Source organism: Avibacterium gallinarum (assembly GCF_002921135.1).
In the GTDB taxonomy this organism is placed as follows: domain Bacteria; phylum Pseudomonadota; class Gammaproteobacteria; order Enterobacterales; family Pasteurellaceae; genus Avibacterium; species Avibacterium gallinarum.
Genome location: NZ_PQVJ01000007.1, coordinates 1 through 115,343 on the forward strand (window position 1 = coordinate 1; position 115,343 = coordinate 115,343).

Consider the following 115,343-nt stretch of genomic DNA (forward strand, 5'->3'; position numbering starts at 1 on the left):
CCACCGCACTTTATTTTTTACGGCTTTTCTATTCTATTCCTACAAACAATTTTTCTCGCCACGCGAAAGGCTGATTAAGCCTGAACGAACAATTTCAATCAGCGAGCTTTCTTCTTTTAATGCTTTCACAAAAGCATCAAGTTTGTCTTTCGTTCCCACTAATTGAATGGTGTAGGATTTGGTGGTAACGTCCACGATTTGTCCACGGAAGATTTCTGCCAAGCGTTTTAACTCATCACGGGAACTGCCTTGCGCACGCACTTTCACCAACATCACTTCACGTTCAACGTGTTCACAATCGCTTAGGCTGATCACTTTAAATACGTCCACCAATTTATGCAGTTGCTTTTCAATTTGCTCTAGCACTTGCTCATCGCCGTAAGCCTCAATGGTCATACGCGAAAGCGTAGGATCATCGGTGGGCGCAACAGTTAGGCTTTCAATATTAAAGGCACGCTGAGAAAATAAGCCCACCACGCGGGATAACGCCCCTGATTCATTTTCTAATAACACTGATAAAATTCTACGCATTAGGCTTTCTCCGGTTTGGTTAAAATCATTTCGTTCATTGCGCCACCACGCACTTGCATTGGGTAAACGTGTTCCGTTTCATCAACTTTAATATCCACAAAAACAAGTTTGTCTTTAATGGCAAAGGCTTGTGCCAATTTTTCTTCCAATTCTTCAGGACGATCAATTTGAATGCCAACGTGTCCGTAAGATTCCGCAAGTTGGACGAAATCTGGCAGTGAGTTCATATAAGATTGCGAATGACGCCCCGAATAAATCAAATCTTGCCATTGTTTTACCATTCCTAAAAAGCGATTGTTTAGGCTAATAATCACCACAGGAATGCCATATTGTTGCGCCGTGGACAGCTCTTGAATATTCATTTGAATGCTGCCGTCCCCCGTTACACACACCACCGTTGCTTCTGGGTGAGCCAATTTCACGCCTAATGCCGCTGGCAAGCCAAAGCCCATTGTGCCAAGCCCGCCTGAGTTGATCCAATGACGTGGCGCATCAAAAGGATAATGCAAGGCGGCAAACATTTGGTGCTGCCCCACATCTGATGCCACATAGGCTTTGCCCTTGGTTAGGCGATAAACAGTTTCAATCACCTGCTGCGGTTTAATCACGCCACTATTACGATCAAAATCCAAGCATTTCACCGCTTTCCATTCATCAATTTGTTTCCACCAATCGCTCAGATCCGCTTGAGATTTGACTAAGTTATCTTCTTCTAATAAAGCTAGCATTTCGTTTAACACATTTTCTGCGCTGCCCACAATGGGGATCGCCGCAGGGACATTTTTAGAAATGGACGTTGGGTCAATATCAATATGCACCACCTTGGCATTCGGGCAATATTTTTCCAAATTATTGGTGGTACGATCATCAAAACGCACGCCAATAGCGAAAATTAAATCACTGTGGTGCATTGCGTTGTTCGCTTCGTATGTGCCGTGCATTCCTAACATTCCTAAGAACTGTTTATCCGTGCTTGGAAATGCGCCCAAGCCCATCAATGAAGACGTAACAGGCAAATTCAACTGCTTGGCAAATTGGCTAATTTGTGCGCTGCAATTTGCTGTAATCGCCCCACCGCCAAGATAAAGAACCGGCTTTTTCGCCACCAATAAGGCTTTCAAGGCTTTTTTGATCTGCCCTTTATGCCCTTGCACTGTTGGATTATAAGAGCGCAAGCTGATTTCTTGCGGATAGGTATAAGTATATTTATTAGCCGGATTTAGCACATCTTTCGGCACATCAATCACTACCGGCCCTGGGCGACCTGTGGAGGCAATATAAAACGCCTTTTTGATCACTTCAGGCAAATCTTCTGCCCGTTTAACTAAAAAGCTGTGTATCACCACAGGGCGAGAGATCCCCACCATATCACATTCTTGGAACGCATCACTGCCGATTAAGCCAGACATTACTTGCCCTGAAATCACCACCAAAGGCACAGAATCCATATACGCAGTGGCAATCCCTGTAATTGCATTGGTTGCCCCGGGGCCCGATGTGACTAACACACAGCCCACTTCCCCTGTGGAACGTGCATAGCCGTCTGCCATATGCACGGCGGCTTGCTCGTGGCGTACCAAAATATGCTCAATGCCGCCTAATGTGTGGATAGCATCATAAATATCCAATACCGAGCCACCGGGGTAGCCAAAGACAAATTTTACGCCCTGATCACGCAAAGATTGCACAACCATTTCCGCACCTGATAATTTTTTCATTGTTACCTCACAAAAATTTGCGGAATTTGCACCGCACTTCTGTTTTTTCATTAACGATGATTATTTGTAACGGATTGAGAATGGCTTGTCTAGCAAGATTTGAATGAAAAGGGCGGTGATTTTTCAGAATAAATTTCTAAAAATTCTACGAATTCGATATTTTATAAAACAAAATTCAGCTTAAAATAAAAAAATGCGACAATCTGCCGCATTTTATAAAATAGACGAAATAAAATTTTATTTCCAATTTTGTGATCTAGATCACACTCTAACGTCTTTTAAATAAGAAAATGAGCGCAACCAAGGTGATTGCTGTGGCAATAAAGCCAAACACGCCTGAGGCGGTGTAACCGACCACAAGATAGCCCACAATGGTTGCAGCGGCTAAGGTTAAGGCATAAGGTAACTGGGTGGTAACGTGATCCATATGATTACATTTCGCACCTGTGGAAGACAAAATGGTGGTATCGGAAACTGGTGAACAGTGGTCGCCACACACCGCCCCTGCCATTACCGCTGAAAGACAAGGCAACATTAATTCTGGTGCGGCATTGGCGGCAATGGCTGCAGCGATTGGCAACATAATGCCGAATGTCCCCCAGCTTGTTCCTGTTGAGAACGCCATTACAGCACCTAACACGAACAATAAGGCAGGCAGCACTGCCACAGGTAAATTGCCAGAAACAAGGCTAGATAAATACGTCCCTGTTTTCATATCGCCCACAACATTGTTGATTGTCCAAGCGAAGAATAAAATCAAAATTGCACCAAGCATTGATTTTACGCCAAGCCCCCAAGATTTAGCGTATTCTGCAAAACTCACTTGACGATCAATTAAAATACAAAGGGTTGCCACAACAATTGAAGCACAGCCCCCCACGACTAAAGAAATCCCTACCGTAGTGTTTTCAAATGCGCCTAATACAGAGAAAGGTTTACTATCTGCGGCAAGGGCTTCATTACCTGTGTGCAACATCATAAATACCGTTGCGCCAATTAAGGTAACGATAGGTAAAATCAAGTTGCGAACGTGGCCTTTCACGCCGTTTTGCTCATCTTGATCTTCTTCTGCTCTTTCAAGAGCGAGTTTTTCGTGTCTTGCCATTGAGCCAATGTCAAAAGAGAAATACGCCACGAAGAACACCATTAAGATAGAGAAAATCGCATAGAAATTCATCGCACTCATTGCCATAAATGCCCCGATTGGGGTGTAATCTGTAATCGCGTAAGTGGCAAGCAAGCCTGAAATTAAGGTGATAATGTACGCGCCCCAGCTTGAAACAGGCATAATCACACACATTGGCGCAGCGGTGGAATCCAAAATATAGGCTAATTTTGCACGAGAAACTTTGAATTTATCCGTAACAGGACGGGCAATCGCACCCACCGCAAGACTGTGAAAATAATCGTCAATAAAGGTAACAAAGACCAAAGAGGCCGCCATTAATTTCGCTCCACGGCGATTTTTAATACGCTTCTGCGCCCATTCCGCAAAGGCACGATTGCTGCCAGATACGGTTAAAAGTGCGGTCAAAATTCCCAATAATAATAGGAATAAAATGATGTTGATGGTATCAAAGTTCCAACCGTCATCACCATATACTAAAGATTGCACGGTATTCTTTAAATAAATCGCTGTGTTGGCAATGTTGAAATCTGCCAACATTAATGAGCCAATTAAAATACCAATGCTTAAAGATAAAATCACTTTACGAGTGAAAATCGCCAATAATAAGGCTAACAGGGGCGGGACAACCGACCAAATTGATGTGGAATAATCTAAGAGTTCCATTATTGTTCTACCTAAGAATAAGGGAGAACCACTGAAGTTTACTATTTTAAAGAAGGGTGAAAATTTAAAATAAAAGGCAGGCACAATTACCCAACCTAACCAGTAGCGCTCCATAGTTGTTAAAAAGACTATGACAGTAACGTTTCTTTCGAAAACGCTCCCAACCAATTAAAACGACTTTTAATTGATTTCGGCAACTATTCCTTTCCTTTTTCCTCATCGTTATCCACTCAGAAAAAATACTTATAATAGTCGCTCCTCTACATAAGTAGGATCTCGCAAAGATTACAATAAGCAAGGAAAAATGCAAGCATTATCCATAAAAAAGCGATAACTTTTTATCTAAACATCATCTCACCGCACGCAAAGGATTGCGTTATACGAAAATGGAATTTATGCAAAAAACTTGGCAAAATAACACCGCACTTTTATAAAGGAAATAAAAAGAATGAAACATTAAATAACATTTGCTATTTACCTTGAATAATATTTTCGTTATTATAGCCACGTCCTTATTAATTTAATATCATACTTTGGGAGATTAAAAATGAGTGATTTATTAAGATCATTAAGAAATATTCGTAGTTTACGCGCTGTAGCAAAAAATCTAGATGTAGAACATTTAGAAGAAATCTTAGAAAAAGTAAAAACTGTACTTGAAGAAAAACGTGAAGAAGTGGCACAAGCTGCACAACAAGAAGCAGAAAGATTAAAATCTCTTGCTGAAGTGCATAATTTCTTAAAAGAAAAAGGAATTACACCTGAAGATTTAATTTCAGAGCAAACTGCAGCACCAAAAGCACCACGTCAAAAACGCCCTGCTCGCCCAGCGAAATATCAATTCACTGATGAAAATGGCAATGTAAAAACTTGGACAGGTCAAGGCAGAACGCCTTCTATTATTCAACGCGCTTTAGATGCTGGAAAATCATTATCTGATTTTGAAATTTAATTTCTAAGAAAAGTAAAGCCCCTTGGCTTTACTTTTTTTCATCTCAAAAAACCTTACCACACACAACATTATGCGAGAAAATAAAATTCTTCTAACTGATTGTCCTGATGATAAAGGACTCATTTCAAAAATAACCAATATTTGTTATAAACACCAACTCAACATTATTCATAACAATGAGTTTGTCGATTTTGAAACAAAACATTTCTTTATGCGAACTGAATTGGAAGGGATTTTCAATGATGAAACCTTGCTTGCTGATTTAACATTTAGCCTACCAGCCGGAACAAATTGCCAATTAATTAGCACAAAAAGAAAACGCATTGTTATTTTAGTCACCAAAGAAGCCCATTGCCTTGGTGATATTTTAATGAAAAATTATTACGGTGGTTTAGATGTTGAAATCGCTGCCGTTATTGGAAATCACGATACCTTAAGAAATTTAGTGGAACGTTTTGACATTCCGTTTCATGGTATTAGCCACGAAGGATTAACCCGCGTTGAACACGATAAATTATTAGCGGAAAAAATCGATCAATATGCGCCAGATTATATTGTGTTAGCGAAATATATGCGTGTGTTAAACCCTGAATTTGTTGCGCGCTATCCAAACCGTGTGATTAATATCCACCACTCTTTCTTGCCAGCCTTTATTGGCGCAAGACCTTATCATCAGGCTTATGAACGTGGGGTAAAAATTATTGGTGCAACTGCGCATTTCATTAATAATGAATTAGATCAAGGCCCAATTATTATGCAAAACGTAATTAACGTGGATCACACATACAGTGCTGATGCCATGATGCGTGCAGGGCGTGATGTGGAAAAAACCGTTCTCACCAAAGCCTTAGATCTCGCGCTACAAGATCGGATCTTTGTTTATAAAAACAAAACAATTATTCTCTAAAAAATAATGCGGTGCTTGAAACACCGCATTGTTTGATTAATTAAAAGGTATAAGTTAAACGTAAATTAAAGGAACGCGGATTACTCGGCATTGAATCGGAGCGCCAATAAGCTTTATTAAATAAATTTGATACTGCCAAGGTGATATTCACAGGATTAAGGTTATATCCCACCATCGCATCAACACGCGTAAAACTTGGCAGAATGGTTTGTTTATTGTTATTGAAATAATAACGTTTTCCTAAATGCGTTACTCCTGCTTCTAAATAGAGTTTTTCTGTTGGCACATAACGCACAAACAGGTTACTCGTGAAATTTCCCGTATTATTTAAAGTGCGGTTGTTATTTTGCGGATTTTGTTTATCCTCCTTAATTTTTGCGACCATCCAGCCTACTGAAGAACGGATATACCATTTCGGTGCGAGCTGCCCTAATAGGCTTAATTCCACACCTTTGGATTGATCTTTTCCACGCACCGCCCAAACATCAAGAATATCTTTATTAGGACGATAACGAATATTACGGCGTTCTAATTGATAAGCAGATAAGGTGGTACTTAAGGTTTTGTCAAACCAATCGCTCTTAATGCCCACTTCATATTGTTGATTATATTCGGGTGAGGCATTAAACACGTCTTTTTGATCGGTGCTAATCCCTAAATAGCCACGCCCGCCATAAGGTGAGAAACTACGGTTAAAGGAGGCGTAAAGCGTATGTTCTGGTGTAACTTCCCACACAACGCCCACATTTGGGCTGAAGGAATGCCCTTTTGTATCACGACGTTCTTGCTTAATATTTGTGGAGTTAAAACGATAAAAATCGTAACGCCCGCCTAATAGCACTTTTACGTTATCGGTTAATGAAATTAAATCCTGTACAAAAATACCTGTACTATACGCTTTATGGCGATTATTTACCGTCGCATTTGGGTGCTGACGAGCTGGCCATTGATGTCGGCTAAGAAAAGGATCAATTTCTTGATTACGCAAAACAGCCAAAATAGGGTGGCGTTCTTCCTGACTATAATCCAGCCCAATGGTTACTTTATGTTTAAGACTAGCTGTGTCAAATTCACCATTAAAGGTAATATTATTGGTGAATGTTTTATTCCGTGTTTTTTGCCACGCATAGCTTTGCTTTAACGTTTTATCTGTTGCAGAATAAGTTCCTGCAAAATAATGATCAAAATCCTGATCTGCTTGGCGATAAGCCAGCTGCCAATTTACCATCCACTGATCATTAATAAAATATTTGAGATCCGAACGCCAAACTTGCAATTTATCATCGACATAATCCCCATCACGGAAAAAACTATTGCGATAGCCTATTCCCATTTCATCATAAACAGATTTAGCTGGATTGCGATCTGGAATACGCCATTGATAATCGTAGGTATATTGCCCCACCCATTGTAGCCGCCCATCATCACTTTGTAGGCTAATGCTTGGCGAAAACATTCTCCCTTTATTTCTAACCCCATAGCGATAAGCCTCTGCCGCAGAAAGCTCACTAGTTAAACGCACTGCAACATTTTCGTTAATTTTTTGGTTCACATCTAAATTTACACTGCGGCTATTCCAAGAACCATAGGTTACGCCAATATTTCTGCTGGTTGTAAAATTAGCAAATTTACTGACCATATTAATCACACCACCACCATTACTGCGTCCGTATAAAATTGACGATGGGCCTTTTAAAATCTCAACCCGTTCAATATTCGCGGTGCTACGGCGAACTTGACCACTCTCACGAATCCCATCACGATAAATATCACTCGCATCAGCCTGAAAACCACGCAAGTAAATATTTTCACCACGCATATCATAGGTGGCATCAATCCCCGCATTTCCCTCTAAAATAGAACTCAAATCATTGGTTCCATAATTTTTATTTTTCTGAATGTTAATCACATCAACAGTCTGCGGCATTTCTTTGATCGTAAGAAGATTGCGTGTTGCCTGTGCTTCTTCATACCCCACATAGCCCTTTGTGTTGGCGGTTTCCTGTGTGGTAACAACATCAATCGTTGGTAACACGGCCATATACTCTGTTGATGAAGAAATTTCCTCCGCATATAACACCTTGCTAGAACAAACACTTATAACTAAAAGTGCGGTCGTTTTTAAAGGAAAATTTAGAGGGCAAGCTAGTTTCATAAAGTTAGAACTCCTTATCTATTGAACAACAGCCACCTATTCTATTGATAATAATTATTAATTCAACAAATAATAATTATTTTCATTTACATAATGGATAAAATTTCTATATAATCACCGCATTTTTAACCTCCAACCAACATACAAATGAGCAAAACAACAGCAAAATGGATGCGGATTTTGCACCGCTATTTCGGATTTTTATTATTAGTCATTATGTCGATTTATGCCCTGACTGGCATCGTGTTGATTTATCGAGATACCAACATTTTCAAACGTTCAGTCTATATCGAAAAAAACATTTCCCCCCAACTCACTGAACAACAGCTTGGGCAGAAATTACGCATAAAAAATTTATTGATCAGCGAGAAAAAAGATGACGTGCTTTATTTTAAGCAAGGGGAATATCACAGCAAAACGGGGGAAGTAAAATATCACGCAATGGAATACCCAGGCTGGCTCGCTGAACTAAATCGCCTACACTTAGGCAATTCGCAATATCCCTATTCTTGGCTCACTACCCTTTTCGGCATTTCTCTGCTCTTTTTCTGCATAAGCTCCCTATGGCTTATCCCAGGCTCAAAGAAAATGCTAAAACGTAGCCTATGGTTTATCCTGACCGGTGCAGTAATGGCTATGGTTGTGATTTTGACGGATTAGGGGAGGCGAAAAAATAAAGTGCGGTGCAAAATAAGGCGATTTTTTCGCCTTATTCTGGTTTGGTTTGAATTTCTTGCGAAAAGGCTTGCAAGCCTTGTGCGTTGCCTGATTTCACCATGGCTTGCATGGCTTGGGTAGGGGTGTGGATTAATTTATTCATTAGTTTGTAACTTAATTCTTGCAAAATTTGCTCCGCACTTTCGCCTTGCTGTAAGGCACTCAAGGCTTTTTCAAGCATTTCTTGGCGGGTTTGCTCCGCTTCTTCACGATAACGGCGAATTAAATTAGAAAATTGATGCACCTTGAGCCATTCAAAAAAGGCTTGGTTTTCTTCGTCAATAATCTGTTCTGCTTCGGCGGAAGCCTGTTCGCGCTGGGTGAGATTACGCTGAATGATATTTTGCAAATCATCAACGGTGTAATGATAAACGCTTTCCACTTCGCCTGCGCTTTCTTCTACATCACGCGGTACGGCAATATCCACAATCAGCATAGGATTATAGCAACGCTTTTTCTGCGCTTGTTGCACCATTGCTTGGCTGATTAGGGTGTTTGGGCTGCCTGTCGAGCTGATCACAATATCGGCCTGATCTAAGCCTGCTTGAAGATCATCTAACCCTACCACACGAATTTTCTGCGCAGATCCCAATTTTTCCACTAACTGTTCAGCGCGAGCAAGGGTTCGGTTAGCAATGGTTAAACTTTTCACGCCGTGGCGTAATAAATGGCGAGCCACCAATTCGATGGTTTCGCCCGCACCGACAAGTAAAATATTCAGCTGACGTAGGCTGTCAAAAATTTGACGAGCGAGCGTGCAGGCGGTATAGGCCACCGATACGGCATTTTCACCGATACTGGTTTCCGTGCGCACACGCTTTGCAGTGGAAAAGGTTTTTTGGAATAAGCGAGAAAGCTGGCCAGAAATCGCCCCTTGATGTTGCTGATAATAATCCTCACTCAGCTGATAGGCTTGCTTCACTTGCCCTAAAATTTGCGGCTCACCCAACACAAGGGAATCCAATCCGCACGCGACACGCATTAAATGCTGCGTAGCAAACTGGTTTTGTTTGACATAAAGGCTGTGCTTGAGTTCTTCTTTGTCGATCTGATGAATTTCGCTCAGCCAGTCAATACATTGGCGTTGCCATTGGGCATCATCTTGTGGGGAAATAGCTTTATTATGAAAATACACTTCCGTGCGGTTGCAGGTGGACAAAATCACGGCACTGTCTGCCAAAGCAGCTTGCTCGATTTGTTGCAATGCCTGCTCGCGTTTTTCATCAGAAAACGCCACTTTTTCACGCAATGCCACAGAAGCGGTTTTATGGTTAATGCCTAAAACAAGAATTGTCATAAATTAATTGAAATTTGACCGCACTTTCGGTCAAGCCCCCACAAAATAAAAAGAAAGAAAATAAAAACTTGCTCATTCTAAGCAATTATTTGCCATTGAGCAAATAGGATTGCCCTTTCGTAGCGAAAAGCAAAATTTTTGTTCAATTTACTGCTGATCTTTTAATTGTCGCCATTGGGTAAATTGCGCCAAATTTTCTGCTTGTAAGAACGGATTGATTCGTTTTTCTAGCCCTAAGGTGGTAGGTAAACTTGGCTGGTGCTGTTGGCGTAGATCAGCAATTTTCGCTACATAATCTGTCAAAAATACCGATTTTGGCAACACTTTCTCGGCAAACTGTAAATTGCTTAAGGTATATTCGTGCGCAGGGCAAACAATAGTGCTATCAAGCAAGGCTTTGAGCCGCTGGAGCGAATCAAACATTTGTGCGTAATCCCCCGTAAACACGCGGCCACAGCCGCCGGAAAATAAGGTATCACCACAAAATAAATGGCCGTCCACCACAAAACTCACGTGATTTTCCGTGTGTCCGCCCGAGGGCAGCACTTGGATTTGATAATGCGTGGTGCGAATTTCCCCTTCATTAATGATTTGCGTTGCGCCCAAGTCTGCGGTTTCTTGTGGGCCAAACACAGGGACATTGGGATAATGCTGTTTAAATTCAGCCAAGCCGCCAACGTGATCTTGATGCTTATGGGTAAGTAGCACCGCTTCCACTTCAAGCTGATGTTGCTGTAAATAAGCAAGCAGAGGCGCACTTTCTGCGATGTCGATCACAATTACAGGTAAATTTTCTCGTGCATACAGCCAAATATAGTTATCATCAAGAGCAGGAATGGGTACTAACATATTGATCCTTATTAAAAATGAAGTGGAATATTCTAAACAATGCACAAATAGAAACACCGCTAAGCTGGCAACAAGTGCCACAAGGTGCGCGCTATTGTAGCCTAATTCAGCAATATTTAACAAAGCACTTTGCACAAATTTCGGGAGATTATTGCCTCAAATTGGGCGCGTTAAGTGGTGAAGTGGCGTATTATCCTTGCGATCAACAAATTATTGTGAGCGAAAAAATTCCGCAAAATTTGACCGCACTTTCACAATGCCCACACATCGATTTGGTGCAAGCTCGAGCCACGGCGCTGCCTTTTATTGATGAATGTTTCTCTGCCTGCTTGCTTGCGCACGGCTTGCATTTCACCGTTGATCCGCACCAAGTGTTACGCGAAATTACGCGTACGCTCAATCAAGACGGGATCTTATTTCTTTCATTATTTAATCCACTCAGCCTATTTTCCCTTAAACAACATTTGCCTTTTGGCACAAATAAATTGCCGTTTCACCCTTATTTTGCCAGTCGGATTGTGGATTGGCTGAGCCTGCTCAATTTCGATCTGCTTGATCAGCAATGCTTATCCTTGCAAGGAAAACCCCATTATTTTGGCGAAATGATGATCATTGTGGCCCAAAAGCGCACGCTGCCAATGACCTTAAATCCCCAAACATCGCCCTTTTCCCCTGTTCTCAACCCAGCTAATGCTTTTCGCCAAGCCGCCAAAGCGGAAAGGCTTATCAAAGACAACTCATTGAAATAACAAGCTAGTTTTGCTTTTTAACAGGATTTCCCCTTGCTGAATAGGCGAAACTTGCCTATTATGCACGGCTCAATATGATTCGCCCCTTGGACAATATGAAATAACGGAGAACAGGAAATGACCGAACAAACCTTTATTCCCGGCAAAGACGCCGCTCTTGAAGATAGCATTGCAAAATTTCAGCAAAAATTGACCGCACTTGGTTTCGATATTGAAGAAGCCTCGTGGCTCAATCCCGTGCCGAATGTTTGGTCTGTGCATATTCGTGATAAAGATTGCCCGCAATGCTTCACTAACGGTAAAGGGGCGAGCAAAAAAGCGGCGCTGGCTTCTGCTTTAGGGGAATATTTTGAACGTCTCTCCACCAACTATTTCTTTGCCGATTATTACCTTGGTCAAGATCTTGCCAATGCGCCTTTTGTACATTATCCCAATGAAAAATGGTTTGAAATTGAAGATGAAACCGAACTGCCCGAAGGCATTTTAGATGAGCATTTATTGGCTTATTATGATCCCAATGGCGAATTAACACCTGATTTATTGATCGATCTCCAATCGGGCAATGCAGAACGTGGCATTGTGGCAATGCCTTATGAGCGCCAATCCGATAACCAAACGGTGTATATTCCACAAAGCATTATCGCCAACCTTTATGTTTCCAATGGAATGTCCGCAGGCAACAGCTTGTTTGAAGCACGTGTGCAAGGGCTTTCAGAAGTGTTTGAGCGTTATGTGAAAAACAAAATCATTGCAGAGGCCATTAGCTTGCCGCTTATTCCACAAGATGTAATGCAGCGCTACCCTGCAGTGCAAGAAGCCATTGCCACCCTTGAACAAGAAGGCTTTCCAATTTTAGCTTATGATGCGTCCTTAGGCGGGAAATATCCTGTAATCTGTGTGGTGTTGCTCAATCCACAAAATGGCACTTGCTTTGCCTCTTTCGGCGCGCACCCTAATTTTGGCGTGGCATTGGAACGCACGGTAACTGAATTATTACAAGGCCGCAGCCTGAAAGATCTTGATGTGTTCACGCCGCCTTCTTTCAATAATGATGATGTGGCAGAACACGCCAATTTGGAAACGCATTTTATTGATTCAAGCGGTTTAATTTCTTGGGATTTATTCAAACAAGAGAGCGATTATCCTTTTGTGGACTGGGATTTTTCTGGCACAACGGAGCAAGAATATCAAAATTTGATGGCAATTTTCCAAGCGCTCAATCAGGAAGTCTATATTATGGATTATCAGCATCTCGGCGTTTACGCTTGCCGCATTATTGTGCCGGGAATGTCGGATATTTACCCTGCGGACGATTTAATCTACGCCAATAACAATATGGGAATGGATTGGCGCGAGATCTTGCTTGATTTACCCCATTTCCATCACGATCAAGACACTTATCAAGAATTGCTTGATGAGCTTGACGAACAAGGCATTGATGATGCTACCCGCGTGCGTGAGTTTATTGGCATCGTGCCACCGCCAAAATCGGGCTGGACAACCTTGCGTATTGGTGAACTCAAAGCAATGCTCTATCTTGCCACACAAGATTTAGAAAATGCCTTAGATTGGGCAAGCTGGACACTAAATATGAATCAATCGGTATTCACATCAGAACGCGCGAATTATTACCGCTGTTTAGTCAATAGCCTAGAATTATTCCTTGATGAAAACCGCGATCCCGCTCAATATCGTGCGGTATTTGAGAAAATGTATGGCAAAAGTGCGTTGGAATTTGCTTGGAATGCCATTCAAGGCGGCAATCCGTTCTATGATTTATTGGCTGATGATGAGCATTTACAACAATTCCACGCGCATCAAAAATTACTCAACGCCTATCATAAATTGCAAAAAGCCAAAACAGACTACTGGCAAAGTGCGGTTTAAGATAAAATAGAAAATAAGGCGTGCAACCGCCGCCTTACTTATCCAATGTATTTTTTTGTGATCTGTGCCAAAGAAATAAATTGAGATTAAGGTTATGATACCAAAGGCTCTTTTCTTACCATAAGGAGTTTTTTATGCAAAATTGGACACCCGAAATGTGGCAACCTGCCCTAATTGGTTTAGTAGTAGGTTTTGTCCTCGCTTATTTATTATTACGCTTTACTAAGGATTCAGTGAAAAAACAAGTGAAAACGGAAGCTGAATTACAAAAAGTAAAATCCGAATTGGATCAACAAAAACAACATTTGGAAAAACATTTTTCTGAAAGTGCAGATTTATTGAAAACCCTCGCGCAGGATTATCAAAAACTGTATCAACATTTAGCGACCTCTTCTGTTCAGCTATTACCTCAATTAGAAAATAAATCGTTATTTGAGAACCAACTCGAACAAAAAAAACCAGAAGAAACTACCACAGAAGCCGAAAACAGCTCTGAAGAAAATGCCCCAAGAGATTATTCTGAAGGATCTTCAGGTATCTTAAAAGCCGAAAAATAGTCCTTAATGATTTCCTAACCCTTTGAAAAACGGTGAGTTTTAAAACAACACACCGTTTTTATTGTCCGCTAATTTCAAGAATATATAAAACCCATTAAACGAATCAGATTTTTAGTGTAAAATACGAGCCATTCTCAATTAAAAAGATGTAAGGATATTTCTATGGCATACACCACTTTCTCACAAACCAAAAACGATCAGCTCAAAGAACCAATGTTCTTCGGGCAAAATGTCAACGTCGCCCGTTACGATCAACAAAAATACGAAACCTTTGAAAAACTAATAGAAAAGCAACTTTCTTTCTTCTGGCGTCCCGAAGAAGTGGACGTGTCGCAAGATCGCATTGACTATGCCGCCCTACCCGAACACGAAAAACATATTTTTATCAGTAACTTAAAGTATCAAACTCTGCTTGATTCCATTCAAGGTCGTAGCCCAAATGTGGCGCTATTGCCATTGGTTTCTATTCCTGAACTGGAAACGTGGATCGAAACTTGGACATTCTCTGAAACCATTCACAGCCGTTCATACACCCACATTATCCGCAATATCGTCAATGATCCTTCTATCGTTTTTGATGATATTGTGACTAACGAAGAAATCATCAAACGTGCAAAAGACATTTCTGCCTACTACGATGATTTAATCCGCGACAGCCAGCTTTACAGCCTTTATGGTGAAGGCACGTACACCGTGGACGGCAAAGAATGTGTCGTCACCCTACGTAATCTGAAAAAACAACTTTACCTCTGCTTAATGAGCGTAAACGCCTTAGAAGCCATTCGTTTCTATGTATCTTTCGCCTGCTCTTTCGCCTTTGCTGAGCGCAAACTGATGGAAGGTAACGCGAAAATCATCAAATTTATCGCCCGTGATGAAGCATTACATTTAACCGGTACTCAACACATTCTAAACATTATGGCAGCAGGGCAAGATGATCCTGAAATGGCTGAAATTGCCGAAGAATGTAAGCAAGAAGCCTATGAACTTTTCCTAGCTGCCGCGGAACAAGAGAAAGAATGGGCTGATTATTTATTTAAAGATGGTTCAATGATTGGCTTAAATAAAGATATTTTGGTGCAATATGTAGAATACATCACCAATATCCGTATGCAAGCAGTCGGCTTACCATTGCCATTTGAAGCCCGCTCAAACCCAATCCCTTGGATCAACGCGTGGTTGGTGTCGGACAATGTACAAGTCGCCCCACAAGAAGTGGAAGTGAGTTCTTATCTTGTTGGTCAAATTGATTCAAAAGTCGATACCAGCGATTTTGGGGATTTTGATCTGTAATAAATTTATGGAAAATTCTGACCGCACTTTTAGATAATTAAAGTGCGGTTATTTTTTTCTTTGTTTTTTAGATTGCGCTTTAAGTTTAATTGAACGCTTTTTCTTTGACGTTGATAAGTTCCATTTTTCTAAACTTTTATTTTCATTCGGGCAATTTACACGGGGAGTAAAACGGTTAAAGTTTTTACCTCATAACTCCAACTCCAAATCACTTTCCACTTGGCAGCAGCAAAGTAGCACTTCATTTTCATTTACAAAAGCAAGTGGGGGTTCATTATAGCGGACTTTACCCTTTTTTATTTTTGTGCGACAAGCGCCGCAATAACCCGAACGGCACTGATATTCTGGATAAATGCCGTTGATTTCTAATTTTTGGAGTAACGACATTTCGTTGTAGTGTTCAAGGGTGATTTTTTGTTTTAATAGGGTGATTTTCATCGTTTAAAATGGAATATTGAAATAATAGTGTTCGAGTAAAATTTTCTTTTTTTGCTTTAAATTGCTTTTTTCTTTGGGTTGATAACGGGTTTCGCCGTTGGCGACTTCCTTTCTTTTGCTTACCCAAAAGAAAGGAAGCAAAGAAAAGGGAACCCCGATCAAACAGCTTTTTCCTCATTCCAATAAAATTTTCTTTACGAAAAATCAGCCTGATGTTCGCTTCGCTCTCGCTCGGCGTGATTTTTCTAAAAATTTTATCTCCACTCGGGCGGTTTGGACGGGGAATACGGTTAAGGCAAATTTTAAAGTGCGGTGGGAATTTTTGAAGTTTTAAAATTCTGTAGAAAATAGCCGCACTTTTCATATTACAAAATAGGAAAATAAATCTCTTCACCTACTTTGCTCTAATTTTCAAACAAAATGTAGAAGAGAGAAAGAATTAATCTCCCCTGTAAATTGCCTTCATTTTTAACAAATTTTTAGAAAAGTAACGCCTGAACGCAGCGTAGCGAGTATGGGCTTACTTTTCGTCAAGAAAATTTGTTAAAAATGAAGATCAGCAATTTAGTCGGGTGCTTTTTTCTTTGCCTACTTTCTTTTGAGCAAGCAAAAGAAAGTAGGTCGCTCAACGAGCGAAACCCGTTATCACTCCCAAAGAAAAAAGCAATTAACCAACGATAACGTCCAAACAAAAAAGTGCGGTCATTTTCCACGGAATTTTAAAAAATCCAAAAATTCCCACCGCACTTTTAATTCAACAAACCTTAAAGCTCATTTAAACTCAACACATCTGTCATATCAAACAGGCCTTTTTCTTTGCCTTCGAGCCATTTGGCGGCACGCACGGCGCCGTTGGCGAAGGTCATTCGGCTTGAGGCTTTGTGAGAGATTTCGACACGTTCGCCAATATCGGCAAACCATACACTATGCTCGCCTACTACATCGCTGGCGCGAATGGTGGCGAAGCCGATTTCATCGCGTTTGCGTTCGCCTGTGATGCCATCGCGGCAGAACACGCCGTGGGTTTTGAGATCGCGTCCGAGAGTTTTCGCAATATGTTCACCCATTGATAAAGCTGTGCCTGACGGTGCGTCCACTTTGTGGCGGTGGTGTGCTTCGATGATTTCAATGTCGCAATAGTCGCCCATCACTTTGGCGGCTTTTTCTAACAATTTGAATACGAGATTTACGCCTACGCTGAAGTTAGACGCAAACACGATACCAATTTTTTCTGCAGCAGCTTTGATCGCAGCTTTGCCTGCATCATCAAAACCTGTTGTACCAATCACCATTTTTTTATGGTGTTGAACACAAAAATCCAAGTGCGCTAACGTGCCTTCAGGGCGGGTGAAATCAATGATTAAATCGAAATGATCTTTTTCTGCATTCAAATCATCAGAAACTTTCACGCCAAGTTGTCCAACGCCTGCTAATTCACCCGCATCTGCGCCTACTAATGATGAGCCTTTGCGTTCAAAAGCCGCGCCTAACTCCACGCCTTCTGCGCTATGTACGGCTTGAATTAATTGGCGTCCCATACGGCCACCTGCACCTACCACGGCAATTTTTAATGTCATTTTCTACTCCTGTTACGAGGTGAGTTCAATAATGGTGGTTAAGCCTGAATAAATCAGTTCGCCACCGAAAAATAGGAAAACTAAACCGGCAAAATTATCGATATAACGATTGTAGCGGTTGTAAAAATCACGCACCATTTTGCGCGAAAAGAAAAAGCCAATCAGCACAAAATAGAGAAAACTTTCCAAGGCCAGAAGCACGATGATAAGTACAATTTCTGCCGTGCCAGAAAAGCTCGTCATAAACCCTGATAACACACTGCTGAAAAATACGATCACTTTGGCATTGCTAATGTTGATGAATAAGCCTTTCATCACTTCGCTAAAAAAGGACGTTTGCTTTATTTTTTGCTGGCTAGAATCGGTTAGCTGTGCGTTTTGGGTAACGCGTAGCATTTTGATTCCGCAGTAAGCAAGATAGCTGCCGCCTAAGCACATAATGATATATTGCACTAAATTATTGGTGCGGTTAATCATCGCTAAGCCAAAAATTACCGCAGCTGACCAAAATAGAATTCCTAATGCAATGCCTAATGCACCACCTACAGCATTACGATGACTTTCACTTGCTGCTTTGCGACTTACATAGAAAAAATCTGGTCCGGGGCTAAGTAAACCAGCAAAATTAACAAATAATACTGTCCACATTACAAAAAAACCTCTAACAGAACATACAACAACAAATAAATCGTAATTATGCTATAAATTGCTGCCAACACATCATCTATCATAATGCCAAAGCCACTTTTCAATTTACGATCGAAATAGCGGATCGGATAAGGCTTCAAAATATCGAAAAGACGAAATACCGCAAAACCGACCGCACACAATAGTAGATTGATTTCAGGCAATACCGCAAGTACCATAAAAATGCCCACAAATTCGTCCCACACAATCGCACCGTGATCGTGAACGCCCATATCATCAGCGGTTTTCTGGCAAATAAAGCAACCAGCCACAAAACAAAGTGCGGTGAAAAAAAGGAAAATTTTTAATGGCATAATCTGCAAGAGCGCCGCGCCAATTAGCGTGGCGGCTAAACTTCCCCAAGTGCCGGGGGCGGGGCGAAGCAAGCCTGAGCCAAACCCGACCGCCAATAAATGCACGGGATTGGTTAAAGAAAGTCTGCTGCGGGGATCTTGTTGGGCTGTATTTTGCATAATTTTTCTATTTAAAATGATCGAAACCGCCAGTATGTGCTACGTCCACTTCTTGCCCATTACGTTGAAAAACAAGGCGTTTTTTGCCATTTGGGCGTAACGCGCGGAGCTGGCCGATACAGGTATAATTTACGCCAATGTGTTTTAAATGCTGATCGAGTTTTTCTCGCTGACGATCTGGCACGGTAAAACATAGCTCATAATCTTCACCACCAGTTAAGGCAAACTGCTCTGCTTGAGCGCGTCCAAATGTGTTAATCAAGGCATTGGACAACGGCAATTTATCTAAATTTATCACCGCACTACATTGGCTACGTTCTAAAATATGCCCCAGATCGGCAATTAAACCATCTGAAATATCAATGGCAGAACTGGCAAGTGCGGATACTGCTAATTCCAAACCAAGCAACACTCGCGGTGTCGGGCGAAGGTGGCGTTGAATTAAATAATCGCGTTCAAAATCTGTCCCATTTTGCACCGCACTTTGCGCTTGCGCAGGGATTTGCGTAGCCGTTTTCTTTGCAGAATTCAGCAATAATGCCAAGCCCCCTGCGCTATCGCCAAGGGTGCCAGACACATAAATCCAATCCCCCACATTAGCACTGTGGCGACATAACGCCTTACCTTTGGGGATAATGCCTTGTGCGGTAATGCTAATGACGTGTAATGCACCTTTGGTGGTATCGCCGCCTATCAGATCTACATTATAGTGATCCAGCACATCAAAAAAACTTTGGCTAAACGCTTGTAGCCATTGATGATCAATATGGGGTAAGGTTAACGCAAGGGAAAACCACGCAGGTTCTGCGCCCATTGCGGCCAGATCGCTTAAATTCGTGGCGGCAGCTTTATAAGCCAGATCGGCAGGAGAAATAGATGGCAGAAAATGGGTATTTTCCACCATAGTATCCGTTGTAATGGCAATGCGTTGGTTTTGCCGATGTTCGGTAATCGCACAATCATCACCAATGGCAACAATCACATCTTTACGGGAAGGGCGCTTAGACGCATTAAAATATCGTTTAATTAGATCAAATTCGCCTTCACTCATTGGCTTCCTTCCCTGAAATGATTATTTACGCGATAATGCAGGTGCAACTTTATCTAATACACCATTCACATAACGGTGGCTGTCATCTGCCCCGAATACTTTTGCCACTTCAATGGCTTCATTGATTGCCACTTTATAAGGCACGTCTAGCTCGAATTTCAGTTCATACACGGCTAAACGCAAAATCGCACGCTCGATGGGATCTAATTCATCAAGGCTACGATCCAAATAAGGGGTCATTGTCGCTTCAACCGCTTCAATATTTTCTGCGGTTTGACGCAATAATTTGCGGAAATAAGACATATCCACGCCTTGCATATCCTGCTCGGTAATAAACGCTAATTCCACTTCTTCAATAGGATTTTGCGACACATACCAAGAATAAAGAGCTTGCACCGCACATTCTCTGGCACGGCGGCGCTGGCTTGGTTTCTTTACTTTATCGTTCATTGCAAGTTCAGCCATTATGCGTTATCAATTTGTGCTAATAAGTTGATCATTTCTAAAGCCACTAATGCCGCTTCTGCGCCTTTATTGCCCGCTTTTGTGCCTGCTCGTTCAATGGCTTGTTCAATATTTTCAGTGGTTAGCACGCCAAATGCCACGGGAATTTCCGCTTGCATCGCCACTTGGCCTAAACCGCTACTCGCTTCGCCTGCTACATATTCAAAGTGCGCTGTACCGCCACGGATCACCGTGCCTAATGCCACAATCGCATCATATTTTTTGCTTTCCGCTAAACGGCGAGCCACTAATGGCAACTCATAAGCCCCCGGTGCGCGCACTAAGGTGATATTTTCGTCTTTTACTTGCCCAACACGTTTTAAGGCATCTAACGCGCCTTCTAATAAACTTTCGTTAATAAAGCTGTTAAAACGAGCAATCACCACCGCAACTTTAGCGTTTGGTGCTGCAATCGCGCCTTCTAATACTTTCATAATCTGTCCTATGTTTGATGTTATGGAAATAGGGGCGGATTTTATCATAAAAAATGGGGGGATTGGGGATTTTATTGTACGATATTTTGAGTTTTTAAATTCTTTAAGTGCATAAATTTTAAACACCAATTCATATTCTCACTCCCACTGATTGACTCTTAATTTATTGGAAGGCAGGGAAACCATTAATTCTGAAATACTTAATTTAGAAATATTCCGCATGTCATAATTCCCCCTAATAAATTAACTATATAAACTTCTTACATTCATAGCTAATGTTAGCCTCATATTAATCACCTAATAGTGACTATTAATCCAATAATACATTCCTTAAATATTAACGTGAAAGAAACAACGCCGCAGCACCGCGAACGCCGCCGGAATCGCCGTATTTGGCTTTTTTGATCACAGGCACTTTAGCGCTGCGCATTAGGTGTTTTGGTAATGCTTTTGGCAATGCTTCGTAGAGATAATCAAAGTTGGATAAACCGCCGCCAAGTACGATTAAATGTGGGTCAAGGGCGGTGATGATGTTGCCGATAGAAATGGCGGCGAGTTCCACAAACATTTCCACAAATTCCACCGCACTTTGATCTTTTGCGTAAAAACGCTGGATAATTTCTTTGGCAGAGAGACTTTCCCCTTTAAGATCGCGGTAAAGCATTTCAAAGCCACGGCCTGAAAGGTAAGTGTCTAAGCAGGCTTGATTGCCGCAGCCACAAGGGTAAATTGGCGCTTTGTCCCAGCCGAGTAATTTTAAGGCGTGGTAATTCAGCTGCATATGTCCCAGTTCGCCCGCCATTCCGATTTGTCCTGAGTAGATTTTGCCGTCAATCACTAAACCGCCGCCAAAACCTGTGCCAAGGATTAAGCCTAACACGCTCGGATATTGCTGATTTTCTTCTGCCCAAGCCTCTGATAAGGCAAAACAATTTGCGTCATTTTCTGCCCGCACTTCACGATCTAAACGCTGGCTCAAATCTTGCAAAATAGGTTTGTTGTCTGCCACGCGAATATTGGTGATTTCTGCCAAACCTGTTTCGTGATTCACGAAACCCGGCAAGCCCAACCCCACTGTGCCTTTTTCGCCAAATTTTTCATCGGCTTTTTTCACCAAATTCACAATGGTATCAAGCCATTGTTCGTAGCTGTCTTTTGGTGTATCCACCCGTTCGGAATATTGTTTTTCCAATTTTTCATTGAATACGGCAAGTTCAATTTTTGTACCGCCAATATCAAATCCGTATAACATTGTTCACCTCAAAAAATAATTAAAAATCTGACCGCACTTTTTTATCGCACACTATCTTGCAAAGTGCGGTTGAAAATCGATTTGTTTTTGATCCAATCGAATAATCCGCAATGAAACACCCACGCCAGCAACACGGAAACCAATAAATCAATCGGGTAATGCATTCCTAAACGCAAACGGCTGACTAGCATTAGCACCGCCCAAACGGCAATACCTGCAGTGAGATATTTCATTCCTTTATTGTTACGTCCAAGCAGCTGCCCAAATCCTACCGCAAGCATTAACCAAGTGGCGGCAAAAATGCTGTGGCCAGATGGGAAAGAATAGCCTGTTTCTTTGCTACGGTGATGCACCAAATGCGCATCCACCTGTTTATCCGCATAATAATCCAATACGATTTGCTCACGCACTTTGCGAGGCTGATCGTAAAAATAATCTGGGCTGACACTTGATTTTTCCGCTAATTGCACAATAAAAGGACGGGGTTCAGCAAACACCGTTTTGAGCGCCAATTTCACCCCTTGGGTTACGCCCACGGAAAGCGCCATCACGCCAATCACCGCAAGGGCTTGCTTTTTATCTGCTATGCAGAAAAAATACGCAGCCGCAAAGACGACGCAAGTGATAACGGCGTAAGGCACGCTTCCTGTTTCGGTTAAAAAATAGAGAAAAGTATCGAAAGTTGTGGTATGTTCGTCCCCTTGCCATTGCCAGTGGAAAGCCCACGCAAAAAAAGGCACAAGGCAAAGTAATAAGGTATATAATGAAAGGCGTTTTAACATTTTAATCACTCCATAAATTGAGTGCATAGTTTAGCATTATTCAATAAAAAAAGAATGAAGGATTTAGCGATGACAAAAATTCAACGGGTTACGGAAGCAAATTTACCGACCGAATTTGGTTTATTCCGCATTGTGGGCTTTGAGTTTCCCGACACCAAAAAAGAACACGTTGCCTTGGTAATGGGCGATATTAGCAATCAAGATGAGCCAGTTTTGGCGCGCATTCACTCAGAATGTTTAACGGGCGATGCGTTGCATAGCCTGAAATGCGATTGCGGTTTTCAGCTTGCCACCGCACTGCGTCAAATTAGCGAAGAAGGCCGTGGCGTGCTGATTTATCACCGCGAAGAGGGCCGCGGCATTGGCTTAATTAACAAAATCCGTGCTTATTCCTTGCAAGATCAAGGAATGGATACCATTGAAGCCAACCTTGCTTTAGGCTTTGCCGCAGATGAACGTAATTTTGAAGTTTGCGCGGATATTTTTGATCTACTCGGTGTAAAACAAGTTCGCCTGCTCACCAACAACCCAAACAAAATCGACACAATGAAAAAAGCGGGGATTAACGTGGTAGAACGTGTTCCATTAAACGTGGGCGAAAACCGCTACAACACGGAATATTTAGACACCAAAGCAAAAAAAATGGGCCATTTCATCGTGCATAACAACCAAAAACACCTAATGACCTGCCCACATTGTCAGGAAGAAGTGCCGAATGGAGAATAAAATAATGCCTAATTTAAAAGAACAACAAATTAGACAACAAGCCCTACAGTTTGCGATTGACAATAATCGCCTTGAAGGACTATATCTTAGCCAAGAGATGCTCCATTATTTTCAAAAATGGGTAATGGGTGAAATCACTATTTCAGAATTAAAAGTAAAAACGAATGAAATATCATAGCTCTGATCCTATGCTAAATAAAAATGGGGTACTAATTAATAAGCTGAACATCGAAACGCAAGATGAACTAGATAAAAAAGAAGCTCAAATCACTGCTATTCAAACAGCTATATTGTTAATTACACCAGTGAAAGGGCAATTTGATATCGCTCACCTAAAAGCTATCCATAAACATTTGTTTAATGACATCTATTCTTGGGCTGGCGAAATTAGAAGTATTGATATCTCTAAAGGAGATACAATGTTTGCAACCAGCTCAAGAATTGTTCCTGAGCTAGAAAAATTGTTTAATGAGCTAAAAAATGAGCAATTTTTGAAAAATACGCTTCCTGAAAAAATCCCTGCAAGATTAGCTTACTATTTAGGCGAAATTAATGCGATACACCCTTTTCGTGAAGGCAATGGTCGTACTCAACGATTATTCATTCACCAATTAGCTCAAACCTTAGGTTTTTATTTAAATCTTGAGAAAGTAAGTGCAGATGAAATGATTCAAGCGTCTATTTTATCGCATAAATGTGATTACAGCGCCTTAGAAAATATTATCAAAAAGGGATTAACCCCAATTCCTAAATGACAAAAAGATTTCTACCAGTCGTCTAACCAGCTAACTGCAAAAAACACTACTTTTTTTGTAAAAAACGCATAAAATATTCGGTAGATTTGCACCCTAAGTAAAATATTGCTAAAGTGCGTACTAATTTTGCCGAAAATACTAGGAATAACAAATGAGCCAAGAATATTTAGATTTTGAACTCCCGATTGCTGAACTTGAAGCAAAAATTGAATCCTTGCGTGCAGTGGCGGGGCAAGATGATGAAATCAATCTTGATGATGAAATTGCTCGCTTACAGAAAAAAAGCGAAGAATTAACCAAAAAAACCTTTGCCAACTTAGATGCGTGGCAAGTTTCTCGTATGGCTCGCCACCCAAATCGTCCTTATACATTGGATTATATCGAACAAATTTTCACCGAGTTTGAAGAGCTCGCAGGCGATCGTGCTTTTGCAGATGATAAAGCCATTGTGGGTGGTTTAGCCCGTTTAGACGGCAAGCCTGTTATGGTCATTGGCCACCAAAAAGGGCGCACAGTAAAAGAGAAAGTGAAACGTAACTTTGGTATGCCAGCGCCTGAAGGCTATCGCAAAGCGTTACGTTTAATGGAAATGGCAGAACGTTTTAAATTGCCAATCATCACCTTTATTGACACCCCTGGCGCATACCCTGGTGTGGGCGCGGAAGAGCGTGGGCAATCAGAAGCCATTGCGCGCAACTTGCGTGAAATGTCAATGCTAAAAGTGCCAATTATTTGTACGGTAATTGGTGAAGGCGGTTCTGGTGGCGCGTTAGCCATTGGTGTTGGCGATAAAGTGAATATGTTGCAATACAGCACTTATTCCGTGATTTCCCCAGAGGGCTGCGCGTCTATCTTATGGAAAAGTGCCGATAAAGCCTCTACCGCTGCAGAAGTGATGGGTTTAACCGCAGATCGTCTGCAAAAATTACAACTGATCGATAACATTATCCCTGAGCCATTGGGCGGTGCGCATCGCAATTATGAGCAAATGGCGCAAAATCTTAAACAGCGTTTACTGGCAGATTTAGCGGATCTAGAAATTCTTGATCCAGATACACTGCTCGAACGCCGTTACCAACGCCTAATGAGCTACGGTTATTGCTAAATAAAAATGTGCGGTTTTTTAACCGCACTTTTACTTTCAAGCATTATTAGAAAGCATAAAGGATAGCAAAATGAAACATCTTCTTTCCATTCAATCTCACGTTGTCTATGGCTATGCGGGCAATAAATCTGCCACTTTTCCAATGCAATTACTCGGCATTGATGTGTGGGCGTTGAACACCGTGCAATTTTCCAATCACACTCAATATGGCCAATGGACGGGAATGGTAATGCCACCAGCACAAATTGGCGAAATCGTGCAAGGCATTGATAATATTGGTCAATTACATCAATGTGATGCGGTGATTTCAGGTTATATCGGTGCGGCGGAGCAAGTGGAAGAAATCATTAATGCGGTGCAAAAAGTGAAATCTCGCAATCCTAACGCCGTTTATTTGTGCGATCCTGTGATGGGCCACCCCGACAAAGGCTGTATTGTGGCTGATGGTGTGAAAGAAAATCTCATCAACCTTGCTATGGCGAAAGCGGATATTATCACGCCGAATTTAGTGGAATTACGTGAGCTGAGCGGTTTGCCAGTAGAAAACTTTGCTCAAGCCATTGAAGCGGTAAAAGCAATTTTAGCCAAAGGGCCGAAAAAAGTGCTGGTGAAACACCTGAGCAAAGTGGGGCAAGATCCAAGCCAATTTGAAATGTTGCTCGCCAACCAAGAGGGCATTTGGCATATTAGCCGCCCACTTCATCAATTTAAGAAAAAACCTGTGGGCGTGGGCGATTTAACCGCAGGGCTATTTATGGCGAATTTACTCAATGGCAAAAGCGATGTGGAAGCCTTTGAGCATACCGCCAATGCCGTTAATGATGTAATGACGGTAACGCAACAGCAGGATAATTATGAACTGCAAATTGTGGCGGCGCGTGAACAGATTGTTCGCCCTGTGAGCCAATTTAACGCAGTAAAAATCGCCTAACATTGCCCTTGCTATGACGCTAATTGAGCAATTTCAACAGCAATTACAACGCCAGCCCCACTCGCATTTTCTGATTGCCTTAAGCGGTGGGCTGGATTCTACCGTGTTGCTTGCGCTTTTAGCAAAATTACGCGAAAAACAACCGCACTTCCAACTGCGCGCGATCCATATTCATCACGGCTTAAGCCCAAATGCAGATGATTGGACGCGCCACTGCCAACAGCTTTGCCAACACTTTTCCATTCCTTTGATCGTGGAAAAAGTTCAGCTGACACAAGGAATGGGCATTGAAGCTGCCGCACGTCAAGCACGCTATCAAGCCATCGCTCGTCATATTTTAGCGCAAGAGATTTTGCTCACCGCCCATCATCAACAAGATCAAACCGAAACCTTTTTTCTCGCCTTAAAACGTGGTAGCGGTGTCAGCGGTTTATCCGCAATGAAAGCGCAAAGTGCGGTGTTTAATCTGAATATTTTTCGTCCCCTACTCGGCTTTTCACGCCAACAACTTTGGCAATATGCCACGGAAAATCAGCTGTCGTGGATTGAAGATGAAAGCAATCAAAACAACCAATACGAACGCAATTTCTTACGCAATGAAATCTTACCAAAGCTGCGTGAACGCTGGACGCACTTCGATCAAGCAGTGCAACGCAGTGCCACCCATTGTGCGGAGCAACAACAGCTTTTAGCCGAATTATTACAGCCAGAGCTAAAAAAATATTCGGACAAAACGCACCGCACTTTTGATTTAACGGATTTCTCGCAATGGTCTGATTTGAAACAAAAAGCCCTACTCCGCTTATGGCTGGAAACCTTGCAACAGCCAATGCCTAGCAGTAAACAGCTCTCACAAGTCATTCAAGATGTGATTCTTGCCGAGGTGGATCGCAATCCGCAATTTCAGCTTGGCGATAAAATGCTCCGCCGTTATCAACATCGGTTGTATCTCACCGAGCATTTTGCCGATCTCCGTCAGCTTAACCTGCCCGTAACCCTCAACCAACCTATAACTTTGCCCGACAAGTTAGGGCAAATTTGCTTAACGGAAACCCCAACTGGCGTGCAAGCAATATGGCAAGATTACATTCAGCCCCTACCTAAACCTGAAGCCCCTATTAGTATTCGCTTCGCCTATTCAGGCAAAGTGAGAAACCTAAATGGCATTAACCAAGATATCAAAAAATGCTGGCAAGCCCATAATATCCCCGTTTGGCAACGCAACCGCATTCCACTGATTTTTTATGGCGAAACCTTTCAAAGTGCGGTGGGATTTTTTCAAAATTTTGCGTCTGAAAGCAAATAAAACTTGCTCAATTTGCACCGCACTTTTCCCCGCATAAAGATAAGGTTTGACACAACCCCACCTTATTTCTATTATGCCTGTTATTATTAAATCTAAGTCATCACAATAAGTCGTAACAAAATGAAACAACATCCTTCTTTTTCTCTTATCCAACAAGCCCTTAAAGATCGCATTCTTATTTTAGATGGAGCGATGGGGACGATGATCCAGCAATATAAACTCACCGAAGCAGATTTCCGCGGTGAGCGCTTTAAAGACAGCACCATCGATCTACGCGGTAATAATGATTTACTTACGCTTACTCAGCCTTTGGTGATTCAAGCAATTCACGAAAAATATCTTGCCGCTGGGGCGGATATTATTGAAACCAACACTTTTTCCGCCACCACTATTGCACAAGCGGATTATGCCCTTGAAAGCATTGCTTATGAGCTGAATTTTGCTGGCGCGAAATTGGCGCGTTTGGCGGTGGATAAATATAGCACGCCAGAAAAACCACGTTTTGTAGCTGGCGTACTTGGGCCGACTAACCGTACCGCCTCTATTTCGCCTAATGTGAACGATCCTGCTTACCGCAATATCACCTTTATGCAGTTGGTTGATGCCTATGCAGAAGCCACCAAAGGATTAATCGAAGGCGGCGCGGATCTCATTATGATCGAAACCATTTTCGATACGCTCAATGCCAAAGCGGCGGCATTCGCCATTGATCAAGTGTTTGAAGAACTTGACGTTAAATTGCCAATTATGATTTCAGGCACGATTACCGATGCTTCAGGGCGTACCCTTTCAGGGCAAACCACGGAAGCCTTTTATAACTCGTTGCGCCACGTTAAGCCATTAAGCTTTGGATTAAACTGCGCCCTCGGGCCAAAAGAATTGCGTCAATATGTGGAAGTGATGTCAAAAATCTGCGAAACCTTTGTTTCCGTTCACCCGAATGCAGGCTTACCAAATGCCTTTGGCGGTTATGATTTAGGCGCAGAAGAAATGGCCGCTTATATTCAAGAATGGGCGCAAAACGGCTGGCTGAACATTGTGGGCGGCTGTTGCGGAACAACGCCAGAGCATATCCACGCCATTGCAGAAGTAGTGAAAAACGTGCCGCCAAGAGCCTTGCCTGATTTGCCTGTGGCAATGCGTTTATCAGGCTTAGAACCGTTAAACATTGATGAAAACAGCCTCTTTGTAAACGTGGGCGAACGTAATAATGTTACGGGTTCAGCGAAATTTAAAAAATTAATTAAAGAAGATCGCTATGCCGAAGCCATTGAGATTGCCATTGACCAAGTGGAAAATGGCGCTCAGGTGATTGATGTAAATATGGACGAAGCCTTGCTTGATAGCGAAAAATGTATGGTTCAATTCCTTAATATTATGGCAACTGAACCTGATGCCGCGAAAGTGCCAGTGATGATCGATTCCTCAAAATGGGAAGTGATCGAAGCGGGCTTGCAATCAATTCAAGGCAAAGGGATTGTAAATTCTATTTCCCTGAAAGAAGGCAAGGAAAAATTTGTTGAGCAAGCCAAATTGATCCGCCGTTACGGTGCAGCCGCCGTGGTGATGGCGTTTGATGAAGTGGGACAAGCAGATACCGAAGAACGTAAGGTGGAAATCTGTACCCGTGCTTACCATATTTTGGTTGATGAAGTGGGCTTTCCACCAGAAGACATTATTTTTGACCCGAATATTTTCGCCATCGGCACAGGGATTGAAGAACACAATAACTATGGGGTCGATTTCATTAACGCCACAGGACGCATTAAACGCTCACTCCCCCACGCTAAAATTTCTGGCGGTGTGTCCAATGTTTCCTTCTCGTTCCGTGGCAACAATCCAATGCGTGAAGCCATTCACGCCGTTTTCCTTTATCACGCCATCAAACAAGGTATGGATATGGGGATCGTCAATGCGGGGCAACTGGCAATCTATGATGATCTTGATCCTGAACTGCGTGAAATTGTCGAAGATGCAGTGCTAAATCGCCGTGCAGACGCCACCGATCGCCTGCTTGATATTGCGGATAAATACAAAGGTTCAGCCAGTGAAAGTAGCGATAGTGCCGTGGCAGAATGGCGTACTTGGCCGGTGGAAGAGCGTCTAAAACACGCCTTAGTGAAAGGCATCACTAGCCATATTATTGAAGATACGGAAGAAGCGCGTCTGCAATTTAGCTCACCGCTAGAAGTGATCGAAGGCCCATTAATGGCGGGAATGGACGTGGTCGGTGATCTATTCGGGGACGGTAAAATGTTCCTGCCCCAAGTGGTGAAATCGGCGCGCGTGATGAAGCAATCGGTCGCCTATTTAGAGCCTTTCATCAACGCTACCAAACAGCAAGGTGTATCCAGCGGAAAAGTGGTGATCGCCACGGTAAAAGGTGATGTACACGACATCGGCAAAAACATTGTCAGCGTGGTGCTGCAATGTAATAACTTTGAAGTGATCGATCTTGGTGTGATGGTGCCAGCGGATAAAATCATTGAAACGGCGATCAACGAAAAAGCCGATATTATCGGTTTAAGCGGTTTGATCACACCATCGTTAGATGAAATGGAATATTTCTTAGGTGAAATGAACCGCCTTGGCTTGAGCTTGCCTGTAATTATCGGTGGCGCAACCACCTCAAAAGAACATACCGCCATCAAACTTTATCCAAAATACAAGCACGAAGTGATCTACACCACCAATGCGTCCCGTGCTGTAACGGTTTGTGCCGCTTTGATGAACCCAGAAAGCAAAGCAGAACTTTGGCAACGAACCAAAAAAGAATACGAAAAAATTCAGCACAGTTTTGCTAACCGTAAACCTCTGCGCCAACAGCTTCCAATTGAAGAAGCGCGTGCTAACGCTTTCCCTGCGTTTTCTGGCGAATGGGCGGATTATCAAGTGCCACAACCAAAACAAACAGGCATTGTGGAATACAAAAATGTGCCAATTTCCACCTTACGCCAATTTATTGACTGGTCGCCATTTTTCCGTTTATGGGGGTTAATGGGCGGTTATCCTGATGCCTTTGACTATCCAGAGGGCGGCGAAGAAGCGCGCAAAGTCTATAATGATGCACAACAAATGCTTGATGAATTTGAGCAAAACGGCAAACTCAAACCAAGTGGAATTATGGGCATTTTCCCTGCTTATCGTAAGGGCGATGATATTGAAATTTATCAAAATTCCGACCGCACTTCTGTGGCAGGCGTGGCGCATCATCTGCGCCAACAAAGCGAGCGTGGCAAAAATAGCAAAAGCCCTTACAATTTTGCTCTAAGTGATTTTATTGCTGATCGCGAAAGCGGCCAACAAGATTGGTTCGGAATGTTTGCGGTGTGCGCAGGAATTGAAGAACACGATTTAGTAGAAGGCTTCAAAGCCGCTGGCGATGATTACAACGCAATTCTACTCCAAGCCGTTGGCGACCGTTTAGCCGAAGCGATGGCAGAATACTTACACTTTGAACTTCGCACTAAGGTTTGGGGCTATTCCAATGAAACCTTCAATAACGAAAATCTGATCGCAGAAAATTATGTGGGTATCCGCCCTGCACCGGGTTATCCAAGCTGCCCAGAACATACAGAAAAACAACTGATTTGGGATTTACTTGAAGTGGAACAACGCATTGGAATGAAACTCACCGAAAGTTACGCAATGTGGCCCGCGGCCAGCGTCTGCGGTTGGTACTTCACCCACCCTGCCAGCAACTACTTCACCCTAGGCCGCATTGACCAAGACCAAGCCTTAGACTACGCCCAACGCAAAGGCTGGAACGAAAAAGAAATGCACAAATGGCTTGGGGTTTCGATGAAGTAATAAAGGTTTTATTTTTTCACATAGCCTTTGACAGCATAGAATAATAAGCTATAATTTATATCATAATTTATAGCTTATAAAAGGTAGGTAAATGGCTAAACCACAGCACTGGAACGTTATATTAACGGATAATTTTGTTGCTTGGTTGAAACAGCAAAACAATGCTATTCAAGAAGATGTTACCGCTGCACTTTTACTTTTAAAAACGGTTGGCCCCGAACTTTCTCGCCCTTATGCCGATACGTTAAAAGGTTCGCAATACCCAAATATGAAAGAGCTACGCATTCAGCATCAAGGCAAGCCCTTAAGAGCATTTTTTGCTTTTGATTCCTTGCGTCAAGCTATTGTTTTATGTGCAGGTGATAAAAGCAACGATAAACAGTTCTATAAGAGAATGATCAAACAAGCTGACGCTGAATTTAGCGCTTATTTAAGAACACTGGAGAAGTGAAATGAAAACTTTAGAACAACTTTTAGATGAGTTTTCTCCTGAAGCTCGCCAAAGAATTGAGCAAAAAGCAGAAGAATTAATGCTTGAATCAGGATTATCTAGCATTCGTCAAGAAATGGAAATCTCTCAAAAACAGCTGGCCGATGCTCTCGGTATTTCACAACCTGCTGTTGTACAAATCGAACAGCGAGGCAATGAATTACGCCTTTCTACGCTTAAACGCTATGTAGAAACAATGGGCGGAAAACTCAGCCTTGCTATTGATATGCCTATGGGGGAAACTCGGATTTTTAAAATTTGATTTTTTATAACAAAAGTGCGGTGAAAAACCACCGCACTTTTTCTATTTATTAACAAACGTTTCTAATGTTTCTAAATGGTCATTAGCTCTCTCGATAAAGGGTTTTAATAACTCAAAAATATCTTCCGCTAATCGACCAGTGATAACTTCTTTCCAGATTTTTCCGTCCCAATTTCTTAAGTTTCCATTGCAAAATTGCCATTGTATCCACCATGTAGATTTTTCAAATCCGTCTAATTTAAACATTTCTTCTAATTTTTGATAGTTTTCCTGTGAGATATAATCTTTGTTAGCCCAAAATCCATAATATACATCATGATACTTTTTATTATCATTTGCTATACCTATACTCCAAGGATACTTTTTATCTTCTTTATCAAGATAAATGCCTTCTTTATGTACATTATAAAAATGCCAGTTATATTCAATCATTCTTGGATATTCTTCTTTAAGCTTATTCTGAAGTTGTTGAACCAAGCTATCTTCTAATTTTTGATAAATATTATCTGATAACTCCAATAACGTTGTTGCTGTTTCAACCCAATTAGGATTTTTCACTAACTCATCTAATAATTGATTATTTTCTTTTGTTTCATTCATAATATCTTCCTTTAAAAATTGTATAAAACTCTGACAAAAAGCCCGAATATTTTGAGCAACTATTGGCGTTTGTTCCAGCCACTTAATCAGATCTTCTGCACCAATCACTTTTGCTTGATTATCTTGAATTAATTTTTTCCAGCTATCTGTATTAATAGATTTTTCACTGGGCTGCTGTTTAAATGGGGATAAATAGACCAAATAGCTAAACTTAGGTCTATAACTATTAATATCTTTCCAGTAATCTTCTAATTGGCTATTTTGATCGGCTGCATATCTTAACTTATTTTCAATAGAAACAATCCATTGGCGTTCATTATGTAAAAAACCTTCAATAAAAATATCGTGTCTTCTATTATTAAAAGTTGCTTTTTCACAAGTTACTGACACATTGTTATAAGACAAATATTCTGGCAGTTTCAAATATTTTAATAAACTATTTAAAAATAATTCTTGCTGCCCGTGATTTTGACTAGAATCAAGTAAGAACGCAATGATTTCAGATAAACCATTTTCATCATTCCTTATAAATTGAAAAGGGCTAAAACTGCTCGCATCATATAATTCTTTTTTAGCATTTTCACGTTGAAAAAAAGCAAGTGCTTTATGAATTTCAGCTAAGGATTTAAGTATTGTGCTTGTCATTTTCTTTTCTCATTTTTGATTAAATATAAATAGTTAATCATAATTTCTGAATATTTCCAAACATTCTTTTTTCCACATCAATCTCCGCCTTAACCCCAAACGCAATGGCTAGATTTTCTGCGGTTAGGACGTTTTGCGTGTTGCCGTGGGCAAGTAAATTGCCTTGGTGGAGCAAGATGATTTCATCGCAGAAACGGTAGGCAAGATCAAGGTGGTGAATAGCGACAACGCAGGTGGTGCTTGGGGTGAGTGATTTTAATTGCTCTAAAATATCAATTTGATAATAAGGATCAAGAGGCGCGATAGGTTCGTCTGCCAATAAAATTGGTGCGTTTTTAATGCAACAACGGGCAAGCTGAACGCGGGCTTTTTCGCCGCCTGAAAGCTGTTGGAAAGGTTGTTCTAATAGATGTTGAACAGAAAATTGCTTCGCGGCTTGCTGGATCTTTTCTTGCTGCCATTGTTGGTGTGATGAATTAAATAAACGATCAAAAAATTTGTCTTCTTTTGACCCCACTTTTTCCTTAGGGTTAAGCAGTGCTTCGGGCAAGCCGAGCGCAATTACGTCATAAACAGATAAATCCCAATAAATATTGGTGCTTTGCGCAAAATACGCCAAAATTTGGCTTTTTTCAGTCAGTCTCATTTCAGTGAGTGGTTTGTCGTTCAATAAAATTGAGCCTGTTTCGAGTGGTAAAATGCCCGCAATGGCTTTGAGCAAAGTGGACTTCCCTGCCCCATTGCCGCCCATTATGCCCACTAATTTACCTTGGGGAATTTGGGCGCTGATATTTTTGATGCCATAAGCAAGGCTAACATTGTGCAATTTAATCACGGGCTAATCTCCGTTGTTGGGTGAGCAAAATCCAAATCAAGCAAGGTGCGCCGATAATGGCGGTGAGCGTGCCAATATAAATATGCGAGAAAAACGGTACATATTGAATAGCAAGATCGGCAAGTAACAAAAGTAACGCACCAATTAATCCGCTAGTTAAATAAAGCTGTGAAGGGCGTTTTTTCAGCCAGATGCGTGCAAAGTGCGGGGCAATTAAGCCGATAAATCCGATTGTGCCAGTTTGCGGAATGGTGGCGCCCACCAGCAACGCTACGCCAAGGGTAGTGATAAAAAAGCTACGTTTTGGGTCAATGCCCATCGTGCTGGCGGTTTCTTCCCCAAAAGTGAGTAAATCTAGGTAACGGCGTTGGCAATATAAACAGATTACACCCACCACCACAATAGGCAACGAAAGCAAGAGCGGTTCGATTTTTGCCCACATTAATGCCCCCTGCAACCAGCGGTATAATTCTGCTAATGCCCAAGGGCTTTGTGCGTTGGAAAGCAATAAGGCGATGACCGAGCCGAGCAACATATTCACCGCAACGCCGGCCAAAATCATCATTGTTGTGCCTTTATTTTTGGCGATGAAATAGACTAACAAAAAACTACTCAACGCCCCTAAAATGCCGCCAAACAATAGAAAAGATAAGGGTAAAGAAAAATAATAGAGCAAAACCACGCTCGCCGTGGTTGCGCCATTTGCTGCTCCCAACAACCCTGGACTAGCCAAGGGATTTTGAAACAACCCTTGCATTGCATTGCCTGCCAGCGCAAGGCTTGCTCCCGTTAAAATGGCTAAACCAAGGCGTGGCAAGCGAATATCCCATAGCACTAAAGATCGCATATCGGTGGCGATCCCCTGTGCATTGCGTAAATAAGCAAAATCCCTAAGCTGATGAAAAATCGCAAAGGCAATCAACAAAAGCAATAAGGTCAAAAGGGAAAGGTTTAATCGTTTCATTCTGCTTGCTCTCTCTTATTCAGTTGGCGATAAATCATCGCCGCGCCTTGCCAAACGCCCTGATCAAAGCAATAACCATATTTCAGTGGCATTGTCGCCATTCGTTGCGCAGGGAACATATTGGCAATTAAAGGGTGTGTCAGCACTTCCGCCTGTTCGTTATAACCTTGTTTATCACTAATGGAAATCAGCCAATTTGGCTGCGCACGCAAAAGTTTCTCTAAGGAAAAATTTTGCGCCGTAATAGTGCTTTCAAGGGGCGTTAAGCCAAGTAATTTTAGTAAGGTTTGGTATTGCGGAAAAATCGGTTCAACCACGCCTGTATCGGAAAGAATTAAGGTTTGTGTATTCCTTTGATGGAGCTGAAAATCGCTATTTTTTAGCTTTTCCACCAACTGCTGGGCGTGGGTTTCGTTGCCAAAGCGTTTGCCTAATTCCAGTATCAAGGCGAAAAGCTGTTCCGCGGTTTGTGGGCTGTCATTAATAGGCAAAATTTTTACCCCAAGCTTTTTCAGATCCGCCACCAACTGGGGATAAAACTGCTCGTTAAGCAAAATCGTTTTATCCAAATAAGGCAATAAATCCGTTAATCGCGCGTTAAGTGCGGGCTTATTTTGATTAATTTTATCCAACATCATCAAGGGATTTTTGGAATAAATAGATTGTGCGGCAATTTGTTCAGGGCGCGCTAATTCCGCCAACAAGCGATCACTGCATAGGGTGAGCGAAACAAATTGCTCTTGCGCCCAAAGCGGAATGGAAAAGAAAAGTGCGGTGAAAAATACGCGAATTTTTTGCATTAGAAAATGATGTCCCAAAAAACAAAGTGCGGTGAAAATTTTATTAATTTTACACCGCACTTTCACAAAAGCCTATCTGCTTATACGTTAGAAGCTGCCTTTCAAGCCCACATATAAGGTGCGACCATATTGGCCATAGCCTGCAACGCTTTCATATTTTTTATCAAACAGGTTATTCAAGTTCGCATACACATTTAAGTTTGGCGTAACTTGATAATTCGCACCAAGGCTAACCAAGGTGTAAGACGGCATTTTTACTCGTGAAGACGCGTAAGTCGTTTCATCAAAGTAAGTATCAACGCGTTTACCCACATAGTTTACATTCACATTCACACCCAGTGCTTCTGTGATCTGATAGGCTAAACCTAAATTTGCCATATGTTTTGGACGGCGAAGTAAGGTTTGCCCTTTGCTATCTTTCGTTTGGGTATAAGTATAGTTGGCATAAGCGCTTAAATCATCGGTGATCTTGCCGTTATAGGCAATTTCAACCCCTTTGATTTTAGTTGAACCGCTCATATTTACCGCTTGCGAAACCCCATTAGGCAAATAGGCGGTGCTAATAAAGTTCTTCACATTGCGCGCAAAATAAGTTACATCTAAGCTATGGCGTTTATCTGTGGTTTCAAAAAGCAAACCAATATCCCCACCTTTGCTTTTTTCAGGCTTAAGGTTTGGGTTAGGTAAAAATGTGCCGTTGTAACCATAAAACTCGGTGATTGTTGGATTTTGAATGGCTGTACCAAAACTTGCGTGCGCTTTCACATTCTGCAATAAGCGATAAGTTCCTGCAATGCGTCCAGTGAAGCTGTTGTCATAATGATTGCTATCGGTATAACGCCCGCTTAGGCTTAAGCTATGGTCATTTTCACTGAACAGACGATATTCCGCCGCCACGCTTTTCTCGGTTAAATGCTTTTTACGGTTAGTCGAAGAACCAAAATCATAGGTAGAACGTTGATACTCTGTAAGCAAACTCAACGCTTGTTGCAACTCACCTTCTCGATCAAAATTAATATCTAACTGATAGTTTGCATTTAGCTTTTTGGCATCATAACCACTTGCCCACGAACCAAGTGTATCGCTGTCGGTTTTTTGATGGCTAACGCTTGCTTTATGCTTAAATAACTCTTTTTCCGAGCCAACATAACCACTTAATTTAAAGGTGGTTTCACGAGTGCGAGTATAATCATCAAAGGCTGTTTCTGCGGCATAACTATTATCAAAATGTGCTGTTTGGCTAAAATGACTAGCTAAAAGATCAATACCTTTTTCGCCGTCATCATAGCCCACACGCAATGATAGTGCATCACGGTGGAATTTATCTCGCTCTTTTGCTCCGCCCGTACTCACGCGGCTGCCATCTTCCGCTGTATAATGGAAGCGATCTGAACTATAAGCCGAAATGCCTTTTGTGCGGTGGCTATCACCATGCAAGCTATAATAAAAGCCGTTTTGCTGACCTGAAAGAGTCAATGAGCTGTCATAAGTGCCTTTTGAACCTGTGCCTAAATCAAAGTCCACATTAAAGGGTTTATCCTTATAAAGCCCGCTTTTCGTGGTGATATAAACCACACCGCCCATTGCATCACTACCCCATAATGCCGATTGTTCACCACGCAACACTTCAATGCGATCAATATTGCTTAGGCTTAATCCACCGAAATCATAGCCATAACCTGACACAGGATTAACTTTCACGCCGTCAATAATCACCGCAGTGTGATTTGGATCTGCGCCACGCAGATAAAGGCTAGTTAATGTACCGCGTCCGCCTGATGCACCCAATGCCACGCTTGGCACGGTTTTTAATACATCAGAAACATAGTTGGCGTTGCGTTCAGCGAAATCTTTTTCGGTTAAAACCGTTACTGATGACGCCGTTTGCTCTTCGCTTACAGGCTCGGCATAAGCGGAATAAACATAAATTGGTGCGAGCTGTTCGCTTTGTGCTGCATTTTCTATGGCATAAAGTGCGGTAGAAAATGAGAGCAAAATTGCTGTGGTGATAATATTTTTTTGCATTGTCTTTCCTTTCTATATAAAAATGGCGCTATTTTGACATAGCACCATTGGGTTCGCAAATCTGAATTATTCATCATAAAAATGAATACTATTCATCTCTACGTTTTCATTGTTATAAAAAATCACAAAAAACTGACCGCACTTTAGAAATGGCCTATTGCTTCAAGATTGATCTTAACGCCGTCCCAATTTCCGCAAGGCTTTTTACGGTGGTTACGCCTGCTTGTTGGAGGGCTTGGATTTTTTCATCGGCAGTGCCTTTTCCGCCGCTGATAATCGCGCCTGCGTGTCCCATTCGTTTTCCTTTTGGTGCAGTGATGCCTGCAATGTATGCCACCACAGGTTTGGTTATGTTATGACGGATAAACTCTGCTGCTTCTTCTTCCGCGCTGCCGCCAATTTCGCCAATCATCACGATGGCTTCAGTTTCGGGATCTTGTTGGAAGCGTTTGAGAATATCAATAAAACTTGAACCGGGGATTGGATCGCCGCCAATGCCAACACAGGTGGATTGTCCAAAGCCCTCATCGGTGGTTTGTTTAACCGCTTCATAGGTTAATGTGCCTGAGCGAGAAACAATGCCGATACGTCCTTTTTTATGAATATTGCCCGGCATTATGCCGATTTTACATTCTTCAGGAGTGATAATGCCTGGGCAGTTTGGCCCGATCATCACTACGCCTGTTTCATTCAGTTTTTGTTTCACTTGTAGCATATCCAACGTAGGAATGCCCTCGGTGATGCAGACGATTAAGGATAATCCTGCGTTAATCGCTTCAAAAATGGCATCTTTACAAAATGGTGCGGGAACGTAAATCACGGTGGCTGTTGCACCAGTTTGTTCAACGGCTTCGCGCACGGTGTTAAACACAGGCAAGCCTAAATGGGTTGTGCCGCCTTTCCCTGGGGAAACACCGCCCACTAATTTTGTGCCATAAGCAAGGGCTTGTTCGGAATGAAATGTGCCTTGTCCGCCAGTGAAACCTTGGCAAATCACTTTGGTGTCTTTGTTCACTAAAATTGACATTTTATTCTCCCTTTGCTGCTTTCACGACTTCACTTGCCGCTTGTTGTAAACTTTGTGCTGAAATAATGTTGGTATCACTTTCTGCCAGCATTGCACGGCCTAACTCCGCATTGGTTCCCTCTAAACGCACCACCACAGGCACATTTACGCCCACTTCTTTACTGGCAGCGATAATGCCTTCGGCGATGAGATCACAACGTACAATGCCTCCAAAAATATTGACTAAAATGGCTTTCACCGCAGGATCAGTTAAGATGATTTTAAAGGCTTCAGCCACACGTTCTTTAGTTGCACCGCCGCCCACATCAAGGAAGTTAGCTGGCTGTCCGCCGTATAATTTCACAATATCCATTGTTCCCATTGCCAGCCCGGCACCATTAACCATACAACCAATATTACCATCTAAGGCAACATAGTTGAGATTCCATTTTTCTGCTTGGGCTTCACGAGGATCTTCTTGGCTCAGATCGCGCATTGCGAGCAAATCTGGGTGGCGATATAAGGCATTGCTGTCCACCACCACTTTGGCATCAAGACAATCGAGATCGCCATTTTCCAAAATCACCAATGGATTCACTTCTAATAATGCTAGATCTTTTTCGATAAATAAGCGGCTGAGCTGACAAAATAGCTCGGTAAATTGCTTGATTTGTTTGCCCTCTAAACCGAGTTTAAAGGCTAATTCTCTGCCTTGGTACGGCATTCCGCCAACTAGTAAATCAATGCTAGTACGGTGTAATAAGTGCGGTGTTTTTTCCGCCACTTCTTCAATATTCACGCCACCTTCTGTGGAAACCATAAAGACAATTTGTTGCGAGCTACGATCGACAATCGCACTGAGATACAACTCTTTTTTCACTGCCACACAGCCCGTTACATAAATTTGATTAATCGGCTGCCCTTTGGCATCGGTTTGGAAGGTAACCAGACGCTTACCTAAAAATTTGTCAAAAAACGCCCGCACTTCTTGTTCGGAGCTCACTACTTGTACACCACCCGCTTTGCCACGCCCTCCTGCGTGCACTTGACATTTTAGTACCCACTTTGAGCCACCTAATTTTTTGATGGCTTCCAATCCTTGTTCTAAGGTTTCGCACGCATAGCCCTCACCGACGGGCAAGCCGTATTGGGCGAAAAGTTGTTTTGCTTGATATTCGTGTAAATTCATAGAGTTATCTTTCTCCCTTTGTTGCGCTGTAATCGTTGCGCTGTAGTTGCGCAGTGCTTCACTAAATCCGTGATAAATTGATAAAAATAAGGCGATAAGATCCCTTATCGCCCTATGCCAAGACTACACTTCTAATAATAAGCGTGTTGGATCTTCCAACATTTCTTTAATGGTTACTAAAAATCCCACACTTTCACGCCCATCAATTAAACGGTGATCATAAGAAAGAGCAAGATACATCATTGGGCGAATCACCACTTCACCATTCACTGCCACTGGACGATCTTTAATGGCGTGCATACCTAAAATCGCACTTTGTGGAGGGTTGATGATTGGTGTGGACATAAGTGATCCAAACACACCGCCGTTGGTAATCGTGAAGTTTCCGCCTGTGAGATCTTCCACGGTCAATTTTCCATCACGGCCTTTTTCTGCTAACGCTTTGATTTGCTTTTCAATTTCCGCCATACTCAGTTTATCGCAGTTGCGTAACACTGGGGTGACCAAACCGCGTGGGGTGGAAACCGCAATGCTGATGTCGAAATAGTTGTGATACACAATATCATCACCGTCAATAGACGCATTCACTTCTGGATAGCGTTTTAGCGCTTCCACCACGGCTTTCACATAGAAAGACATAAAGCCTAAGCGAGTGTCGTGAGATTTTTCAAATTTCTCTGCATATTTTTTGCGCAGTTGCATAATTGGCTGCATATCCACTTCGTTGAAGGTAGTGAGCATTGCGGTGCTGTTTTTCGCTTCTAATAAACGCTCTGCCACGCGCTTACGCAAACGAGTCATTGGCACACGTTTTTCATCACGTCCTGATACATTTAATGCTGGTGCTTCAGGTGCTTGTGGCTGAGACTTAGATTGAGCCTGCGCAGCTTTTTGTGCCACAGTGCGTTCAATGTCTTCACGAGTGATGCGTCCGCCCACGCCTGTGCCTTGCACTTCTTCCGCTTTAAGATCGTTTTCTGCCAATAAACGGCGCGCCGCTGGGCTAACCACATCAGCGTTAGTCGGTTCGGATGTTAAGTTGGCTAAATGGCGATCTGCTGGCGTGCTTTCTACTTTTTGCACGCTTTCTTTGGTGGCATTGCCTGCCGCCGCTAAGGCAGAAACTTTACCTAACACTTGGTTGCTAATCACCGTTGCGCCCTCGGTTTCGATGATGCTTTCTAGCACACCATCAGCAACCGCCGGCACTTCAAGCACGACTTTGTCGGTTTCAATTTCGACTAAAACTTCATCACGTTTTACTTCATCGCCCACTTCTTTATGCCAAGTGGCAACCGTTGCATCTGCCACAGATTCAGGTAGCACGGGAGTTAAAATCTCAAAATCGCTCATTTTTCTGTTCCTTCTTTGGTTTGCGTTTTATTTGCATTCGGTTGTACAAAAGTGCGGTGATTTTTGACCGCACTTTTTGCTTACAAATTATTCTAAAGCCTCATTCACTAAGGCGCGTTGCTGTTCATTATGTAAGGACATATAGCCCACCGCTGGCGATGCTGAAGCTGGTCTGCCCACATAACGCAGTTTGCCGTGTTCTGGCAATGAACTCACAAAGTTATGTTGGCTACAATACCACGCACCTTGGTTTTGTGGCTCTTCTTGACACCATACATAATCAGTAACCTGTTCATAAGGGGCAAGCGCCGCTTTCATTTCTTCGTGCGGATAAGGATAAAGCTGTTCCACGCGCACAATAGCCACATCGGTTTGGTTATTTTTGCGGCGTTGTTCCAATAAATCGTAATACACTTTGCCCGAACACATTACCACACGTTTCACTTGTTTTGGATCGAGCTTGTCAATTTCGCCAATCACGTTTTGATAAGTGCCGTTCACCAACTCTTCTTTGCTGGACACCGCAAGTGGGTGGCGCAGTAAGGATTTTGGTGTAATCACAATCAATGGGCGGCGTACCTTGCGCAACATTTGACGGCGTAATAAATGGTAAATCTGCGCTGGCGTTGAAGGCACGCAAACTTGCATATTTTGTTGCGCACAAAGCTGTAAATAACGCTCTAAACGGGCTGATGAATGTTCAGGCCCTTGCCCTTCATAACCGTGCGGTAATAGCATTACCAAACCACACATTCTGCCCCATTTTTGTTCACCTGAGCTGATAAATTGGTCGATCACCACTTGCGCAACATTGGCGAAATCACCGAATTGCGCTTCCCAGATGGTGAGCGTTTTTGGTGTCGCTGTGGCATAGCCATATTCATAAGCCAACACCGCTTCTTCTGAAAGCACGGAATCCCACACTTCAAAATGCCCTTGCTGATTGTGCAGATGGGTAAGTGGGGTGTAAATTGTGGCATCTTTTTGGCTATGTAAAACAGAATGACGGTGGAAGAATGTGCCACGTCCTGCATCTTCACCTGATAATCGAACGTTATAGCCTTCGTCCAACAAGGTGGCGTAAGCCATCGTTTCTGCCATTCCCCAATCGAATGGTTTTTCGCCTTTTGCCATTAGACGGCGATCATCATAGATTTTTTTCACGCGCGAATGAAGTGGGTGATTTTCTGGATATTCACACACTTTTAAGGCAAGCGCGGTGAAGCGTTCTTCATCAAAACTACCCTCGTAATCTGACCATTCTTGGCTGAGGAATTTCATCCAATCCGAGGCCTCAACATCACGTTCACGCCATTCTGGCACAACGCAATCACCGTTGTCTAAGGCATCGCGATACTTATTCATTAATTCTAAGCTGTAAGCTTCGTCAATCACATTGTCTGCAATTAAACGATCGGCATACACTTTGCGTGGGGTTGGGTGGCGTTTAATGCGATCATACATTAACGGCTGAGTAACAGAAGGCTCGTCCGCTTCATTGTGTCCGTGACGGCGATAGGAAACCAGATCAATAAAAATATCACGCTTGAATTTGGTTCTAAATTCCACTGCCATTTGTGCCGCATAAGCCACGGCTTCAGGATCATCACCATTAACGTGAATAACTGGCGCTTCGATCATTTTCGCAATGTCGGTACTGTATTCAGTAGAACGGGTATCGTGTGGATTTGACGTGGTAAAGCCAATTTGGTTGTTGATCACGATACGAATCGTCCCGCCTACGCTATAACCACGGGTTGCCGACATATTCAATGTTTCTTGCACCACACCTTGCCCTGCTACTGCGGAATCACCGTGTACCGTAATCGGCAACACTTGCGCGCGTTCTACATCGTTAATGCGGGTTTGTCTAGCACGCACTGAACCCAGTACCACTGGGTTTACAATTTCTAAGTGAGATGGGTTAAACGCAAGCGCTAAATGCACTAAGCCATCATCGGTCATAAAATCAGAAGAAAAACCTTGGTGATATTTCACATCACCCGTTCCGTTACCCTGATGTTTTCCTGCAAATTCATCAAATAATTCCGCCGGTTTTTTGCCTAGCACGTTCACCAATAAATTCAAACGTCCACGGTGTGCCATTCCCATTACAATTTCTTTAATGCCGTTTTTGGCCCCTTGACGGATAATTTCTTTCATTAGCAAGATAAACGCATCACTGCCTTCAAGAGAAAAACGTTTTGCCCCAGGGAATTTTGCACCAAGATAGCGTTCTAAACCGTCTGCGGCGGTGAGTTCTTCAAGGAATTTAAGCTGTTCTTGTTTGCTAAATAAAGGTTGATTTAACCAATTTTCTAACTTTTTCTGTAACCAAGTGCGCGCCTCAAGATCATTAACGTGCATAAACTCAAGGCCTATAGTGCCGCAATAGGTTGATTTTAATGAGAAAGAAAGCTCACGCAAGCTAATGCGATCTTTGTCATACACATAACCGCTAATATCAAATTCTTCATCAAGATCATCATCAGTAAAACCATAGAATTTATAATCTAAGGTTGGCGAATCCATACGCTGCCAAATTTTTAATGGATCAAGATCCGCGTGTAAATGCCCCCTATTACGGTGTGCATTCACCCATTGCAATACTTTTACCAGCCGTCCGCTCACTTTCGGATCAATCACGGTTGTACCGTCCACGCCAGTATCTCGCGCCAACCGTTTAAAATATTGACGAACTGGGGAATGTGCTTGCTCTACAGCGGTGTGTTTTGGCAATTTATCGAAAATTTGTTGCCAGCTTTCATCGACAGAATGGGGATCTTGAAGATAACTTTCATATAATTCTTCAATGTAAGATTGGTTTGCTCCATTTAAAGCGCTTGAAGCTAACCATTCACTAATTGGGCTCGTTTGTTTCATTAATACCACCTAGCTTGGTTGGGTAGAATTTACAACATAAAAATTCATTAGGTTTATTATACATAGGATTCAATCAGAAACACGCACTGATTTTTCTTTCAGTGTTAGTCGAATAATTTAAAATCAAATTCCCACAATTAGCAACTAATTCAATTAACAAAACATTAACATTTTTCTGATTTTTTGATCTGTCTCTCATTTTTGAAAAAATAACATTTCCTTAACAAAATTTTTTTGTAAATATTAAAGACAGGTACTCCATAACAGGTTATAGTGAAAATTCATTAGAAAGTACAATAATTCAACAAACACAACATTATCAACTCCAACTAAAGAGGAAGAGCTATGACAGAACTCAACGCAAAACTAACGCTAAATGATGGACGTGAACTTGAACTCCCAATGCGTAAAGGTTCACTCGGCTATGATGTCATTGATGTTCAATCCCTAGTCAAAAATAAACTTTTTACCTTTGACCCCGGTTTTATGTCCACCGCCTCTTGTGTTTCCGAAATCACCTATATTGACGGCGACAACGGCATTCTTCTCCACCGTGGTTATCCTATTGCTGATTTGGCAAAAAATGCCGATTATTTAGAAGTGGCACACTTATTATTATTTGGCGAGCGCCCAAGTGCCGAAGAATACAAAGCCTTCCGCCAATTAGTACGCAAGCACACCCTTGTTCACGAACAAATTTCCCGCTTCTTCCACGGATTCCGCCGAGATTCACACCCAATGGCGATTATGTGCGGGGTAAGTGGTGCGTTAGCGGCGTTCTATCACGATTCTTTAGATATTAACGATATTGAACACCGTGAAATCACCGCCATTCGCTTACTGGCTAAAATGCCAACCCTTGCGGCGATGTGCTACAAATATTCTATCGGGCAACCTTTTATGTTCCCGCTGAATAAACTTTCTTATTCGGGTAATTTCTTACATATGATGTTCGCCACCCCTTGCGAGCCTTATGAAGTTAATCCTGTGCTAGAACGTGCAATGGATCGCATTTTTATTCTACACGCCGATCACGAACAAAATGCTTCAACCTCAACGGTGCGTACAGCCGCCTCCTCTGGTGCAAACCCATTCGCTTGTATTGCCGCAGGTATCGCCTCACTTTGGGGGCCTGCACACGGCGGTGCAAATGAAGCTTGCATTAATATGCTGGAAGAAATTGGCACCATTGACCGCATTCCAGAATACATTGCGCGTGCCAAAGATAAAAACGATCCATTCCGCTTAATGGGCTTTGGACACCGTGTTTACAAAAACTATGATCCACGTGCCAAAGTAATGCGTCAAACCTGCCACGAGGTGCTAAAAGAGTTGAATATTGATAACCCATTATTCGATGTAGCAATGGAACTAGAGCGTATCGCATTAAGCGATCAATACTTTATTGATCACAAGCTTTATCCGAATGTCGATTTCTATTCAGGCATTATTCTCAAAGCCATTGGCATTCCAACGTCAATGTTCACTGTCATCTTCGCATTGGCAAGAACCGTCGGCTGGATCGCCCACTGGAAAGAAATGTTCAAACCGGGCAATATGAAAATCGTCCGCCCACGCCAGCTTTACACAGGCCACACAGAACGCCCATTTACGCCACTAGAGGGTAAGGAATAAAATCTATAAAAAAGGCCGCACTTAAAGTGCGGTCTTTTTTTGCAAGTTTTTAGAAACTTAAGTAAGGGGCGATTTTTTCGATAGTGGCTTCGCCGATGCCTGAGATGTTGGATAATTCTTCAACAGATTTGATTTTGCCTACTTTATTGCGATATTCAACAATCGCATTCGCTTTTGCTTCACCGATACCAGAAAGGTTTTGTAAGGTTTTTGCGTCTGCTTTATTGATGTTGATTTTTTCGCCAACATAAGACTTAGCTTTGTCTTTCAAAGATTTTGCTTTTTCTGACGCTTTGGTTTTCGCATTTTCAGCTGCTGATTTGGCGCTGTTTTTAGCTTTTGTTTCAGCAGTTTTTTTGCTGTCTGCCATTTTGTCTTTGGCTTTCGTTGCGCTTTCTTTCATTGAAGTGGCTTTATCTTCCACGACTTTTTTAGCTGATTTCGCTTTGCTTTCAATGGTGTTTTTGCTGTCTGCCATTTTATCTTTGGTGTTTGTTACGCTCTCTTTCATTGAGGTAGCTTTATCTTCCACGACTTTTTTGGCAGATTTTGCTTTATTTTCTACCGCACTTTTTGTATCAAGCACTTTGTCTTTTACTTTACTGACTTTTTCTGTCGCAAAGTTTTTACCTTGTTTTAGCGTGTCTTGTTTCATTGTTTGAATAGTATTTTTTGCAGCGTCAGTTGCAACGTTTTTTTCCGCTGAAAAAGCGGTTGATGATACTGCCATTGCTAAACTTAATGCTAATACAGATTTTAATGCTTTCATTTTAACTCCTTAGGTTAATGAATATTCCCTTGCGGGGGTTAATTGAGAATGGTTTCCCGTGAATTCCCCTATTAGTTTCCTTTTTCGTGGAAAAGTTCCTTAAATTTTATTTTTATGGGTAAAAATTCATCAAAATAATACCGCACTAGTGTAAAAAATGATTGCAACAAAAGACAATCTAGGGTATATCTTGTTCGTCTGTAAAATTTTTGTAAAAACTTTTGTGAAAGTTTTAGGGCAACACAACATCTTTTAGGCATAAGCTTTGTTCTAAAGCGGTTGAGCCTTTCTATAAACTGAAAAGTAAAGGAGTAAAAATGAAAAAATTATTAAAACTCTCTCTTATCGCGGGCGTAGCAGCCACCTCTTTTTCTGTGCAAGCGGAAGATCAGTTTGTTACCATCGGTACAGGTGGTCAAACTGGGGTTTACTATGTGGTTGGGCAATCAATCTGTCAATTAGTGAATCGTGATACCGCAAAAACTCATATTAAATGTAACGCGCCTTCAACAGGTGCTTCTGTGGCAAACTTAAATGCAATTGCGGCAGATCAAATGGAAATGGGCATTGCGCAATCAGACTGGCAATATCACGCTTACCACGGTACAAGCTCCTTTGCGGGTAAGAAAAATGATAAATTGCGTGCAGTGTTCTCCATTCACCCAGAACCATTCACTTTAATGGCGCGTGATGATTCAAATATTAATTCTTTTGATGATTTGAAAGGTAAACGCGTAAATGTGGGCGATCCGGGTTCTGGTACGCGCGCAACAATGAATGTAATTTTGGCAGCGAAAGGTTGGACAGACAAAGAATTTAAAGTGGCGTCTGAATTAAAACCGGCTGAAATGGCATCAGTAATGTGTGATAACAATCTTGATGCGATTACCTATAATGTTGGTCACCCAAATGGTGCGTTGAAAGAAGCAGCGGCTTCTTGTAATGCTCATCTTGTTCCTGTAACAGGTGAAGCCATTGATCGTCTAGTAGCGGCAAATCCTTACTATGCGAAAGCAACTATTCCGGGTGGGTTATATCGTGGTACAGATAATCCAGTAGATACTTTCGGGGTATATGCCACTTTAGTAACGTCTTCAGATGTGCCTGATGACAAAGTTTATGCGGTAGTTAAAGCGGTATTTGATAACTTTGATCGTTTTAAACGTTTACACCCTGCGTTCGCTCATCTTAAAGAAGAAGATATGATTAAAAACGCACTTTCTGCGCCATTACACGAAGGTGCGGTGCGTTACTATAAAGAACGCGGTTGGTTACAATAATCTAATCTTTATTATTTAGGCAGGCTTAGCCCTGCCTTTTTCCGTTTTCATTATTTCAAATTTTTCGGGAGATTTTATGTCCGAATCCACAAAAAAAATGGATTACGATGATCTGCAAGATATGGTCGCCTCCAATGATTCAGGCGGACGAAATCCTACTGGTGCAAGCAGAAAACTGATCGTAATTACCGCGATTTTATGGTCGGTTTTCCAACTTTATTACACCTCCCCTGTGCCATTTTGGCTACAAGAAGTGGTGCGCAATTGGGGGCTGGATATTAACGTGGTGATCGATGACACCAAAGCGCGTTCGATCCACCTTGCCTTTGCATTGTTCTTGGCCTATTTATCGTTCCCTGCTTTTGCGACCTCGCCAAAACACCGTATTCCGTTGTTAGATTGTTTTTTTGCCACCCTTGGGGCATTTTTAGGCGCCCATTACATTTTCTTTTATGAAGGTTTAGTCACACGTTTTGGCGCACCCAATACGCAAGATATTATTGCAGGCTGTCTAGGCGTATTATTGCTGTTAGAAGCCTGTCGCCGTAGCCTTGGCTTACCTTTGGTAATTATCGCCAGTGTGTTTTTGGCTTATAACTACTTCGGACAATTCCTGCCAACAGATTGGATCATCAGCCACCGTTCAGGATCACTCTCACAAATGGTGAACCAACAATGGGTAACCACTGAGGGCGTGTTTGGCGTGGCATTAGGGGTTTCCACCAAATATGTGTTCCTGTTTGTGCTATTTGGTGCATTGCTCGACAAAGCGGGCGCGGGTAACTATTTCATTAAAACCGCTTTTGCTTATCTTGGACACCTGCGCGGTGGGCCAGCGAAAGCGGCTGTGGTGTCATCAGGCTTAACGGGGCTAATTTCAGGCTCATCTATCGCTAACGTAGTAACCACTGGAACATTCACCATTCCAATGATGAAACGCGTGGGCTTTTCGGCAGAAAAAGCTGGTGCGGTAGAAGTGGCCTCATCGGTAAATGGACAAATTATGCCACCAGTAATGGGCGCAGCAGCTTTCTTGATGATCGAATATGTCAATATGCCATATAGCCAGCTCATCACCTATGCTGCATTACCTGCTCTGATTTCTTATATTGCATTGGTTTATATCGTGCATTTAGAAGCATTAAAAATGAACTTGCACGGCTTGCCAAGAACCGATCCACCAAATCCGTTTTTAGTGACCTTGTTAAAATTGGTCAGCACCATTTTAGTAGTGATCGGTTTAGTAATTGGCGTGGAATTTGGTTTAGGCTGGTTGAAAACCGTTGCACCGGATCATAGTTTCTTAATCGTTGCGGTGTTATTGGCGCTGATTTATCTCGCCTTAATTCGCCGTGTGGCACAATTCCCCGATTTAGAAATAGATGATCCTAATTCCCCAGTGGTAAAACTGCCGTCCGCCAAACCAACAGTAAACGCAGGCTTGCATTATTTAATTCCTGTTGTCGTGCTAATTTGGTGTTTAATGGTCGAAATGCTTTCACCAGGGCTCTCTGCTTTCTGGGGAACGGTTACCTTGATGATCATTTTAGTCACTCAGCATCCGTTACTAAACTTCTTCCGTAACAAACCGATCACGAAAGATCTGTTTAAACAAGGCGTTGATGCCCTTGTTGATGGTTTAGAAACGGGTGCACGTAATATGATCGGGATTGGTATCGCCACCGCAACCGCAGGAATTATTGTCGGCGTTGTTTCACTCACTGGTTTTGGTGTACAGCTCTCTGGCATTATTGAAATGCTCTCAATGGGTAACATTTTGCTTATGCTTATCCTTGTGGCAATATTCAGTTTAATTCTCGGAATGGGCTTGCCAACCACGGCTAACTATATCGTGGTGTCATCTTTAATGGCATTAGTGATTGTAGAAGTGGGTAAACAAAATGGCTTAATCGTACCGCTGATCGCCGTACATTTATTCGTATTCTACTTCGGAATTATGGCTGACGTAACGCCACCTGTGGGGCTGGCCTCTTTCGCTGCGGCAGCGGTATCTGGCGGCAATCCGATTAAAACAGGTTTAGTGGCATTCTTTTACAGCCTAAGAACGGCGATCTTGCCATTCTTATTCATCTTTAATACGGATCTGCTATTAATCGATGTGGGCTGGGCAAAAGGCATACTGGTTGCGGTGGTATCCACCATTGCCATACTCGCCTTTACTTCCGCCACAATGAATTATTTCATCACGAAGAACAAAGTGTGGGAAACTCTTGCCCTTATTTTTGCGGCATTTATTATTTTCCGCCCTGGTTTCTTTATGGAATATATTTCACCAACCTCTTATCACATTGAGCCAGTGCATTTGGCACAAGAGTTGGAAAAAGTGCCAGTTGATGAAAAAATTACCGTCAAAGTGGCAGGCACCAATCCTTATGGAAAACAAATTGAGTTCTATTCTGAACTCAGCGTGCCAGAAGGAAAAACTGGTGAAGAGCGCCTGAATAAACTCGGCTTAACCTTGCTCAACACTGGTGAAACCATTGAAATTGATAATAAAGCTACGCCAAAAGTGATCATTGATATGGTTGAAATTGATTCCCCTGCCGCCAAAGCCGGCTTAAATTGGGATCAAACCTTACTTGATATCACGCTACCAAAAGCGGCAATTGCCAAAGAATGGATGTTCATTCCTGGCTTGTTGATTATTCTCCTTATTGGATTAAATCAACGCCGTAGAGCAAAAAAACAATAAAAAATTGACCGCACTTTGTTTTTAAAGTGCGGTTAAATTTTAGCAAATTTTATGCTTAACCATAAAGGATAATATTATGTATAACAAACTACTTATCGCCATTGATCTTAGCAATCTCAAAAGCGCCAAATATGTAGTGGATACCGCACTACAACTCACCCACAACAACCCTGACGCCATTTATCGCGTCGCTACCATTATTGAGCCTATTGATGACAGCTTTATCTCCGCATTCTTGCCGAAAAACTTTGATAAATCGGTGATTGAAGAAGCCAATAAAACCCTGCACGATTTCACTAAAGCCCATTTCCCTGAAGGAGCAAAAGTGCAACATATCGTTGCCCACGGCACAATTTATGAAGAAATCAACCGCATCGCCAATGAAAAAGAAGTGGATCTCATCATAATGCTCGCCAGCAGCAAACCGAATGCCAAAGGCTTAAGTAGCAACACAGTAAAAGTTGCCCGCTATGGCAAAAAACCAATTTTAGTTTTGAAATAAACTCAACTCAATCAAGAAAGCGGAGTTATTTCCGCTTTTTTTCTTTCTATAAAAGTGCGGTTGTTTTTTGCCAAATTTTTCCTTTCTTCTTTTTTACTTAAATCTTAATAAAGATCAAATTTTTCGCTAAAAGATCGCTAACCTCTTGTTTTTTTTAAACTAAGAAAGTTTTGCTGTTTTTTAGAAAAAAATCCTGTTTTTCCTAAAAATAAACTCCCTTATTTAACTTAATAATCTTTTATAGAGGAATTTTTTATGCAACCTAAATTTAAAACAACGGCATTGGCATTATTAATTTCATTAGGCGCGGTGGCTTGTGGGTCATCTAGTGGTGGTTCAAGTTCATCAGAAGATACCGCACAAAATCAATCCCCTACAAGTCAAGAAAAAACCATTGAAAATTTACAGCAAACGATAAAGAAACATCAGGAACAAATTAATGAAATCTCAGAAAAACAAAAACAACTAGAAGCGGAAAAAGAGAAATTTAGTCAAACAAATGAGAAAATTAACCAACTTTCTCAACAGGAAACCTTAGCCAAAGAAAAGCTGCAACAAGCCGAAAAGCAACTTTCCCTTGCCAATAGTCAAAAAGAAAAATTAGAAAAAGAGTTACAAGCGACTGAAAAATCGCTAAATAAACTGAAAGAGCGATCTGTTATCGATCAAAATAGATTGCAAGAATTATCTCTAAAACTGACTGAAGCTCAAAACCAATTGAAAAATGCTCAGGCTGATGCCGACTATGCCAATATGCTCCTTGAATCAGCCAATAAGGAGTTACAAAATGTTTATGAACACCGTAATCAATTAGAACAAGAACGCAATGAAGCCGAACAAAAAATCAACGAAAAAGAACAAGAAATTTCTCATCTCAAAGATAAAAACCGACATTTAGAAGCGCAATATAATCAACTCACTAAAGGCACTTATGCGACTAATTCCGATCTTGAACAGCAAGAACAAGCACGCAAAGCTCGGGAGGAAGAAAATGGAAGATTTGTGGATAAACGTATCATTATAACTGGCAGCCCTAATTATTATGGTGATACATCACTACAAGATAATAACAAGGTTTATGGCAATATCACGGCAGATGGTACTCAAAGTGAAAATATTACGAGTTATGTAGAAATGATTCAAGATCATACAACTAACTATCAACCAGAACTCAATGTTTATAAAAATTATAACTATAATTTAGAAGATGCAGGTTATTCCGTTACTTACAAAAATGGCACGCTACATCAAATCGCTTATGGGGGTAACCCAACTCGAATGACAGCCTTAGAAGATTTACAACGCATACCTGGAGTTGCAACGTACACAGGAAAAGCATTAATCACTGCTGATAATTACCGCGGTAGTGAAGATACTTTTACTCTCACTGCCGATTTTATTAACCAACAAATCAATGGAAAAATTCGCATTAATAATAGCTCTTCAGGTATCGGCTATTATACACAAGATAAAACTATTTATTTGGAAGATACTAAAATCACTACAAAAAATGATATTTTAGAATTTTCAGGTAATGCACATTTCACTATGAACCAACCTGATTATTCAAATAATCTTGGATTAACCAATATAAAATATGAAGGCAACTATGAAGGAAAATTTATGGGCAAAAATGCAGCGCAAGTAGCTGGAAAAGTTAAAATCGTAGATCATAATCACTCAGCATATCCAATGATAAACGCAGTATTCGCTGGCGAACGTTAATCTCAATCAAGCCACTGCTTGCAGTGGCTTTTCCTTTATTTTCGAGTTTCTCACAATGAAAAAACTATTTTTAATTAGCTTATTACCTTTTCCAATTTTAGCCGAAAATACTTTTCAGCCAGAACAACATCAATATGTTGCACAACCCGAAAAGCCAATAAAATCAATGTCATTTATTCAGCCAACAAAATCTGAAAAGATTAAAGTGCCAATTGAACAAATTAAACAAGATAAAAATCTGGCAGAACATTTATTAAATTTAGCGATATTGCAACAAAATAATGCTTCAATCGAAATCTTGTTACCTATTTATCAGCAATTTGAACAAAAAGATGATATTTTAGTTTTATTCGCCAAAGGTGTTTCAGAAAAATTACAACAGCATTATGCAACGGCTATTTCTTATTTTCGTCAAATTCTTGCTATAAATCCTGATTTAAACCCAGTAAGAATTGAACTTGCAACAACTCTATTTGCTGATCAGCAATTAACTGCTGCCAAAGAACAATTTGAGAAAGCCAAAGCTGAACCAAATTTACCAGCGACTATTGCACATTTACTTGACCAGTATTTGAATGCAATTAAACAACATTCTGACTGGCAAAGTAACTTGAGTTTCAATTATTTGCGTGATCCTAATGTTAATAATACATCTCACACCCAAGAAATAGAAAATACAGGTTTTATAAAATCAAAAGAAATGTTACCGCAATCTGCGCACGGTATCGCTTATCGTTTTAATCTTTCTAAAGAATATAATTTATTTTCCAATCATTATGCCTATTTTGAAAATACATTATGGGGAAAATATTATTGGGATAATAAAGATTATAACGATATTTTAAACCGCACTTATTTAGGCTATATGAATAAAAGTGCGGTGCAAAATTGGAAAATTTTGCCTTTTTATGGTCGCCGCTGGGTAGGGAATCATCGCTATCAATGGGAACAGGGATTACGCGGTGAATTTTCTCGTTGGCTTTCTCCAAATTGGCAAATTTCTACTGCACTTGAATATAGTAAGCAACGTTATTTTTCACAACCCGGCTCAAATGGTTTTAATCAGCTTGCTTCTATTACGGCATTATGGCTACGCAATGCTCGCCAATATTTTTATACGGGTATTGATTTTAATCGTGAAAAGACGCAGGTTCGTCAATATAGTTCAGATATAAAAACGCTGCGTTTAGGCTGGGGGCAAGAATGGGGAAAAGGTATTTCTTCGCGCTTATCTTTTTCTTTTGCGAAACGCCAATACAAAGCGGAAGCCAAATTAGGTGGCATATTACCCTTAGGGAAAATACGCTCTGACAAAATTTACCAAGCCCAATTAATGCTATGGAAGCGAGATTGGCATTTATGGGGAATTACCCCTAAATTACAATTTAGTTGGAAGAAACAAGTAAGTAATATTCCTTCTATGTATTCCTACCAAAGTAAAAATATTAATTTGTTGTTCGATAAGAGTTTCTGATATTGATACAAAAATTTAGGCATTCTTTAATGCCTAAATTTTTTGCTTTGATAAAGCTACATTCCCTGCAAAAACGGATTACTTTTCTTTTCCTTACCAATGGTCGTGTAATTTCCGTGGCCTGCAATGATGATCATTTCGTCAGGTAACGGATAAAGTTTTTCTTTAATTGAGTTCAGCAAGGTTTGATGATCACCGCCGGGGAAATCTGTGCGTCCAATGCTGTTTTGAAAGAGAACATCACCAGTAAATGCAATGTTTTTGTTATGTTCAATAAAGCCGATATGCCCCGGTGTATGCCCCGGTAAATGCAACACTTCAAAATTAAAATCGCCCACCTTGATGACTTCCCCTTCTTCATTTAACCAGCGATCAGGCAAAAAGGCATTGGTTTCAAATAGCATTCCAAAGCGTTCTGCCTGTTGTGGTAAGCCTTCAAACCAATAGCGATCCGCTTCGTGCGAACCCCAAATTTCTACATTAAAGTGATTTTTCAGCTTTTCTGCTGCACTGATATGATCTAAATGTCCGTGAGTGAGCAAAATTAATTTTAAATTTAGACCTAATTCTTCAATGCGTTTAATGAGCTTTTCTGCCTCACCACCTGGGTCAATAATGGCGGCATTTTTTTCATCGTCCCAAATGATTGAACAATTTTGTTGGAACGCGGTAACAGGAATAATCTCAATATTCATTTTTTGTCCTTTATTGATATTTCTTTGAAATTAAAAGAATAAAACCGCAAATTTGCTTGCGGTTTTATATATTTGAAATGCGGATAATCAGCTTCCACGCCAAGTGCGAACAGGGCCAGTATCAATATGTACGAAATTACTTCTTGGGTAATATCCTACACCGCCATTATTCAGGCTTTCCGCCGCACGTTTTACACTCGCCAATGGCACGCCATCAATACGAAAATCAATCGCTTGCCCACGGATATGGTAGCTATTACTTGCTACACCACGACTTCTTCTACGCATTGCCGCATTACTTGTTGGTGAGCGATAACCACAAATAATTTGGATTTCAGTATTGCGTAAGCCTAAAGTACGCTGAATTTGATAAAACTTGGCAAATAGTCTGGGATCCATTCGATGAATTTGGTTATTACGTTTATCACGCAATAAATAATCCAACTTTCTCAAACTTGCCGCAGAAAATCCTTTTGTAGGGTTAAATTCTCCTGCAAAACGATCGCCAGTATTGATATTTCTAAAGCTTAGAATGCGTGGTTTTGGCGTTGAAACCATTGCTAATACTGTATTAGGTAATAAGGATACACCCAATGCAATTCCACCAAGGGAAAGCCATTTACGGCGCTGCTGATTAATCTCGCTCATAGTAATAATTCTTTACTCTAAATTTACAATTCTTTACTTTCGACTACTCACGTTCTAATTAGTTCATAAAAAAGTAAAAAATTTAAAAATAGTAATCACTTTTCAATGTGTTAGGCATTACATCAAATATTTTTTCACCGCATTCCAGTTTACATAGCTTAAATTCGGTGCTGAATCATAGCCATAAATATCTGGCAAGGTGTGTAATTTTCCACCGTCCATCCAAGCGGTTACATAATAAAGATAAACAGGATTATCCGACCCCACATTCGCAGAAGTGGTTTTTTTACTGCCTAGCACTTTGCGTTTACGTTCATCAGACCAACCAACTTCTTTGAGCAAAATGCTTGCTAACTGATCGGACTGCTCCACACGAATACAGCCAGAACTCAACGCACGGTCTTTCTTGTTAAACAAACTGTGGTTTGGTGTATCGTGCAAGTAAATGGCATCAGCACTTGGCATATTAAATTTATAATTACCTAAGGCACTATCCCCCGGCGCTTGACGGATACGATAAGGGAATTTACTGCCAATCGCCGCCCAGTTAATGGAATGTGGATCAATGGTGCGCCCTGAACCGTCTGTAATGGTATAGCCATTGCGTGCCACATAACTTGGATCACGTTTAATTTTTGGTACTAAATCTTCATTGATTAAACGTGGCGTTGGCGTCCAAGGTGGATTAACCACAACATTACTTAATTTGCTATACATCACAGGGGTTTTGCGCGCTTGTTTTCCCACGATAACGCGTGAATTCATCACCAATTTGCCATTACGATAATAATTAAGCTGATAGCTTGGAATATTCACAAAAAGTCCGTTAGTGAACTCAGGCAAAATTCTTAAACGTTGCGTGTTGATCGCCAATTTATAGATCTGGTTACGATCCATTTTTCCTGAAGAAATTAAGGCTTCTAGCTGATATAAAGTTTGGCGATATAAATTATTTTTACCCGCAAGTTGGGCAACAAATTCAAAATTTTGATTATTTTTCACCGCACTTAACCAGCGTTGAATTTCTTGCTCTGAGGGTTCTGCACTTTTATAAGCGGTTGGAGAATATAACCACTTCTGCGCAGATTTCAGCGCATTTTGTGAATAGTAAAGATAATCAAGGAATGCGTCAGTAAGCAAAATATCATAAACCAAACGATCTTTGCCTTCGGCATTATAAATGCGATCTAAATTCTGTGCCGACTGGCGAGAAATACCACTCGCCACCAATGCGGCATATTCGCGTAAAAATTGTTTCTCGGCTTTTTTATCTTCCCATAGCAACACATAATCATTTTGCGTATAAATTTTGGCTACCGCCGATTTAAACATCAACGGCTGTGTGCCAATAATATCTGTTAAGCGCTGTTCTGAACGCTGTTGCTGTTCTGCATTTAGACGATCTTCTTCCGCTTTACGTTCTGTTGCGATTTTCTCAGCAATCGCTTTTCGTTCGAGTAAAAGCTGTTCATTCGTCAGTTTTATCATTGCCGGCGTTGAGGATTGCCCTACATTCACCACAGGTGCAGTGTTTGCCGCAATAGCTGTTCCCACATAAGCACAAGACGTCAATAAAGCCGCGCGTGTAGCTAACTTAAATGAAGTCGTTTTTAACATTCTAGAGTCCTTAAATATAAAAATCACAATAAAAAGCACCGCACTTATTAAAGTGCGGTCAGAAATTTAGTTATTTTTTCGGTGTTACTTCTGCACCCGAAAGATGATGTTTTTCATCAAAATTAATAAGATCCACCGCCATTTTTTCTGCCTCTTTTAAGTAGAAATCAGGGGCTTCATAATCTTTCGGTAAATCATCAAGTTTCTTCAATGGTTTTTTACCTTCTCGTTTAAAGCGCGCATTCAAATCTTTCAAGCGTTTTGCGTCATCTTTATCATTCTCTGCTTTGCGTTTTGCAAAATTCAATGATAAATATTTACGCTCACGGCGCTCATCTAACACTTTAAGATCTTCATTAAGCGCAATAAATTCAGGATCTTTCGCCATTCGAGCAATATGCGGAGCTTCCAGTGCATTAATTGCTTCTCTTGATTTCCCAGCTTCAGAATAAGGGGCTGGCGGCAATTTATCCCAAGGCAACGCATTATCTTCGTTTTCTTCCCCATATTCTTTCAAATCAATCAATGATGGGAACGTAATATCTGGTGCAACCCCTTTCAACTGGGTACTTCCGCCATTAATACGATAGAATTTTTGAATGGTGTATTGAATTAGCCCCATTGGGGTTTCTTCTGAATCAAACACAAAATTCAATGGGCGGCTTTGTTGAACAGTTCCTTTACCAAAGGTATTCTGTCCAATAATAATCGCTCGGTTATAATCTTGCATTGCTGCTGCAAAAATTTCAGACGCAGAAGCACTAAAGCGATTGATCATCACTAAGAGTGGGCCTGCATAATCTTGAGTGTTATCAGGATCTTCGTGAATACGAATGCGTTGATAAGCATCTCTCACCTGAACCACTGGCCCATCGGTAATAAATAAGCCTGTTAATTCAACCACTTCTTTTAACGAACCACCGCCATTCTCACGCAAATCAATAATCAAGGCTTGTGCATTTTTCTGCTTCATTTCTGCAAGCAGTTTTTTCACATCTTCCGCTAAACCAAGATAAAAACTTGGAATTTTAATCACGGCAATTTGCTTGCCATCAACCTTTTCCACGGTTAATTTCGCTGCCTGATCTTCCAAGCGAATTTTATCTCGAATAAGGGTAACAATGCGGGATTTTCCGCCTTTTTCTGGCTCAATTTCTAACCGCACTTTCGTGCCTTTTTTCCCTTTGATCTTGTCGATCACGTCATCTAAACGCCAACCAACAACATCTTCAATTTCACCTTTTGCCTGACCAACGCCAACGATTTTATCACCCGGCTTAATTTTTTTACTGCGATCAGCCGGCGCACCTGCCACTAGTGAGCGGATAATGGTTTCCCCATCTTCCGATTGCAATGTTGCCCCTATGCCTTCTAATGAAAGGTTCATACTTTCATTAAAACTTTTTGCACTTCTTGGCGCAAGATAACTTGTGTGCGGATCGATTTCACGCGCAAAAGCATTTAAATACACTTGCACAATATCATCAGCCTTAGTTTGCGTTAAACGGCGGATTGCTAAATCATAGCGTTTCGTTAAGGTTTTCTTAATTTCACGCCAATTCTTGCCTTTGAGCTTCAAATTAATGATGTCATTTTTAACACGCTGCGCCCAAAGCTCATTGGCTTCTTCTTCCGTTTTTGGCCAAGCAGCGTCTTTGCGTTCAATTTCAATTTGTGCATCTGTGGTTAAACTCGGCTCTTTGTCTAAAAGCGATAAGGCATATTTATAGCGTTCATAACGGCGTTTCATCATTAGATCATAGATCGCAAACGCCATATCTAGCTTACCTTGGTTAAGCTGATCATCAAGCTTGTCGCCATATTTAGCTCGCATTTCCGCGACATCTGAAGCTAAAAAGGTATTGCGGTTAAAATCTAAATTTTTTAAGTAGCGATCAAAAATCTTTTGCGAAAAGTCATCATCTAACTGAAACTTACGATAATGAGATTGAGTTAAACGCGTTGCAACACGCTTTGTTACCAACTGGTTCGTTTCAGTTGGTTCAGGAATGACAATATCTGTTGCCTTCAATTTAGGTGCAACAGCAACGGCAAGATCCGCATTAACAAATAAGGCACTTAGCACCAAGCTGGCTAAGTAGCCTTTTCTTTTATTAAACTTCATTCAAATGTCCTAATCAAAGTAAATATCACGATGATGACTTCTTACTTAACGAAATAATGAGAATTATGCAAATAAACGCTCTGCGGTAACGGACATTGTTAAGCCATTTTCTAACTCTACACGCACATTGTCTTTTACCACTTCCAAAACTACCGCACGCTTTGTGCTATTCCCGGCTTTGACTTTCACCACATCACCTTGTGCTAAGGTTGTAACATCTACCGCAACAAGATTAGGTTTATTTTGTGGTTTTTTCGCTACAAATTTCTTCGCATTTGGACGTGCCGGCTTTCTATTCGCTTTTGGATTTGCCGCACGCTCTGCTGCACGTTTTTCTGCCACTTTCGCTTTGCTTTCAGCTAATTTCTGTGCAGCGTGCTCTGCGTGTTCTTTCTCTAATACGCCTGCTGGATTGCCTTGTAAATCAACGCGCTCAGCCCCTTCTTTACAAGCGTATAAATAACGCCAGCCTGCTGTATATAATCGCAGAGCTTGACGCAATTGGGTTTTACTTACTTTTTCATCATCTGCAAGGGCTTCGGCTAAATCTTGGAAAATCCCGACTTTTAACGGTTTTGCCTCACCCTCAAGGAAAAAACAGCGCGGAAACTTTTCCGCTAAATAGGCAATAATTTCTTTATTATTGGTTAATTTCTGAACTTCTGTCATTGTGTAATCTCACATACCATTAATTTTAAATAGAAAAACGTTGCACATTTTAGCTTAAATTGGCAAGAAATGGCAATTTTTTGATCGGGTTTATACGGGAGTTACTGTTGAGATATGTGAAAATCTGTATAAATCAGCATTCGATAGAATAACTTATAATGAAAAAGCCTGCATCGCAGGCTTTAAAAATAAAACTTTGTGTTGTGTTTTGTTAAATTAGTGTTTTGTTAAATAAGTTGCAGTTAAGGCGACAACCAAACCAATTAAGGCAAAAACAACAAGTCCAAATGTCATTTCCATTATTTTTCTCCCTTTGCTTTTTCTCTAAACAAACGCCCACCAACTAAAAAGAGATAAATCGCTCCGCTAAGTAAAAGTGTATTTAGGCATTTTATCGCAATAGAATCTTTGCCATACAGGATAACAGGTATCGCTAAAATTGCAACTTTAGCAATATCATCTGACATTTTTGACCAAGACTCAAAATCACTTTTATTAATTGGCTTCTTAAATAAATTCAGCACGCGTTGGCTCCTTTTTATCGTAACAGCAATGTTATCAGGTTAATGTCCACCACAAATTTTGTCAATCAGACAAAGTGCGGTGCTTTTTGTGATAAATTTTCCGTAAAAAACCACCGCACTTTGAAAAGCGCACAAATCCATATAAAATAGCGCTTTTGAATTTCTTTTAGAGCAAAATTAGCAGAACCTAAGCGATGACAACACCGTTAAAAACGACACATTACGCCAAACAGCATATTGCCCGTTGCACCCATTGCGATGCCACGGTGTCTGTGCCAACGTTGGAGGCGAACCAATATGCGGAATGTCCTCGCTGTGATGAGGTGCTATGTTCGGGCAGCCGTTGGAATTTGCATCGCTGCGCGATGATTGCCCTATCCATTTTAATTTTGATGCCTTTTGCCTTGAATTATCCCTTATTAAGCATTGACTTATTGGGTACGCGGGTGGACGCTTCGGTTTGGCAAGGTGTGTGGAAAATGGCAACGGAAGGCTATCCTTATACGGCATTTCTCATTTTTCTCTGTGCTGTGTTTATGCCCATTTCCTTTGCGGTTTTGGTGATTTTGCTCCGTCTTTCGCAACTGCTTGGCATTAAACCGCGTAATATTTTGCTCGCGCTAGGGTACATTAAACCTTGGGTAATGTTTGATGTGTATTTGGTCGCACTGGGAGTAACAATGTTTAAGGTGCGAGAATACGCCACCCTTAGCCTTGATGTTTATTTAATTGCCTTTGTTTTCACCGCACTTTTAACCACGCTTCTTTTTATTAAGCTCAATCTAAATGCGCTGTGGAATGATTTTTATCCACAAGATAGACTTTTGACTGAAATGCCCGATGAGCCGCCTTGTGTCTGCTTGGAGTGCCATTACACGTTTACCGAGCCTTATCAAGACAGCAAACATCGAGCGCGTTGTCCGCGTTGTTTAACGCTATTAGATGTGCCAGTAAACATTAAATTGCAACGCACCTGGGCAACCTTGATTGCTGGCATTATTATGCTTTTTCCTGCTAATTTACTGCCGATGTCAGTAGTTTATGTCAATGGTGCGCCGAGCGCCGATACCCTGATGTCTGGCGTGATCACCTTTATTGAAATGGGCAGTTATTTCGTGGCATTTGTGGTATTTACCGCCAGTATTTTTATTCCTATTAGCAAAATTTTTATTTTGCTTTATTTATTAATTTGTGTACATTTCAACCTTCGACAATCCATAAAATGGCAAATGCGCCTATTCCATATTGTGCATTTTGTCGGTCGTTGGTCGATGTTAGATTTGTTCGTACTCGCATTGATGATGTCCTTGGTTGCACGCGGACAAATCATCAATTTTTCCGTAGGCCCTGCTGCCTTTTATTTTGGGGCTGCAGTGTTCTTAACTATGATTTCAGCTTCGCAATTCGACAGTCGTTTACTTTGGAAAATTTATGACAGACAACAACAAAACGCCGTCCATTCAGGATAATTACAACGCGGTAAAAGCCGCGATTCATAAAAACAAACGGATTTCACCATTTTGGTTGTTACCCTTTGTTGCCTTATGTATTGGTGCGATTTTGTTCTTTCAAATTGTGCAAGAACAAGGCATTAGCATCAAAATCACCTTTGATAATGGTGATGGTTTAGTGGCAGGAAAAACGCAAATTCGTTACCAAGGCTTGCAAATAGGTGTGGTGAAAAAAGTAAATTTCACTGACGACCTGAAAAAAGTGGAAGTGGAAGCCAGTATTTATCCTGAAGCCAAAACCGTGTTGCGTGAAAACACCAAGTTTTGGCTCGTTCGTCCAAGTGCTTCTCTGGCAGGGATTTCTGGCATTGATGCACTGGTTTCGGGCAACTACATCACCCTACAACCCGGGGACGGTGAGTCGCAAGATGAATTTATTGCAGAAGATGAAGGCCCGATCGCCCAAGTTACTGAAGGCGATTTGCTTATTCATTTACTGGCTGATGATTTAGGTTCCATCTCAATCGGAGCGTCTGTCTATTTCAAAAAAATGCCTGTCGGGAAAATTTATGATTACCGCTTCACCAAAGATCAGAAGAAAATTGAAATTGATGTGGTGATCGATAAGCCTTATACCCAATTCGTAAAAAAAGACAGCCATTTCTGGAACATTAGCGGTATTAACGCCAGTGTTGGACTTTCTGGTATTAACGTGCAAATGGATAGCCTAAATTCCGTGGTACAAGGGGCTGTGGCATTTGATTCACCGCAAAATAGTCCAAAGGCGGAAAGCAACGAACGCTATCGTTTATATGCTAATTTACAGGCGGCCAAACGCGGTATTGAAATCAATGTTACCGTGCCAAATATTGCGGGATTACGCGCAGGCAAAACTGCGGTATATTCACAAGATGCACAAATCGGTTTGCTTTCAGAATTAAGTGCGGTGGAAAATAATGAAGAAATTTTGCAAGGCAAATTACTCATTGATCCAAGCGCTGAAAATTTGTTTAAAACCAACACCGAAATCGTGCTACACAACACAAAATTTAATTTAAGTGAACTGAGCGACACGCAAAAATTATTGCGTGGTGAATATTTTGATGTGATCAGCGGTACAGGCGAAAAACAAACACAATTTACTGTCATTAAAGAAAATGAACTGTTGCTCAAACAGCCTGATACCTTGGTTTTAACCTTAACCGCGCCTGAAACCTATAACATCAGTGAAGGGCAGCAAATTTACTACAATAATTTCCCTATTGGTGAAATTGTAAATCAGCGGATCGAACAAGAATCGGTGCGTTTTAAAGTGGCGATCGCTGGACAATATCGTCATTTAATTCACCCTGATACGCTCTTTATTGCCGCATCAAATTTTGAAGTGAGCATCGGCACTGACGGCGTGAAAATGCAAGCAGCAAGCCCTGAAAAATGGCTACAAGGTGGTATTCGCATTGTGGCAGGTCATCAATCGGGTAAATTGCCTGAAAGTTTCCCGTTATACAGTGATCTCAGTAATGCTGAAGCAGGGATCGTGAGTAATAATCTGACTCCAACTATCACCTTAACCACTTCACAGCTACCAAGCATTGATAAAGGTTCTCTGGTGCTTTATCGCCAATATGAAGTGGGCAAAATTCTGGCTATCCGCCCGAAAAAAGATCATTTTGATGTGGACGTATTTATCTATCCGAAACATCGCGATTTGCTCACCAGCAAAAGTCTGTTCTGGGTGGAAAGTGCCGCGCAGGTGGACATCACACCGAAAGGCATTAGCATTCAAGCCACGCCTATTGCCCGTACCTTAAAAGGGGCGATCAGTTTTGATAACAGTGGCTCAGGTAACAAAATTCTTTACCCAAATGAAATGCGAGCCAAATCCGCAGGACAAGTGATTAAACTCACCGCCGCAGATGCCACCAATTTAAGTAAAGGAATGCCGTTGCGTTATATGGGTTTAAATATTGGTGAAGTGGATAGCATTGAACTTTCCGCTGATCGCAAAATTATCGCCACGGCGTTGATTAACCCGAAATATATGGCCATCATTGCCAAAGAAAACAGCAAATTCCGCCTGATTTCACCGCAGATTTCCGCAGGTGGCATTGAGAATTTAGATAGCCTTTTACAACCTTATATTGATGTAGAAGCTGGCAGTGGCAAAGCACGCAGTCAATTCCGCCTCGCGCAATCTGTGCCAACCACCAACAAATACGGTGATGGTTTCCCACTCATTTTAGAAACCAAAAACGCAATGAATATCACGGTGGGATCACCTGTGTTGTACCGCGGTGTGGAAGTGGGGACAATTCGCAATTTAGAGCTTAACAGCCTTGGCGACCGCGTGTTAGTGCATATTGTGATTGCCAATAAACACAAAGCTCTTGTGCGCCAAAATTCAGAATTCTGGATCTCATCAGGTTATGGAATGGAGCTTGGCTTCACTGGCTTATCCATTAATACAGGATCAATGCAGCAACTGTTAAAAGGCGGCATCGCCTTCTCAACGCCGTCTGGCTCTGTGGTGCAACCGCAAGCGAAAGCTAACCAGCGTTTCTTGTTGCAAGACAAACGTCCTAAAGAAGCCATAAACTGGAATTTAGGCATTTTAGGTAACGAATAAAATTTACAAAAAAACGACCGCACTTTAATTTTACCCTACTGGTATTTTATACAGGTCGTTTTTTTGCTACACTTTCGCCAATTTTTGATTTGAAATTAGGTTTTCCCAATGACAACAAATTATTCCGCCAATGAAATTACCGTTTTAAAAGATCTTGAGCCAGTTCAGCTGCGTCCCGGTATGTACACCGACACCACGCGCCCAAACCATTTAGGACAAGAAGTGATCGATAACAGCGTGGACGAAGCACTAGCCGGCCACGCCACCAAAATTGAAGTCATTCTGCATAAAGATCAATCCCTTGAAGTGATTGATAACGGACGTGGAATGCCGGTGGATATTCACCCCACCGAGGGCATTTCAGGGGTGGAAGTGATTCTTACCAAATTGCACGCGGGGGGAAAATTCTCCAATAAAAACTATACCTTCTCTGGCGGTTTGCACGGCGTGGGGATTTCTGTGGTGAATGCGCTCTCTGAACGCGTGGATATTCAAATTAAGCGTAACGGACAAGTGTATAAAATCGCCTTTGAAAATGGGGCAAAAGTGCAAGAATTGGAAGTTATCGGCACTTGCGGTCGCCGTACTACTGGCACAACCGTGCATTTCAAACCGAACCCGAAATATTTCGACAGCCCTAATTTTTCCATCACCCGTTTACGCCATTTGTTGCGCGCCAAAGCGGTGCTGTGTTCAGGCTTAGAAATTCGTTTTATTGATAAAATCAACGGCACAGAAGATGTTTGGCTCTATCAAGACGGCTTATCTGATTACTTAACAGAAAGCGTGGAAGGCTACACCACCTTGCCAGCCTCCCCTTTTGTGGGCAATTTTGAAACCGAAAAAGAAACCGCCAGCTGGGCGTTAATTTGGTTGCCAGAAGGGGGCGATTTGCTCGGCGAAAGCTATGTGAATTTAATTCCCACTATCCAAGGGGGAACGCACGTTAATGGCTTACGCCAAGGCCTGCTCGATGCAATGCGTGAGTTTTGCGAATTCCGCAATTTACTACCGCGTGGCGTGAAACTTACCGCCGATGATATTTGGGATCGCTGTGCTTATGTGCTTTCGATCAAAATGCAAGATCCGCAATTTGCTGGGCAAACCAAAGAGCGTTTATCTTCCCGCCAAAGTGCGGTGTTCGTCAGCGGCGTGGTGAAAGATGCCTTTAGCTTATGGCTCAACCAAAACGTGCAAGAAGCCGAAGAACTGGCGAAAATGGCGATTAGTTCAGCAGAACGCCGTTTGCGTGCCGCGAAAAAAATCGTGCGCAAAAAACAAGTGAGCGGCCCTGCCCTGCCGGGGAAACTCGCCGATTGCAGCTCACAAGATTTAGCACTGACCGAATTATTCTTAGTCGAAGGGGATTCCGCAGGGGGATCGGCCAAACAAGCACGCGATCGTGAATACCAAGCCATTTTGCCATTGCGCGGAAAAATTCTAAATACTTGGGAAGTGTCCGCCGATCAGGTGCTTGGCTCACAAGAAGTCCACGATATTGCTGTGGCATTGGGGATCGACCCTGACAATAGCGATCTTTCCCAGTTGCGTTACGGCAAGGTTTGTATTCTTGCTGATGCGGATTCTGATGGTTTACATATTGCCACCCTACTCTGCGCCCTATTCTTACGCCACTTCCCAAAACTGGTGGCGGAAGGACACGTTTATGTGGCAATGCCGCCGCTTTATCGTATCGACATTGGCAATGAAGTCTATTACGCCCTTGATGAAGGGGAAAAAGAAGGCATTTTAGATCGCCTAAAAAATAAAAAAGGCAAAATCAATGTGCAGCGCTTCAAAGGGTTAGGCGAAATGAACCCAAGCCAGTTGCGTGAAACCACTATGGATCCCAATACGCGCCGTTTGGTGCAGCTCACCTTTGATCAAGAAAATGAACAAAGTGAAACAGAAACCTTTGAATTAATGGATATGCTGTTGGCGAAAAAACGTTCTGAAGATCGTAAAATGTGGTTACAAGCCAAAGGAGACCAAGTGGATTTGAGCGTATAAGCTCACCACCAAATAAGCAAGGAAACACCAATGAAAAAGACCTTTTTAGCCTTAATTTTCACCGCACTTTTAAGCGGCAATGTTATCGCCACAGAGCAACATTCAACCAAGCCCAACGCGGTTGAAAATACGAATACAGCGGAAAATACTAATTTAACTGAAAATACCAATTTGTCTGAAAATAAAAGTGCGGTGCAAAATGTGAAAATTTCTGATCTTCCCGTGATTGAAGCAGAACTCACCACCGCACCAAATGTGCCAGCCCCCATTACGCGCGATTATCCTGCGCGCGTGGTGGTAAAACTGGAAGCGTTGGAAAAAATAATGGAAATTATGCCTAAGGTGCAATTCAAATATTGGACGTACAACGGCTCAACGCCTGCCCCTTTTATCCGTGTGCGTGAGGGCGATACGGTGGAAGTGCATTTATCCAACCCAATCAATTCCAAACTGCCGCACAGCATTGATTTCCACTCTTCCGCTGCCCCTGAAGGCACGGCACTGGCGAGCAACACAGCCCCAGGGCATACCAGTATTTATCAGTTCAAAGTGCTATCACCTGGGCTTTATCTTTACCACTGCGCCGCAATGCCCGGCGCGCCAACTCACATCGGCAAGGGAATGTTCGGTTTAATGTTGGTTGAGCCAAAAGAAGGCTTACCGCCTGTGGATAAAGAATTTTATATTGTACAGAACGAATTTTATACCCAAGGGGAATTTGGTGAAGCAGGCTTGCAAGTTTTTAGTATGCAAAAAGCGAGCTATGAACTGCCTGACTATGTGGTCTTTAACGGCCATTATGGCTCAATGCTCGGCGATAATGCGTTAAAAGCCAAAGTGGGCGAGAAGTTACGCTTTTATGTCGGCAACGCTGGGCCCAATAAGGTGTCCTCTTTCCATTTGATCGGCAAGCCTTTTGATACAGTGTATGTGGAAGGTGGTTCATTGCAAAATCACAATATACAAACCACTTTAATTCCTGCTGGCGGCGCGATGATGGCTGAAACCACTATTCCTGTACCTGGCCCTTATCCTTTTGTGGATCATTCTATTTTCCGTACCGAAAAAGGCGCGAAAGGGGTGTTAATGGTAAGTGGGGAAGAAAATCCACAGATTTTCAGTGGAAAATTAAAAGATGAGCCTTATACCAAGCGCAACCCTGATGCGGACGTGTCCACAGGATTTCAACATTAAAAATAGCGTAAAAAACCACCGCACTTTAATTTTAACGAATATAAGAGAAAAACAAATTTATGGCAGAAATTAATTACGAAGGCATTGAGCAAATGCCACTGCAAAACTTCACCGAAAGTGCCTATTTGAATTATTCAATGTATGTGATTATGGATCGCGCATTGCCCTTTATTGGTGATGGATTAAAGCCCGTGCAGCGCCGTATTGTGTATGCAATGTCGGAATTAGGGCTCAATGCCACGGCGAAATATAAAAAATCGGCACGTACTGTGGGGGACGTATTAGGTAAATTTCACCCGCACGGAGATACCGCTTGTTACGAAGCTATGGTGCTAATGGCGCAGCCTTTCTCTTATCGTTATCCGCTTATTGATGGACAAGGAAACTGGGGAGCGCCTGATGATCCGAAATCCTTTGCGGCAATGCGTTATACCGAATCGCGTTTAGCCAAAATTTCAGAAATTTTGCTCAGCGAACTGGGGCAAGGCACGGTGGAGTTTCAGCCGAATTTTGACGGCACATTAGAAGAACCCGAATACCTCCCCGCACGCCTCCCGCATATTTTGCTCAACGGTACGACAGGGATCGCCGTGGGTATGGCAACGGATATTCCGCCACATAATCTCAATGAAGTGGCGGACGCTGCGGTGATGTTGCTGGATAATCCGAAAGCCAATTTAGAGGACTTAATGGGCGTACTGCAAGGGCCTGATTATCCAACGGAAGCAGAAATTATTTCGAGCAAAGAAGATATTCGTAAAATTTACGAGCAAGGGCGAGGCTCAATCAAAATGCGTGCGGTGTGGAAAAAAGAAGATGGCGAAATCATCATTAGCGCACTGCCCCACCAAGCCTCGCCATCAAAAATCATCAGCCAAATCGCGGAACAAATGAATGCGAAAAAACTGCCAATGGTAGAAGATATTCGTGACGAAGCGGATCACAATAATCCAATCCGTATCGTGCTAGTGCCACGTTCCAACCGCGTGGATACCGATGCCCTAATGGCGCATTTATTTGCTACCACGGATTTAGAAAAAAGCTATCGTGTGAATATGAATATGATTGGCTTGGACAACAAGCCTGCGGTGAAAAATCTGCTGCAAATTCTCACCGAATGGCTGACTTTCCGCCGCACCACGGTAACCAGACGCTTACAACATCGCTTAGATAAAGTGCTGAACCGACTGCATATTTTGCAAGGTTTGATGATTGCTTTTTTAAATATTGATGAAGTGATCGCCATTATTCGTAACGAAGACAAGCCAAAGCAGGAATTAATGGCACGCTTTAATTTAAGTGAGGAACAAGCCGAGGCTATTTTAAACTTGCGCTTACGCCAATTAGCCAAATTGGAAGAGCACGAACTGCAAGCAGAGCAAGATAAATTAGAGCAAGAGCGGTTGAATTTAGAGCAAATTTTGGGATCTGAGCGCCGTTTAAATACGCTCATCAAAAAAGAAATTCAGCAAGATGCGAAAACCTTTGCTAGCCCTCGCCTTTCACCAATCGTAGAACGTGCGGAAGCCAAAGCAATGGCTGAAAACGAAATGCTCCCAGCAGAACCTGTTACCGTGATTTTATCGCAAATGGGCTGGGTGCGTTGCGCCAAAGGTCACGATATTGATCCGCAAGGGCTAAGCTACAAAGCAGGTGATGGTTATCTGGCGCACGCCTGCGGAAAAAGCAATCAGCCTGTGGTATTCCTTGATAGTACAGGGCGCAGCTATGCGGTAGAACCGCTATCCTTGCCTTCTGCACGCTCACAAGGCGAACCACTCACGGGCAAACTTTCCTTGCCTGCGGGGGCTACAGTTTCTCAAGTGTTAATGGAAAATGATGAGCAAAAATTATTAATGGCATCGGACGCAGGCTATGGGTTTATTTGCCAATTTAGCGATTTAGTGGCACGTAATAAAGCAGGTAAGGCCTTGATTTCCCTACCAGAAAACGCCCAAGTCTTGCCACCATTAAGTTTACAAGAAAATAAAAACTTGCTGGTGGCACTCACTTCCGCAGGCAGAATGTTGATTTTCCCAGTGCAAGATCTGCCTGAATTATCCAAAGGAAAAGGTAACAAAATCATTTCTATCCCCGCAGCGAACGCGAAAGATCGCAGTGAATTATTGGTTCGCTTATTGCTGATTTCCGAACAAGCGAATTTGGTATTCCATTCAGGCAAACGCAAAATCACCCTTAAAGCGGAAGATTTACAACGTTTCCGTGCAGAGCGCGGTCGCAAAGGCAGCCAGCTACCAAGAGGCTTGCATAGTGGCGCAGAAATTGAAGTGATTGAGCCAAATCAATAAAACCTAAATATGCTTATAGGCGAATCATCAGGTTCGCCTATTTTTTCACTTTTCTTTCGCTAAATTTTTGATATTGCTCACAAATTTTAACTTTAACGCAAGCTTTTTTATTTTTTCTGCTTTATGATGAAAAAAATGATCTCCGTATTATAGAGAGTAGAGAGGATAAAATGAGCCGTATTGAACAACATATTTCTCACCGTTTACAACACGCCTTAGCCCAATTAGAAAATCAAAATTTGGCACAAGATCTTTGGCATATTTTTGCCGAACAACATTTTCAAGGATTTCTACCGCACTTTGCCGTACAGCATTTATGCCAAAAACATCAATTAGATCCTAAAACCCTTTCTTTATTGTTGTTACCCGTGAGCGCAACCTATGCCAATCCAACCATCTCACAATTTAACGTGGGTGCGGTGGCCATTGGCGAAAGTGGCAATTTCTACTTTGGCGGAAATCAAGAATTCTGCGCCACCAATATTCAACAAACCATTCACGCAGAACAAAGTGCCATTTCTCACGCTTGGATGCGCAAAGAGAAAAAGCTCACCGACATCACGGTGAATTACACCCCGTGCGGCCATTGTCGTCAATTTATGAACGAATTAAATAGTGCAGACAGCTTGCATATTCACCTGCCGCATAGCCAAAACAATCTACTACATAGCTATTTGCCCGATGCTTTTGGCCCTGCAGATTTAGCCATTCCTTATCGTTTATTTGACGAAAAAACCAATGGTTTACAATTAACCACAAAAGATCCATTAATTCACACCGCACTTGAAGCCGCAAACCAATCCCACGCACCTTACACCCAAAGTTTCTGCGGTGTCGCGGTAGAATTACAAGATAAACAAGTTTTCCAAGGCAGCTACGCCGAAAACGCCGCCTTCAACCCAAGCCTCCCCGCCCTACAAGTAGCCATCAATTATCTTCTACTAAGCGGTAACGAAGTAGAAAACATCACCCGCGTAGTGATGGTAGAACACCCAGTAAAACTCTCCTACAAACAAATGGCCGAAGAATTATTAGGCTACTTAGGGGAAGTGAAGTTGGAGTATATTGCGGTTTAAAATAAGCCCATAAATATAGTTTCAATTTGCCCAAAATGTGATCTAAATCACAGCAAGATCGAGCTAACTTCGGTAGGATTGGGCTTCTTACCGATCTTTTATGAATAAAAGGAGCAAACAATGCAAGCCTCACTACAAGATATTCTCGATGTGGTTAAAGCAAAAAATCTAACCTATCATCAAAAATTAATGAGCTTAGGCAATATTGCTGAGCGGCTATTTAATCCCATTGATTTATTAGGCTACACAGAAGAAGAATGGGAATATCTGCAAAATCATATGATTTGTGATTTATGTGAAGGCTATGCCATTTATCGTCCGCGTTATATTTTGCCTGACTATAATGTTTATATTCAAAAAGGCTGTAAATTCCTTGACTTACCGCCACCAAAAGATCTTGATGAAGTGCTAGATGGCTTGCTCATTCTCTATTCCCACGTTCCGTCCATTACCACTTATCCCGTTTATATTGGACGCTTAGATGAGTTGCTCGATCCTTTCATTACTGACGAGAAGCAAGATTACATCAAAATTAAACGTTTCTTAAACCATATTGATAAAACCATTGCAGATTCTTTCTGCCACGCCAATATTGGCCCTTATGATACCAAAGCAGGGCGTTTAATTTTACAGGCGGTCATTGAGCTAGAAAATACCACACCAAATATGACTATTCGCTACGATAAACAAAAAACCTCGCGTGAATTTGCAGAACTTGCTGCCAAAGCCTGTTTATTGGTGTCAAAACCTTCTTTTGCCAATGATCCTTATTACATTGAAGATCTGGGAGAACAATATGGTATCGCCAGTTGTTACAATGCCCTGCCTGAATGTGGCGGTGCTTATACCCTGACTCGCTTAAGATTAGGTACTATCGGACGTACTTGCTCAAATGTTGACGAAATGGTGAATGAATTATTGCCTAAAGTGGCAAAACTCGCCCTTTCCACAATGGATAAACGACATAAATTCTTGATCGAAGAAAGCAATTTCTTTGAAAGCAGTTTCTTAGCGCAAGAAGAATTTATCAAGCGTGAAAACTTCACCAGTATGATCGCCATTGTGGGATTAGCCGATGCGGTCAATCATCTTTTACAACAAGAAGGCATTAACGAAACCTTCGGACAAAGCCAACGTGGTGATGAGATCGCCACACTCATTATGGATAAATTGGAAGAGGTCAATAACGCGCATAAAGGGCTTTATGTGGAGCGAACCAATAACCGTTATTTACTACACGCGCAAGTGGGGGCGAGCAACCACGAAGAAGATAAGATGAATACGCCAGCACACCGTATTCGCGTGGGTGAAGAGCCGACATTATTAGCGCATTTAAAACAATCTGCACCATTCCATAAATACTTCCCTTCCGGCACAGGGGATCTTTTTGCTTTTGACCAAACTTATGTAGATCATCTTGATGCGGTGGTGGATATTATTGATGGTGCTTTTGCACAAGGCTATCGCTACATTACAACTTACCTGAAAAATACCGATCTGATTCGCGTAACAGGCTACCTAGTGAAGAAAAGCGAGGTTGAACGTTATCGCAAAGGTGAAGCGGTGTTACGCGATACCACTTGGTATGGCTCAGGTACAGACGATTGTGCCAAGGTTTTTGATCGCCAATTACGCGATAAAGAAGATGTAACCGCTCATTCATAATGAAAAGCTCAGCTTCCCTCTCAGAGATCTATGTTCCTCTACATCGGATAATCCCCTTTTCCAATGTAGAGGGACAAGGCAACCGCACCAGCATTTTTCTGCAAGGGTGTAAGCTGAATTGCCTTTATTGTCATAACCCAGAAACTATTCCAAGAAAAAATAGCGAAGCAAAACTGGTCAGCTTGCAATATTTGTATAATCAGGTAATGAACGCCGTACCATTTATTCGCGGCGTCACCATTTCTGGCGGTGAACCCACCATTCATCATAAAAAATTAGTGCCACTTTTCACCGCACTTCGTCAGCAGGGTCTAACTTGTTATCTTGATAGCAGCGGATTTTTTGATTATGACAGCACGCAATCCTTAATTGCCGTAACCGATAAATTTCTCTTTGATCTCAAAGGTGATGGCTTAGGCTTACAGACACTCTGTTTTGAACGCCGAAATCAGCAAGGCAAAGTGCCAACTCAAATTATCCCCACAACGCAGCATATCAAAACAGAAAACCTCACCCGAAATTGGCAGAATCTCGCTAAATTATTACCGCACAATAAAATTGAAGAAGTGCGGTTGGTTTTTATCAAAGATTTTTTTGACGCCTATTACTTAGTGGAAAAAGCGGCACAACTACTACGAGATTATCCTGAGGTGTTATTCAAAATTATTCGAGTGCATAGCAAAGGGGCAAGAGATGAAACGGGTTTAACCCCTTTTATTCCCACAGTGGAAGAAACTCAGGCACTGGCAGCATTTGCTAAACAATGCGGAATACAAAAAATTACCACAATTACCTAAATTCATTCATCAAGGAGCGTAACTATGGATCTCATTATCAGTATTGTCGGGGTTTTCGTCCTGCTTGGCATTGGCTTGCTGTTTTCCAACAACCGCAAAGCCATTAATTTCCGAACTATTTTTGGTGCCTTAGCCATTCAAATCGGCTTTGCTGCGCTGATTTTGTATGTGCCAGCGGGAAGAAATGCCCTGCTTAGCACCGCTGAAGGCGTAAGCAAAGTGATAAATTATGGTAACGAAGGGATCGCCTTTCTTTTTGGTAACCTTGCCGATCCAAGCAATGTAGGCTTTATTTTTGCTTTCAAAGTCCTACCAATTATCGTCTTTTTCTCAGCCTTAATTTCCGTGCTGTATTACATCGGCGTAATGCAATGGGTAATTAAAATTATCGGCGGAGGCTTGCAAAAAGCACTAGGTACATCAAAGGCAGAATCAATGTCGGCGGCTGCCAATATTTTTGTTGGACAAACCGAAGCTCCACTTGTAGTTAAACCTTTTATTAGCCGAATGACAGAATCTGAATTATTTACTGTAATGGTAGGTGGAACGGCCTCCATCGCAGGTTCTGTACTAGCTGGCTATGCCGGTATGGGAGTGCCACTCACCTATTTAATCGCCGCGTCATTTATGGCAGCGCCCGCAGGCTTATTGTTCGCCAAATTGATGTATCCACAAACAGAAAAATTCAGCGACACCTTAGAAGAAAATGTCAAAACCGAAAAACCAAATAATATCGTTGAAGCGCTTGCCAATGGTGCAGCGTCAGGGGTAACGCTTGCCATCAATGTGGGCGGTATGTTGATCGCCTTTATCGCCTCTATCGCCTTATTAAATGGCTTAATCGGCGGAATCGGTGGCTGGTTTGGCTATGGCGATCTCACCTTACAGAGCCTACTCGGTTATTTATTCCAACCAATCGCTTTCATCATCGGGGTGCCTTGGCAAGATGCCGAAATCGCAGGACAAATGATCGGAATGAAATTAGCCGTAAATGAATTTGTGGGCTATTTAGAGTTCGCCCAATATTTACAACCTGACGCGGCTGTACAACTTAGCGATAAAACCAAAGCCATTATCACTTTTGCCTTATGTGGCTTCGCTAACTTCAGCGCAATTGCCGTACTTATTGGCGGAATTGGCAGTATGGCGCCAACCCGCCGCTCAGACATCGCTCGTCTAGGCTTAAAAGCCGTCATCGCCGGCACTCTCGCCAACCTAATGAGCGCTACTATCGCAGGATTCTTTATTGATCTCAGTGGTGCGGCATTGAGTTAATCACTCAAAAATAAAGGCATAGCAGGAATATTCCTGCTATGCCATTAATAAAAAATTGATAAAAGAGCACCGCTCTTTAATTTCTTCTCTTTCTTAAGAGGCACAACTCCCCCACACCAACATCACAAAAAACAGCAAGGATACTGCCATTTCTGCCATTCCGACTTGTTTAACGGAAAGTTTGTATTTGGGGAGCAAGATTGCGCGGATAAATGGAGGGACGAAAGCGAAAGCTAATAAATATTGCTGGCATAAGGCGAAACCGAGAATGCAGAGTAAATGGAATGCGATGGACGCGTACAGATAGCGTGGATTTTTGCGTTCACGCATGACGGATTTAACATACAGCGTTACACCGACAAAAAATAAGCTTGGGTAGAGCGCAACCCAATAGATTTTGTGATCAAATTGTGAATTGGCGAAATAATACGCTGCCATTCCTGCGATGGCGAAAATGATAATGCCGGCAAAATCGTTCAGCAATGCGCGCTCATCTTTTTGTTTTACATAGTAAATATTCACCACAACAAAAGGCAACATTGCTAGCAGGAAATATAAAATATGCCAGTTATGCCATAAAGCGGGCAAGGCGAAAAGTAAGCTGGCGGTGGCGTAAATTAGCGTCCATTTTCGATAAAGCTCAAGATTTCTACCTTTGAATAAGTTTAAAAAGGGATAGGTCATCAAATAAAGGGCGAACCACGCCAATAACAGAAATAAATGCAGCGTGATCGGTGTAGAAAGCAACATTCCGTATAAAAACGGCATCAGTGCCATTACGATAGCACCGTGTTGATTGGAAATAAGCAGTTTCATAATAACGAATAAGTGCGGTGAAAAATTGCCAAGAATTTTAGCTATTTTTGCGCATAATCGCTATAATCCTTGCGAATTATTTTTATTTCATATGAAGGAAAAAAGATGACAACAATCCAACGTTTTCACGCCAATGAGCGCCTTGCTGAAATGTGCGTTTATAATGGCGTAGCTTATTTGGCGGGACAAGTGCCAGAAAATACGCAAGGCAATGCTTATGAGCAAACCAAGGAAGTGCTTGGTTTAATTGATAAATTGCTGGCTGAAGCGGGATCAAATAAAAGCAAAATCTTAAATGCACAAATTTTCTTGGCCGATATGCAAGATTATGCAGAGATGAACCGCGCTTGGGACGAGTGGGTTGATCGCCACAATCCGCCAAGCCGTGCGACCGTAGAGGCCAAACTTGCCGTGCCTGAGTGGAAAGTGGAGATCGTAATTACCGCTGCGGTGTAGCCAAAGTTAATTCCACCAGTAACGGATTATGATCGGAACTGGTGGTCTGCACTGTACGCGCAGATTTCACGCTAAAACCGCGCACAAATACCCAATCAAGCGGATTATCCAAGAAACGTAGCCTATCATCAGGCTGAAATGATACGGTAGTCAAGCCATAAAGTGCGGTGAGTTTTTTGATTAAATTTATCCGCCCTTTATTCCACGCATTGAAATCGCCTGCCAAAATAATTGGCCCTTGATGCTGTTCAATCAGCTTAAACATCGCTTCTAGCTGCTGTTGATAATGGCTTGGATTCAGCTCAAAATTCACCAAATGCAAATTAATTGTCAATAGCGATTGCCCATTGCTCAACGGAAACGCCATTGCATTGCCCACTTTAGGAATACGAATCCAAGGCTCAATGGAAGATCCTGCACAATAATATTGTGGCGCAAAACGGCTCATCAGTGCGACACCTGATTGATTGCCCAAATAGGCAAAACTGCTGGTATAAAGTGCGGTGGAAAATTTGGGAAAATTTTGGGAAGAACGTTGCTCCACCAACTTTTGCTGACTTGACACTTCTTGCAATAAAAGAAAATCTTGCCCTTGCGACAAGTTCGCTAATTGTTGTTGCCAACCTTGATCTTGCCCTTTGTGCATATTCCACACCAACAGGCGAAAATCCTGCTGTTCAATGGGTTTTACAGACTGCTCCGCATAAAAACAAGCCACGGTATTATCCAAGGCTTTACGTTCATAATGTAACGCATTTTCTGTGCGAAATTGAATTTGTGGCTCGGGGTAAATTTCTAGGCTATACCACAAATAGCCAATGCCCAGTAGAATCAATCCTAGCAGGGCAATAAAAAAGGATTTTAGTTTACTCATTTTGATGTATTTTGAAATTTGTGCTTTCTAAATAATAGCAGTTTACTTATACTACGCCAATTAATTTGGCTTGCGTTCCTTTCCCGTCTAAATCACCAAATGGAGCAAAATCAGCCACATTTCTTAGCCAAATTCTTTATTATTTTGATTAAGGCATTTCAATGAACGTTTATACCTATATTTGCTTTCTCTCAGCCATTTCCATTCTGATCGGCTTCGTTACGCAAAAAATTAACGACAAAATTCAATACACCATCGCCATTACCGCTACCTCAATGGTTGCTTCACTGGTGTTATTGGTAATGGGGCATTTCAATTTTCTACACGTTGATTTGCTCGCCAAGGGCGTAATGGAACAGATTGATTTTAAAAGTTTCTTGCTCAACGGGATTTTAGGCTTCCTACTTTTTGCCGGCGCACTGGGGATAAAACTGCCCGTAATGAAAAGCCAAAAATGTGAAATCACCATTCTCGCCTTATTCTCCACCTTCGCTTCTACTTTCCTTATCGGTACAACCTTTTATTTCTTAACTTTAGCCCTAGGCTGGGAAGTGGATTTCATTTATTGTATGCTGTTTGGCGCTTTGATTTCTCCAACCGCCCCTATCGCCGTGCTAGCCATCATCAAAAATCTCAAAGCACCAAAAAAACTTTCAATGAAAGTGGAAGGGGAATCCTTATTTAATGACGGTGTGGGATTAGTGATTTTCACCACCATCTTTGCCGTGGCATTCGGTGGCAAACAGCCTACCCTAGCTGATGTGAGCGAACTTTTCCTAATGGAAGCAGGCGGCGGTTTGCTGTTTGGTCTGATACTCGGCTTGGTGGCGCATTTCCTGATTTCCGCTACCGATGACGGAAGTTTAGAAATTTTGCTCACGCTCACCATTCCAACCGCAGGCTTTATGGTAGCTAATTTGCTCGAAGTTTCAGGCGCATTGGCAATGGTGGTTTCAGGCATTATCATCGGCAACTGGACAAGACACACGGGCTTCTCCAAACAAAGTCAGCATTACTTAGATCATTTTTGGGAGATGATCGACCATTTCCTAAACTCTTTGTTATTCCTACTCATCGGCGCGGCAATGTTGCTGGTAAACTTCACCTACCAAGGGATTATTTTAAGCCTACTCGCCATTCCACTTTGCCTAATCTGCCGTTACATCAGCGTGTGGACACCGTTTAAATTCTTAAGTATGAAAACTACTTACAATCCATACACCTTACGCATTCTCACCTGGGGCGGCTTGCGCGGCGGACTTTCACTCGCAATGGCACTTTCCATTCCCGTAGGCAGCCTGTATATCCCGAAAATCGGTATGAACGTACGTGATCTGCTTTTGGTAATGACCTACGCCGTGGTAATGTTCTCCATTCTCGTCCAAGGCACCACCATTGAAACAATGGTTCGTAAATCGAAAGAAGCGACCTTGCAAGCAAGGGGGTATGTGGGATTAAAGCCGGAGCAGAAGGAAGAAACAGAGGCATAAAAAGGAAGGGCTAACTTAGGTTAGCCCTAGCCCCATGCTAAAGTTACAAGATGTTACCATTTTTTCGTGTGCTGATGTTACAAAATTCGCCTTCTTTCAGAAATAACGGAAAAGATTTCTTATCAATTCCGTTATATTTTCTGAGTATTTAAAATAGTAACCTTACTAAATTATATTTTATCTATAGAAACTTCATTGGAGTTAAGTACGAAAAGATAACAATCTCTCTTTGTAATATTCTGGTGAAAAATAGTTGAATTATCGTTAGTGCCAGCTCCGTAACTTTGTAACAGCACAAATTGTTATTCAAATTCAGAATCTCAAACAGCTTTTATATAACTAACATAAATTTCAATCTAATAAACACCCAAATTTAAAAAACACTTATTATATAACACAAATACCATTATATTAATTTTATAAAAGTGTTACTAATTTGTTAAATCTCAAACCAAATAATCCCAATTTAAACTCACACCTTATTAAAAAACAATTTTTTAAATATAAAAAGTGATTCCGATCACATATTTAACATATTTCTCTTGATACAAGAAACTATCAAATGAATAATATAAGTGAGCAATAGAATATGCTCTTTATAGTATAAGTTCGGGAGGAAATTATGCTAAACAAACAAACAAACAAACAAACAAACAAACAAACAAACAAACAAACAAACAAACAAACAAACAAACAAACAAACAAAAGTATCACATAGATTATAATCCTGGTAAAGGAATTTCTTTAATGGCCCACATTCGTAGAACACGACATATTATGATGCCATCTCACCGTTCTTGCTTTTCTTATTCTTTATTTGCTACTCAGAACAGCTCATCTCATTACTTCTCGTAATAGATGATGTCTTTCATCTAAAAAACATTCCCTGTTTAGTTTACATTATTTATTTTGTAAAAGTATTTATATTTTTACATAGTAGATTTTTGTATTCAAAACATTAACTGCAATCTATTTCCTAGCTAGAAATAAAACTTAAATTTTATTTCAAGGGGATTCTTTGCCTAAAATTACACAAGGATTTTATTATGTCAATTTTAAAAATCGCATATAGCAAAGATGTTGAGCAGTATTTTTCAACACAAAGAGAACTAGTGTTAATTGAAAACACTGATTTTACAGATGTTGGTGCAATTGTACTTACTACAGATGATATTGAACAATATATTGATGAAATATTAGCAACTGAGTTTAATATTCCTGTTTTTGTTGTTTTACACGAAAATCAGAAACTTAATCCTAAATATTTCGATAAAGTCTTCCATATCCAGGATTTAAACAGCTATGACATTCATCTTTATAGCAGACAAATAGAAACTTCAGCAAAACTCTATGAAGAGAAAATGCTTCCTCCTTTCTTCAAAATGCTAAGTGAGTATGTAGAAATGGGGAATATTGCCTTTGACTGTCCTGGACACCAAGGTGGTCAATACTATCGGAAACATCCCGCTGGTCGTTTCTTATATGATTTCTATGGTGAAAACATTTTCCGTTCAGATATTTGTAATGCTGACGTAAAACTAGGTGATTTGCTTATCCATGAGGGGGCAGCTTGTGATGCACAAAAACACGCTGCTCAAGTATTCAACGCTGATAAAACATACTTTGTATTAAATGGAACGTCAGCTTCCAATAAAGTGGTGTTAAATGCCCTACTTTCACCAGGTGATCTGGTTTTATTTGATAGAAACAATCACAAGTCTGTACATCACGGTGCCTTAGTTCAAGCTGGTGCTACACCAATTTATCTAGAAACGGCACGAAATCCATTTGGTTTTATTGGGGGAATTGATAGTCATTGCTTTGATGAGGATTACCTAAAATCGCTAATAAAAGAAACCGCGCCAGAAAAATTATCTCAGTCTCGTCCATTCCGTTTAGCCGTTATTCAATTAGGTACTTATGACGGAACAATTTATAACGCACGTCAAGTTGTCGATAAAATTGGTCATCTTTGTGATTATATTTTGTTTGACTCTGCTTGGGTTGGCTATGAACAGTTCATTCCAATGATGAAAGATAGTTCACCATTACTACTTGAACTCAACGAAAATGATCCGGGTATTTTTGTTACTCAATCTGTACATAAGCAACAAGCTGGTTTTTCACAAGCATCACAAATTCACAAAAAAGATAAGCATATTAAAGGACAAGCTCGTTATGTAAATCATAAACGATTAAATAACGCTTTTATGCTACATGCTTCAACAAGTCCATTTTATCCTCTATTTGCAAGTTTGGATGTGAACGCCCAAATTCAAGGTAGCGCTACTGGGCGCAAGCTATGGCATGATTGTGTCAAGGTTGGTATAGAAGCAAGAAAAATGATTCTCAACAACTGTGAGCTTATTCGTCCATTTATTCCAACTATGATTAATGGTAAAAAATGGCAAGATTACAATACTGAAGAGATTGCAACTAATCTTGAATTCTTTAAATTCCACGCTCACGATACTTGGCATAAATTTGAAGGTTATGCAGAAGATCAATACTTCGTTGATCCTTGCAAGCTTCTCCTAACCACGCCCGGTATTAGCCTTGCAAATGGTGAGTATGAATCTTTCGGAATTCCTGCCACTATTCTTGCGAACTATTTGCGAGAAAATGGCATTATCCCTGAAAAATGCGATTTAAACTCTATTTTATTCCTTCTTACTCCAGCAGAAACTCTCACAAAAATGCAAACATTGGTTGCACAAATCGCATTATTTGAAAAACACATTAAGCAAAATTCGTTACTCAAAGACGTACTGCCTACTGTGTACAAAAATAATGAGGAACGCTACCAAGGTTACACGATTCATCAACTTTGTCAGGAAATGCACGATCTCTATGTTAGCCGTAACGTAAAACAGCTACAAAAAGCACTTTTCCGTAAAGCAACATTACCTGAATACGCTCTCAATCCACAAGCCGCGAACATTGAATTTATTCGTAATAATGTCGAGCTTGTCCCTCTAACCAATATTGTTGGTCGAATTGCCGCAGAAGGGGCACTCCCTTACCCACCAGGCGTATTGTGCGTAGTACCAGGAGAAAAATGGAGCACTACGGCACAACAATATTTTCTCGCTTTAGAAGAAGGCATTAATACACTTCCAGGATTTGCACCAAAGATCCAAGGGGTTTATCTCCAAAAAGATCCTGATGGACGCACTCGGGCTTACGGATATGTATTAACTAACCACTAAATAGAAATAGAAATAGAAAGTGTGGTGAAATTTCACTGCACTTTCTAAGGAGTAAATTATGAGTACTAAAAATAACAAAATTGGTGTACTTCAGCTCACTATCTTAACAATGGTAAATATGATGGGATCAGGAATTATTATGCTCCCTACAAAATTAGCTGAAATCGGAACAATTTCAATTGTATCTTGGCTTGTAACCGCGGTTGGCTCAACTGCATTAGCTTATGCTTTTGCACAATGTGGTATGTTTAGTAAAAAATCTGGTGGCATGGGAGGATATGCAGAATATTCTTTCGGTAAAGCTGGAAATTTTATGGCTAATTACACCTACGGCGTATCACTTGTTATTGCAAATACCGCCATTGCAATCTCTGCTGTAGGCTATGGTTCAGAATTATTTGGCGTAAGCCTATCTCCTGTGAGCATTGCTTTATGGACAATTTTCACACTATGGCTTGCTACCTCACTAAATTTCGGAGGACCAAGAATCACAGGGAATATCAGTTCATTCACTATTTGGGGAGTGATTATCCCTGTTGTAGGAATTAGTATTATTGGTTGGTATTGGTTCGATGGTTCAATGTATGTAAATTCTTGGAATCCACATCATGTTCCAACATTTGAAGCCATTAGTGTATCTATTTCAATGACCTTATGGGCGTTTCTGGGTTTAGAATCGGCTTGTGCAAATACTGATGTCGTAGAAAATCCAGAGAAAAATGTTCCCATTGCTGTATTAGGTGGAACACTTGGCGCTGCCGTAATTTATATCGTATCAACCAATGTTATTGCTGGCATAGTGCCAAACTTAGAACTCGCTAATTCTACAGCGCCATTTGGATTAGTTTTTGCACATATGTTTAATGAAACGACAGGAAAAATCATTATGGGATTAATGGTATTATCTTGTTTTGGTTCATTATTGGGCTGGCAATTTACTATAGCTCAAGTATTTAAATCTTCTGCAGAAGAAGGGTACTTCCCTGCTTTCTTCAAAAAAGTTACCGATAAAAATGCCCCAATTATTGGAATGGTAACAATCACTGCAATTCAAACACTACTCGCATTTATGACTATTAGTCCATCATTAAATAAACAATTTAATGTGTTAGTCGATCTTGCTGTAGTTACCAATGTTATTCCATACTTATTATCTATGGCTGCACTTGGTGTACTCTTAAGATCTGCTAATGCTTCAAGCAATAAATATAAAATTACTATTTTTGTTGCTTTCATTGGTTCACTGTATAGCATTTATGCGCTCTATGCAGCAGGAGAACAAGCTATGCTATATGGCTCAATCGTAACTTTTGTTGGTTGGACTCTTTATGGATTTGTATCCTATAAATTTGATTTCTCTATGATGAGCAAAGCGAAATGATCTAGTAGCAGAAAAATACTAAAAATCAAAAGGCTAACTTAAAAGATAAAAATCTAAAAGCTAGCCTTTATTATTTTTATATAGAATCTGAAAAAACTTTCTAAAAAACCACCGCACTTATATTTTTGCAGAATTAAGCTTTGCGCAGAATTCTGCTTGAAACCACACCGGCGGTCATTGCACCGTTTACGTTTAGGGCGGTGCGTCCCATATCAATCAGCGGTTCAATGGAAATGAGTAAGCCGACTAATGCTAGCGGTAAGCCCATTGTGGAAAGCACGATGATCGCAGCAAAGGTTGCGCCACCACCCACACCAGCAATGCCAAAGGAAGAAAGGGTTACCACTAAAACGAGGGTCAGCAGAAAATCTAACGACATTGGATCGATCCCCACTGTTGGCGCAACCATTACGGCGAGCATTGCGGGATAAATCCCTGCACAGCCGTTTTGTCCGATTGTCGCCCCGAAAGAAGCCGCAAAATTGGCAATGGCTGAAGGCACATTCAATTTTGATACTTGGGTTTCAATATTCATTGGAATTGTCGCTGCACTTGAACGTGAAGTGAATGCAAACAGCAAGGTTGGAAAGGCTTGTTGATAATAACGAATTGGATTCACTTTCACCAAAGAAAGTAAAATACCGTGCACCACAAACATTAAGAAAATGGCTAAATAAGATGCCACGATAAAGCCGAGCAAATTAAGAATATCCGCAAGATTTGAAGTGGCAACCACTTTTGTCATCAACGCCAATACACCATAAGGGGTAAGACGAATCACCACGCGAACAAGGTTCATCACTAATTTATTCAAACTTTCCACCCCTTGCGATAAGCGATCGGCAAGGTCTTCATTGTCTTGACGAATGCGCAAAATCGCCACGCCTAAAAACGCGGCAAAAATCACCACACTGATAATAGAAGTTGGGTTTGCTCCTGTGAGTTCAGCAAACGGATTTTTCGGAATAAAAGAAAGCAACATTGTCGGCACATTCAAGCCTGCTACTTTTTCTGCTCGTCCAAGTACGCGATCTTGCGCAGCAAGTTCACGATCGCCTGCCACTAGCCCTTCGGCAGAAAGATCAAATAAATTTGCCATTGTAATCCCAATCACCGCTGCGATTGCCGTTGTGATGAGCAGAACAGAAAGCACGCTGACACTGATCTTGCCCAACGAACTTGCCCCTTGCAAGCGTGCCACTGCAGAGAGAATCGATACAAAAACCAGCGGCATTACGATCATTTGTAGTAATCTCACATAACCACTGCCGACAATGCCAATCCAGTTTAAGGTTTCTTTTATCACAGGGGTATTGCTGTCATAAAACAAATGCAATGCGCCACCAAATAATACCCCTAAAATTAACGCCAAAAACACACTATGTGATAGCGTGTGATTTCGGTTAAAGTACCATTTCACGCCGACTAATAAAGCAATAAATATGACTAAATTAATCGTAATATAGCCCCACATCATTGTTGCTCCTTAATGTTTATTACAAATCTTTGATCCTAAGTTTTCACATAATACTGGCTTTTTCTTATTTCTTTCAATAAAAATTTTGCTATATCTTATGCAATTTTAATCTATCATAAGGCTAGCTTTTTGAGAAAAAAGCATTAAAGTTATAGATGTTTACTTTTTATTAACAACTAACAATGAGGTGAACGATGACATCATTAAAAACCCCACCACAAAAGGGAAGCAAGTTTCTGCGCACCATAGAATGGCTTGGTAATGCACTTCCCCACCCTGTAACCCTCTTTATTATTCTTATTGCTTTACTTCTTATTTCTTCTGCTTTAGGCGAATATTTTGGACTTTCCACCCTTGATCCACGTCCCGAAGGGGCGAAAGGTCGTAGCCCTGATGGGGTTATTTATGCCGTCAGTTTACTTAATCAAGAAGGCTTGATAAAAATCCTTACCAATTTAGTGAAGAATTTTACAAGCTTCGCACCGTTGGGAACAGTGCTTGTAGCAATGCTCGGTGTGGGGATTGCAGAAAAATCGGGGTTAATTTCTGCCGCAATGCGTTTAGTGGTATTAAAAGCACCACGCAAACTCACTACACTTGCAGTCGTGTTCGCGGGGATTATGTCGAATATGGCGGCAGAATTAGGCTATCTTGTGCTAATTCCTCTTTCAGCCATTATTTTCCATTCTCTTGGTCGCCACCCGCTTGCAGGTTTAGCCGCCGCTTTTGCAGGGGTATCTGGTGGTTATTCTGCGAATTTATTACTTGGCACAATCGATCCGTTACTGGCTGGGATCACGCAACAAGCTGCACAAATTATCGATCCAAGCTATGTCGTTGGCGCTGAAGCAAACTGGTATTTTATGTGCGCGAGCACCTTTGTGATCGCGATTATCGGCTATATTATTACTGAGAAAATCGTAGAACCACAGTTAGGTGAATACACAGGTTCACTCAGCCAAGAAGAATTGGCTCAACAGCGCTCCGCCGAAGTGTCTCCTTTGGAACGCAAAGGGCTTGTCTTCGCTGGGCTAACTTTCTTACTACTTAGTACATTACTTGCTCTTAGCGTTGTGCCAGAAAATGGTATTTTGCGTAACCCAAGTACAGGGCTAATCACAGGATCACCATTCTTAAAATCTATCGTGGTATTTATTTTCTTACTCTTTGCGATCCCCGGCATTGTTTATGGCGTAGTGGTAAAATCTATCCGTAGCGACAAAGATGTGGTCAATGCAATGGCAGAAATAATGAGCACCCTAGGGCTATATTTGGTTATTATTTTCTTCGCAGCTCAATTTATTGCTTTCTTCAGCTGGACAAATATTGGACAAATTATTGCTGTAAAAGGGGCGACATTGCTCAAAGATCTCGGTTTACACGGCGGGCTATTATTTATTGGCTTTATTTTAATCTGTGCTTTCATTAATTTAATGATCGGCTCTGCCTCGGCACAATGGGCTGTTACCGCCCCAATTTTCGTCCCGATGCTAATGCTGGCAGGCTATGCCCCTGAAGTGATTCAAGGTGCGTATCGCATCGGTGATTCCGTAACCAATATTATTACGCCAATGATGAGCTATTTCGGACTAATTATGGCAACAGTGATCAAATATAAGAAAGATGCAGGCGTAGGCACAATGGTGTCAATGATGTTGCCTTATTCTGTTGCATTCTTAATTGCGTGGTCAGGGCTATTCTTTGTTTGGGTGTTTGTCCTTGGCTTGCCTGTTGGCCCGGGTTCAGCTACCTATTACACGCCATAAGAATAAACTAATAAAACAAAAAGTGCGGTATTTTTTACCGCACTTTTTTCTTCTTCAATATGCTATTTAGGATAATTGACTCTTTCTACTTTGCCCATTTTTTCTGCGCAATTTATTTCTATTTCCACAAGGGTGGCAGGGTAAAAATTTGCAGGATTTCGACCGCACAATTCGCGCACAATATCGCCCACCAAAGGTAAATGAGAAATAATCAGCAAGCTTTCTACCCCATCTTGTGCCAAAACCGTCAAATAATCTCGCACCAAACCTGAATCGCCATAAGGGGTGATAGCGTCCCAAGTTTCTAACTTGGTTTGCAGTTGATTTTGGAACGCTAAATTAACTTGCTCAAAGGTTTGTTGCGCGCGCAGATAAGGACTAACTAGCACTTTATCAAATTCGGCATTAATGGAATGTAACCATTGCCCTTGCTGATAAGATTGCTGTTTACCATTTTCTGTGAGCGGTCTTGCACTGTCTGATGGGGCGATGGTCTGCGCCTCACCGTGTCGCATTACAAAAATTTTCATATCACTACTCTATTTTCAATGAAAAGCAACGAATTAATGAGAAGAAAAGAAGCTAAAAACTCGCTTCTTTTACACCGCACTTTTCAATTTATTTAGTTTGCACGCACCGCTTCGGCAATTTCTTCTGCACATTGTTGTGCAAGCTCGCCGTCTTCGCATTCTACCATTACACGAATTAGCGGCTCGGTGCCTGATTTTCTTAATAAAATACGACCTTTGCCCGCTAAGCGTTTTTCCACTTCTGCGGCTACGGCTTTCACTTGTTCGCTTTCTAATGGATTGCTGCCACCTGCGAAACGAACATTAATTAACACTTGTGGGAATAACTGCACCGCACTGGCTAATTCATTAAGGGATAAGCGATGTTCTACCATTGCCGCTAACACTGCAAGGGAAGCGATAATTCCGTCCCCTGTGGTATTTTTATCAGCAATAATGATATGCCCTGAGTTTTCACCGCCAAGCTGCCAGCCTTTTTCTTGCATTTGCTCTAACACATAACGATCGCCCACATTGGCACGCACGAACGGAATCGCTAATTCTTTTAAGGCAAGTTCAAGGCGCATATTACTCATTAATGTACCAACCACGCCGCCTTTTAGTTTGCCTGCACGCAAGGCTTCACGGGCGATGATAAATAAAGCTTGGTCGCCGTCCACTTTATTACCAAGGTGATCCACTAAGATTAGGCGGTCGCCATCGCCATCATAGGCTAAACCAATATCTGCTTTGGTTTCTAACACTTTGTCTTGTAAGGCTTTAATGTCGGTCGCGCCGCATTTTTCATTGATATTCATTCCATTTGGCTGCGTGCCAATTTCGATCACTTCTGCGCCTAATTCACGCATTACATTCGGGGCAATATGGTAGGTTGCGCCGTTCGCGCAATCCACCACGATTTTGTAATTTTCTAAGCTTAAATGGGCTGGGAAGGTGCTTTTACAAAATTCAATATAACGCCCTGCCGCATCGTTAATACGGCTTGCACGTCCAAGTTGTGCGGATTCCACACAATCCATTGGCTGTTCTAACATTGCTTCAATGGCTTCTTCTACATCATCAGGCAATTTTGTACCTTGCGTGGAGAAAAATTTGATTCCGTTATCATAATAAGGATTATGGGAAGCGGAAATCACAATGCCCGCTTCTGCACGGAAAGTGCGGGTTAAATAAGCAATAGCAGGGGTTGGCATTGGCCCTGTAAAGGCGGCTGAAAGCCCTGCTGCGGCTAAACCAGCTTCAAGGGCAGATTCCAACATATAGCCCGAAATGCGGGTATCTTTACCAATTAATACGGTGCCGTAACCCTGCGTTGCTAGCACTTTTCCTGCTGCCCAACCAAGTTTAAGGACGAAATCAGGGGTAATTGGTGAAGTTCCTACTTTTCCACGCACACCATCAGTGCCGAAATATTTGCGTTCTGCCATTTGTATTCCTTTTTATGTTTTATGGTTAAAAATCATTAAGTTAAGTGATTATGCCATTTGCGTGGCTTGCCAAATTTTTAATGCATCAGCGGTGGGCGCAACATCGTGTACGCGCACAATTTTGGCGCCATTTATCACCGCAATTAATGCGGCGGCAACACTGCCCACAATACGCTCATCAACAGGTTTATCTAACACGGCGCCAATCGTTGATTTACGCGAAATGCCTGCTAATACTGGATAATCTTGGGTAAATTTTGCTAGTTGTTGCAATAATTGATAATTATGTTGCACGGTTTTACCAAAGCAAAAACCCAGATCCCAAATAATGTTTTCCTTTTTCATTCCTGCAGCCAAACAAAGTGCGGTGCGATTTTCGAGAAAATTTAGCACCTCTTGCACCACATTTTCATAATGAGGATTTTGTTGCATTGTGCGCGGCTGCCCTTGCATATGCATTATGCAGGTGGGCAAGGCTAACTGCACGGCGGTTTGTAGCGCATTGGGTTCGGTTAAAGCACGGATATCATTAATGAAATCCATTCCAACTTTGGCACTTTCCGCCATTACTTGCGCCTTAGACGTATCCACGGAAATCCAACAATCGAAGCGTTTTCTCACGGCTTCCACCATTGGCACAACACGCTCTAATTCTTGCTCAAGGCTGACTTCTTCTGCCATTGGACGCGTGGATTCACCGCCAATGTCGATAATAGTTGCCCCTTCATTAAGCATTTTTTCCACTTGAAATAAGGCTTTATCACGGTCAAAAAACAGACCGCTATCAGAAAAAGAATCTGGCGTGAAATTTAAAATCCCCATAATTTGGGGCTGAGCTAGGGAAAGGGTTTTATTATTGGCTTGTAACTTCATAATCTTTTGTTTTGCATCAAAGTGCGGTCAATTATAGCGAAATATTTGTGTAAACAAAATATAAACATTTTGTCGCGCTGAAATCATAATTCACTTATACTGACGAGCAAATAACCAAGAGGAAATCAAAATGAACAAAACAGTTTTAGCTTTAAGTTTTAGTGCGATTTTTTTACTGTCTGCTTGTGATGATAAACAAGTGGCTGAATTACAACAAAAATTGCAACAAGCTGAAAAAATGCAACAGAGCCAACAGCAAGAAATTAACCAATTACAAAATGAGCTGAATGCACAGAAATCCTTATTCCCTGCATTGCAAGTGGAAATTTTTCCGCTCTTCCAAAAAGAAGAAACATTAACCCTAAAAAACACTGACAGCACAGCAACCATCAAGGTTTCAGTAAGTATGCCTGAAACCCATATTGAATGGCTTGACGAATTGCTTCGCCAATATTGGGGGCGATATACTCAAAATGAGAAAGCCGATGGTGAACAAAAACCTAGCCGAATGACTAAAGAGCAGTTGCGTCAAGGCATAGAACAAATTTATAAGGATTATCACGAAGAAAGTTTGACCGTAGGAACGATAGGCAAGGAATTTTCCATTTCACCTTACTATTTAGGGCAACGCCAAAACTGGGTGGGATTTCGGGTTGATAACTATACTTATGAGGGCGGTGCACACGGGCTTGGGTGGACTGATTATCTCAATATTGATGTACAACAAAAAACCTTAATCACTCTGGAAAAAGTAGTTTCTCAAGAAAATCAGCCTACATTACGCAATGTTTTATGGAAAGTTTATACACAAAATCTTGAACAAGGCGAAGAGCCTTTTACTTCCCTAGAGGATTTTTATATTTCACCTGAATTTTATTTTGACCAAGAAGGAATCCATTTTGTTTATCCACCTTATGCACTTAATTCTTATGCAGAAGGAAAAAGAACGTTGGATTTATATTGGGGGCAAACAGAAATTGATCTACTCAATCCTGAATATGTGAAACCTTGGCTTAAATAAACGAGTAAATAAAAAAAGTGCCTCATTAGAGGCACACTCGGAAAGCAAAATATGACCATCAGGCTATTAAAATAGCACTTGTTATGGCATAAATAATACGCAAGTCATTTTCAATAAGCAAAGAGTAATATTCAAATTTGTGAAGTAATTCACGGTTTTACCCAATAAAAAATTAATCTAAAAAAAACCGCACTTATATAAGTGCGGTGTAAATTTCATTAATTTTCTTCTTTATGACGCGCTGCAACTTCAGCTAATAAAGTTTGTAATTCACCTTGTTGATACATTTCTAAAATAATATCACAGCCACCAATTAGCTCACCTTCCACCCATAATTGTGGGAAGGTTGGCCAGTTTGCATAAGCGGGTAGCTCTGCACGAATATCTGGATTTTGCAAAATATCCACATAGCCAAAAGGTACTTTGCAATTCATTAGGGCTTCTACCGCTCTTGCAGAGAATCCACAAGAAGGGAATTTCGGTGAGCCTTTCATATAAATAAGAATAGGGTTTTCAGCAATTTGTTTTTTAATACGTTCTAAGGTTTCCATAATTATCCTCGTTTTGAATTAAGTGGGCTGATTGTAGCATAAGGGGCCTGAGATACCAATAACCCGAGTATAATAATCGGGTATTACCAACTTCCACCAGCACCACCGCCACCGAAGCCACCGCCGCCAAAGCCTCCACCTGAGCCGCCCCCAAAACCACCAAAGCCACCGCCAGAGCCAAAGCCCCCACCAAATCCACCGCTACGGCGTCTGCGAACAGGGGGCTGGCGGAAAATTTGTCCATTGTGATTATTAGTAGGGCTGATATAAGGCGTTCTACGCCAACTTAGTTCGCCAAACAGTACAAATAAGACAAAAATACTGATCATTATGATTGGAATATATTGTGTCCAATCATCATCTTCTGTTTGAGCCGCGTCATATTCCCCTTTGCTTGCGGCAATGATGTAATCCAATCCACGATCAATACCTAGCATATAATGCCCTTGCTTAAAGGCTGGCGTAATCACATTGCGTATCACTCGAGAAAGAAAAGCATCAGGCAACGCACCCTCAAGCCCCTGTCCTGTGGCAATAAAAATCTTGCGATCATTTATGGCGATCAACATTAATACACCATTATTAAGCTGTTTACGCCCAATTCCCCATTTGTCGCCCAATTCAAAGCTATATTGTGCAATATCATAATTCCCTGTGGTTGGAATTAACACCACCGCAATTTGCGAGCTGGTTTCTTTAGAATAAGCAATGAGCTTATTTTCCAAAAGCTGTTTTTCCGATGGAGTGAGCGTTTTGGTATAGTCATTCACATAATGAAAAGGATTAGGCGGTGGTGGGAAATTGACCGCGCTTGCACTTAAACTCAAAAAAACAAGCAAAAAAACGACCGCACTTTTCATTAGCTTAATCATTAATAATCACCTCATTATCAAGCTCATTACGATCATTTGGCTGAATAGGAAAATATTGCGCCAAAACTTGAGCAATATTATCAATAATATTGACAACGCCTTCAGTATAAACCTTTTGGCTAAAATGATTTGTCATTTCAGTGCATTGCGCTTGCCAAAAGTTTTCCCCGACATACTGATGAATACCTTCATCACCAATTATGGCACATTGATGATCCTTATAGGCAATGTAGATCAACACGCCATTACTCGCCTCTGTGGCTGTCATTTCTAACTTCTGGAAAACAGATAAGGCTTGCTCAAGGACTGAGTTTGATGACTTTGGAATGTGACGTTCAATATAAACGCGCAACTCTGCCGAAGTTTGTTGTTCGAGGCGAACAATTGCCGCCTCGATTTGCTTTTTATCAAAAGGGATTCTTGAAAATAGCGCCATAATAGACTGCTCTTAGTTAAAACTTACAACAGGCGCGTTTTCAGATCCTACTGCAGATTTGAAGTAAGGTTTTTCTTTGAAACCAAAAATCATCGCCGCTAATTTTGTTGGGAACTGACGAATTTTTTGGTTATATTCACGAGCCGCTTCATTAAATTTATCACGCGCCACATTAATGCGATTTTCCGTGCCTTCTAATTGTGCTTGTAAATTCATAAAGCCTTCATGTGCTTTAAGATCTGGATATTTTTCTACGGTAACCAATAGGCGAGATAAGGCCGATCCCACAGAATTTTGTTGTTGTTGGAATTGTGCAAGCTGTTCTTCTGTCATATTGCTTGGATCAATTTTTGTTTGGCTCGCTTTTGCACGCGCTTCCATTACACCTGTTAAGGTTTCTTTCTCAAAATTAGCCTGACCTTTTACGGTATTCACGATGTTTGGAATGAGATCTGCACGGCGTTGATATTGCGATTCAACATTTGCCCATACGGAATCAATTTTTTCTTCCGCTTGCACTAAACCATTGTAGCTTGTCATTAGTGTGAAACCTGCGATCACAGCCACGATTAGCACAATAATCCACTTTTTCATTTTCTTTTCCTTAACGATAAAATGATGAGATAACAAAAGACCTAAACTTTCGTTTAGGTCTTTTTTCATAAACTTATCAAAGTATTAACGAAAAATTATTCGTTACCTTTAACAGCGATTTCTACGCGACGGTCATCAGCTAAACAAGCGATTAATGCTTTACGACCTTTAACTGCGTCACATTTAGTGCCAGTTACTGGGTTAGCTTCACCGTAACCTGTTGCAGAGATAGCGTTTTGAGAAACACCTTTAGATACTAAGTAGTTAGCAACAGTTTCTGCACGACGTTGTGATAATTTTAAGTTAGATGCTTCTGAACCGATACGGTCAGTGTAACCAGCTACTGCAACGTTTGCAGATTTTAATTGAGCGATTTCACCGTAGATACCATCTAATGTGCTTTGTGCTTCTGGACGTAAGTTAGATTTACCGAATGCGAAAGTTACATCAGAGCTTAACGCAAAAGTTTTAGAAACAACTTTAGGCGCTACAACTGGTGCACCTTGACCGAAACGGTAAGATAAACCTGCGCTTACAGAACCGATGTTTGGTGTGTAATCTACACGTTTACCGTTTTGCTCTAAACGACCAACACCGTTAACCCATTGATATTCAACGCGTAATGCTAACTCTGGTAATGATGGAAGGTTATATTCTAAACCACCAGCAAATACTGGAGATACTTTTAAGCTGTGCGCATCTTCACCAAGAAGAGTTGTTGTACCTTTCTTATTTTTGTAGTCAGAACGGATTAATGCCGCGCCTACACGACCATAAACATCTAAACCTTCTAATACTGGGTAGCTTGCTTTTAAGCTTAAGTGTGCACCGTGGTTAGTATGTTTAGCAACTGTTTTACCAGCTTTACGAAGTTTAGCACGACCAAAGTCATCGTAACCTAACTCAACAGCGAAGTTATCAGTAATTTGGTAACCACCGAATACACCATAAGTTACAGAATTACGTAAAACACCGTAGGTAGCATTGTTATCTAAACGGCCATAACCATCGTGGAAAGATGCCCAACCCGCTTTTGCACCAGCATAGAACGTATTTGCTTGTGGTGCAGCTTGTGCTACTGATGCAGCAGTTAAACCAGCGATAGCTAATGCGATTGCAGTTTTTTTCATTTGGATGATCCTCTATTTAGTCATCAATAAATTTAAAATGAAAGTTTCATTTAGTATCAGTTGCCAAATGAAACCTAAACACAATAATGTGTGTACGTTGATCTTAAACTTTTTTTACAAAAAAACAAACTTTTTTTATAAAATGAACCCATAGTTTATGGCTAAGTTTAATCTTATAAGTATTTAGAGAACGATATTTCCTCTATTCCTACTTTGCTTTTACGTCAATCTAATCAGATCGGACCTATTCAAAGCGAATATATTATCAGCTTGAAAAAATAGAAAATCAAACGATTTTTCTCTTTTTAGCTCAAAATTCATACAAACACTTACTATTTCAGATTATTTTTTAAGCAGAAATAGATCTATTTTCTCGTTTCACCTTACCGAAAAAACAAATTTGATCCCTTTCTTTCGATGAAAGGATCGTAACAATATGCTAAAATCTCGCCATTCTGTTAATCATTATATGAGTAATAAAATGCTACCACGTCTATCTGATATTCCACAGCTTTCACCTTTAGTTTCTGATTATTTAACAGAACTCAAGCGCCAACATTTTACAGGCGATATTGCTTCAAGCTATGCGGATCGCTTAAGTCTTGCAACGGATAACAGTGTTTATCAGCAACTGCCACAAGCCATTTTATTCCCTAAGAATACGGCAGATGTGGTGCGCCTCACTAAATTAGCTCAAAAAGAAAAATACCTTTCGCTCACCTTTACCCCACGCGGCGGCGGTACAGGCACCAATGGGCAAGCCTTAAATAATAATATTATTGTGGATCTTTCGCGTTATATGACGAAAATTCTTGAACTCAATGTACAAGAACGTTGGGTGAAAGTGCAAGCCGGCGTGGTAAAAGATCAACTGAATCAATTTTTGAAACCTTATGGGTTGTTTTTCTCGCCTGAATTATCCACCAGTAACCGTGCGACCCTAGGAGGAATGATCAACACCGATGCCTCAGGGCAAGGCTCATTGCGGTATGGCAAAACCTCCGATCACGTTTTAGGTTTGCGTGCCGTCTTAATCGATGGCGAAGTGATTGACACCCACGCGCTGAAAACCGCAGATTTCGAGCAATCATTACAGCAACAACCGCTTTCTCAGCGCAACCGTCATTTACATCAAGAAATTTTCCAGCGTTGCCAACAAAAACGCCCTGAGATCTTGCGTGATTTGCCACAGCTTAATCGCTTTTTAACGGGTTACGATCTCAAAAATGTATTTAATAATGATGAATCAGAATTTAACCTTTCACGCATTTTAACAGGTTCAGAGGGCTCGCTCGCGTTTATTTGTGAAGCGACTTTAGATCTCACGCCAATCCCACAATATCGCACATTAATTAATATAAAGTACCGCTCTTTTGATGCCGCGTTGCGTAACGCACCTTTTATGCTCAAAGCCAATGCCCTTTCAGTGGAAACCGTGGATAGCAAAGTGCTAAACCTTGCCAAACAAGACATCATTTGGCACTCCGTGAGCGATCTGTTGACTGAAGATCAAGAAAACCCCATTCTTGGCTTGAATATTGTGGAATATGCCGGCAACAGCAAAGCCCTGATTGAAAAACAAGTGGCACAACTTTGCGCCCAGCTTGATGAGAAAATTGCGCAAAATCAAGATGATATTATCGGCTATCAAGTTTGCAGCGACTTGCCTTCCATTGAGCGTATTTATGCGATGCGTAAAAAAGCCGTGGGTTTACTGGGGAATGCGAAAGGTGCGGCCAAACCCATTCCTTTTGTGGAAGATACCTGCGTACCGCCTGAACATCTTGCCGATTACATCAGTGAATTTCGTGCGCTGCTTGATGCCCATCACTTAGAATACGGAATGTTTGGCCACGTTGATGCTGGCGTGCTACACGTTCGCCCTGCCCTTGATTTATGCGACAAAGAACAAGTGAAACTGTTCAAAGACATTTCCGATCAAGTGGCAGATCTCACGCACAAGTACGGCGGACTAATTTGGGGCGAACACGGCAAAGGAATGCGCTCGCAATATGGCGAAACCTTTTTCACGCCTGAATTATGGCAAGAACTGCGTTATATCAAAACCCTATTCGATCCGCAAAATCGCCTAAATCCGGGCAAAATTTGCACCGCACTTGACAGCGAACAAGCGCTTTACTCTATCCTATCGCCAATGCGCGCGGATCAAGATCGCCAAATTCCAATTCAAATGAAAGCAGAATTTTCTGGCGCAATAAACTGCAACGGCAATGGTTTATGCTTTAATTTTGACCTAAACAGCACAATGTGTCCGTCAATGAAAGTGAGCAAAAATCGCTTGTTTTCACCGAAAGGACGTGCAGCGATGGTGCGTGAATGGCTGCGTTTACTGGCTAATCAAAACATTTCTGCCGATCAATTAGATTTTCGCCAAAGCCAAATGAAACTCAGCGATTTTGTAGCTAAAATTCGCCACAGCTTGCAAAAAGCGCGTGGCGAATATGATTTTTCTCACGAAGTGAAAGCTGCGATGGATACCTGTCTTTCGTGCAAAGCCTGCGCAAGCCAATGTCCGATAAAAATTGATGTGCCGAGTTTCCGTGCCAAGTTCTTGCATTTTTATCATCAACGTTATGCTCGCCCAATCAAAGATTATGTGGTGTCAAATGTGGAACTGGTTGCGCCTTATATGGCAAAAGCACCGAAATTTTTTAACTTTTTCACCGCGGCCAAAATCACCCAACCGCTGGCACAAAAAGCCTTAGGAATGGTGGATTTGCCTTTATTAAGCCAACCGAATTTGCAACAGCAATTAGTCGCCCTTAACTATCAAGGTTTGCGTTTAGAACAGCTAGAAAACTTAAGCGAAACCGAAAAGCAAAATATGCTGCTTATCGTACAAGATCCTTTCACCTCTTATTATGATGCCAAAGTAGTGGCGGATTTTGTGGCGCTAACCCAAAAGCTCGGCTATCGACCAATTTTGTTGCCATTCAAACCCAATGGAAAAGCACAGCATATCAAAGGGTTTCTCACTCGCTTTGCCAAAACGGCGAAAAATCAAGCAGAATTTTTAAATCGAATGGCGAAGTTAGGCCTGCCTTTAGTGGGTGTAGATCCTGCTATTGTGCTGTCTTACCGTGATGAATATCGTGAAATTTTGGGCGCAGAATGTGGTGATTTCCAAGTGCTTACCGCCCATCAATGGCTAAAAAATCAACTCCATTCTGAGCAATTCGCACAGGGAATAAAAAATTCACAAAAAAACCACCGCACTTTGCCAGAAGATCAACAGTGGCATTTATTCCCTCACTGTACTGAATCTACAGGGCTGCCAAATAGTCCTAAAGAATGGCAAGAAATCTTCGCTGCCTTTGGGCAACCATTACAAGTGGAAACCGTGGGCTGCTGCGGAATGGCTGGCACATTCGGTCACGAAACACAACATATTGCAATGTCGAAAGCCATTTATGCTAGCTCGTGGGAGAAAAAATTGGCAGGTAAAAATCCTGATTACTGCCTTGCCACAGGCTATTCTTGCCGCAGCCAAGTGAAACGCTTGGAAAAATGGCAACCAAAACACCCAGTGCAAGCCCTCTTAACCTTACTTAACTAGAATAAAACAATGAAAATTTGGAAAAAACACTTTACCTTAGAACAACTTAATCAATTTAACGCCCATTGTGCCGTGGCCCATTTAGGCATTCAATTTAGCGCCCAAGGGGACGATTGGCTAGAAGCCACAATGCCTGTTGATCAGCGCACCACTCAACCAATGGGCTTTTTACACGGCGGAATTTCTGCAGCGTTGGCGGAAACCGTTGCGTCAATGGCAGGGTTTTGCTGCGTGGAAGAAAAGCAAGCAGTGGTTGGATTAGAGATTAACGCCAGCCATCTTCGCCCTGTGCGTGAAGGCGTGGTAACCGCCAGAGCCACCCCTATTCGTTTAGGCAAAACCACCCAATTTTGGCAAATTGACATTAAAGATCAAGCGGATAAACTATGCTGCTTTGCAAAACTCACATTAAGCGTGGTGAATCAATGAACAGACAAAAAATCGGCGTCATTCTTGCCAATTTAGGCACGCCAGACTCCCCTGAACCCAAAGCCCTTTCACGCTATTTATGGCAATTTCTCACCGACCCACGCGTGGTAGATCTGCCCCGCTGGCAATGGTGGCCACTATTAAAGTGCGTAATTTTGCCTCGCCGTTCCAGACGTGTGGCAGAAACCTACCGCAGTGTTTGGACAGAACAAGGCTCGCCATTATTAGTGATTTCAAAACAGCAACAACAGAAATTACAGCACTATTTCGATCAACAAGGCATTAATGCTCTTGTGGAAATTGGAATGACTTATGGCAATCCTTCAATGCAAAGTGCGGTGGAAAATTTGCTCAAAAATCAAGTGGATAAAATCATTGTGCTACCGCTTTATCCGCAATACAGCAGCACCACAACGGCGGCAGTGTTGGACTGTTTTGCCCAAGCATTAAAATCCATTCGTGGGCTTGTGCCGTTTGAGTTTATTCATTCGTATCATCTTGACGAACAATATATTGATGCGCTTGCACAATCCATCAAAGCCAAAATGAAACCTGATGAATTCCTGCTCTTTTCCTACCACGGTATTCCATTGCGTTATGAGCAAGAAGGGGATTATTATCGCGAGCATTGCAAACAAACCACCATCGCCGTGGTTGATCGCCTTGGCTTAAAAGAAAACCAATGGCAACTTTGCTTTCAATCTCGTTTCGGCCGTGAAGAATGGCTGCAGCCTTATACAGATCATTTTTTACAAAATGCCACAAAAAACCAAGGCATTGAAAAAATCGCCGTCATCTGCCCCGGTTTCTCTGCGGATTGTTTAGAAACGTTGGAAGAAATTGAAGTAGAAAACCGCGAAATTTTCCTGCATAACGGCGGAAAATCGTTCCAATATATCCCAGCCCTTAACGCAGAACCCGCTCACATTGAAATGATGGCGGAATTAATTAAGAAGAAAATATAGAAAAAAATGCCTAGATGAATGTCTAGGCATTTTGCTAAATTTTTCTAAAAATTAGACCGCACTTTCGTTTTTCACTCAAACCATAATTACGCCCAGTTTTTCTTTTTAGAAGTTTTACCAATGCCTGGGTTGAAGCTATTGGTCGGATCTAATTTTTGGTAGAACGCTTTCAATTCAGGTTTCGCTTCATACAAATGCCCTACGTTATGTTCCGCTGGGTATTGCGCGCCACGTTTATCAAGCAAGGCTAACATTTCGTGTTCGATTTCTTCCCAATCGTAGCCTTTTTTCACTAAATAATCTTGGTGGAACACATAGCACATAAAATGGCCGTAATAGAGTTTATGAATTAATTTATTTTCTAACTCGGCAGGCAATTTCTCAAACCAATCTTGATCGTTACGGCGTAAAGCAATATCCAATGCCACAATTTCTTCCACTTCAGGTTCGTGAATGGCACGATAACGAATGGCAGCGGAAGCAACAGCAAAACGATGCAACATTGCAGCTTGGGTTTCTTCTGGGCTACATTCAAAATATGCCCCTTTGGATTTATCTGCAAATAGGCTTTGCAAATATTCTCTTGCTTCTTTCACGCCTTCCCCACCCATTTTTAAGATTAAGTGATGTTCATATTGATCACGATAATCTCTCAAACTTTGTGGCAAATGTTGTGGCAGCAATTTAGACACAAATTGCAATGCTTTGTCACTGAGATGATTTGGTAAAAACGCGAATTTTTTCATTAGGCGATCGGCTTTGGCTTTGAGTGCAAATAATTTTGGTAAACGGTGCGTACCAAAACGTTTAATCACCCAGAACGTATCTTTTCCATATTCAGCGGCAATATCAAAGGCATCACGATGAATATATTCACCCGATACCGGCAAACTGCTAAATTCAGCTAAGATATGGCGGCGAATGTCGGTTAAAACTTGGGTATCATTTGTGCCGATATAAAACACCGCACTTTCTTTATCTTGCGGGAACGTATCCAAACGTACAGCAAACACGCCCAATTTTCCTGCACTGCCTGAAGCCTCATAATGGCGATTCGGATCGGCATTAAAACGTGCAGGTGTGTCCGCATCAATTTGGCGAACGTGGTGGCAATAATCGTGATCGTGTCCTTTACCACAATCAAGATGAATGTCTTTACGCTGATAACGTCCTTCTTGCAAGTTAGTCAGAATTTCTTCTGGGCTATCACCTAAATCAATACCAAGATTGTTGATGAGGTGCAATTCGCCGTTCTCATCTAACTGTGCGTACAGTGCCATTTCCGTATAAGCTGGTCCACGTTGCACCAATGCTCCACCTGAATTGTTACAAATTCCGCCAATTACCGAAGCGCCAATACAAGACGAACCGATAACGGAATGTGGCTCACGTTTATATTCTTTCAGCAATAATTCCAAATCGTTTAGGCGCGAACCAGCAAAGCACACCACTTGTTCCGCATTATTAATAGGCTGAATGCCCGTCATTCGCATTGTATTGATAAGCACAATATCGCGCTCATAATCATTGCCTGCAGGAGTTGATCCGCCCGTAAGCCCTGTATTTGCTGCTTGAGAAATCACGATCACATCGGCTGCAACACAAGCTTTTAATACTTGCCAATATTCTAATAATGATCCGGGGCGCACCACGGCTAGCACTTTTCCTTGTCCGAAGCGGTAGCCTGTAGTGTATTCTTCCGCTTTTAGCGGATCGGTAATAAGATATTTAGGTGTAACAATTTGCGCTAATTGCGTAATTAATTGAGTGGCTGACATTGAGATCCCCTTGTAAAAATAACAATAATTTAACATTTACTATAAAAGGGATAAAAAGAAATTTCAACTAAAGAAAAAGCCCACCTTACTCGTGGGCTAGAAAAATGAATATTACAGATTAGAAACTATACCCCAATCCCATAAAGAATACGAATGGATTAAGTTTTACATCGACTTCGTGCGCAGCACCTAAGGCTTTGAATCTCGCTGTAGTTTTGATTTGCGTGTACCACATTGCGGTGTTCAAATAAAGGTTATCCGCTAATTTAATATCAATCCCCGCATTCACGACTGGAGCAAAAGAATGTTTTTTCACTTGTAAATCAGTTACCCCAGAGTGAGTGGATTTTGCACTGAAGAATCTGGTGTAATTTAAACCTGCACCAATATAAGGACGCGAATTTGCGTTTTTATCTAAGAAATAATATTGCACATACAAACTTGGTGGAAGTTGTTTAAGTTTAGCAACTTGTCCTAAATTTAAACCTGCCGCAGGAACATTTGCTTTAATCTTATGTGAAAATGGTGTTGCACCCAATAATTCCACGCCAATATTGTCTGTAAGCATATAAGTCGCGGTTAGCCCTAATTGTGCATTATCACTTACTTTCAAATTAACATCTATTGGTGTTTTAGTGTGAGAATCAGAATTTGCGCTCACAAACACACCACCTGCTCTTAATAATACATCTCCGCTTTGATGTGCATTGGCAGAAGTGGCTACAAAAAGACTTGCTAAACCTAGTGCAATCAGTGTTTTTTTCATAAAAAGTACCTCTATAGTTAATATCCTTACAAACTTTGTGTATTTTACACGTTGCGAAATATACCACTAAATAGTTATCGCTTTTGTGATATAGCTCAAATTTTTTAAATTTTTGTTAAAAAAATTGAAAAATTTATTTACCGCACTTTTCATTTTGTTTAACAATAGAGAAAATTTGATCTAACACAAAATTAAGCGTTGTAACTCAAAAGCCATTATGCGTAACAAGATAGGGTTTCAGCAAAGGAAAGGGCAATGCTTAGCGACTTATTGTATAATATCGCAATGATTTTTAACTGGAAGCAAACTAATGAACATTAATTTTACTCAAATTTTTCAAGATTGTTGGAATTTTATGCGTAATCAAAAGAAGATTACCCAGCAATTTATCTTTTTCTTTTTTATTAGCTCGTTAATCTTCTATTTTCTTTTAAGCGCGGTCGTGCCGATGCCTGAAATCAGCCAAGCCAGTGGGCAAAATTTGCCTTTGCCAAGCAATATCAGCGCAGAATTTTTGGTAATTGGTGTGGCGCAACAGCTAGTTAGCCTATTTATTTCTTCTTGGGGGATTCTCACATTTCACCGCATTAGCATTCAGCAGCAAAATCCGTTAAATCAAAATCCCTTAAACCAAAGTGCGGTACTAACGTTGCAACGTTTTGCGGGCGTGGTGGCAATTAGTGTGATTGGATTTATTCCCTTGATGATTGGCGTGGTAGAAAGCCTGTTTGCCATTTTGCAAGGACAATCCCCTTCAATTCTCTCTTTGGTGGCAATGTTGCTTGGCTTTTTTATTTTTGTGCGCTTAAGCCTCGCTTCTACGGAATATCTGATTCAGCCCGTGGGCATTATGCAAGCCTTGAAAAATAGCTGGTTAAGTGGCGTGAAACGCGCTGCGCCATTGTTTATTTATTGTTTGTTAATTTATGTGGTACTGCCGTTTGTGGTAAGACGCATTTCTTCATTGAGCGATAACCTTGTTTTTGATGTGGTAATGTTATTTTTAAGCGCTGCGGTTGGCGTGTTTTCGTTACTTTTCACTTATCGCTTTTACACCTTATTTATGCGCAAGGATCAACAATAATGAAACAAATTTTAGAATTTATACCGCTCTTAGTTTTTTTTGCTGTTTATAAACTAGTCGGCATTCGTGAAGCGGCCATCGCCTTGATTATTGCGACAATCATTCAGCTTGTGGTGCTGAAACTGAAATACGGCAAAATTGAAAAACAACAGCTCATTATGGGAAGTGCGGTGGTTTTTTTTGGTGCTTTATCCGCTTATTTCAACGAATTAGAATTTTTAAAATGGAAAGTAACGGTAGTTTATGCCTTGTTTGCCTTGGCATTAATCATCAGCCAAGTGATTTTTAAGAAACCGCTCATTCAGCAATTATTAGGTAAAGAAATTCAACTGCCCGATGCCGTTTGGAATAAATTAAATCTAGGCTGGGCAGGATTTTTTCTGTTTTGTATGATCCTAAATATCATCATCAGCCAATATTTTTCCGATGATCTTTGGGTGGATTTCAAAACCTTCGGCATTATTGGACTCAGCCTTGTTGCAACAGTCGCGACAGGCGTTTATATTTATCGTTATCTTCCAAAAACAGAGAATAAAGAACAATAGGAAAACATTATGTCTGCATTTATTGAAACCAAAACGGGCCGCCAATCACAAGGCACATTGTTATTACGCACCCTTGCGATGCCTTCTGATACCAATGCCAACGGCGATATTTTCGGTGGTTGGATTATGTCGCAAATGGATATGGGCGGTGCAATTTTAGCCAAAGAAATTGCGCACGGCCGTGTGGTTACCGTGGCGGTGGATAGTATGACCTTTATCCGCCCGATTTCTGTGGGCGATGTGGTATGTTGCTACGGCCGCTGCGTGAAAGTGGGACGCACTTCATTGCAAATTAAAATTGAAGTGTGGGCGAAAAAAGTATCCAGCGAACCCATTGGTGAACGCTATTGCGTAACCGAAGCCGTATTCAGCTTTGTTGCAGTAGATAGCAACGGACGACCGCGTGTTGTTCCAAGAGAAAATAACCCAGAGCTAGAAAAAGCCCTTGCGTTAATTGATGAAGCCTAAAAAAGGAGAAACTATGTATTACGTTATTTTTGCTCAAGACAAACCCAATACCCTTGCTCAACGCCTTGCGGTGCGTGAACAACATCTTGCACGTTTAAAACAATTACAAGCAGAAAACCGCCTTTTAACTGCAGGCCCAAATCCTGCCATTGATGACGAAAACCCCGGTGAAGCTGGATTTACTGGCTCAACAGTAATCGCCCAATTTGACAGCCTTGAAGCAGCACAACAATGGGCAAGCCAAGATCCTTATGTGGAAGCAGGCGTTTATGGCGAGGTGATTATTAAGCCATTTAAGAAAGTTTTCTAAGCAAAAAATCGCAAAAATTCTCTCAAAAAACACCGCACTTTTCTTGTTTAACGTAAGAAAGTGAAAACAAGAAAAGTGCTACCCCTAACGATAAAAGCAATAAGAGGAAACACAATGTCAAACTTTCTACAAAATTACCAAAAACATATTGATGAACGTGCGGCACAAGGTGTTGTACCAAAACCATTAGATGCCGAACAAACCGCACAGCTTATCGAATTATTAAAAAATCCCCCTGCTGAGCAAGCCGATTATCTCCTTGAGCTTTTTAAAACCCGCGTGCCAGCAGGGGTGGACGAAGCAGCTTATGTCAAAGCGTCCTTCCTTGCTGCAATTGTCAATGGCACGGCCCATTCGCCATTGATTAGCCCAGAAAGTGCGGTGCAAATTTTGGGTACAATGCAAGGCGGTTATAATATTGAACCCTTGCTACAAGCCCTTGATAATGAAGCCCTTGCCCCTTATGCCGTCAGCGCCCTTTCTTCTACCCTTTTAATGTTCGATAATTTCTACGATGTAGAACAACGTGCCAAACAAGGCAATCCTTACGCGCAACAAATTCTTGAATCTTGGGCGAATGCAGACTGGTATTTATCACGTCCAAAATTAGATGAAAAGATCACCGTTACCGTATTTAAAGTGTCGGGCGAAACCAACACAGACGATCTTTCCCCTGCGCAAGATGCGTGGTCGCGTCCTGATATTCCTTTGCACGCCTTAGCAATGCTGAAAAATGAACGAGAAGGCATTCAGCCTGATGACGCTGGCAACATTGGGCCAATTCAACAAATTAATGCGTTAAAAGAAAAAGGCTATCCGCTTGCTTATGTGGGCGATGTGGTCGGCACAGGTTCATCACGCAAATCTGCCACTAACTCGGTGCTATGGTTTATGGGGGAAGATATTCCTTACATTCCGAATAAACGTGCAGGTGGCGTGGTATTAGGCGGAAAAATTGCCCCTATTTTCTTCAACACCTTAGAAGACGCGGGGGCATTGCCAATTGAAGTGGACGTTAGCAAGCTTAATATGGGCGATGTCATTGATATTTACCCATACCAAGGCAAAATCTGCAAACACGATAGCGATGAAGTTTTGGCTGAATTTAGCTTAAAAACCAATGTGTTATTAGATGAAGTACGCGCAGGCGGACGTATTCCATTAATTATCGGACGTGGGCTAACCCATAAAGCGCGTCAATCCCTTGGCTTACCCGATAATGATGTGTTCGCAAAACCACAAGCCGTTGCGGATAACCACAAAGGCTTTACCCTTGCACAAAAAATGGTCGGCCGCGCTTGTGGTGTAGAGGGCATTCGCCCTGGGCAATATTGCGAACCAAGAATGACTTCAGTCGGCTCGCAAGATACCACTGGCCCAATGACCCGTGATGAGCTAAAAGATCTCGCTTGTTTAGGTTTCTCATCAGATTTGGTGATGCAATCTTTCTGCCATACGGCTGCCTATCCAAAACCGGTGGACGTTGTTACTCATCACACCCTGCCAGATTTTATTATGAACCGTGGCGGTGTATCCCTGCGCCCAGGGGACGGCGTGATCCACTCTTGGCTCAACCGTATGTTATTGCCTGATACCGTAGGCACTGGCGGCGATTCGCACACACGTTTCCCGATTGGTATCTCTTTCCCTGCGGGGTCAGGTTTGGTGGCGTTCGCCGCTGCCACAGGTGTAATGCCGTTGGATATGCCTGAAAGCGTGCTAGTGCGTTTCAAAGGGGAAATGCAACCGGGGATCACCTTGCGTGATTTAGTACACGCTATTCCTTATTATGCGATCCAACAAGGCTTACTCACCGTAGAAAAACAAGGCAAGAAAAATATTTTCTCAGGTCGTATTTTAGAAATTGAAGGTCTAGAACACCTTAAAGTGGAACAAGCTTTTGAGCTTTCCGATGCTTCTGCTGAACGCTCTGCGGCGGCTTGTACCATCAAATTAGATAAAGAACCGATTATTGAATATCTTAATTCCAATATCGTGTTACTCAAATGGATGATTGCAGAAGGCTATGGCGATGCGCGCACCCTTGAACGCCGTATCAAAGCAATGGAAAAATGGTTAGAAAACCCAGAATTGCTCAGCGCTGATCCTGATGCAGAATATGCCGCGGTGATCGAAATCGATCTCAACGAAATCAAAGAACCGATTTTATGCGCACCAAATGATCCTGATGACGCTCGCCTGCTTTCTGAAGTGCAAGGGGATAAAATTGACGAAGTGTTTATTGGCTCTTGTATGACTAACATTGGGCATTTCCGTGCCGCTGGAAAATTATTAGCCAAATTCAAAGACGTGATTCCAACGCGTCTATGGCTTGCGCCTCCAACTAAAATGGACGCCAGCCTATTAACAGAAGAAGGCTATTACAGCATTTACGGCAAAAGTGGCGCGCGTATTGAAATCCCAGGCTGTTCACTTTGTATGGGTAACCAAGCGCGCGTGGCAAACAACGCCACCGTGGTGTCCACTTCCACCCGTAACTTCCCGAACCGCTTAGGACAAGGCGCAAATGTGTATTTGGCTTCCGCAGAACTCGCCGCCGTAGCAGCACTGCTCGGCAAACTGCCAACGCCAGAAGAATACCAAGCCTATGTAGCGGATTTACAGCAAGACAAAGACGACACTTATCGCTATATGAATTTTGATCAACTTAATCAATATACACAAAAAGCCGATCAAGTGATCTTCCAAGCACCAGCTTAATGACGCCTATCACAAAAGTGCGGTGAAAAATTAAAAAATTTCACCGCACTTTTCTTTTTTCTCTGTTTATTAAAAATAAAAATGCAGTTATTTTCTTTCCTAAATAAAAAGCAAAGTGCGGTAATTTTTTTCATTATTTTTATTAAATCTTTTCATCATTAATTAATGCCATTTAACCTTTTTCTCATTGACAGCCCTAGCCTGCTCTTTCTATACTAAACGAGAATTAGTCGGGGTGCTTGATGGAATATCCAAACAAGCTGAGATAATACCCGTGAACCTGATTCAGTTAATGCTGACGTAGGAAACTAATTAGATCATATTCTTGCAAACGCCTTTATTTTGCGGAATTTTCTGCTTTACCTTTCTAATTTCTTTCTTGCTCGTCAATATCACTTTTTAATCATTTGTTAATAAGGAAATGACAATGCAATTTAAGACGTTTTTCTCATCATTTTTAACCAAATCGCTTCTCCCTATTTGTGCTGCAGGTAGTCTATTTTTATTCAGCCACAATGCGCAAGCTGAAGGGCGATTAACGGTTTATTGCAGTGTGCAACATTCCGTCTGCGAAAAAATGGCGAAAGTTTTTGCCAAGAAATATAACGTGGACACCAAATTTGTGCGTAACAGCACGGGTGCAACCCTTGCTAAAATCAAAGCGGAGCAAGCCTTGCCTCAAGCGGATATTTGGTACGGCGGCACAATTGAACCGCACTTTCAAGCCGCACAATTAGGCTTACTCGAGCCTTATCGTTCGCCATTGCAAGCGGAAACTATGCCACAATTTAAAGCCCTGCTTGATAAACACGGCGATGTTACCTCCATTGGCTACATTATTGTGTTAGGCATTGGCGTAAACACGGAAAAATTCAAACAATTAGGCATTAAAGACTATCCAAAATGCTGGAAAGATTTAACCGATCCTAAATTTAAAGATCAAATTCAAATGCCTGATCCGCGCAATACTGGCACGGGCTATACTTTTATCGCAACGCTAGTACAGTTATTCGGTGAAGAAGAAGCCTTCCGCTATCTGAAAGCCTTAGATAAAAATATTTCTCAATATGCTAAAAGTGGTACAGAGAAATCCAATCTCTCTCGTGGTGATGCGGCGGTAACCATTGGTTTTATTAATGGTTATCAAACCGAGAAAGAAAACGGTGCGCCTGTGGAAGCCATTTTACCTTGCGAAGGCGACAGCTATTCCCTTGGCGGCATCAGCATTTTGAAAGGGGCAAGAAATTTACAAAATGCAAAATTATTTATGGATTGGGCATTAACGCCTGAAGCGCAAGAAATTGCGTGGCGCGAAGAAAAAATGTATCAAATTCCAACCAATATTCACGCCAAAGCCTCACCAAACTCCACTGATCCAAAAACCTTAAAACTCATTGACTTTGATTTTGAACGCTTTGGTTCAGATGAAGAAGGCAAGCGCTTGATTAAGCGTTGGATTGAAGAAATTAAGCTCGACTAAGCTTTTCCATTGACAAAATATAAAGTGCGGTTAAAAATAACCGCTCTTTATGATTTTTTTATTTTAGGAAAGCTGTTCGTAATGCGATACCAAATTATTTTCGCAATTTGTATTATTTTTTTACAATTCTTCATTTATATTTTTAACCGCACGTTATCTTGGCTTTATTTGCAAAATACCAGTCCTGTTTGTCGTAAAATTTTAACCCTTATTACTTATCTCGGCGCAAACAGTATTATTTTGCTCACTGTGTCGCGCATTTACCCAATGTTCCGCACCAGTGCGTTTATTTTAGCGTTTTTGCTCTTTGCCAGTTTTGTCAGTTTGGTGTGCGTGGCGATTTACTTTATTTTTAGAAAACAAAAATTTCAGTCAAAATTACACCGCACTTTATCTTGGTGTTATCCATTGGGTTTAGCAGGCTTGCTTGGATTGAGCGTTTATAATGCTTATGTTCCTCAGGTTGTTCATTATGAAATTAAGCTGGATAAGCCATTCAAACCATTACGCATTGGAATGGCGAGTGATTTTCACCTTGGGCGTTTATTTGGTGGGAAACAGTTAGATCAACTGGCTGAAATAATGAATGAACAAAAGGTGGATATTATTTTGCTGCCGGGCGATATTATGGACGATAATATTCGCGCTTATGTAGCAGAAAAAATGCAGCCGCATCTTGCGAAACTGCGTGCGCCCCTTGGGGTTTATGCCACCTTAGGCAACCACGATTTCTTTGGTCAGCAACAAGCCATTGCGAAAGAAATTCGCAAGGCGGGCATTACGGTTCTGATGGATCAGACACTAGAAGTGGATAACCGTTTTGTGCTGATTGGACGCAATGATGATTTATTCAAAGCGCGGCCAAAAACTAAGCAAATTTTAGCCGCACTTGATAAAACTAATGATAAAACAAAAGGGGAGCTACCGATTTTTCTGCTAGATCATCGTCCAACAGAAATTATGGAACATTCCACCTTGCCGATTGATATTCAAGTTTCGGGCCACGCCCATAAAGGGCAAGTGTTTCCCGCAAGTTTGATCACAAAAGTGTTATATCGTTTAGATTATGGTTATGAGAAAATTGGCAATGGACATTTTTTCGTAACTTCAGGTTATGGGTTTTGGGGAATCCCAATGCGATTGGGATCGCAATCGGAAGTGTTTATTATTGATGTGAAAGGGAAAGAAAAGGAGTGATGATGAACTTTCTAAATAAAAATTTAAGCAAAATTTACACCGCACTTTGTTTAGGCTCGGCTACTCTACTTTCTAATGCCGTTCACGCAGAAGGCAAGCTAACAATATATTGCAGTGTGCAAAGCACAACTTGCGAAAAAATCACTCAAACCTTTAGTAAAAAATACAATGTGCAAACTCAATTTGTGCGTAACAGCACAGGGGCGACCTTATCCAAGTTAAAAGCGGAACAAAATAATCCGCAAGCAGACGTGTGGTATGGCGGCACAATCGAATTGCATTATCAGGCGGCAGATCTTGGCTTGCTTAGCCCTTATCGCTCACCAAAACAAGCGGAAACAATGCCACAATTTAAAGCCTTGTTGGATAAAAAAGGGGATCTCACCTCTATTTTGTATATGCTTGTGCTCGGCTTTGGCGTGAATACGGAAAAATTTGCTGAACTCGGTATTAAAGACTATCCAAAATGCTGGAAAGATTTGCTCGATCCACGCTTAAAAGGACAAATTCAAGTGCCAGATCCTCAGCTTTCTGGTACAACTTACACGGCCATTGTTACGCTCATTGAGCTTTTAGGGGAAGAAAAAGCCTTTGAATATTTAAAACAGCTTGATGCAAACGTGTCGCAATATATGAAAAGCAACCAAGTTACCAGCAACCTAGCGCGCGGCGAAAGCGCGGTAAGCGTAGGATTTGTGCATAGTTATGCCACGGAGAAAGAAAATGGCGCACCGGTGGAAGCCATTTTGCCTTGCGAGGGAGATAGTTATTCCCTTGGTGGATTAAGCATTATCAAAGGCGCAAGAAATTTAGATAACGCGAAATTATTTGTGGATTGGGCGCTATCTAAAGAAGCACAAGAAATTCCATGGCGTGAAGCAGGTGTGTATCAAATTCCAACCAATGTGAATGCGACCGCCTCACCAAAATCCGTTGATCCCAAAACCTTAAAGCCAATTAATATTGACTTCGAGCGCTTCGGCTCAGCGGAAGAAGGGAAACGTTTAGTGAATAAATGGGTACAAGAAATCAAACTGAAAAAAGAAAATTAATTTTTAGCCAAAAAACGACCCCACTTTTGAGGTGGGGTCTGTGCTTTTAGCCTTTCAAATTTAGCCTTTCAAGCGTTCAAAGCCTGCTTTCAGATCAGCGATTAAATCTTCAACCTCTTCAAAACCAATATGTACACGAATTAATGTGCCAGTGAGCTTGCGTGCAATATTTGGACGAATTTTGGCAATTTCTTCAGGTTGGTTATACAGAATTAAAGATTCAAATCCACCCCAAGAATAGGCCATTGAGAAGAGCTCAAAATGATCCATAAAACGTTCTAATTGCTCTTGGGTTAATTTTTCGTTTAATTCAAAAGAAAACAACCCACTTGCGCCCGTGAAATCACGCTTAAAGTTTTCGTGTCCCGGACAGCTTGATAAAGCAGGGTGATACACCGCTTTGACTTCAGGTTGTTGAGCCAACCATTGTGCCACTTTTAAGCTATTTTCTTGATGTTGTTTAAGGCGAACCGCTAGGGTACGAATACCGCGCGCAGTCATATAAGCGGTATCCGCATCTACCATTTGCCCCATTAAATAAGAATGTTCGCGTAATTTATCCCAACAACGGGCGTTAGACACCGCCGTGCCAATCATTGCATCGGAATGGCCCACTAAATATTTCGTGCCAGCTTGGATCGAAATATCAATATCGTGTTCCAATGCCTTAAACAACACACCAGCTGCCCAAGTATTATCAATCATTATTACTACGTCAGGATTCACCGCACGCACGGCTTTGACAATTGCAGGAATATCAGGCACTTCCATCGTGAGTGAACTTGGTGATTCTAAAAACACCACTTTGGTATTAGGCTGCATTAAAGTGGCGATTTCCGCGCCCATAAGCGGATCATAATAAGTGGTACTCACGCCTATTTTTTGCAAAATCACATTGCAGAATACTTGAGTTGGCTCATAAGCCGCCCCCGTCATCAAAATATGATCCCCTGTGGCAACAAAAGATAGAATCGCATTGGTTACGGCAGCTGCGCCACAAGGGTAAAGATAACAACCCGCGCCGCCTTCTAATTCACACATTAAATCTTGCAAAGCAAAATGAGTGAGCGTGCCGCGGCGGCCATAATATAACGCCCCTTTGGTGAGATTTTTGCCCGCTTCTTTTTTGTCTGCAAGGCAATCAAAAACCAGCGAAGAAGCTCGCTGAATCACTGGATTGACGCTGCCTTGCGTCATTCTCTTTTTGCGTCCAGCGTGGACAAAAGTAGTATTTGATGTGGTATTTGCTTTCATAAATTTTCCTTACTTTTATTAAACTTAGGTAAAAATAATCAATTTAATAGATAAAAACAGCTATTCAAGTGCGGTGCTTTTCTTTAGAATATTTGCCGATTTACGCTTATTGTTGTTTAAGCATATCTATCATCAATTTTTTATAGGAGATTTGTACTATGGTATTAGTAACTCGTCAAGCACCAGATTTTACTGCATCAGCAGTATTAGGCAACGGTGAAATCGTTGATAACTTTAACTTAAAAGAACATATCAAAGGTAAACCAGCAGTTATCTTCTTCTGGCCTTTAGACTTTACTTTCGTATGTCCATCTGAAATCATCGCATTCGATCACCGTTATCAAGAATTCAAAAACCGCGGTGTTGAAGTGGTTGGTGTATCTATCGACTCTCAATTCACTCACAATGCGTGGCGTAAAACCTCTGTTGAAGCAGGTGGTATCGGTGAAGTTCAATTCGCAATGGTTGCAGACGTTAAACACGACATCGCACAAGCTTACGGTATTGAACACCCAGAAGCAGGCGTTGCACTTCGCGCTTCATTCTTAATCGACAAAGATGGCGTAGTTCGTCACCAAGTTGTAAACGATCTTCCACTTGGTCGTAACATTGACGAAATGATCCGTATGGTAGATGCGTTACAATTCCACGAAGAGCACGGTGAAGTTTGCCCAGCTCAATGGGAAAAAGGTAAAGAAGGTATGACTGGCAGCCCAGAAGGCGTTGCAAAATACTTAAAACAAAACGCAGATAAACTTTAATTTTCTATTTCGTTTGATTTTATTTAGGAACACAATAAGCCCTACAAATGTAGGGCTTATTTTTTGCATCAAAGACACAATAAAAAAGCTAAGTTTAATTAAACTTAGCTTTTCTTTGGATCAAATCATTAAAAAATTGATGATGCAAGAACAAGGATCACGCTCAGTGAAAGAACTACCATCATCATTGCATAGCCAAATGTACCCATAATTTATTCCTAAAAGTTGATAAAATTTCTCGGGATTATAGCAAAATTGCGAAAAAAAGAAAATTTCTTAAACAAACGATAAAAAGCTGTGATGAAACGCAAATTTTTTCACAATAAACCTTAACAATTCCATTTCGCCCCTTATAATAGCCAAAATTTTTTGGAGGAACTATGGCAACAATTAAAGATGTGGCAAAAATGGCGGGCGTGTCCACCACCACAGTATCCCACGTGATCAATAAAACCCGCTTTGTTGCACCTGAAACAGAAAAGCAAGTACGCGAGGCCATTCAAGCACTGAATTATTCGCCAAGTGCGGTGGCAAGAAGCTTGAAAGTCAACACCACAAAATCCATTGGAATGATCGTTACCACCAGTGAAGCCCCTTATTTTGCGGAAATTATTCACGCCGTGGAAGAGCATTGTTATCGCCAAGGCTATTCTTTATTTTTATGTAACACGCAAAATGAACCTGAAAAAATAAAAAATCACTTAGAAATGTTAGCCAAAAAACGCGTGGACGGCGTATTGGTAATGTGTGCAGAATATACGCAAGATTCTCTTGATCTATTGGCGAATTTTACGGACATTCCAATGGTGGTAATGGATTGGGGGCCGAATAATCAAAACACAGATATTATTCAAGATAACAGCTTTGAGGGCGGTTATATGGCAACCAAATATCTGATTGATAACGGACATAAAGCTATTGGTATTATCGCAGGAGAATTAATTAAAACCACTGCCAAAACACGCTATGAAGGCTTTGTTAAAGCAATGGAAGACGCCAATTTACCCATCAATCCTAACTGGGTGATGGAGGGCTTTTTTGAGCCAGAAGACGGTTATGAATGTATGAATAAAATCTTAAGGCAAGATGAACTGCCAACCGCCGTGTTTTGCTGTAATGATGTAATGGCGCTAGGCGCAATTTCTGCCATTGGTGAAAAAGGGCTGAAAGTGCCTGATGATATTTCCATTATTGGCTATGATAATATCCACGCCTCACGTTTTTATTCGCCGCCACTCACTACGATACACCAGTCTAAATCTCGTTTAGGTGCACAAGCGGTGAACTTATTGTTCCAACGCATTAGTGAGAAATCAGGACAGCACGAAATTATTGAAATGCACCCTGAATTGGTGATCCGTAGCTCGGTGAAAAAATGTAATTAACGCCAATTTATCCTCTTAGTACAATGCCCGTTAAGTGCGGGCATTTTTATTTCTATTTTTAACAAATTTGTAACTTATTTAGATTTTATATAAAAAAATTAGAAAAATTCATAGAAAAAACCACCGCACTTTTGATTATATTATTTTTTATCTTTTAAATAATTGACCTTTTTCCCTATTTTTGATTATATCTATCTCAGAAAACGAATTTACTTTTTTGTGAGGTGCTTATGATCCAACAATACACAACGCTGCGTAACAACATCAATATGCTTGGGCATTTCTTAGGGGAAACCATTAGTGATGCGCAAGGTAGTGAAATTCTTGATTTAATTGAAAAAATTCGCGTGTTATCAAGAAATTCCCGTGCAGGTGATGAAAAATCCCGTGAACAATTGCTTGAAATACTAGCCACGATTTCCGATGAAAACATCATTCCTGTGGCGCGTGCTTTTAGCCACTTCTTAAACCTCACCAATATTGCTGAGCAATATCAAACCATTTCCCGTCAGCATATTGACCAAGAGTCTTCCGACCGTACCTTAGAAGCGCTCTTTCAACGCTTAAAAGCGCAAAATGTGCCAACAGAAAAAGTGCTTGATGCGGTACAGAAACTGATTATTGAGCTGGTGCTTACCGCTCACCCAACAGAGGTAACACGCCGTTCACTCGGGCATAAACACGTTGAAATCAACCGCTGTTTAAGCCGTTTGGAACACGATGATTTAACCGAAGCGGAAACCACCAAACTTAAACGCCGCTTAATGCAGCTGATTGCTCTTGCTTGGCATACCAATGAAATTCGTACTCAACGTCCAACGCCCGTTGATGAAGCCAAAGCAGGAATGGCGGTGATTGAAAACAGTTTATGGAAAGCCGTGCCAGAATTCTGCCGTTTATTTAACTTCCATTTAGAGAAAAATTTTGCGGTGCAGCTGCCAGTGGATCTTGCCCCTGTGCGTTTTTCTTCTTGGATGGGCGGTGACCGTGATGGAAACCCATTTGTTACCGCGCAAACCACCCGCCAAGTGTTGCTGATGAATCGTTGGAAAGCCGCAGAACTCTTTTTAGAAGACATTAAATTACTTGCTGATGAACTTTCTGTGATTGAATGCACGCCAGAATTTCGTGCTAAATATGGCGATCACCTAGAGCCTTACCGTTTTGTGGTGAAAGATTTGCGTAGCAAATTGATCAAAACCGTGGCGTATTACGGCGATTTATTGGAGGGCAGAACCCCAGTTGTAACTGAGCAAGAACTGCTCACTGATGACGAACAGCTTTGGGAACCCCTTTACGATTGTTATCAATCTCTACATCAATGCGGAATGCGCATTATCGCTAACGGCGCGCTACTTGATTGCTTACGCCGTATCCGTTGCTTTGGTTTATCCCTTTCTCGCCTTGATATTCGCCAAGAAAGTACACGTCATAGCGATGCCATTGCGGAAATCACCCGTTATATCGGTTTAGGCGATTATTCACAATGGACGGAAGATGACAAACAAGCGTTCTTAATCCGTGAATTAAGCTCACGCCGCCCACTGTTACCGCGTGATTGGCAACCTTCAGCAGAAACGCAAGAAGTGTTAGATACCTGTA

98 protein-coding genes and 2 riboswitches (1 of these 100 running past the window's edge) are annotated in these 115,343 nt (G+C 41.5%); of the genes, 52 read left to right on the top strand and 46 right to left on the bottom strand.

From position 1 onward, the window contains the following. Window positions 1-39: 39 nt before the first annotated feature. From ilvN to C3007_RS02575, 3 genes are all read right to left on the bottom strand, one after another. Window positions 40-531: an acetolactate synthase small subunit gene (gene ilvN / locus C3007_RS02565; protein WP_017805703.1), complete on the bottom strand. Its 492-nt coding sequence runs from the start codon at window positions 529-531 to the stop codon at window positions 40-42. Next, window positions 531-2,249 carry an acetolactate synthase 3 large subunit gene (locus tag C3007_RS02570; RefSeq protein WP_103852947.1) on the bottom strand — a complete coding sequence of 573 codons (1,719 nt, stop codon included), beginning with the start codon at window positions 2,247-2,249 and terminating at the stop codon, window positions 531-533. The genes ilvN and C3007_RS02570 overlap by 1 nt, the downstream gene beginning before the upstream one ends. Window positions 2,250-2,517: 268 nt before the next feature. Continuing rightward, window positions 2,518-4,041 carry a Na+/H+ antiporter NhaC family protein gene (locus C3007_RS02575; RefSeq protein ID WP_103852948.1) on the bottom strand — a complete coding sequence of 508 codons (1,524 nt, stop codon included), beginning with the start codon at window positions 4,039-4,041 and terminating at the stop codon, window positions 2,518-2,520. 95 nt (window positions 4,042-4,136) lie between these two features. Beyond that, window positions 4,137-4,312, bottom strand: a riboswitch (Lysine riboswitch). Between the two features lie 276 nt (window positions 4,313-4,588). On the opposite strand from C3007_RS02575, the gene C3007_RS02580 reads away from it, so the two are divergent. Both C3007_RS02580 and purU read left to right on the top strand, forming a co-directional pair. Further along, on the top strand, window positions 4,589-4,993 hold the full coding sequence (locus C3007_RS02580) for an H-NS family histone-like protein (RefSeq protein WP_103852949.1): 405 nt from the start codon (window positions 4,589-4,591) through the stop codon (window positions 4,991-4,993). A gap of 70 nt (window positions 4,994-5,063) precedes the next feature. Next, window positions 5,064-5,900 carry a formyltetrahydrofolate deformylase gene (gene purU / locus C3007_RS02585; RefSeq protein ID WP_103853061.1) on the top strand — a complete coding sequence of 279 codons (837 nt, stop codon included), beginning with the start codon at window positions 5,064-5,066 and terminating at the stop codon, window positions 5,898-5,900. Window positions 5,901-5,940: 40 nt separating this feature from the next. On the opposite strand, the gene C3007_RS02590 is transcribed toward purU, so the two are convergent. Further along, entirely contained in the window at window positions 5,941-7,980 is a 2,040-nt protein-coding gene (locus tag C3007_RS02590; protein ID WP_207763687.1) for a TonB-dependent receptor, read from the bottom strand. Window positions 7,981-8,202: 222 nt separating this feature from the next. On the opposite strand from C3007_RS02590, the gene C3007_RS02595 reads away from it, so the two are divergent. Continuing rightward, window positions 8,203-8,715, top strand: coding sequence for a PepSY-associated TM helix domain-containing protein (locus C3007_RS02595; protein WP_103852951.1), 513 nt, complete (start codon window positions 8,203-8,205; stop codon window positions 8,713-8,715). A gap of 49 nt (window positions 8,716-8,764) precedes the next feature. Here the strand turns inward: C3007_RS02595 and hemA are convergent, their stop codons facing one another. Together hemA and gloB are read right to left on the bottom strand one after the other, a co-directional pair. Beyond that, entirely contained in the window at window positions 8,765-10,069 is a 1,305-nt protein-coding gene (gene hemA / locus C3007_RS02600; protein WP_103852952.1) for a glutamyl-tRNA reductase, read from the bottom strand. 147 nt (window positions 10,070-10,216) lie between these two features. Continuing rightward, window positions 10,217-10,918 (bottom strand): hydroxyacylglutathione hydrolase, encoded by a 702-nt coding sequence (gene gloB, locus C3007_RS02605; RefSeq protein WP_103852953.1) that lies wholly within the window; start codon window positions 10,916-10,918, stop codon window positions 10,217-10,219. A 17-nt stretch (window positions 10,919-10,935) separates the two neighbouring features. Between gloB and C3007_RS02610 the strand changes: the two genes are divergently transcribed. From C3007_RS02610 to nrdB, 4 genes are all read left to right on the top strand, one after another. After that, a complete protein-coding gene (locus C3007_RS02610; protein ID WP_103852954.1) occupies window positions 10,936-11,667 on the top strand; it encodes a class I SAM-dependent methyltransferase in 732 nt (243 codons plus the stop codon). Window positions 11,668-11,784: 117 nt separating this feature from the next. Further along, window positions 11,785-13,554, top strand: a complete 1,770-nt coding sequence (gene ycaO, locus C3007_RS02615; RefSeq protein WP_103852955.1) for a 30S ribosomal protein S12 methylthiotransferase accessory factor YcaO — start codon at window positions 11,785-11,787, stop codon at window positions 13,552-13,554. 134 nt (window positions 13,555-13,688) lie between these two features. Continuing rightward, window positions 13,689-14,111 carry a Z-ring associated ZapG family protein gene (locus tag C3007_RS02620; protein ID WP_103852956.1) on the top strand — a complete coding sequence of 141 codons (423 nt, stop codon included), beginning with the start codon at window positions 13,689-13,691 and terminating at the stop codon, window positions 14,109-14,111. 162 nt (window positions 14,112-14,273) lie between these two features. Further along, window positions 14,274-15,404 (top strand): class Ia ribonucleoside-diphosphate reductase subunit beta, encoded by a 1,131-nt coding sequence (nrdB, locus tag C3007_RS02625; protein ID WP_103852957.1) that lies wholly within the window; start codon window positions 14,274-14,276, stop codon window positions 15,402-15,404. A 189-nt stretch (window positions 15,405-15,593) separates the two neighbouring features. On the opposite strand, the gene yfaE is transcribed toward nrdB, so the two are convergent. The 10 genes from yfaE to C3007_RS02675 all read right to left on the bottom strand — a co-directional run bounded on the left by yfaE (window position 15,594) and on the right by C3007_RS02675 (window position 22,602). Next, window positions 15,594-15,842: a class I ribonucleotide reductase maintenance protein YfaE gene (gene yfaE / locus C3007_RS02630; protein ID WP_103852958.1), complete on the bottom strand. Its 249-nt coding sequence runs from the start codon at window positions 15,840-15,842 to the stop codon at window positions 15,594-15,596. Further along, entirely contained in the window at window positions 15,805-16,206 is a 402-nt protein-coding gene (locus tag C3007_RS11515; RefSeq protein ID WP_165779943.1) for a hypothetical protein, read from the bottom strand. Before C3007_RS11515 ends, yfaE begins: the two co-directional genes overlap by 38 nt. Before the next feature lie 400 nt (window positions 16,207-16,606). Next, entirely contained in the window at window positions 16,607-17,419 is an 813-nt protein-coding gene (gene dapB, locus C3007_RS02640) for a 4-hydroxy-tetrahydrodipicolinate reductase (RefSeq protein ID WP_103852960.1), read from the bottom strand. A gap of 12 nt (window positions 17,420-17,431) precedes the next feature. Further along, window positions 17,432-18,067 carry a LysE family transporter gene (locus C3007_RS02645; protein WP_103852961.1) on the bottom strand — a complete coding sequence of 212 codons (636 nt, stop codon included), beginning with the start codon at window positions 18,065-18,067 and terminating at the stop codon, window positions 17,432-17,434. After that, the gene (locus C3007_RS02650) at window positions 18,067-18,579 is read right to left on the bottom strand and encodes a phosphatidylglycerophosphatase A family protein (RefSeq protein ID WP_103852962.1); all 513 of its coding nucleotides are present in this window, start codon (window positions 18,577-18,579) and stop codon (window positions 18,067-18,069) included. Before C3007_RS02650 ends, C3007_RS02645 begins: the two co-directional genes overlap by 1 nt. A gap of 7 nt (window positions 18,580-18,586) precedes the next feature. Beyond that, window positions 18,587-19,630: a thiamine-phosphate kinase gene (gene thiL / locus C3007_RS02655; protein WP_103852963.1), complete on the bottom strand. Its 1,044-nt coding sequence runs from the start codon at window positions 19,628-19,630 to the stop codon at window positions 18,587-18,589. Between the two features lie 21 nt (window positions 19,631-19,651). Next, a complete protein-coding gene (gene nusB, locus C3007_RS02660) occupies window positions 19,652-20,080 on the bottom strand; it encodes a transcription antitermination factor NusB (RefSeq protein WP_103853062.1) in 429 nt (142 codons plus the stop codon). A gap of 14 nt (window positions 20,081-20,094) precedes the next feature. Then, entirely contained in the window at window positions 20,095-20,568 is a 474-nt protein-coding gene (gene ribH, locus C3007_RS02665; RefSeq protein WP_103852964.1) for a 6,7-dimethyl-8-ribityllumazine synthase, read from the bottom strand. Between the two features lie 337 nt (window positions 20,569-20,905). Then, window positions 20,906-21,820 (bottom strand): N-acetylglucosamine kinase, encoded by a 915-nt coding sequence (gene nagK, locus C3007_RS02670; protein ID WP_103852965.1) that lies wholly within the window; start codon window positions 21,818-21,820, stop codon window positions 20,906-20,908. A gap of 41 nt (window positions 21,821-21,861) precedes the next feature. Then, complete coding sequence (locus C3007_RS02675) at window positions 21,862-22,602, bottom strand: phosphatase PAP2 family protein (protein ID WP_103852966.1); 741 nt, start codon at window positions 22,600-22,602, stop codon at window positions 21,862-21,864. Window positions 22,603-22,671: 69 nt separating this feature from the next. Between C3007_RS02675 and ribA the strand changes: the two genes are divergently transcribed. From ribA to C3007_RS02715, 9 genes are all read left to right on the top strand, one after another. Beyond that, window positions 22,672-23,328, top strand: a complete 657-nt coding sequence (gene ribA, locus C3007_RS02680) for a GTP cyclohydrolase II (protein ID WP_103852967.1) — start codon at window positions 22,672-22,674, stop codon at window positions 23,326-23,328. Next, entirely contained in the window at window positions 23,318-23,506 is a 189-nt protein-coding gene (locus C3007_RS11440) for an antitoxin VbhA family protein (protein ID WP_123772513.1), read from the top strand. The genes ribA and C3007_RS11440 overlap by 11 nt, the downstream gene beginning before the upstream one ends. Then, the gene (locus tag C3007_RS02685) at window positions 23,493-24,083 is read left to right on the top strand and encodes a Fic/DOC family protein (protein WP_103852968.1); all 591 of its coding nucleotides are present in this window, start codon (window positions 23,493-23,495) and stop codon (window positions 24,081-24,083) included. Before C3007_RS11440 ends, C3007_RS02685 begins: the two co-directional genes overlap by 14 nt. Window positions 24,084-24,234: 151 nt before the next feature. Continuing rightward, window positions 24,235-25,188, top strand: a complete 954-nt coding sequence (gene accA / locus C3007_RS02690) for an acetyl-CoA carboxylase carboxyl transferase subunit alpha (RefSeq protein WP_103852969.1) — start codon at window positions 24,235-24,237, stop codon at window positions 25,186-25,188. A 70-nt stretch (window positions 25,189-25,258) separates the two neighbouring features. Then, complete coding sequence (gene pdxY, locus C3007_RS02695) at window positions 25,259-26,119, top strand: pyridoxal kinase PdxY (protein ID WP_103852970.1); 861 nt, start codon at window positions 25,259-25,261, stop codon at window positions 26,117-26,119. A gap of 13 nt (window positions 26,120-26,132) precedes the next feature. Continuing rightward, the gene (gene tilS / locus C3007_RS02700) at window positions 26,133-27,425 is read left to right on the top strand and encodes a tRNA lysidine(34) synthetase TilS (protein ID WP_103852971.1); all 1,293 of its coding nucleotides are present in this window, start codon (window positions 26,133-26,135) and stop codon (window positions 27,423-27,425) included. Between the two features lie 120 nt (window positions 27,426-27,545). Beyond that, a complete protein-coding gene (metH, locus tag C3007_RS02705) occupies window positions 27,546-31,235 on the top strand; it encodes a methionine synthase (RefSeq protein ID WP_103852972.1) in 3,690 nt (1,229 codons plus the stop codon). 91 nt (window positions 31,236-31,326) lie between these two features. Further along, the gene (locus C3007_RS02710; protein ID WP_103852973.1) at window positions 31,327-31,686 is read left to right on the top strand and encodes a type II toxin-antitoxin system RelE/ParE family toxin; all 360 of its coding nucleotides are present in this window, start codon (window positions 31,327-31,329) and stop codon (window positions 31,684-31,686) included. A 1-nt stretch (window position 31,687) separates the two neighbouring features. Continuing rightward, window positions 31,688-31,987: a helix-turn-helix domain-containing protein gene (locus tag C3007_RS02715; RefSeq protein WP_103852974.1), complete on the top strand. Its 300-nt coding sequence runs from the start codon at window positions 31,688-31,690 to the stop codon at window positions 31,985-31,987. A gap of 42 nt (window positions 31,988-32,029) precedes the next feature. Here the strand turns inward: C3007_RS02715 and C3007_RS02720 are convergent, their stop codons facing one another. The 9 genes from C3007_RS02720 to sucA form a co-directional block, all read right to left on the bottom strand. Next, window positions 32,030-33,232, bottom strand: a complete 1,203-nt coding sequence (locus tag C3007_RS02720) for a PD-(D/E)XK nuclease family protein (protein ID WP_103852975.1) — start codon at window positions 33,230-33,232, stop codon at window positions 32,030-32,032. Between the two features lie 37 nt (window positions 33,233-33,269). Next, window positions 33,270-34,067 carry an ABC transporter ATP-binding protein gene (locus C3007_RS02725; RefSeq protein WP_103852976.1) on the bottom strand — a complete coding sequence of 266 codons (798 nt, stop codon included), beginning with the start codon at window positions 34,065-34,067 and terminating at the stop codon, window positions 33,270-33,272. Beyond that, complete coding sequence (locus tag C3007_RS02730) at window positions 34,060-35,031, bottom strand: FecCD family ABC transporter permease (RefSeq protein WP_103852977.1); 972 nt, start codon at window positions 35,029-35,031, stop codon at window positions 34,060-34,062. The genes C3007_RS02725 and C3007_RS02730 overlap by 8 nt, the downstream gene beginning before the upstream one ends. Further along, on the bottom strand, window positions 35,028-35,831 hold the full coding sequence (locus C3007_RS02735; protein ID WP_103853063.1) for a substrate-binding domain-containing protein: 804 nt from the start codon (window positions 35,829-35,831) through the stop codon (window positions 35,028-35,030). The genes C3007_RS02730 and C3007_RS02735 overlap by 4 nt, the downstream gene beginning before the upstream one ends. Before the next feature lie 87 nt (window positions 35,832-35,918). After that, window positions 35,919-37,856, bottom strand: coding sequence for a TonB-dependent receptor plug domain-containing protein (locus C3007_RS02740; RefSeq protein ID WP_103852978.1), 1,938 nt, complete (start codon window positions 37,854-37,856; stop codon window positions 35,919-35,921). 154 nt (window positions 37,857-38,010) lie between these two features. Beyond that, a complete protein-coding gene (sucD, locus tag C3007_RS02745) occupies window positions 38,011-38,883 on the bottom strand; it encodes a succinate--CoA ligase subunit alpha (protein WP_103852979.1) in 873 nt (290 codons plus the stop codon). Between the two features lies 1 nt (window position 38,884). Continuing rightward, on the bottom strand, window positions 38,885-40,051 hold the full coding sequence (gene sucC, locus C3007_RS02750) for an ADP-forming succinate--CoA ligase subunit beta (protein WP_103852980.1): 1,167 nt from the start codon (window positions 40,049-40,051) through the stop codon (window positions 38,885-38,887). Between the two features lie 123 nt (window positions 40,052-40,174). Continuing rightward, entirely contained in the window at window positions 40,175-41,404 is a 1,230-nt protein-coding gene (odhB, locus tag C3007_RS02755; protein WP_103852981.1) for a 2-oxoglutarate dehydrogenase complex dihydrolipoyllysine-residue succinyltransferase, read from the bottom strand. Window positions 41,405-41,491: 87 nt separating this feature from the next. After that, entirely contained in the window at window positions 41,492-44,287 is a 2,796-nt protein-coding gene (sucA, locus tag C3007_RS02760; RefSeq protein WP_103852982.1) for a 2-oxoglutarate dehydrogenase E1 component, read from the bottom strand. Window positions 44,288-44,632: 345 nt separating this feature from the next. On the opposite strand from sucA, the gene C3007_RS02765 reads away from it, so the two are divergent. Beyond that, entirely contained in the window at window positions 44,633-45,922 is a 1,290-nt protein-coding gene (locus C3007_RS02765) for a citrate synthase (RefSeq protein ID WP_103852983.1), read from the top strand. A 49-nt stretch (window positions 45,923-45,971) separates the two neighbouring features. On the opposite strand, the gene C3007_RS02770 is transcribed toward C3007_RS02765, so the two are convergent. Further along, the gene (locus C3007_RS02770; protein ID WP_103852984.1) at window positions 45,972-46,691 is read right to left on the bottom strand and encodes a ComEA family DNA-binding protein; all 720 of its coding nucleotides are present in this window, start codon (window positions 46,689-46,691) and stop codon (window positions 45,972-45,974) included. A gap of 317 nt (window positions 46,692-47,008) precedes the next feature. On the opposite strand from C3007_RS02770, the gene C3007_RS02775 reads away from it, so the two are divergent. The 5 genes from C3007_RS02775 to C3007_RS02795 all read left to right on the top strand — a co-directional run bounded on the left by C3007_RS02775 (window position 47,009) and on the right by C3007_RS02795 (window position 54,385). Then, window positions 47,009-47,971 carry a TAXI family TRAP transporter solute-binding subunit gene (locus C3007_RS02775; protein ID WP_103852985.1) on the top strand — a complete coding sequence of 321 codons (963 nt, stop codon included), beginning with the start codon at window positions 47,009-47,011 and terminating at the stop codon, window positions 47,969-47,971. Between the two features lie 76 nt (window positions 47,972-48,047). Next, window positions 48,048-50,684 carry a TRAP transporter permease gene (locus tag C3007_RS02780; RefSeq protein WP_103852986.1) on the top strand — a complete coding sequence of 879 codons (2,637 nt, stop codon included), beginning with the start codon at window positions 48,048-48,050 and terminating at the stop codon, window positions 50,682-50,684. A gap of 76 nt (window positions 50,685-50,760) precedes the next feature. Further along, a complete protein-coding gene (locus C3007_RS02785; protein ID WP_103852987.1) occupies window positions 50,761-51,186 on the top strand; it encodes a universal stress protein in 426 nt (141 codons plus the stop codon). 282 nt (window positions 51,187-51,468) lie between these two features. Beyond that, the gene (locus C3007_RS02790; protein ID WP_123772515.1) at window positions 51,469-52,911 is read left to right on the top strand and encodes a transferrin-binding protein-like solute binding protein; all 1,443 of its coding nucleotides are present in this window, start codon (window positions 51,469-51,471) and stop codon (window positions 52,909-52,911) included. Between the two features lie 55 nt (window positions 52,912-52,966). Then, window positions 52,967-54,385, top strand: a complete 1,419-nt coding sequence (locus C3007_RS02795) for a surface lipoprotein assembly modifier (protein WP_103852989.1) — start codon at window positions 52,967-52,969, stop codon at window positions 54,383-54,385. A gap of 56 nt (window positions 54,386-54,441) precedes the next feature. Here the strand turns inward: C3007_RS02795 and C3007_RS02800 are convergent, their stop codons facing one another. The 6 genes from C3007_RS02800 to C3007_RS02825 form a co-directional block, all read right to left on the bottom strand. Continuing rightward, window positions 54,442-55,080: an MBL fold metallo-hydrolase gene (locus C3007_RS02800; protein ID WP_103852990.1), complete on the bottom strand. Its 639-nt coding sequence runs from the start codon at window positions 55,078-55,080 to the stop codon at window positions 54,442-54,444. A gap of 87 nt (window positions 55,081-55,167) precedes the next feature. Then, window positions 55,168-55,728 carry a peptidoglycan L,D-endopeptidase MepK gene (mepK, locus tag C3007_RS02805; protein ID WP_103852991.1) on the bottom strand — a complete coding sequence of 187 codons (561 nt, stop codon included), beginning with the start codon at window positions 55,726-55,728 and terminating at the stop codon, window positions 55,168-55,170. A gap of 117 nt (window positions 55,729-55,845) precedes the next feature. Further along, window positions 55,846-57,345: a L,D-transpeptidase family protein gene (locus tag C3007_RS02810; protein ID WP_103852992.1), complete on the bottom strand. Its 1,500-nt coding sequence runs from the start codon at window positions 57,343-57,345 to the stop codon at window positions 55,846-55,848. Window positions 57,346-57,415: 70 nt separating this feature from the next. After that, window positions 57,416-59,470: a carboxy terminal-processing peptidase gene (gene prc, locus C3007_RS02815; RefSeq protein WP_103852993.1), complete on the bottom strand. Its 2,055-nt coding sequence runs from the start codon at window positions 59,468-59,470 to the stop codon at window positions 57,416-57,418. Between the two features lie 63 nt (window positions 59,471-59,533). Further along, window positions 59,534-60,139: an RNA chaperone ProQ gene (gene proQ, locus C3007_RS02820; RefSeq protein ID WP_103852994.1), complete on the bottom strand. Its 606-nt coding sequence runs from the start codon at window positions 60,137-60,139 to the stop codon at window positions 59,534-59,536. 299 nt (window positions 60,140-60,438) lie between these two features. Then, the gene (locus C3007_RS02825; RefSeq protein ID WP_103852995.1) at window positions 60,439-60,663 is read right to left on the bottom strand and encodes a hypothetical protein; all 225 of its coding nucleotides are present in this window, start codon (window positions 60,661-60,663) and stop codon (window positions 60,439-60,441) included. A gap of 194 nt (window positions 60,664-60,857) precedes the next feature. Here C3007_RS02825 and C3007_RS02830 point away from each other — a divergent pair, with 194 nt between their 5' ends. From C3007_RS02830 to C3007_RS02870, 9 genes are all read left to right on the top strand, one after another. Further along, the gene (locus tag C3007_RS02830; RefSeq protein ID WP_103852996.1) at window positions 60,858-62,132 is read left to right on the top strand and encodes a paraquat-inducible protein A; all 1,275 of its coding nucleotides are present in this window, start codon (window positions 60,858-60,860) and stop codon (window positions 62,130-62,132) included. Beyond that, window positions 62,095-64,740, top strand: coding sequence for a PqiB family protein (locus C3007_RS02835; protein ID WP_103852997.1), 2,646 nt, complete (start codon window positions 62,095-62,097; stop codon window positions 64,738-64,740). The genes C3007_RS02830 and C3007_RS02835 overlap by 38 nt, the downstream gene beginning before the upstream one ends. Window positions 64,741-64,848: 108 nt before the next feature. Next, window positions 64,849-66,750 carry a DNA topoisomerase IV subunit B gene (gene parE / locus C3007_RS02840; protein WP_103852998.1) on the top strand — a complete coding sequence of 634 codons (1,902 nt, stop codon included), beginning with the start codon at window positions 64,849-64,851 and terminating at the stop codon, window positions 66,748-66,750. A 30-nt stretch (window positions 66,751-66,780) separates the two neighbouring features. Continuing rightward, a complete protein-coding gene (nirK, locus tag C3007_RS02845; RefSeq protein WP_103852999.1) occupies window positions 66,781-67,944 on the top strand; it encodes a copper-containing nitrite reductase in 1,164 nt (387 codons plus the stop codon). 59 nt (window positions 67,945-68,003) lie between these two features. Further along, window positions 68,004-70,253 carry a DNA topoisomerase IV subunit A gene (gene parC, locus C3007_RS02850; protein WP_103853000.1) on the top strand — a complete coding sequence of 750 codons (2,250 nt, stop codon included), beginning with the start codon at window positions 68,004-68,006 and terminating at the stop codon, window positions 70,251-70,253. Window positions 70,254-70,423: 170 nt separating this feature from the next. Beyond that, entirely contained in the window at window positions 70,424-71,329 is a 906-nt protein-coding gene (gene cdd / locus C3007_RS02855; RefSeq protein ID WP_103853001.1) for a cytidine deaminase, read from the top strand. 120 nt (window positions 71,330-71,449) lie between these two features. Beyond that, the gene (locus C3007_RS02860; RefSeq protein WP_103853002.1) at window positions 71,450-72,994 is read left to right on the top strand and encodes a YjjI family glycine radical enzyme; all 1,545 of its coding nucleotides are present in this window, start codon (window positions 71,450-71,452) and stop codon (window positions 72,992-72,994) included. Then, the gene (locus tag C3007_RS02865) at window positions 72,994-73,791 is read left to right on the top strand and encodes a 4Fe-4S cluster-binding domain-containing protein (protein ID WP_103853003.1); all 798 of its coding nucleotides are present in this window, start codon (window positions 72,994-72,996) and stop codon (window positions 73,789-73,791) included. The genes C3007_RS02860 and C3007_RS02865 overlap by 1 nt, the downstream gene beginning before the upstream one ends. Window positions 73,792-73,815: 24 nt before the next feature. Then, a complete protein-coding gene (locus tag C3007_RS02870) occupies window positions 73,816-75,066 on the top strand; it encodes a NupC/NupG family nucleoside CNT transporter (protein ID WP_103853004.1) in 1,251 nt (416 codons plus the stop codon). Window positions 75,067-75,159: 93 nt separating this feature from the next. Here C3007_RS02870 and C3007_RS02875 read toward each other — a convergent pair whose 3' ends face one another. Further along, window positions 75,160-75,882: a YwiC-like family protein gene (locus C3007_RS02875; protein ID WP_103853005.1), complete on the bottom strand. Its 723-nt coding sequence runs from the start codon at window positions 75,880-75,882 to the stop codon at window positions 75,160-75,162. A gap of 105 nt (window positions 75,883-75,987) precedes the next feature. On the opposite strand from C3007_RS02875, the gene C3007_RS02880 reads away from it, so the two are divergent. Then, window positions 75,988-76,338, top strand: coding sequence for a RidA family protein (locus C3007_RS02880; protein ID WP_103853006.1), 351 nt, complete (start codon window positions 75,988-75,990; stop codon window positions 76,336-76,338). Here the strand turns inward: C3007_RS02880 and C3007_RS02885 are convergent. After that, entirely contained in the window at window positions 76,322-77,212 is an 891-nt protein-coding gene (locus C3007_RS02885; protein ID WP_103853007.1) for an endonuclease/exonuclease/phosphatase family protein, read from the bottom strand. The two genes, C3007_RS02880 and C3007_RS02885, sit on opposite strands and share 17 nt — an antisense overlap. A 161-nt stretch (window positions 77,213-77,373) precedes the next feature. Between C3007_RS02885 and C3007_RS02890 the strand changes: the two genes are divergently transcribed. From C3007_RS02890 to potE, 4 genes are all read left to right on the top strand, one after another. Then, window positions 77,374-78,702: a cation:proton antiporter gene (locus tag C3007_RS02890; protein WP_103853008.1), complete on the top strand. Its 1,329-nt coding sequence runs from the start codon at window positions 77,374-77,376 to the stop codon at window positions 78,700-78,702. A 738-nt stretch (window positions 78,703-79,440) separates the two neighbouring features. Then, a complete protein-coding gene (speFL, locus tag C3007_RS11785; protein WP_256594095.1) occupies window positions 79,441-79,557 on the top strand; it encodes a leader peptide SpeFL in 117 nt (38 codons plus the stop codon). 191 nt (window positions 79,558-79,748) lie between these two features. Next, window positions 79,749-81,911 (top strand): ornithine decarboxylase SpeF, encoded by a 2,163-nt coding sequence (gene speF / locus C3007_RS02900; RefSeq protein WP_103853010.1) that lies wholly within the window; start codon window positions 79,749-79,751, stop codon window positions 81,909-81,911. A gap of 58 nt (window positions 81,912-81,969) precedes the next feature. Next, complete coding sequence (gene potE, locus C3007_RS02905) at window positions 81,970-83,292, top strand: putrescine-ornithine antiporter (protein ID WP_103853011.1); 1,323 nt, start codon at window positions 81,970-81,972, stop codon at window positions 83,290-83,292. Window positions 83,293-83,425: 133 nt separating this feature from the next. On the opposite strand, the gene C3007_RS02910 is transcribed toward potE, so the two are convergent. Next, the gene (locus C3007_RS02910) at window positions 83,426-84,766 is read right to left on the bottom strand and encodes an L-cystine transporter (protein ID WP_103853064.1); all 1,341 of its coding nucleotides are present in this window, start codon (window positions 84,764-84,766) and stop codon (window positions 83,426-83,428) included. 197 nt (window positions 84,767-84,963) lie between these two features. Between C3007_RS02910 and C3007_RS02915 the strand changes: the two genes are divergently transcribed. Further along, on the top strand, window positions 84,964-86,535 hold the full coding sequence (locus C3007_RS02915) for an AbgT family transporter (RefSeq protein WP_103853012.1): 1,572 nt from the start codon (window positions 84,964-84,966) through the stop codon (window positions 86,533-86,535). A 62-nt stretch (window positions 86,536-86,597) separates the two neighbouring features. Here the strand turns inward: C3007_RS02915 and sixA are convergent, their stop codons facing one another. The 3 genes from sixA to folP all read right to left on the bottom strand — a co-directional run bounded on the left by sixA (window position 86,598) and on the right by folP (window position 89,365). Then, window positions 86,598-87,065: a phosphohistidine phosphatase SixA gene (gene sixA / locus C3007_RS02920; RefSeq protein WP_103853013.1), complete on the bottom strand. Its 468-nt coding sequence runs from the start codon at window positions 87,063-87,065 to the stop codon at window positions 86,598-86,600. Window positions 87,066-87,157: 92 nt separating this feature from the next. Beyond that, a complete protein-coding gene (glmM, locus tag C3007_RS02925) occupies window positions 87,158-88,492 on the bottom strand; it encodes a phosphoglucosamine mutase (protein WP_103853014.1) in 1,335 nt (444 codons plus the stop codon). A gap of 48 nt (window positions 88,493-88,540) precedes the next feature. Beyond that, entirely contained in the window at window positions 88,541-89,365 is an 825-nt protein-coding gene (folP, locus tag C3007_RS02930) for a dihydropteroate synthase (RefSeq protein ID WP_103853015.1), read from the bottom strand. Between the two features lie 130 nt (window positions 89,366-89,495). On the opposite strand from folP, the gene C3007_RS02935 reads away from it, so the two are divergent. Then, on the top strand, window positions 89,496-90,386 hold the full coding sequence (locus tag C3007_RS02935; RefSeq protein ID WP_103853016.1) for a DUF3298 and DUF4163 domain-containing protein: 891 nt from the start codon (window positions 89,496-89,498) through the stop codon (window positions 90,384-90,386). A 218-nt stretch (window positions 90,387-90,604) separates the two neighbouring features. On the opposite strand, the gene grxD is transcribed toward C3007_RS02935, so the two are convergent. From grxD to ompA, 5 genes are all read right to left on the bottom strand, one after another. Beyond that, window positions 90,605-90,937, bottom strand: a complete 333-nt coding sequence (grxD, locus tag C3007_RS02940) for a Grx4 family monothiol glutaredoxin (protein WP_103853017.1) — start codon at window positions 90,935-90,937, stop codon at window positions 90,605-90,607. 83 nt (window positions 90,938-91,020) lie between these two features. Then, on the bottom strand, window positions 91,021-91,809 hold the full coding sequence (locus tag C3007_RS02945) for a TPM domain-containing protein (RefSeq protein ID WP_103853018.1): 789 nt from the start codon (window positions 91,807-91,809) through the stop codon (window positions 91,021-91,023). Next, complete coding sequence (locus C3007_RS02950; RefSeq protein WP_103853019.1) at window positions 91,802-92,245, bottom strand: TPM domain-containing protein; 444 nt, start codon at window positions 92,243-92,245, stop codon at window positions 91,802-91,804. The genes C3007_RS02945 and C3007_RS02950 overlap by 8 nt, the downstream gene beginning before the upstream one ends. Before the next feature lie 12 nt (window positions 92,246-92,257). After that, entirely contained in the window at window positions 92,258-92,839 is a 582-nt protein-coding gene (locus C3007_RS02955; protein WP_103853020.1) for a LemA family protein, read from the bottom strand. A gap of 95 nt (window positions 92,840-92,934) precedes the next feature. Next, window positions 92,935-93,969, bottom strand: coding sequence for a porin OmpA (gene ompA / locus C3007_RS02960; protein ID WP_103853021.1), 1,035 nt, complete (start codon window positions 93,967-93,969; stop codon window positions 92,935-92,937). Between the two features lie 481 nt (window positions 93,970-94,450). Between ompA and ydiJ the strand changes: the two genes are divergently transcribed. From ydiJ to hemH, 3 genes are read left to right on the top strand one after another with little or no spacing between them, the layout of a single operon-like run. Continuing rightward, complete coding sequence (gene ydiJ / locus C3007_RS02965) at window positions 94,451-97,546, top strand: D-2-hydroxyglutarate dehydrogenase YdiJ (protein ID WP_103853065.1); 3,096 nt, start codon at window positions 94,451-94,453, stop codon at window positions 97,544-97,546. A 9-nt stretch (window positions 97,547-97,555) separates the two neighbouring features. Beyond that, window positions 97,556-97,975 carry a hotdog fold thioesterase gene (locus C3007_RS02970; protein WP_103853022.1) on the top strand — a complete coding sequence of 140 codons (420 nt, stop codon included), beginning with the start codon at window positions 97,556-97,558 and terminating at the stop codon, window positions 97,973-97,975. Beyond that, on the top strand, window positions 97,972-98,940 hold the full coding sequence (gene hemH, locus C3007_RS02975; protein WP_103853023.1) for a ferrochelatase: 969 nt from the start codon (window positions 97,972-97,974) through the stop codon (window positions 98,938-98,940). Before C3007_RS02970 ends, hemH begins: the two co-directional genes overlap by 4 nt. An 86-nt stretch (window positions 98,941-99,026) precedes the next feature. On the opposite strand, the gene dld is transcribed toward hemH, so the two are convergent. Beyond that, window positions 99,027-100,718, bottom strand: coding sequence for a D-lactate dehydrogenase (dld, locus tag C3007_RS02980; protein ID WP_103853024.1), 1,692 nt, complete (start codon window positions 100,716-100,718; stop codon window positions 99,027-99,029). Between the two features lie 118 nt (window positions 100,719-100,836). Continuing rightward, window positions 100,837-101,484, bottom strand: a complete 648-nt coding sequence (locus tag C3007_RS02985; RefSeq protein WP_103853025.1) for an OmpW/AlkL family protein — start codon at window positions 101,482-101,484, stop codon at window positions 100,837-100,839. A 355-nt stretch (window positions 101,485-101,839) separates the two neighbouring features. Here C3007_RS02985 and C3007_RS02990 point away from each other — a divergent pair, with 355 nt between their 5' ends. From C3007_RS02990 to C3007_RS03025, 8 genes are all read left to right on the top strand, one after another. Next, window positions 101,840-102,568 carry a hypothetical protein gene (locus C3007_RS02990; protein WP_123772516.1) on the top strand — a complete coding sequence of 243 codons (729 nt, stop codon included), beginning with the start codon at window positions 101,840-101,842 and terminating at the stop codon, window positions 102,566-102,568. Then, entirely contained in the window at window positions 102,568-103,113 is a 546-nt protein-coding gene (locus C3007_RS02995; RefSeq protein ID WP_103853027.1) for a septation protein A, read from the top strand. The genes C3007_RS02990 and C3007_RS02995 overlap by 1 nt, the downstream gene beginning before the upstream one ends. Before the next feature lie 9 nt (window positions 103,114-103,122). Beyond that, window positions 103,123-103,581 (top strand): acyl-CoA thioester hydrolase YciA, encoded by a 459-nt coding sequence (yciA, locus tag C3007_RS03000; protein ID WP_103853028.1) that lies wholly within the window; start codon window positions 103,123-103,125, stop codon window positions 103,579-103,581. A gap of 13 nt (window positions 103,582-103,594) precedes the next feature. Beyond that, window positions 103,595-103,891 (top strand): YciI family protein, encoded by a 297-nt coding sequence (locus C3007_RS03005; protein WP_103853029.1) that lies wholly within the window; start codon window positions 103,595-103,597, stop codon window positions 103,889-103,891. A 114-nt stretch (window positions 103,892-104,005) separates the two neighbouring features. After that, window positions 104,006-106,612, top strand: a complete 2,607-nt coding sequence (gene acnB, locus C3007_RS03010) for a bifunctional aconitate hydratase 2/2-methylisocitrate dehydratase (protein ID WP_103853030.1) — start codon at window positions 104,006-104,008, stop codon at window positions 106,610-106,612. Window positions 106,613-106,833: 221 nt separating this feature from the next. Next, a riboswitch (TPP riboswitch) is annotated at window positions 106,834-106,936 on the top strand. 97 nt (window positions 106,937-107,033) lie between these two features. Then, window positions 107,034-108,092, top strand: coding sequence for an ABC transporter substrate-binding protein (locus C3007_RS03015; protein ID WP_103853031.1), 1,059 nt, complete (start codon window positions 107,034-107,036; stop codon window positions 108,090-108,092). Between the two features lie 81 nt (window positions 108,093-108,173). Then, window positions 108,174-109,289, top strand: coding sequence for a metallophosphoesterase (locus tag C3007_RS03020; RefSeq protein ID WP_103853032.1), 1,116 nt, complete (start codon window positions 108,174-108,176; stop codon window positions 109,287-109,289). Window positions 109,290-109,291: 2 nt separating this feature from the next. Beyond that, entirely contained in the window at window positions 109,292-110,341 is a 1,050-nt protein-coding gene (locus C3007_RS03025) for an ABC transporter substrate-binding protein (RefSeq protein ID WP_103853033.1), read from the top strand. Between the two features lie 60 nt (window positions 110,342-110,401). Here C3007_RS03025 and metC read toward each other — a convergent pair whose 3' ends face one another. Then, entirely contained in the window at window positions 110,402-111,595 is a 1,194-nt protein-coding gene (metC, locus tag C3007_RS03030) for a cystathionine beta-lyase (protein ID WP_103853034.1), read from the bottom strand. Window positions 111,596-111,753: 158 nt separating this feature from the next. Here metC and C3007_RS03035 point away from each other — a divergent pair, with 158 nt between their 5' ends. The 3 genes from C3007_RS03035 to ppc form a co-directional block, all read left to right on the top strand. Next, window positions 111,754-112,356, top strand: coding sequence for a peroxiredoxin C (locus C3007_RS03035; protein ID WP_103853035.1), 603 nt, complete (start codon window positions 111,754-111,756; stop codon window positions 112,354-112,356). 380 nt (window positions 112,357-112,736) lie between these two features. Further along, window positions 112,737-113,741 (top strand): HTH-type transcriptional repressor PurR, encoded by a 1,005-nt coding sequence (gene purR / locus C3007_RS03040; protein ID WP_103853036.1) that lies wholly within the window; start codon window positions 112,737-112,739, stop codon window positions 113,739-113,741. A 230-nt stretch (window positions 113,742-113,971) separates the two neighbouring features. Beyond that, window positions 113,972-115,343 carry the 5' portion of a phosphoenolpyruvate carboxylase gene (gene ppc / locus C3007_RS03045; RefSeq protein ID WP_103853037.1) on the top strand. 1,268 nt of this gene lie beyond the right edge of the window, so only the first 1,372 of its 2,640 coding nucleotides appear in the window; the start codon lies at window positions 113,972-113,974; its stop codon lies beyond the right edge, outside the window.

Excerpts from the sequence above, each read along its gene's own strand:
- ilvN (WP_017805703.1), bottom strand. The coding sequence starts at position 531 with ATGCGTAGAATTTTATCAGTGTTATTAGAAAATGAATCAGGGGCGTTA.
- C3007_RS02570 (WP_103852947.1), bottom strand. The coding sequence starts at position 2,249 with ATGAAAAAATTATCAGGTGCGGAAATGGTTGTGCAATCTTTGCGTGAT.
- C3007_RS02575 (WP_103852948.1), bottom strand. The coding sequence starts at position 4,041 with ATGGAACTCTTAGATTATTCCACATCAATTTGGTCGGTTGTCCCGCCC.
- C3007_RS02580 (WP_103852949.1), top strand. The coding sequence starts at position 4,589 with ATGAGTGATTTATTAAGATCATTAAGAAATATTCGTAGTTTACGCGCT.
- purU (WP_103853061.1), top strand. The coding sequence starts at position 5,064 with ATGCGAGAAAATAAAATTCTTCTAACTGATTGTCCTGATGATAAAGGA.
- C3007_RS02595 (WP_103852951.1), top strand. The coding sequence starts at position 8,203 with ATGAGCAAAACAACAGCAAAATGGATGCGGATTTTGCACCGCTATTTC.
- hemA (WP_103852952.1), bottom strand. The coding sequence starts at position 10,069 with ATGACAATTCTTGTTTTAGGCATTAACCATAAAACCGCTTCTGTGGCA.
- gloB (WP_103852953.1), bottom strand. The coding sequence starts at position 10,918 with ATGTTAGTACCCATTCCTGCTCTTGATGATAACTATATTTGGCTGTAT.
- C3007_RS02610 (WP_103852954.1), top strand. The coding sequence starts at position 10,936 with ATGAAGTGGAATATTCTAAACAATGCACAAATAGAAACACCGCTAAGC.
- ycaO (WP_103852955.1), top strand. The coding sequence starts at position 11,785 with ATGACCGAACAAACCTTTATTCCCGGCAAAGACGCCGCTCTTGAAGAT.
- C3007_RS02620 (WP_103852956.1), top strand. The coding sequence starts at position 13,689 with ATGCAAAATTGGACACCCGAAATGTGGCAACCTGCCCTAATTGGTTTA.
- nrdB (WP_103852957.1), top strand. The coding sequence starts at position 14,274 with ATGGCATACACCACTTTCTCACAAACCAAAAACGATCAGCTCAAAGAA.
- yfaE (WP_103852958.1), bottom strand. The coding sequence starts at position 15,842 with ATGAAAATCACCCTATTAAAACAAAAAATCACCCTTGAACACTACAAC.
- C3007_RS11515 (WP_165779943.1), bottom strand. The coding sequence starts at position 16,206 with ATGAAAAGTGCGGCTATTTTCTACAGAATTTTAAAACTTCAAAAATTC.
- dapB (WP_103852960.1), bottom strand. The coding sequence starts at position 17,419 with ATGACATTAAAAATTGCCGTGGTAGGTGCAGGTGGCCGTATGGGACGC.
- C3007_RS02645 (WP_103852961.1), bottom strand. The coding sequence starts at position 18,067 with ATGTGGACAGTATTATTTGTTAATTTTGCTGGTTTACTTAGCCCCGGA.
- C3007_RS02650 (WP_103852962.1), bottom strand. The coding sequence starts at position 18,579 with ATGCAAAATACAGCCCAACAAGATCCCCGCAGCAGACTTTCTTTAACC.
- thiL (WP_103852963.1), bottom strand. The coding sequence starts at position 19,630 with ATGAGTGAAGGCGAATTTGATCTAATTAAACGATATTTTAATGCGTCT.
- nusB (WP_103853062.1), bottom strand. The coding sequence starts at position 20,080 with ATGAACGATAAAGTAAAGAAACCAAGCCAGCGCCGCCGTGCCAGAGAA.
- ribH (WP_103852964.1), bottom strand. The coding sequence starts at position 20,568 with ATGAAAGTATTAGAAGGCGCGATTGCAGCACCAAACGCTAAAGTTGCG.
- nagK (WP_103852965.1), bottom strand. The coding sequence starts at position 21,820 with ATGTTATACGGATTTGATATTGGCGGTACAAAAATTGAACTTGCCGTA.
- C3007_RS02675 (WP_103852966.1), bottom strand. The coding sequence starts at position 22,602 with ATGTTAAAACGCCTTTCATTATATACCTTATTACTTTGCCTTGTGCCT.
- ribA (WP_103852967.1), top strand. The coding sequence starts at position 22,672 with ATGACAAAAATTCAACGGGTTACGGAAGCAAATTTACCGACCGAATTT.
- C3007_RS11440 (WP_123772513.1), top strand. The coding sequence starts at position 23,318 with ATGGAGAATAAAATAATGCCTAATTTAAAAGAACAACAAATTAGACAA.
- C3007_RS02685 (WP_103852968.1), top strand. The coding sequence starts at position 23,493 with ATGAAATATCATAGCTCTGATCCTATGCTAAATAAAAATGGGGTACTA.
- accA (WP_103852969.1), top strand. The coding sequence starts at position 24,235 with ATGAGCCAAGAATATTTAGATTTTGAACTCCCGATTGCTGAACTTGAA.
- pdxY (WP_103852970.1), top strand. The coding sequence starts at position 25,259 with ATGAAACATCTTCTTTCCATTCAATCTCACGTTGTCTATGGCTATGCG.
- tilS (WP_103852971.1), top strand. The coding sequence starts at position 26,133 with ATGACGCTAATTGAGCAATTTCAACAGCAATTACAACGCCAGCCCCAC.
- metH (WP_103852972.1), top strand. The coding sequence starts at position 27,546 with ATGAAACAACATCCTTCTTTTTCTCTTATCCAACAAGCCCTTAAAGAT.
- C3007_RS02710 (WP_103852973.1), top strand. The coding sequence starts at position 31,327 with ATGGCTAAACCACAGCACTGGAACGTTATATTAACGGATAATTTTGTT.
- C3007_RS02715 (WP_103852974.1), top strand. The coding sequence starts at position 31,688 with ATGAAAACTTTAGAACAACTTTTAGATGAGTTTTCTCCTGAAGCTCGC.
- C3007_RS02720 (WP_103852975.1), bottom strand. The coding sequence starts at position 33,232 with ATGACAAGCACAATACTTAAATCCTTAGCTGAAATTCATAAAGCACTT.
- C3007_RS02730 (WP_103852977.1), bottom strand. The coding sequence starts at position 35,031 with ATGAAACGATTAAACCTTTCCCTTTTGACCTTATTGCTTTTGTTGATT.
- C3007_RS02735 (WP_103853063.1), bottom strand. The coding sequence starts at position 35,831 with ATGCAAAAAATTCGCGTATTTTTCACCGCACTTTTCTTTTCCATTCCG.
- C3007_RS02740 (WP_103852978.1), bottom strand. The coding sequence starts at position 37,856 with ATGCAAAAAAATATTATCACCACAGCAATTTTGCTCTCATTTTCTACC.
- sucD (WP_103852979.1), bottom strand. The coding sequence starts at position 38,883 with ATGTCAATTTTAGTGAACAAAGACACCAAAGTGATTTGCCAAGGTTTC.
- sucC (WP_103852980.1), bottom strand. The coding sequence starts at position 40,051 with ATGAATTTACACGAATATCAAGCAAAACAACTTTTCGCCCAATACGGC.
- odhB (WP_103852981.1), bottom strand. The coding sequence starts at position 41,404 with ATGAGCGATTTTGAGATTTTAACTCCCGTGCTACCTGAATCTGTGGCA.
- sucA (WP_103852982.1), bottom strand. The coding sequence starts at position 44,287 with ATGAAACAAACGAGCCCAATTAGTGAATGGTTAGCTTCAAGCGCTTTA.
- C3007_RS02765 (WP_103852983.1), top strand. The coding sequence starts at position 44,633 with ATGACAGAACTCAACGCAAAACTAACGCTAAATGATGGACGTGAACTT.
- C3007_RS02770 (WP_103852984.1), bottom strand. The coding sequence starts at position 46,691 with ATGAAAGCATTAAAATCTGTATTAGCATTAAGTTTAGCAATGGCAGTA.
- C3007_RS02775 (WP_103852985.1), top strand. The coding sequence starts at position 47,009 with ATGAAAAAATTATTAAAACTCTCTCTTATCGCGGGCGTAGCAGCCACC.
- C3007_RS02780 (WP_103852986.1), top strand. The coding sequence starts at position 48,048 with ATGTCCGAATCCACAAAAAAAATGGATTACGATGATCTGCAAGATATG.
- C3007_RS02785 (WP_103852987.1), top strand. The coding sequence starts at position 50,761 with ATGTATAACAAACTACTTATCGCCATTGATCTTAGCAATCTCAAAAGC.
- C3007_RS02795 (WP_103852989.1), top strand. The coding sequence starts at position 52,967 with ATGAAAAAACTATTTTTAATTAGCTTATTACCTTTTCCAATTTTAGCC.
- C3007_RS02800 (WP_103852990.1), bottom strand. The coding sequence starts at position 55,080 with ATGAATATTGAGATTATTCCTGTTACCGCGTTCCAACAAAATTGTTCA.
- mepK (WP_103852991.1), bottom strand. The coding sequence starts at position 55,728 with ATGAGCGAGATTAATCAGCAGCGCCGTAAATGGCTTTCCCTTGGTGGA.
- C3007_RS02810 (WP_103852992.1), bottom strand. The coding sequence starts at position 57,345 with ATGTTAAAAACGACTTCATTTAAGTTAGCTACACGCGCGGCTTTATTG.
- prc (WP_103852993.1), bottom strand. The coding sequence starts at position 59,470 with ATGAAGTTTAATAAAAGAAAAGGCTACTTAGCCAGCTTGGTGCTAAGT.
- proQ (WP_103852994.1), bottom strand. The coding sequence starts at position 60,139 with ATGACAGAAGTTCAGAAATTAACCAATAATAAAGAAATTATTGCCTAT.
- C3007_RS02830 (WP_103852996.1), top strand. The coding sequence starts at position 60,858 with ATGACAACACCGTTAAAAACGACACATTACGCCAAACAGCATATTGCC.
- C3007_RS02835 (WP_103852997.1), top strand. The coding sequence starts at position 62,095 with ATGACAGACAACAACAAAACGCCGTCCATTCAGGATAATTACAACGCG.
- parE (WP_103852998.1), top strand. The coding sequence starts at position 64,849 with ATGACAACAAATTATTCCGCCAATGAAATTACCGTTTTAAAAGATCTT.
- nirK (WP_103852999.1), top strand. The coding sequence starts at position 66,781 with ATGAAAAAGACCTTTTTAGCCTTAATTTTCACCGCACTTTTAAGCGGC.
- parC (WP_103853000.1), top strand. The coding sequence starts at position 68,004 with ATGGCAGAAATTAATTACGAAGGCATTGAGCAAATGCCACTGCAAAAC.
- cdd (WP_103853001.1), top strand. The coding sequence starts at position 70,424 with ATGAGCCGTATTGAACAACATATTTCTCACCGTTTACAACACGCCTTA.
- C3007_RS02860 (WP_103853002.1), top strand. The coding sequence starts at position 71,450 with ATGCAAGCCTCACTACAAGATATTCTCGATGTGGTTAAAGCAAAAAAT.
- C3007_RS02865 (WP_103853003.1), top strand. The coding sequence starts at position 72,994 with ATGAAAAGCTCAGCTTCCCTCTCAGAGATCTATGTTCCTCTACATCGG.
- C3007_RS02870 (WP_103853004.1), top strand. The coding sequence starts at position 73,816 with ATGGATCTCATTATCAGTATTGTCGGGGTTTTCGTCCTGCTTGGCATT.
- C3007_RS02875 (WP_103853005.1), bottom strand. The coding sequence starts at position 75,882 with ATGAAACTGCTTATTTCCAATCAACACGGTGCTATCGTAATGGCACTG.
- C3007_RS02880 (WP_103853006.1), top strand. The coding sequence starts at position 75,988 with ATGACAACAATCCAACGTTTTCACGCCAATGAGCGCCTTGCTGAAATG.
- C3007_RS02885 (WP_103853007.1), bottom strand. The coding sequence starts at position 77,212 with ATGAGTAAACTAAAATCCTTTTTTATTGCCCTGCTAGGATTGATTCTA.
- C3007_RS02890 (WP_103853008.1), top strand. The coding sequence starts at position 77,374 with ATGAACGTTTATACCTATATTTGCTTTCTCTCAGCCATTTCCATTCTG.
- speF (WP_103853010.1), top strand. The coding sequence starts at position 79,749 with ATGTCAATTTTAAAAATCGCATATAGCAAAGATGTTGAGCAGTATTTT.
- potE (WP_103853011.1), top strand. The coding sequence starts at position 81,970 with ATGAGTACTAAAAATAACAAAATTGGTGTACTTCAGCTCACTATCTTA.
- C3007_RS02910 (WP_103853064.1), bottom strand. The coding sequence starts at position 84,766 with ATGTGGGGCTATATTACGATTAATTTAGTCATATTTATTGCTTTATTA.
- C3007_RS02915 (WP_103853012.1), top strand. The coding sequence starts at position 84,964 with ATGACATCATTAAAAACCCCACCACAAAAGGGAAGCAAGTTTCTGCGC.
- sixA (WP_103853013.1), bottom strand. The coding sequence starts at position 87,065 with ATGAAAATTTTTGTAATGCGACACGGTGAGGCGCAGACCATCGCCCCA.
- glmM (WP_103853014.1), bottom strand. The coding sequence starts at position 88,492 with ATGGCAGAACGCAAATATTTCGGCACTGATGGTGTGCGTGGAAAAGTA.
- folP (WP_103853015.1), bottom strand. The coding sequence starts at position 89,365 with ATGAAGTTACAAGCCAATAATAAAACCCTTTCCCTAGCTCAGCCCCAA.
- C3007_RS02935 (WP_103853016.1), top strand. The coding sequence starts at position 89,496 with ATGAACAAAACAGTTTTAGCTTTAAGTTTTAGTGCGATTTTTTTACTG.
- grxD (WP_103853017.1), bottom strand. The coding sequence starts at position 90,937 with ATGGAAACCTTAGAACGTATTAAAAAACAAATTGCTGAAAACCCTATT.
- C3007_RS02945 (WP_103853018.1), bottom strand. The coding sequence starts at position 91,809 with ATGATTAAGCTAATGAAAAGTGCGGTCGTTTTTTTGCTTGTTTTTTTG.
- C3007_RS02950 (WP_103853019.1), bottom strand. The coding sequence starts at position 92,245 with ATGGCGCTATTTTCAAGAATCCCTTTTGATAAAAAGCAAATCGAGGCG.
- C3007_RS02955 (WP_103853020.1), bottom strand. The coding sequence starts at position 92,839 with ATGAAAAAGTGGATTATTGTGCTAATCGTGGCTGTGATCGCAGGTTTC.
- ompA (WP_103853021.1), bottom strand. The coding sequence starts at position 93,969 with ATGAAAAAAACTGCAATCGCATTAGCTATCGCTGGTTTAACTGCTGCA.
- ydiJ (WP_103853065.1), top strand. The coding sequence starts at position 94,451 with ATGCTACCACGTCTATCTGATATTCCACAGCTTTCACCTTTAGTTTCT.
- C3007_RS02970 (WP_103853022.1), top strand. The coding sequence starts at position 97,556 with ATGAAAATTTGGAAAAAACACTTTACCTTAGAACAACTTAATCAATTT.
- hemH (WP_103853023.1), top strand. The coding sequence starts at position 97,972 with ATGAACAGACAAAAAATCGGCGTCATTCTTGCCAATTTAGGCACGCCA.
- dld (WP_103853024.1), bottom strand. The coding sequence starts at position 100,718 with ATGTCAGCCACTCAATTAATTACGCAATTAGCGCAAATTGTTACACCT.
- C3007_RS02985 (WP_103853025.1), bottom strand. The coding sequence starts at position 101,484 with ATGAAAAAAACACTGATTGCACTAGGTTTAGCAAGTCTTTTTGTAGCC.
- C3007_RS02990 (WP_123772516.1), top strand. The coding sequence starts at position 101,840 with ATGCGTAATCAAAAGAAGATTACCCAGCAATTTATCTTTTTCTTTTTT.
- C3007_RS02995 (WP_103853027.1), top strand. The coding sequence starts at position 102,568 with ATGAAACAAATTTTAGAATTTATACCGCTCTTAGTTTTTTTTGCTGTT.
- yciA (WP_103853028.1), top strand. The coding sequence starts at position 103,123 with ATGTCTGCATTTATTGAAACCAAAACGGGCCGCCAATCACAAGGCACA.
- C3007_RS03005 (WP_103853029.1), top strand. The coding sequence starts at position 103,595 with ATGTATTACGTTATTTTTGCTCAAGACAAACCCAATACCCTTGCTCAA.
- acnB (WP_103853030.1), top strand. The coding sequence starts at position 104,006 with ATGTCAAACTTTCTACAAAATTACCAAAAACATATTGATGAACGTGCG.
- C3007_RS03015 (WP_103853031.1), top strand. The coding sequence starts at position 107,034 with ATGACAATGCAATTTAAGACGTTTTTCTCATCATTTTTAACCAAATCG.
- C3007_RS03020 (WP_103853032.1), top strand. The coding sequence starts at position 108,174 with ATGCGATACCAAATTATTTTCGCAATTTGTATTATTTTTTTACAATTC.
- C3007_RS03025 (WP_103853033.1), top strand. The coding sequence starts at position 109,292 with ATGAACTTTCTAAATAAAAATTTAAGCAAAATTTACACCGCACTTTGT.
- metC (WP_103853034.1), bottom strand. The coding sequence starts at position 111,595 with ATGAAAGCAAATACCACATCAAATACTACTTTTGTCCACGCTGGACGC.
- C3007_RS03035 (WP_103853035.1), top strand. The coding sequence starts at position 111,754 with ATGGTATTAGTAACTCGTCAAGCACCAGATTTTACTGCATCAGCAGTA.
- purR (WP_103853036.1), top strand. The coding sequence starts at position 112,737 with ATGGCAACAATTAAAGATGTGGCAAAAATGGCGGGCGTGTCCACCACC.